This is a genomic window from Methanomethylovorans sp. PtaU1.Bin093 (assembly GCF_002067275.1).
Taxonomy (GTDB): Archaea; Halobacteriota; Methanosarcinia; order Methanosarcinales; family Methanosarcinaceae; genus Methanomethylovorans.
Genome location: NZ_MVQX01000013.1, coordinates 1 through 115,343, shown reverse-complemented (window position 1 = coordinate 115,343; position 115,343 = coordinate 1). Strand labels below are relative to the sequence as shown.

115 protein-coding genes and 1 pseudogene (1 of these 116 running past the window's edge) are annotated in these 115,343 nt (G+C 44.5%); 50 read left to right on the top strand and 66 right to left on the bottom strand.

Annotated features, from left to right (window positions below):
• Window positions 1-1,048 carry the 5' end (the start) of a DNA polymerase II large subunit gene (locus A4E24_RS01090; RefSeq protein WP_292350947.1) on the bottom strand. Its footprint begins 2,378 nt before the window's first position, so 1,048 of the gene's 3,426 nt are visible here — the first part of the coding sequence; its start codon is at window positions 1,046-1,048; its stop codon lies beyond the left edge, outside the window.
• A 228-nt stretch (window positions 1,049-1,276) separates the two neighbouring features.
• Between A4E24_RS01090 and A4E24_RS01085 the strand changes: the two genes are divergently transcribed.
• Entirely contained in the window at window positions 1,277-1,738 is a 462-nt protein-coding gene (locus A4E24_RS01085; RefSeq protein ID WP_292350946.1) for a hypothetical protein, read from the top strand.
• A 26-nt stretch (window positions 1,739-1,764) separates the two neighbouring features.
• On the opposite strand, the gene A4E24_RS01080 is transcribed toward A4E24_RS01085, so the two are convergent.
• From A4E24_RS01080 to A4E24_RS01030, 11 genes are all read right to left on the bottom strand, one after another.
• On the bottom strand, window positions 1,765-1,998 hold the full coding sequence (locus tag A4E24_RS01080; protein ID WP_292350945.1) for a hypothetical protein: 234 nt from the start codon (window positions 1,996-1,998) through the stop codon (window positions 1,765-1,767).
• An 8-nt stretch (window positions 1,999-2,006) separates the two neighbouring features.
• Window positions 2,007-3,056: an L-threonylcarbamoyladenylate synthase gene (locus A4E24_RS01075; protein ID WP_292350943.1), complete on the bottom strand. Its 1,050-nt coding sequence runs from the start codon at window positions 3,054-3,056 to the stop codon at window positions 2,007-2,009.
• Window positions 3,057-3,070: 14 nt separating this feature from the next.
• On the bottom strand, window positions 3,071-4,351 hold the full coding sequence (locus A4E24_RS01070; protein ID WP_292350984.1) for a ribulose-bisphosphate carboxylase large subunit: 1,281 nt from the start codon (window positions 4,349-4,351) through the stop codon (window positions 3,071-3,073).
• 499 nt (window positions 4,352-4,850) lie between these two features.
• Window positions 4,851-5,192, bottom strand: a complete 342-nt coding sequence (mnhG, locus tag A4E24_RS01065; protein WP_394334449.1) for a monovalent cation/H(+) antiporter subunit G — start codon at window positions 5,190-5,192, stop codon at window positions 4,851-4,853.
• Window positions 5,193-5,212: 20 nt separating this feature from the next.
• Entirely contained in the window at window positions 5,213-5,476 is a 264-nt protein-coding gene (locus tag A4E24_RS01060) for a cation:proton antiporter (protein ID WP_292350940.1), read from the bottom strand.
• Complete coding sequence (locus A4E24_RS01055; RefSeq protein ID WP_292350938.1) at window positions 5,473-5,967, bottom strand: Na+/H+ antiporter subunit E; 495 nt, start codon at window positions 5,965-5,967, stop codon at window positions 5,473-5,475. The genes A4E24_RS01060 and A4E24_RS01055 overlap by 4 nt, the downstream gene beginning before the upstream one ends.
• A complete protein-coding gene (locus tag A4E24_RS01050; RefSeq protein ID WP_292350936.1) occupies window positions 5,964-7,502 on the bottom strand; it encodes a proton-conducting transporter membrane subunit in 1,539 nt (512 codons plus the stop codon). Before A4E24_RS01050 ends, A4E24_RS01055 begins: the two co-directional genes overlap by 4 nt.
• A complete protein-coding gene (locus tag A4E24_RS01045; protein ID WP_292350935.1) occupies window positions 7,499-7,915 on the bottom strand; it encodes an NADH-quinone oxidoreductase subunit K in 417 nt (138 codons plus the stop codon). The genes A4E24_RS01050 and A4E24_RS01045 overlap by 4 nt, the downstream gene beginning before the upstream one ends.
• Entirely contained in the window at window positions 7,912-8,328 is a 417-nt protein-coding gene (locus A4E24_RS01040) for a monovalent cation/H+ antiporter subunit B (RefSeq protein WP_292350934.1), read from the bottom strand. Before A4E24_RS01040 ends, A4E24_RS01045 begins: the two co-directional genes overlap by 4 nt.
• On the bottom strand, window positions 8,325-10,691 hold the full coding sequence (gene mbhE, locus A4E24_RS01035) for a hydrogen gas-evolving membrane-bound hydrogenase subunit E (protein WP_292350933.1): 2,367 nt from the start codon (window positions 10,689-10,691) through the stop codon (window positions 8,325-8,327). The genes A4E24_RS01040 and mbhE overlap by 4 nt, the downstream gene beginning before the upstream one ends.
• Window positions 10,692-10,851: 160 nt before the next feature.
• Window positions 10,852-11,397 carry an Hsp20/alpha crystallin family protein gene (locus A4E24_RS01030; RefSeq protein ID WP_292350931.1) on the bottom strand — a complete coding sequence of 182 codons (546 nt, stop codon included), beginning with the start codon at window positions 11,395-11,397 and terminating at the stop codon, window positions 10,852-10,854.
• Between the two features lie 204 nt (window positions 11,398-11,601).
• On the opposite strand from A4E24_RS01030, the gene A4E24_RS01025 reads away from it, so the two are divergent.
• Window positions 11,602-11,937: a hypothetical protein gene (locus A4E24_RS01025; protein WP_292350929.1), complete on the top strand. Its 336-nt coding sequence runs from the start codon at window positions 11,602-11,604 to the stop codon at window positions 11,935-11,937.
• A gap of 242 nt (window positions 11,938-12,179) precedes the next feature.
• Here the strand turns inward: A4E24_RS01025 and A4E24_RS01020 are convergent, their stop codons facing one another.
• Window positions 12,180-12,674, bottom strand: coding sequence for a flavodoxin family protein (locus A4E24_RS01020; RefSeq protein ID WP_292350928.1), 495 nt, complete (start codon window positions 12,672-12,674; stop codon window positions 12,180-12,182).
• Between the two features lie 167 nt (window positions 12,675-12,841).
• A complete protein-coding gene (locus A4E24_RS01015; RefSeq protein WP_292350927.1) occupies window positions 12,842-13,228 on the bottom strand; it encodes a helix-turn-helix domain-containing protein in 387 nt (128 codons plus the stop codon).
• Window positions 13,229-13,351: 123 nt separating this feature from the next.
• On the opposite strand from A4E24_RS01015, the gene A4E24_RS01010 reads away from it, so the two are divergent.
• Together A4E24_RS01010 and A4E24_RS01005 are read left to right on the top strand one after the other, a co-directional pair.
• The gene (locus A4E24_RS01010; protein WP_292350926.1) at window positions 13,352-13,909 is read left to right on the top strand and encodes a flavodoxin family protein; all 558 of its coding nucleotides are present in this window, start codon (window positions 13,352-13,354) and stop codon (window positions 13,907-13,909) included.
• Between the two features lie 139 nt (window positions 13,910-14,048).
• The gene (locus A4E24_RS01005) at window positions 14,049-14,258 is read left to right on the top strand and encodes a hypothetical protein (protein ID WP_292350925.1); all 210 of its coding nucleotides are present in this window, start codon (window positions 14,049-14,051) and stop codon (window positions 14,256-14,258) included.
• A gap of 312 nt (window positions 14,259-14,570) precedes the next feature.
• On the opposite strand, the gene ade is transcribed toward A4E24_RS01005, so the two are convergent.
• Complete coding sequence (ade, locus tag A4E24_RS01000) at window positions 14,571-16,205, bottom strand: adenine deaminase (RefSeq protein WP_292350924.1); 1,635 nt, start codon at window positions 16,203-16,205, stop codon at window positions 14,571-14,573.
• Window positions 16,206-16,765: 560 nt separating this feature from the next.
• Between ade and A4E24_RS00995 the strand changes: the two genes are divergently transcribed.
• Window positions 16,766-17,053, top strand: a complete 288-nt coding sequence (locus tag A4E24_RS00995) for a hypothetical protein (protein ID WP_292350923.1) — start codon at window positions 16,766-16,768, stop codon at window positions 17,051-17,053.
• A 166-nt stretch (window positions 17,054-17,219) separates the two neighbouring features.
• Here the strand turns inward: A4E24_RS00995 and A4E24_RS00990 are convergent.
• From A4E24_RS00990 to A4E24_RS00980, 3 genes and pseudogenes are all read right to left on the bottom strand, one after another.
• A pseudogene (locus A4E24_RS00990) lies at window positions 17,220-17,689 on the bottom strand (IS1 family transposase).
• A gap of 265 nt (window positions 17,690-17,954) precedes the next feature.
• Complete coding sequence (locus tag A4E24_RS00985; RefSeq protein WP_292350922.1) at window positions 17,955-18,740, bottom strand: archaellin/type IV pilin N-terminal domain-containing protein; 786 nt, start codon at window positions 18,738-18,740, stop codon at window positions 17,955-17,957.
• A 33-nt stretch (window positions 18,741-18,773) separates the two neighbouring features.
• On the bottom strand, window positions 18,774-19,580 hold the full coding sequence (locus A4E24_RS00980; protein ID WP_292350919.1) for an archaellin/type IV pilin N-terminal domain-containing protein: 807 nt from the start codon (window positions 19,578-19,580) through the stop codon (window positions 18,774-18,776).
• A 287-nt stretch (window positions 19,581-19,867) separates the two neighbouring features.
• On the opposite strand from A4E24_RS00980, the gene A4E24_RS00975 reads away from it, so the two are divergent.
• From A4E24_RS00975 to trpA, 4 genes are all read left to right on the top strand, one after another.
• On the top strand, window positions 19,868-20,737 hold the full coding sequence (locus tag A4E24_RS00975) for an indole-3-glycerol-phosphate synthase (RefSeq protein ID WP_292350917.1): 870 nt from the start codon (window positions 19,868-19,870) through the stop codon (window positions 20,735-20,737).
• Window positions 20,662-20,847 carry a PspC domain-containing protein gene (locus A4E24_RS00970; protein WP_292350915.1) on the top strand — a complete coding sequence of 62 codons (186 nt, stop codon included), beginning with the start codon at window positions 20,662-20,664 and terminating at the stop codon, window positions 20,845-20,847. Before A4E24_RS00975 ends, A4E24_RS00970 begins: the two co-directional genes overlap by 76 nt.
• A gap of 69 nt (window positions 20,848-20,916) precedes the next feature.
• A complete protein-coding gene (trpB, locus tag A4E24_RS00965) occupies window positions 20,917-22,116 on the top strand; it encodes a tryptophan synthase subunit beta (protein ID WP_292350913.1) in 1,200 nt (399 codons plus the stop codon).
• Complete coding sequence (gene trpA, locus A4E24_RS00960; protein WP_292350912.1) at window positions 22,113-22,892, top strand: tryptophan synthase subunit alpha; 780 nt, start codon at window positions 22,113-22,115, stop codon at window positions 22,890-22,892. The genes trpB and trpA overlap by 4 nt, the downstream gene beginning before the upstream one ends.
• A 42-nt stretch (window positions 22,893-22,934) precedes the next feature.
• Here trpA and ftsY read toward each other — a convergent pair whose 3' ends face one another.
• The 11 genes from ftsY to A4E24_RS00905 all read right to left on the bottom strand — a co-directional run bounded on the left by ftsY (window position 22,935) and on the right by A4E24_RS00905 (window position 29,318).
• Window positions 22,935-24,077, bottom strand: coding sequence for a signal recognition particle-docking protein FtsY (gene ftsY, locus A4E24_RS00955; protein ID WP_292350910.1), 1,143 nt, complete (start codon window positions 24,075-24,077; stop codon window positions 22,935-22,937).
• A 33-nt stretch (window positions 24,078-24,110) separates the two neighbouring features.
• The gene (pfdA, locus tag A4E24_RS00950) at window positions 24,111-24,545 is read right to left on the bottom strand and encodes a prefoldin subunit alpha (RefSeq protein ID WP_292350908.1); all 435 of its coding nucleotides are present in this window, start codon (window positions 24,543-24,545) and stop codon (window positions 24,111-24,113) included.
• 3 nt (window positions 24,546-24,548) lie between these two features.
• Window positions 24,549-24,725, bottom strand: coding sequence for a 50S ribosomal protein L18Ae (gene rpl18a / locus A4E24_RS00945; RefSeq protein ID WP_292350906.1), 177 nt, complete (start codon window positions 24,723-24,725; stop codon window positions 24,549-24,551).
• A 31-nt stretch (window positions 24,726-24,756) separates the two neighbouring features.
• Complete coding sequence (locus A4E24_RS00940) at window positions 24,757-25,419, bottom strand: translation initiation factor IF-6 (RefSeq protein WP_292350982.1); 663 nt, start codon at window positions 25,417-25,419, stop codon at window positions 24,757-24,759.
• 45 nt (window positions 25,420-25,464) lie between these two features.
• The gene (locus A4E24_RS00935; RefSeq protein ID WP_292350904.1) at window positions 25,465-25,731 is read right to left on the bottom strand and encodes a 50S ribosomal protein L31e; all 267 of its coding nucleotides are present in this window, start codon (window positions 25,729-25,731) and stop codon (window positions 25,465-25,467) included.
• Between the two features lie 13 nt (window positions 25,732-25,744).
• On the bottom strand, window positions 25,745-25,900 hold the full coding sequence (locus tag A4E24_RS00930; RefSeq protein ID WP_292350902.1) for a 50S ribosomal protein L39e: 156 nt from the start codon (window positions 25,898-25,900) through the stop codon (window positions 25,745-25,747).
• 136 nt (window positions 25,901-26,036) lie between these two features.
• A complete protein-coding gene (locus tag A4E24_RS00925; RefSeq protein ID WP_292350901.1) occupies window positions 26,037-26,633 on the bottom strand; it encodes an alpha hydrolase in 597 nt (198 codons plus the stop codon).
• Window positions 26,634-26,642: 9 nt separating this feature from the next.
• Entirely contained in the window at window positions 26,643-26,993 is a 351-nt protein-coding gene (locus A4E24_RS00920) for a DNA-binding protein (protein ID WP_292350899.1), read from the bottom strand.
• A 68-nt stretch (window positions 26,994-27,061) separates the two neighbouring features.
• Window positions 27,062-27,511 carry a 30S ribosomal protein S19e gene (locus A4E24_RS00915; protein ID WP_292350898.1) on the bottom strand — a complete coding sequence of 150 codons (450 nt, stop codon included), beginning with the start codon at window positions 27,509-27,511 and terminating at the stop codon, window positions 27,062-27,064.
• Between the two features lie 133 nt (window positions 27,512-27,644).
• Complete coding sequence (locus A4E24_RS00910) at window positions 27,645-28,916, bottom strand: adenylosuccinate synthase (RefSeq protein WP_292350897.1); 1,272 nt, start codon at window positions 28,914-28,916, stop codon at window positions 27,645-27,647.
• A 45-nt stretch (window positions 28,917-28,961) separates the two neighbouring features.
• Complete coding sequence (locus A4E24_RS00905) at window positions 28,962-29,318, bottom strand: hypothetical protein (protein WP_292350895.1); 357 nt, start codon at window positions 29,316-29,318, stop codon at window positions 28,962-28,964.
• A 139-nt stretch (window positions 29,319-29,457) separates the two neighbouring features.
• On the opposite strand from A4E24_RS00905, the gene A4E24_RS00900 reads away from it, so the two are divergent.
• Window positions 29,458-29,730: a hypothetical protein gene (locus tag A4E24_RS00900; protein ID WP_292350893.1), complete on the top strand. Its 273-nt coding sequence runs from the start codon at window positions 29,458-29,460 to the stop codon at window positions 29,728-29,730.
• Between the two features lie 159 nt (window positions 29,731-29,889).
• On the opposite strand, the gene A4E24_RS00895 is transcribed toward A4E24_RS00900, so the two are convergent.
• Window positions 29,890-30,723: a CPBP family intramembrane glutamic endopeptidase gene (locus A4E24_RS00895; protein WP_292350892.1), complete on the bottom strand. Its 834-nt coding sequence runs from the start codon at window positions 30,721-30,723 to the stop codon at window positions 29,890-29,892.
• Window positions 30,723-31,634: a DUF1616 domain-containing protein gene (locus tag A4E24_RS00890; protein WP_292350890.1), complete on the bottom strand. Its 912-nt coding sequence runs from the start codon at window positions 31,632-31,634 to the stop codon at window positions 30,723-30,725. The genes A4E24_RS00895 and A4E24_RS00890 overlap by 1 nt, the downstream gene beginning before the upstream one ends.
• A gap of 344 nt (window positions 31,635-31,978) precedes the next feature.
• On the opposite strand from A4E24_RS00890, the gene A4E24_RS00885 reads away from it, so the two are divergent.
• Window positions 31,979-32,320: a hypothetical protein gene (locus A4E24_RS00885; protein ID WP_292350888.1), complete on the top strand. Its 342-nt coding sequence runs from the start codon at window positions 31,979-31,981 to the stop codon at window positions 32,318-32,320.
• Between the two features lie 573 nt (window positions 32,321-32,893).
• Here A4E24_RS00885 and arsB read toward each other — a convergent pair.
• Window positions 32,894-34,078 (bottom strand): ACR3 family arsenite efflux transporter, encoded by a 1,185-nt coding sequence (arsB, locus tag A4E24_RS00880; RefSeq protein WP_292350886.1) that lies wholly within the window; start codon window positions 34,076-34,078, stop codon window positions 32,894-32,896.
• Window positions 34,079-34,250: 172 nt separating this feature from the next.
• On the opposite strand from arsB, the gene A4E24_RS00875 reads away from it, so the two are divergent.
• Complete coding sequence (locus tag A4E24_RS00875; RefSeq protein WP_292350884.1) at window positions 34,251-34,586, top strand: helix-turn-helix transcriptional regulator; 336 nt, start codon at window positions 34,251-34,253, stop codon at window positions 34,584-34,586.
• 37 nt (window positions 34,587-34,623) lie between these two features.
• Here the strand turns inward: A4E24_RS00875 and A4E24_RS00870 are convergent, their stop codons facing one another.
• Window positions 34,624-35,865 carry a UDP-N-acetylglucosamine--N-acetylmuramyl-(pentapeptide) pyrophosphoryl-undecaprenol N-acetylglucosamine transferase gene (locus A4E24_RS00870; protein WP_292350882.1) on the bottom strand — a complete coding sequence of 414 codons (1,242 nt, stop codon included), beginning with the start codon at window positions 35,863-35,865 and terminating at the stop codon, window positions 34,624-34,626.
• 270 nt (window positions 35,866-36,135) lie between these two features.
• The gene (gene lysA / locus A4E24_RS00865) at window positions 36,136-37,398 is read right to left on the bottom strand and encodes a diaminopimelate decarboxylase (RefSeq protein ID WP_292350880.1); all 1,263 of its coding nucleotides are present in this window, start codon (window positions 37,396-37,398) and stop codon (window positions 36,136-36,138) included.
• A 151-nt stretch (window positions 37,399-37,549) separates the two neighbouring features.
• Between lysA and bcp the strand changes: the two genes are divergently transcribed.
• Window positions 37,550-38,029, top strand: a complete 480-nt coding sequence (gene bcp, locus A4E24_RS00860) for a thioredoxin-dependent thiol peroxidase (RefSeq protein ID WP_342765361.1) — start codon at window positions 37,550-37,552, stop codon at window positions 38,027-38,029.
• A 202-nt stretch (window positions 38,030-38,231) separates the two neighbouring features.
• Here bcp and A4E24_RS00855 read toward each other — a convergent pair whose 3' ends face one another.
• The 13 genes from A4E24_RS00855 to A4E24_RS10750 all read right to left on the bottom strand — a co-directional run bounded on the left by A4E24_RS00855 (window position 38,232) and on the right by A4E24_RS10750 (window position 49,331).
• On the bottom strand, window positions 38,232-38,849 hold the full coding sequence (locus A4E24_RS00855) for a V-type ATP synthase subunit D (RefSeq protein ID WP_292350877.1): 618 nt from the start codon (window positions 38,847-38,849) through the stop codon (window positions 38,232-38,234).
• Between the two features lie 20 nt (window positions 38,850-38,869).
• Window positions 38,870-40,252, bottom strand: coding sequence for an ATP synthase subunit B (locus tag A4E24_RS00850; RefSeq protein ID WP_292350875.1), 1,383 nt, complete (start codon window positions 40,250-40,252; stop codon window positions 38,870-38,872).
• A 1-nt stretch (window position 40,253) separates the two neighbouring features.
• Window positions 40,254-41,990, bottom strand: coding sequence for an ATP synthase subunit A (locus tag A4E24_RS00845; protein WP_292350874.1), 1,737 nt, complete (start codon window positions 41,988-41,990; stop codon window positions 40,254-40,256).
• Window positions 41,981-42,283, bottom strand: a complete 303-nt coding sequence (locus A4E24_RS00840; protein ID WP_292350872.1) for a V-type ATP synthase subunit F — start codon at window positions 42,281-42,283, stop codon at window positions 41,981-41,983. Before A4E24_RS00840 ends, A4E24_RS00845 begins: the two co-directional genes overlap by 10 nt.
• Entirely contained in the window at window positions 42,283-43,362 is a 1,080-nt protein-coding gene (locus A4E24_RS00835) for a V-type ATP synthase subunit C (protein ID WP_292350871.1), read from the bottom strand. Before A4E24_RS00835 ends, A4E24_RS00840 begins: the two co-directional genes overlap by 1 nt.
• 7 nt (window positions 43,363-43,369) lie before the next feature.
• Window positions 43,370-43,921, bottom strand: a complete 552-nt coding sequence (locus A4E24_RS00830) for a V-type ATP synthase subunit E (RefSeq protein ID WP_292350870.1) — start codon at window positions 43,919-43,921, stop codon at window positions 43,370-43,372.
• A gap of 48 nt (window positions 43,922-43,969) precedes the next feature.
• Window positions 43,970-44,206, bottom strand: a complete 237-nt coding sequence (locus tag A4E24_RS00825; RefSeq protein ID WP_292350868.1) for a V-type ATP synthase subunit K — start codon at window positions 44,204-44,206, stop codon at window positions 43,970-43,972.
• 4 nt (window positions 44,207-44,210) lie between these two features.
• Window positions 44,211-46,157 (bottom strand): V-type ATP synthase subunit I, encoded by a 1,947-nt coding sequence (locus tag A4E24_RS00820; RefSeq protein WP_292350866.1) that lies wholly within the window; start codon window positions 46,155-46,157, stop codon window positions 44,211-44,213.
• Window positions 46,150-46,476 carry an ATP synthase archaeal subunit H gene (gene ahaH / locus A4E24_RS00815; RefSeq protein WP_292350864.1) on the bottom strand — a complete coding sequence of 109 codons (327 nt, stop codon included), beginning with the start codon at window positions 46,474-46,476 and terminating at the stop codon, window positions 46,150-46,152. The genes A4E24_RS00820 and ahaH overlap by 8 nt, the downstream gene beginning before the upstream one ends.
• Window positions 46,477-46,685: 209 nt before the next feature.
• Window positions 46,686-47,870 (bottom strand): radical SAM protein, encoded by a 1,185-nt coding sequence (locus A4E24_RS00810; RefSeq protein WP_292350862.1) that lies wholly within the window; start codon window positions 47,868-47,870, stop codon window positions 46,686-46,688.
• A 33-nt stretch (window positions 47,871-47,903) separates the two neighbouring features.
• Window positions 47,904-48,767, bottom strand: a complete 864-nt coding sequence (locus tag A4E24_RS00805; protein ID WP_292350980.1) for a polyprenyl synthetase family protein — start codon at window positions 48,765-48,767, stop codon at window positions 47,904-47,906.
• Between the two features lie 47 nt (window positions 48,768-48,814).
• Entirely contained in the window at window positions 48,815-49,195 is a 381-nt protein-coding gene (locus tag A4E24_RS00800; RefSeq protein WP_292350860.1) for a cytochrome c maturation protein CcmE, read from the bottom strand.
• Window positions 49,196-49,202: 7 nt separating this feature from the next.
• Window positions 49,203-49,331: a CcmD family protein gene (locus A4E24_RS10750; RefSeq protein WP_367121127.1), complete on the bottom strand. Its 129-nt coding sequence runs from the start codon at window positions 49,329-49,331 to the stop codon at window positions 49,203-49,205.
• Window positions 49,332-49,549: 218 nt separating this feature from the next.
• On the opposite strand from A4E24_RS10750, the gene ahbD reads away from it, so the two are divergent.
• The 11 genes from ahbD to A4E24_RS00745 all read left to right on the top strand — a co-directional run bounded on the left by ahbD (window position 49,550) and on the right by A4E24_RS00745 (window position 59,550).
• Window positions 49,550-50,638 (top strand): heme b synthase, encoded by a 1,089-nt coding sequence (ahbD, locus tag A4E24_RS00795; protein WP_292350858.1) that lies wholly within the window; start codon window positions 49,550-49,552, stop codon window positions 50,636-50,638.
• Entirely contained in the window at window positions 50,622-51,077 is a 456-nt protein-coding gene (locus A4E24_RS00790; RefSeq protein WP_292350856.1) for an AsnC family transcriptional regulator, read from the top strand. Before ahbD ends, A4E24_RS00790 begins: the two co-directional genes overlap by 17 nt.
• A gap of 4 nt (window positions 51,078-51,081) precedes the next feature.
• Window positions 51,082-51,546: a siroheme decarboxylase subunit beta gene (gene ahbB / locus A4E24_RS00785; protein WP_292350854.1), complete on the top strand. Its 465-nt coding sequence runs from the start codon at window positions 51,082-51,084 to the stop codon at window positions 51,544-51,546.
• A 37-nt stretch (window positions 51,547-51,583) separates the two neighbouring features.
• Entirely contained in the window at window positions 51,584-52,255 is a 672-nt protein-coding gene (locus tag A4E24_RS00780; protein ID WP_292350853.1) for a bifunctional precorrin-2 dehydrogenase/sirohydrochlorin ferrochelatase, read from the top strand.
• A gap of 66 nt (window positions 52,256-52,321) precedes the next feature.
• Complete coding sequence (hemA, locus tag A4E24_RS00775; protein ID WP_292350851.1) at window positions 52,322-53,593, top strand: glutamyl-tRNA reductase; 1,272 nt, start codon at window positions 52,322-52,324, stop codon at window positions 53,591-53,593.
• 13 nt (window positions 53,594-53,606) lie between these two features.
• Entirely contained in the window at window positions 53,607-54,581 is a 975-nt protein-coding gene (gene hemB / locus A4E24_RS00770) for a porphobilinogen synthase (protein ID WP_292350850.1), read from the top strand.
• 10 nt (window positions 54,582-54,591) lie between these two features.
• Entirely contained in the window at window positions 54,592-55,863 is a 1,272-nt protein-coding gene (hemL, locus tag A4E24_RS00765) for a glutamate-1-semialdehyde 2,1-aminomutase (RefSeq protein ID WP_394334448.1), read from the top strand.
• Between the two features lie 12 nt (window positions 55,864-55,875).
• Window positions 55,876-56,796, top strand: a complete 921-nt coding sequence (hemC, locus tag A4E24_RS00760) for a hydroxymethylbilane synthase (RefSeq protein WP_292350848.1) — start codon at window positions 55,876-55,878, stop codon at window positions 56,794-56,796.
• 27 nt (window positions 56,797-56,823) lie between these two features.
• The gene (locus A4E24_RS00755; protein WP_292350847.1) at window positions 56,824-57,726 is read left to right on the top strand and encodes a dihydroorotate dehydrogenase; all 903 of its coding nucleotides are present in this window, start codon (window positions 56,824-56,826) and stop codon (window positions 57,724-57,726) included.
• Window positions 57,726-58,505 carry a dihydroorotate dehydrogenase electron transfer subunit gene (locus A4E24_RS00750; RefSeq protein ID WP_292350846.1) on the top strand — a complete coding sequence of 260 codons (780 nt, stop codon included), beginning with the start codon at window positions 57,726-57,728 and terminating at the stop codon, window positions 58,503-58,505. Before A4E24_RS00755 ends, A4E24_RS00750 begins: the two co-directional genes overlap by 1 nt.
• A gap of 124 nt (window positions 58,506-58,629) precedes the next feature.
• Window positions 58,630-59,550 carry a tetratricopeptide repeat protein gene (locus A4E24_RS00745; RefSeq protein WP_292350845.1) on the top strand — a complete coding sequence of 307 codons (921 nt, stop codon included), beginning with the start codon at window positions 58,630-58,632 and terminating at the stop codon, window positions 59,548-59,550.
• 41 nt (window positions 59,551-59,591) lie between these two features.
• Here the strand turns inward: A4E24_RS00745 and A4E24_RS00740 are convergent, their stop codons facing one another.
• Together A4E24_RS00740 and A4E24_RS00735 are read right to left on the bottom strand one after the other, a co-directional pair.
• A complete protein-coding gene (locus A4E24_RS00740; protein ID WP_292350844.1) occupies window positions 59,592-60,785 on the bottom strand; it encodes a hypothetical protein in 1,194 nt (397 codons plus the stop codon).
• A gap of 227 nt (window positions 60,786-61,012) precedes the next feature.
• Window positions 61,013-62,086 carry a hypothetical protein gene (locus tag A4E24_RS00735; protein WP_292350843.1) on the bottom strand — a complete coding sequence of 358 codons (1,074 nt, stop codon included), beginning with the start codon at window positions 62,084-62,086 and terminating at the stop codon, window positions 61,013-61,015.
• Between the two features lie 151 nt (window positions 62,087-62,237).
• Between A4E24_RS00735 and A4E24_RS00730 the strand changes: the two genes are divergently transcribed.
• The 5 genes from A4E24_RS00730 to A4E24_RS00710 all read left to right on the top strand — a co-directional run bounded on the left by A4E24_RS00730 (window position 62,238) and on the right by A4E24_RS00710 (window position 65,900).
• Complete coding sequence (locus A4E24_RS00730) at window positions 62,238-62,972, top strand: fumarylacetoacetate hydrolase family protein (protein ID WP_292350842.1); 735 nt, start codon at window positions 62,238-62,240, stop codon at window positions 62,970-62,972.
• Entirely contained in the window at window positions 62,972-63,271 is a 300-nt protein-coding gene (locus A4E24_RS00725; protein WP_292350840.1) for a hypothetical protein, read from the top strand. Before A4E24_RS00730 ends, A4E24_RS00725 begins: the two co-directional genes overlap by 1 nt.
• Before the next feature lie 153 nt (window positions 63,272-63,424).
• Entirely contained in the window at window positions 63,425-65,134 is a 1,710-nt protein-coding gene (locus A4E24_RS00720) for a glutamate--tRNA ligase (RefSeq protein WP_292350838.1), read from the top strand.
• A gap of 231 nt (window positions 65,135-65,365) precedes the next feature.
• Window positions 65,366-65,551: a hypothetical protein gene (locus A4E24_RS00715; RefSeq protein WP_292350836.1), complete on the top strand. Its 186-nt coding sequence runs from the start codon at window positions 65,366-65,368 to the stop codon at window positions 65,549-65,551.
• Window positions 65,552-65,753: 202 nt separating this feature from the next.
• Entirely contained in the window at window positions 65,754-65,900 is a 147-nt protein-coding gene (locus A4E24_RS00710; RefSeq protein WP_292350834.1) for a hypothetical protein, read from the top strand.
• Window positions 65,901-66,061: 161 nt separating this feature from the next.
• Here A4E24_RS00710 and A4E24_RS00705 read toward each other — a convergent pair whose 3' ends face one another.
• A complete protein-coding gene (locus tag A4E24_RS00705; protein WP_292350832.1) occupies window positions 66,062-66,877 on the bottom strand; it encodes a DUF169 domain-containing protein in 816 nt (271 codons plus the stop codon).
• A 34-nt stretch (window positions 66,878-66,911) separates the two neighbouring features.
• The gene (locus tag A4E24_RS00700) at window positions 66,912-67,577 is read right to left on the bottom strand and encodes a flavodoxin family protein (protein WP_292350830.1); all 666 of its coding nucleotides are present in this window, start codon (window positions 67,575-67,577) and stop codon (window positions 66,912-66,914) included.
• Window positions 67,578-67,908: 331 nt separating this feature from the next.
• Here A4E24_RS00700 and A4E24_RS00695 point away from each other — a divergent pair, with 331 nt between their 5' ends.
• From A4E24_RS00695 to A4E24_RS00685, 3 genes are all read left to right on the top strand, one after another.
• On the top strand, window positions 67,909-71,292 hold the full coding sequence (locus A4E24_RS00695; RefSeq protein WP_292350828.1) for a PGF-pre-PGF domain-containing protein: 3,384 nt from the start codon (window positions 67,909-67,911) through the stop codon (window positions 71,290-71,292).
• Window positions 71,293-71,674: 382 nt separating this feature from the next.
• Window positions 71,675-73,936 (top strand): DNA topoisomerase I, encoded by a 2,262-nt coding sequence (locus A4E24_RS00690; RefSeq protein WP_292350826.1) that lies wholly within the window; start codon window positions 71,675-71,677, stop codon window positions 73,934-73,936.
• Window positions 73,937-73,948: 12 nt separating this feature from the next.
• Entirely contained in the window at window positions 73,949-75,190 is a 1,242-nt protein-coding gene (locus A4E24_RS00685) for an MBL fold metallo-hydrolase (protein WP_292350824.1), read from the top strand.
• Between the two features lies 1 nt (window position 75,191).
• Here A4E24_RS00685 and A4E24_RS00680 read toward each other — a convergent pair whose 3' ends face one another.
• On the bottom strand, window positions 75,192-75,797 hold the full coding sequence (locus A4E24_RS00680) for a tetratricopeptide repeat protein (protein WP_292350822.1): 606 nt from the start codon (window positions 75,795-75,797) through the stop codon (window positions 75,192-75,194).
• A gap of 252 nt (window positions 75,798-76,049) precedes the next feature.
• Between A4E24_RS00680 and A4E24_RS00675 the strand changes: the two genes are divergently transcribed.
• Window positions 76,050-76,886 (top strand): DUF1638 domain-containing protein, encoded by an 837-nt coding sequence (locus tag A4E24_RS00675; RefSeq protein ID WP_292350820.1) that lies wholly within the window; start codon window positions 76,050-76,052, stop codon window positions 76,884-76,886.
• Window positions 76,887-76,909: 23 nt separating this feature from the next.
• Here A4E24_RS00675 and A4E24_RS00670 read toward each other — a convergent pair whose 3' ends face one another.
• Together A4E24_RS00670 and A4E24_RS00665 are read right to left on the bottom strand one after the other, a co-directional pair.
• Window positions 76,910-77,425: a hypothetical protein gene (locus A4E24_RS00670; RefSeq protein ID WP_292350818.1), complete on the bottom strand. Its 516-nt coding sequence runs from the start codon at window positions 77,423-77,425 to the stop codon at window positions 76,910-76,912.
• 4 nt (window positions 77,426-77,429) lie between these two features.
• A complete protein-coding gene (locus A4E24_RS00665; RefSeq protein WP_292350816.1) occupies window positions 77,430-78,041 on the bottom strand; it encodes a molybdenum cofactor guanylyltransferase in 612 nt (203 codons plus the stop codon).
• A 126-nt stretch (window positions 78,042-78,167) separates the two neighbouring features.
• On the opposite strand from A4E24_RS00665, the gene A4E24_RS00660 reads away from it, so the two are divergent.
• Window positions 78,168-78,719 carry a ferredoxin domain-containing protein gene (locus A4E24_RS00660; protein ID WP_292350814.1) on the top strand — a complete coding sequence of 184 codons (552 nt, stop codon included), beginning with the start codon at window positions 78,168-78,170 and terminating at the stop codon, window positions 78,717-78,719.
• A gap of 3 nt (window positions 78,720-78,722) precedes the next feature.
• Here the strand turns inward: A4E24_RS00660 and A4E24_RS00655 are convergent, their stop codons facing one another.
• From A4E24_RS00655 to A4E24_RS00645, 3 genes are all read right to left on the bottom strand, one after another.
• The gene (locus A4E24_RS00655) at window positions 78,723-80,693 is read right to left on the bottom strand and encodes a DUF460 domain-containing protein (RefSeq protein WP_292350812.1); all 1,971 of its coding nucleotides are present in this window, start codon (window positions 80,691-80,693) and stop codon (window positions 78,723-78,725) included.
• 39 nt (window positions 80,694-80,732) lie between these two features.
• The gene (locus tag A4E24_RS00650; RefSeq protein WP_292350810.1) at window positions 80,733-81,620 is read right to left on the bottom strand and encodes an RIO1 family regulatory kinase/ATPase; all 888 of its coding nucleotides are present in this window, start codon (window positions 81,618-81,620) and stop codon (window positions 80,733-80,735) included.
• A 357-nt stretch (window positions 81,621-81,977) separates the two neighbouring features.
• Window positions 81,978-82,670 carry a 4'-phosphopantetheinyl transferase superfamily protein gene (locus tag A4E24_RS00645; protein ID WP_292350808.1) on the bottom strand — a complete coding sequence of 231 codons (693 nt, stop codon included), beginning with the start codon at window positions 82,668-82,670 and terminating at the stop codon, window positions 81,978-81,980.
• Between the two features lie 369 nt (window positions 82,671-83,039).
• Here A4E24_RS00645 and A4E24_RS00640 point away from each other — a divergent pair, with 369 nt between their 5' ends.
• From A4E24_RS00640 to A4E24_RS00615, 6 genes are all read left to right on the top strand, one after another.
• Window positions 83,040-85,778: a PGF-pre-PGF domain-containing protein gene (locus A4E24_RS00640; RefSeq protein ID WP_292350806.1), complete on the top strand. Its 2,739-nt coding sequence runs from the start codon at window positions 83,040-83,042 to the stop codon at window positions 85,776-85,778.
• Between the two features lie 181 nt (window positions 85,779-85,959).
• Complete coding sequence (locus A4E24_RS00635; RefSeq protein WP_292350804.1) at window positions 85,960-86,670, top strand: RNA methyltransferase; 711 nt, start codon at window positions 85,960-85,962, stop codon at window positions 86,668-86,670.
• Window positions 86,671-86,752: 82 nt separating this feature from the next.
• Entirely contained in the window at window positions 86,753-88,843 is a 2,091-nt protein-coding gene (locus A4E24_RS00630) for a minichromosome maintenance protein MCM (RefSeq protein ID WP_292350803.1), read from the top strand.
• Between the two features lie 10 nt (window positions 88,844-88,853).
• Window positions 88,854-89,144 carry a DUF424 domain-containing protein gene (locus A4E24_RS00625; protein ID WP_292350801.1) on the top strand — a complete coding sequence of 97 codons (291 nt, stop codon included), beginning with the start codon at window positions 88,854-88,856 and terminating at the stop codon, window positions 89,142-89,144.
• A 69-nt stretch (window positions 89,145-89,213) separates the two neighbouring features.
• A complete protein-coding gene (locus A4E24_RS00620; RefSeq protein ID WP_292350799.1) occupies window positions 89,214-89,846 on the top strand; it encodes a hypothetical protein in 633 nt (210 codons plus the stop codon).
• Complete coding sequence (locus A4E24_RS00615) at window positions 89,843-90,763, top strand: coiled-coil protein (protein ID WP_292350796.1); 921 nt, start codon at window positions 89,843-89,845, stop codon at window positions 90,761-90,763. Before A4E24_RS00620 ends, A4E24_RS00615 begins: the two co-directional genes overlap by 4 nt.
• A 16-nt stretch (window positions 90,764-90,779) precedes the next feature.
• Here A4E24_RS00615 and A4E24_RS00610 read toward each other — a convergent pair whose 3' ends face one another.
• From A4E24_RS00610 to oadA, 4 genes are read right to left on the bottom strand one after another with little or no spacing between them, the layout of a single operon-like run.
• Window positions 90,780-91,343, bottom strand: a complete 564-nt coding sequence (locus A4E24_RS00610) for an S-layer protein domain-containing protein (RefSeq protein ID WP_292350794.1) — start codon at window positions 91,341-91,343, stop codon at window positions 90,780-90,782.
• An 11-nt stretch (window positions 91,344-91,354) separates the two neighbouring features.
• Entirely contained in the window at window positions 91,355-92,332 is a 978-nt protein-coding gene (locus A4E24_RS00605) for a biotin--[acetyl-CoA-carboxylase] ligase (protein ID WP_292350792.1), read from the bottom strand.
• A 35-nt stretch (window positions 92,333-92,367) separates the two neighbouring features.
• A complete protein-coding gene (locus A4E24_RS00600; protein ID WP_292350790.1) occupies window positions 92,368-93,858 on the bottom strand; it encodes an acetyl-CoA carboxylase biotin carboxylase subunit in 1,491 nt (496 codons plus the stop codon).
• A 10-nt stretch (window positions 93,859-93,868) separates the two neighbouring features.
• Window positions 93,869-95,596 (bottom strand): sodium-extruding oxaloacetate decarboxylase subunit alpha, encoded by a 1,728-nt coding sequence (gene oadA, locus A4E24_RS00595; protein WP_292350788.1) that lies wholly within the window; start codon window positions 95,594-95,596, stop codon window positions 93,869-93,871.
• Between the two features lie 566 nt (window positions 95,597-96,162).
• On the opposite strand from oadA, the gene A4E24_RS00590 reads away from it, so the two are divergent.
• Both A4E24_RS00590 and A4E24_RS00585 read left to right on the top strand, forming a co-directional pair.
• Window positions 96,163-96,651, top strand: coding sequence for a chemotaxis protein CheW (locus tag A4E24_RS00590; protein WP_292350786.1), 489 nt, complete (start codon window positions 96,163-96,165; stop codon window positions 96,649-96,651).
• Window positions 96,652-96,779: 128 nt separating this feature from the next.
• Window positions 96,780-98,027 (top strand): CYTH domain-containing protein, encoded by a 1,248-nt coding sequence (locus tag A4E24_RS00585; protein ID WP_292350785.1) that lies wholly within the window; start codon window positions 96,780-96,782, stop codon window positions 98,025-98,027.
• An 8-nt stretch (window positions 98,028-98,035) separates the two neighbouring features.
• Here the strand turns inward: A4E24_RS00585 and pap are convergent, their stop codons facing one another.
• Both pap and A4E24_RS00575 read right to left on the bottom strand, forming a co-directional pair.
• A complete protein-coding gene (gene pap, locus A4E24_RS00580; RefSeq protein WP_292350783.1) occupies window positions 98,036-99,523 on the bottom strand; it encodes a polyphosphate:AMP phosphotransferase in 1,488 nt (495 codons plus the stop codon).
• A gap of 23 nt (window positions 99,524-99,546) precedes the next feature.
• The gene (locus A4E24_RS00575; RefSeq protein ID WP_292350781.1) at window positions 99,547-100,854 is read right to left on the bottom strand and encodes an MgtC/SapB family protein; all 1,308 of its coding nucleotides are present in this window, start codon (window positions 100,852-100,854) and stop codon (window positions 99,547-99,549) included.
• Window positions 100,855-101,031: 177 nt separating this feature from the next.
• Between A4E24_RS00575 and A4E24_RS10745 the strand changes: the two genes are divergently transcribed.
• The 4 genes from A4E24_RS10745 to A4E24_RS00560 all read left to right on the top strand — a co-directional run bounded on the left by A4E24_RS10745 (window position 101,032) and on the right by A4E24_RS00560 (window position 106,114).
• Window positions 101,032-101,148, top strand: a complete 117-nt coding sequence (locus A4E24_RS10745; RefSeq protein WP_367121125.1) for a 4Fe-4S binding protein — start codon at window positions 101,032-101,034, stop codon at window positions 101,146-101,148.
• A 24-nt stretch (window positions 101,149-101,172) separates the two neighbouring features.
• A complete protein-coding gene (locus A4E24_RS00570) occupies window positions 101,173-102,939 on the top strand; it encodes a CHAD domain-containing protein (protein WP_292350780.1) in 1,767 nt (588 codons plus the stop codon).
• 203 nt (window positions 102,940-103,142) lie between these two features.
• Entirely contained in the window at window positions 103,143-105,224 is a 2,082-nt protein-coding gene (gene ppk1, locus A4E24_RS00565) for a polyphosphate kinase 1 (protein ID WP_292350778.1), read from the top strand.
• Window positions 105,221-106,114, top strand: a complete 894-nt coding sequence (locus A4E24_RS00560; RefSeq protein WP_292350777.1) for an exopolyphosphatase — start codon at window positions 105,221-105,223, stop codon at window positions 106,112-106,114. Before ppk1 ends, A4E24_RS00560 begins: the two co-directional genes overlap by 4 nt.
• Window positions 106,115-106,195: 81 nt before the next feature.
• Here A4E24_RS00560 and pyrF read toward each other — a convergent pair whose 3' ends face one another.
• Window positions 106,196-106,855, bottom strand: coding sequence for an orotidine-5'-phosphate decarboxylase (pyrF, locus tag A4E24_RS00555; protein ID WP_292350775.1), 660 nt, complete (start codon window positions 106,853-106,855; stop codon window positions 106,196-106,198).
• A gap of 20 nt (window positions 106,856-106,875) precedes the next feature.
• Window positions 106,876-107,832, bottom strand: a complete 957-nt coding sequence (locus tag A4E24_RS00550) for a deoxyhypusine synthase (protein ID WP_292350773.1) — start codon at window positions 107,830-107,832, stop codon at window positions 106,876-106,878.
• Between the two features lie 126 nt (window positions 107,833-107,958).
• Between A4E24_RS00550 and A4E24_RS00545 the strand changes: the two genes are divergently transcribed.
• The 4 genes from A4E24_RS00545 to A4E24_RS00530 all read left to right on the top strand — a co-directional run bounded on the left by A4E24_RS00545 (window position 107,959) and on the right by A4E24_RS00530 (window position 114,887).
• Entirely contained in the window at window positions 107,959-108,792 is an 834-nt protein-coding gene (locus A4E24_RS00545) for a metallophosphoesterase (protein WP_292350771.1), read from the top strand.
• Window positions 108,789-111,620 (top strand): DEAD/DEAH box helicase, encoded by a 2,832-nt coding sequence (locus A4E24_RS00540; protein WP_292350769.1) that lies wholly within the window; start codon window positions 108,789-108,791, stop codon window positions 111,618-111,620. Before A4E24_RS00545 ends, A4E24_RS00540 begins: the two co-directional genes overlap by 4 nt.
• Window positions 111,621-111,796: 176 nt before the next feature.
• Entirely contained in the window at window positions 111,797-112,816 is a 1,020-nt protein-coding gene (gene mtaA, locus A4E24_RS00535) for a methylcobamide:CoM methyltransferase MtaA (RefSeq protein ID WP_292350767.1), read from the top strand.
• 139 nt (window positions 112,817-112,955) lie between these two features.
• Window positions 112,956-114,887: a hydantoinase/oxoprolinase family protein gene (locus tag A4E24_RS00530; protein WP_292350765.1), complete on the top strand. Its 1,932-nt coding sequence runs from the start codon at window positions 112,956-112,958 to the stop codon at window positions 114,885-114,887.
• Window positions 114,888-114,982: 95 nt separating this feature from the next.
• On the opposite strand, the gene A4E24_RS00525 is transcribed toward A4E24_RS00530, so the two are convergent.
• On the bottom strand, window positions 114,983-115,343 hold a 361-nt coding region (locus A4E24_RS00525), incomplete at its 5' end, for a methyltransferase MtaB domain-containing protein (protein ID WP_292350763.1).

Here is a 115,343-nt window from a genome sequence, read left to right as displayed (position 1 = left end):
AATCATCCAGGATCACCATGCTGGCCGGATTGATGCCAGCTGCGGCAAAAGAAGTATTACGGGACCTGCCATACCTTAGCCTGAACCCTCCGGGCCTTGAAGGATGGGAGAAGACCGGTCTTCCGGCTATAAGATCTCTCAGGTATTTATCCTTGGGCTTTACACCCGCAGTTTGCTCCTCTTCACTTCCACTGCTCTTTGTACCTGCTATGAGGGTTTCCAGCCAGTCCCATCCGTCCATCTGTAGCTTTTTTACATGTTTCAGAACCTTTGGGGCTTTCAGAGCAAGACCTTCGGCCAGTACAAGTGCCATACCACCTCTTATACGGTTCGTCTCTATTCTCTCTAGGTTCCTGTGACCTTCCACTTCCTCCTCTTCAGTGGGTTCACCGTCTATGCAGATGGGGCAGTTCTCTACTATCAGCTTGATCTCGGATTCGGAAGGCGTGTACTGCAGATTTGCCACCCTTCTGTAAAGCAGTATCTCCTCCACATACCTTTCCACTTCTTCCTTACGCGGTTTATATCGATCGATGCCTATTCCTCTGCGCACGTAATCTCCCACGAGCACAGAAAGGGCCTGGGCAGTGCCACCTGCACTACGTATGGGACCGGCATACAGGATGCGGATATACTCCGTACCATCATCATTCTTTCCAAGGTCGACCCTGTCAATACCTTCAATGGGTGCTGCCACCACACCTTCTGTAAGCATTGCCATAGATACACGGATAGCAGCTTCTATGGCTTTTTTCCGGTCATCGAAATTTCCGACAGTACCCACAGCCACATCCCTGCCAAGGGCAAGGGCAGCTTCCTCACGGGACATGGTTGTTTCAAGTTCCCTGATATGTTGAGCTACGCCCTGTACACCGATGAGGTTCTCTACCCGGTCAGCCAGATCTTTGGCAAGCGGTATCTCTACAAAGGGTTTTGGATCACGACCCCTTTTTCTGGCTTCGTTGGCTATGTCCATCTCTTGTTTCAGCCTTGCATCAAGCCAGCGGAAGTACTCCCACATAGAGTCACTTGCAATTATCTCTCCCATTCCGGAAAACCTCAAATTGTGCATGTAAAGCAAAATGATAAGGATAGTTTACAGCAATACTCTTAATCACACTACGATATAAAAAGCAATCTGTAGCCAAGTATATTCTGCATATTCCTGAAAGGGTCCGAGATTGTTCTTTATAAGACGAACAAGGTTATATAGCAGAAAAATTAAAACAAGGTATACGGAAAAACTCCTATCCTAAGAACAAAAAAGAGGTTTGGTATGAAAAAGACCTTATGCATGTTAATTATCCTGTTCTTCATCACAATGAATACTGCCAGTGCAGAACTTTTCAATGACCTGGATAGAGCTGTTACGGAGTACAATGCGTACTACGAAGAACTTCCAAGTTCCATACAAATACTCCTGGGTAACGAAGAGATCCTGGCAGGCATTATGATGAACGATGGAGGTGAGCTGAATGTATGGCTGGTCACAGAGAACGGCAGAGTGGCCGAATTTGAAAAGGTAGAGGATGTAGAGGATTACGATCCTACTGTAATAATAGCCACTGATGAAGCTACGGTCCGAAGCCTTATAAATACAACAGATCCGCTTTCTGTGTATGAAGGAGCCCGTTCGAACGGAACCCTTACCATTGATCCGGTAGGCATTGTCAGCAGTGCCAAATTCGTAGTTGCGGATTTGGCATCCAAGCTTTTTAAGACAGTAGGCTTTATCTGAAGATCTTATTTTTTCCCCATACTGTTTCATTTCAAATTCTTCAGTGAACGGCGGGCCATGAAGTTAGACGACATCGTATAGAGGAAAATGATGATCCCTGTCCAAAGTAAGGGTGTCCCTATTGTGTCTTTTCCCAGATATGATAATGCCAGGCCAAGGGACAGGATAATGACATTTATCCTGGCAAGCTGCTTATTTGTTTTCAGTATCGCAATGTATCGCTGTTTTGCCTTTAATTGGTCCTTTTTATATCCCTTCATAAATACACCTATACTTTGATTATCATTTCCGAGGCTTTCCTTAGCCTGTTCATCACAGCCGCACCTACACCTTCGTGAGTGAAAGAGCCGTCTGCAAGTATGATGTTAACTCCCCTCTCATCCAAAGAACGCAAACCTAGGAACAGGTTTCTGGCTACTTCTTCAGGTTCATCTTTTCTTCCAAGATAGACCATATCGTTCGTCAGGGAAAAAAGATCACTGCTCGTGACAAGCAAGCCCACTCTTGCTCCCCTGCACGTAAAATCTGCATACATTTCACGGATCTTATCCAAAACAAGATCATGCGATCCTTCCAGAAGCAGCACGGTAGCACTGGGAGAATAATGAGTATATTTCATACCAGGTGACCTTACAACACCCTCTGTTTCTGTCACATGGTCGCTGTAGCCGATCTCTACTTCTCCTATAACCTCTTCGATTTGTGTTGCGGATATATAGCCAGGTCTTAAAACAGCAGGTTTTTCTCCGCTCATATCGATAACTGTGGATTCCACTCCTATACATGTATTTCCTGCATCTATTACTGCATCGATCTTTCCTTCCAGGTCATGGAGCACATGGAACGCAGTGGTCGGACTTGGCCTGCCTGAAATGTTAGCACTGGGTGCAGCAAGGGGTTTACCGGATGAGCGTATCAGTTCCTGTGCTATTATGTCGGCAGGCATCCTTACAGCAACCGTGTTCAGCCCGCCTGTAGTGATATCTGGAACAATACGGGTCCTTTTGAGGATAAGTGTCAGTGGCCCTGGCCAGAAGATCTCGATAAGAGATAAAGCCTTGGGAGGGATCTCTGACACCAATTGCTCCAATTGCTCTATGGATGCCACATGCACGATAAGCGGATTGTCTGCAGGGCGGCCTTTTGCGTGGAATATCCTGTTAACAGCTATTGGATCAAGCGCATTGGCCGCCAGTCCATATACTGTTTCCGTAGGGATGGCAACAGTGCCACCCCTCTGAATAATTTCTGCACACTCCCTGATAATTTTTGATAAGTTATTTGGAGTCACTTTGAATACTTTTGTTTGTTTGCTCATTGCTCATCATATTATTAAATGCCATTTTTCAAGGCAGTTTGCAGTTCTGCATGGTTCTTTCCGTATTCTTCCAGAGATATACCGGAAAGTGTCGCATCAATAGCCTGTCGGCAGGCTTTTGCGCCGGCAGAGGTGCCCATTGGATGTGAATGCATACCAATGCTACAGTCCATAATAACATCTTTGCCGAAGATATTCATAAGTTCTGGTATCGATGAAACTCCTGACCCAGCTGAAACAACAGGGAACATGGCCTTTATCCCATCCCAGTTCTGAGGAAGGATATGCATTTTTTCATTTCCTTTTGATCTGTCCATTATGCAGCAATCATACAGTGCCATTAATTCTTTTGTATTTTCATGAAATCTGTTATCAATAGTACCGATGTGCAACTGATCAAGTCCTACAAGACGCGCAAGCTTTGTCATAAGATACAGGCTGATACCGTGTTCTTCCAGACGGGTAAAGGCAGTATGGCCCATAATATGAGCATGTATCACAAGTCCAAGTTCTTCAGTGACATCGCGCAGTGTTTGCAGAGAGCTCCATCCAGTGGGGACCGTGTCGATCATTACATAATGGCCACCTATATTGCTTATAAAATTTGCTCTCCGTATTATCTCTTCACATGTGGGAGCAGTGATATTGCACATATACATCCTTCGCTCACCTGTTTCCTCTTCTGCATCGTCCCGGGCCTTGAATGTGAGTTCAGCACGTTTTTCGAACCTGTTAAACTTCTGATCTGTCAGGTTCTCATCGTCCTTCACCAGGTCACATCCTCCGACAAAAGAATTATATGCTACCTTTGCATGTGTTGCCGGATCAAGTCCCACCTTTGGCTTTACCGTAGCGCTCACTAAAGGACGGTCATAGACACCGGTGAGTTCCCTTATTCCTCCCATACCATACTTAGGTCCCCATAGTTCACTCAGCGGATCTGTCGGAAAAGTTATGTCATGAAGCTTGAGCCTGCTCATCATTTTATGATCCAGCATTCTGCCTGCAACAGTAATGATGATCTGGGCTACAGAGCAAAATTCGAAAAGGTCCTGTGGATAGGAAATTCTTACAGTATGCTTTTTTTTATCAATGTAGAACACGTGAGGTTTTAACTTCTCTGCCATTTTTGGGCTTAAGAGAGAAATGTCGTTCCATATACCAAAGGAGCATTCTCCAGCCAGATGGCTGCACGCTTCCTCAAAACTGATTCCGGACGCTGTTTCCAGCTGATACTCACATACAAGATCAGTTTCTTCCGGAATATATCCAATATCAATGTACTCTTTCAACATGCCTGTCTTCCCTTCATATAATGAACGATAAAAATAATGGATAATACAAGTACCACTGAGGTATGGCATCGTGCCCATCGCATGATATAGGAAAGGTTATCAAATAAGCATTGTGTTAGATCATTAGCATGTAACTTAAGAATTATTGTGGAAACTGATTTTTCGTTTTAGAGCGCAAAGTGTACGGTAAAATGAATAGTTTTCTGCAAAGAGAAAGTATATATATCATTAATTCATATCAAAGGGCAAGTGAGCGGGTACAACATTTTTAACCCCACTCCCACACTAACCCCCACTCCCCAACCCGCTCACATGATCCTAATGCAGGGGGTTCTAAACCGGTGTGGCCAGTTAAATGAACTTTATTTTATATTCTGTTGTGATCCGGCTCAAGATCAATTATCATGATGAATGATGTAAATATCCCATCAAATGTGCATATTCTTTGGAGGGGTGATCAAAAGGATAACTTAAGCAATGACTAAAGGCAAAGAGGTGCTTATTTTTTACACCTCTCGCATGCTTTTCCGTACTCATCTATTACTGATTCTTTGCACAGACCTACTCCATGCCTGTGAGCTGCCCTTGTGATCATGTGAGCTGCTATAGGGGCAGTAAGAAGTAAGAACAGACCCACGGCTATAGCTTTGACGCCTATAGGTGTGAAACCAGCTCTCATGAGAATGCTCAACATTACACCGAAGGCTCCAACTGTACCTATCTTGGCAGTTGTATGCAGACGGTTGTACACATCCGGCAAGCGTATAAGACCCAGCATGCCAAGGAACACGAAGGTCAAGCCTATTAACAGCACTATATCGCTCAGGAGGTTCATGATCATGCTGAATATACTTACTTCGCTCACAACACCACCCCTTCATCAAGGTATTTTGAAATGGTCACAGTACCCACGAAAGAGATCACTGCCAGCACCAGCGCCACATCCATGAAGAAGGCAGAACCTTTATCGTATGAATATGCTCCGAGCATCACTATGATCACAGTTGTCATGGCATCCAGGGCCACTACCCTGTCGGGGATAGTGGGGCCCATGATAACACGATATATACATGGTATAAATGCCAGGACCATGAATATCAGCGAAAAATCCAGTAAACTAATCATTCGAAAGCCTCCAGTACATATTTTTCAAGATCATCACGTATAGATGCGCATACTGCTGCAGGATCGGATGCATCGATACAATGCACATAGAGCACTGAATGGTCATCTGATATATCCACCGTGATGGTACCCGGGGTAAGAGTAATGGTATTTGCGATCCCCGTAATACCCAGATCGGTCTTGCATCTGATGGGTACGGCAATGATCCCGGGATTAATATTTATCTTCGGTCTTGTCACTATCTTGGCCACTACAATGTTGGCCTTGATGATCTCCTTTATAAGCACCATGAAATACCTTATAATTGAAATTATACGGTTTGACGGAGAGAACAACCTGAAGTTCGTTTCTGGTCTGTAAAGGAACCTGAATGGTCTTATGGTCAACAGGCCAAGAAGTAGGCCGAATATAAAACTATTCAGGCTGAAAGTACCATGCACAAAGCACCATATGACTCCAAATATAGCTGCCAGGGGAATATATCGTTTCATCTTACCACCCTCGTCAGGACGGCGTCTATGTAAGCCTGCGGATCAAGTATCTGCGCTGCTGTTGCCTGGGCCAGGGACAGTAATGGTTCAGAATACACACCCAAAGCCAGCACCATAAGGGCCAGGAAAGCAATTGGTAAGTATATCATGGGTGAAGAACCATGTTCTGAGTATTCTCCATGTGCTTTTACATCTCTTTTTTCACCCCAGAACATGAGCAGCCATGCCCTGAACATGTAGAAAAGGGAAAATATAGCAAACAAAAGGGCAATAGATATTTCTGTGTAATATTTTCCTATAATACCGGCATCAAAGAGAACGAACTTTGAAATGAAACCACCCATCGGAGGCAGTCCTGCTATGGACATGGCGCCTATAAGGAAAGCAACGGCCATGAAAGGAGAACTGTTCACCATCCCTCCCATCTTGTTCATATCACGTGTTCCTGCATGATGTATGATGCCACCTGAAGTAAGGAACAATAGTGACTTTGCAATTGCATGATTGACCAAATACACGAGGGATGCTGCAACAGCTCCCAGACTTCCAAAACCAATACCCAGGAATACATAGCCTATCTGGCTCACACTGGAATAAGCAAGCAACCTTTTTACATCTGTCTGGGCAACTGCCGATGCAGCCCCTATACCTATTGTGAACAATGCAAGCACTATGATAATGGGCTGGAACATGCCCAGTACGTCCGTGAATATGAAGAAAAATACCCTGAGCATACCATAAACACCCACCTTTATAAGTACACCACTCAGCATGGCACTTATGGGAGAAGGAGCAGTCGGATGCACATCCGGAAGCCAGTAATGTAATGGGAATATGGCCGCTTTGTTACCAAAGATCACGATGAACATAAGGCCAATAGCAAACACATGCCAGGGAAGCGTGCCTGCAGCCTGCATGGCACTGAGCTTCACAGAGATATCCGCCATGTTCAGGGTCCCTGTAGTAGCATACAGTGCAGAAACAGCTATCAGCATAAGAATAGAGCCCAGCATGTTCAAAACAAGGTATTTGAACGTCGCCTCCAGCTTGTCCGAACTTTTTGTAACTCCATCCTTTTCGAGTGCCACTACCAGACCACATGATGAAAGTAAGAGCACTTCAAAGAACACGAAGAGATTGAATATATCTCCCGTGAGGAAGGAGCCATGCAGGCCCGCCACCAGCAGGTTGAACAGGGGATGATATGTGGATAGTGAACGCTTCTCAATGTAATCCAGGGAATATATGAGCGAAAGGAAAGACACACCTGAGCTCAGCATCACAATACCTGCACTGAGCAGATCTGCTACTAGCATGATACCATATTTTCCCCATTCTCCTACCTCATAGACCTGTATCCCTGAATTCCACACCTGCATCAGTAACATGGAACTAATCAATACGAGTGAAAAGGAGGCAAGCACACTCAATCCTGCCTGCAACTTTGGTTTTGAGCGCAACATCATAGTCAAAGCTGCAACAAGTATGGGTATTGCTATCAGCAGGATCGGAAAGTGATGGACCAATGAGCTCATCCCCACAACCTCTTAAGTTTTTGTATATCAGTAGTACCATACTCTTCATGAATGCGATAAGCAAGTATAATGATCACTGCTGTAGTTGCAAGGCTGATGACGATGGCTGTCAATACCAGGGCCTGCACCAGCGGATCAACGAATTGTGTGGGTTCTGTTCCGTTCAATAAAGGAGCAAGCACACTATTCTGCAGAGAGTCACTGAAAATTGTGTTTGTGGGAACCACTTCATCATGGGTAAGTATTGGTACATCTTTACCACTGAATACGCCCACAGATACTATCAGCAGGTTTACAGCATGAGATAGTACGCTCAAACCTATGATCACCCTAACAATGTCCCTGCGCAGGATCAGGAAAGTTCCTATCCCGAACAGCACAGCTATAGTAAAGGATAGCACTGTGTTATTCATTTGTCCTCACCAACCATCTGGAATATACTAAGTAAAGAACCTATGACCACAAAATACACCCCTGTGTCAAATAAAGCAGCAGAAACAAGCTCGATCTCTCCTATCAGGGGAATATGTAAGAACTCTACTGCACTCCTGAAGAAGTTATGGCCGAAAGGCAGAGCTGCAAAAGCCGTGAATGCCGCCAGGACCAATCCGAAACCGAACCATTTGCCCCAATCAGGACTGAATGAACTTTTAATTGTTTCAAGCCCGTACACTACATAAGAAAGGGCTATGATGGAGGCGAACATGACGCCTCCGATAAACCCTCCGCCCGGGTTGTTATGTCCTGCAAGCAAAAGTGATATGGAAAACAGTACCACCAGTGGCAAGCATATCCTTGTGATCATTTTTGTAATAACTGTAGTCATTCGCTCTCACCTCTGCTGTGTATAAGATTGTATACCCCAAGCGCTGCAAGACACATCACAGATATTTCGCCCAACGTATCATATCCTCTGAAATCCACGATGATCACGTTGACAATATTATGCCCGCCTGCAAGAGGCCAAGCCTTTTCTATGAAATAGTATGAAAGTGATTCAAAGGGAGGTATGATCCCCTGAGTTGCATTTACTAATAATATGAATACCACAGAAGCTACTGATACTGCTATCAGAGCATCCCTCGTGAACAGGGAAGGAGTGATATGTTCTTTAAAGGTCTGAGGGATCTTCACAATGGCAAGCAGGAAGATGATGGTGGAAAGGGTTTCCACAAGTACCTGAGTAAGTGCAAGGTCCGGGGCTGACAGGTATATGAAAAGTAAGCTTACCAGGTACCCAAGAGCTGAAAGGGAGATCACTGCCGGCAGATATTTTGGCAACACTGCCGCTCCTACAGCAGCCACTATCATGAAGAAGAAAACCAGGAACTCATATGGCTCCACATTAAAGTTCAGAGTTTGTATGAAACCTGTTGAAAGCTTCAGGAAAGGTATAGCGAATAGTATGATCATCAAAACAAGGAGTGCAAGCACATAGCCCTTTACCGGGCCAGGCTGCATGAAAGATGAGAATCTTTTCAAAGTGCCTTTTGCGTTGTTCACCAGGCCATCGTATATGTAATTAATACTGATGAAAGGATACTTCCGGTTAAAGCTGTTCTGCCATTCAGCTATGGAGTCATAACGCGTATATACTGCAATACCCAGCAGAAATGTGATTAAAGTCATTACCAGAGAACCTGTCAATCCATGCCAGAGCTTTACATGAAGGTGCTGGGCTTCCATCATTATTGAGGAAGCTGTAGGTTCGACGAGATTTTGCACAGCTATAGAGGGCACAAGCCCGAACAGTATGATCAATCCAGCAAGGAAAGCTGCAGGGATGATCATAACAAAAGAAGGATCGTGGATATGGGAAGGCAACCCTTTCTCGGGGCGCTTGCCCAGGAAAATGGCAGCTATGAACTTAATGGAATAGGCAAATGTGAACACACCGCCTGCCACCGCCAATGCCGGAATGATGAACGTAAAAGGACTTCCCAGTGCGTGTCCCATCTCAATGGAAGACTCGTAGAACATTTCCTTGCTCAAAAAACCATTGAGTGGAGGCACTCCGGCCATGGAAAGAGCCCCAATTGTTGCAATAATGAATGTGATGGGCATTTCATGTCGTAAACCACCTAGCCGTGTAATATCACGGGTAGCGGCTTCATGTGCCACGATACCGGCCACAAGGAAAAGACATGCTTTGAATGTTGCATGATTAAGCAGGTGGAAGGTTGCAGCAGCAACTCCAATTCCCGGTTCCTGATATGTAGTATAGCCGTACATCGTCATTATGTATGCCAGCTGGCTGATCGTCGAGTACGCAAGCAGGGCTTTTATATCGATCTGCCTGAAAGCCAGGAAACCTGCAACCAGCATTGTGATGATTCCGGTTCCGCTGACCAGTATGAACCAGGCTTCTGTGCCTGAGAATATAGGATGGACCCTGGCAACGAGGTATATTCCAGCTTTCACCATGGTAGCTGAGTGCAGGAATGCACTGACCGGAGTGGGTGCTTCCATTGCATTGGGAAGCCATATATAGAAAGGACCCTGGGCGGATTTTGATGCCGCTCCGATGAATATCAATATAAGAGCTGCCAGGAACAATTTATGGCCTTGCACAGTTTGTATGAGCGTTTCATTCTGCAGGATGGCGGGTATATCGAAAGTGCCCGTAATAGAACGCAACACGATGAAACCTGCAAGCATGAAAAGCCCGCCTGCTGCTGTCACCAGCAGAGATTTAGTGGCACCATAAACTGATTCTGGCTTGTTCCTCCAGTAACCGATAAGCATGAAAGAAGTGATACTGGTGAGTTCCCAGAAGATAAAGAGCATTATGGTATTGGCAGCGAATACCATTCCCAGCATGGAGCCCATGAACAGGAGAAGCCATTGATAATACCGGGGCAGATCTTCCTTAAGGCCCATGTACCCATTAGAGTAAGACATAATGATTATGCCTATACCTGTGATAATGATCCCGAATAGGATGCTCAGTCCATCCACATATATGCTGTATTCAATACCCATTGATGGAATCCACTCCACAGATGCCTGGAAGTGTTCACCATGTATTACAAGAGGAACGAGACTGATAACCAGCAAAAAGCTAATTAAAGCAATGAACGAAGCAAACCAGCCAATTCTGTGTTTTATCAACTTCTCTACTGCTGGCACGGCAAGAGCCAGCAAGAAGGGTAGGAATACCGCCAAGGTTACTGAGATGAATGGGTCCATGCCTACCCCCATTATTCTACCCATATATAATTGTTTTTAATGAAGGATTTGGACCTTATATACCAAAGAATTTCTACTGGTTGCATGCTGGAAAAAATATGTCTGTTAAGTATCAATATACCTGTAAAGGTAGAATAGAACATGATACGAACTAAACGATCTATTCGATATGCACGAGCACTGTCTTATCAGAGTTGAACATCTTTAGTACAACTTCCAGTACTCCATTGCGGTAAGTTGCTGTTGTGCTTTCAGGATCAACTTTTGACGAAAGTGATATTTGTTCTGAGTACTTACATCCGCCGTGAGATGCCTTAAGATCAAGGGAACTGTCTGTGGCTTTGAGAATGATCTCACCCGTGGATATTCCCGGAATTTCGGCAGTAACGTATATTTTATCATCGCTTTCTACTACATCTATCAAAGGTTTGCGTTTCTGGACAAAGGAATTCTTTTCTTCAAATACCTCTGTTCCAGATTCTACCGATAAGCTGCCGAACTCTCTTATCAAGGTATCACCCTCGGAACGACCTATGACAGAAAAACCGTAGACCAGAGGTCCCGGCAGCTTTTTAAAGCCTGGCCCCAGATTTTCTATCATTTTTTCTACCAGATCCTCTATATGAACAAAATAACCTGGGCCAAAGACCTCTTCGAAGGAACCTTTACTTTTTACTTTATCTTTTTTTTTCCTCTTATCCGCCATAACATAACACCAGGTTTGAAAAGTCCTATAACACTTTACTATATAAGCATAACCTATGGAGTTGTAGAAATTTCAATATCTATTGACATTATCAATCAATTATGAGGTCGTAAAAGTATTATTGTCAAGAACATAATATATAGAGATAAATAAGATCGATATCATACTAAACCAGCAGGTTAAAGATGGAAAGGAAGACATAAAATGCCCAGAGACCTATCACAAAAAGATATTGACCTATTAAAGCAGGTAGCTCCTGAGTGTAAAGGCCTGGATTGTGCAGGTTCAGGTGCTCCATACAGATCTATCCTTCCGCCTCTTGCCAATCATTTTGCCACCGATGAAAATGATTTCAGGAAAAGGCTGGAAAAGCTTGGTACGGAAGACTTGCATTATTTGCTGTCACTTACAGAGAATGGAAGTGAGAGCCTTAATTGTGTGCCTCCCCGATACCTGCAGGTATTCATTGATCTGGTTAATGAACGTTTGAAGTTATCATTAACAAAAGAATCATTTTATAATTTCATGGAGGAGTGTTGACACATTTACCTTGAGAACATGTTGCATTAGATTGATAGCGGGATTCATGCAATTCTCAGCATGCTCAGGAAAAAGAGGATCATCTTCATTGATAGAGCCTCTTGAGATATTTTTTGATCATTGGCAATATAAGCAACCATTTTCGAACATGCTCCAATATGTACCTCATATTGTTCGCATGGTATTTTAGAAAAAGAAATAGCAGGAGTCCTGAAAAAGAACTCCTTGCCATCTTTGTGATATCAGGCTTTTGCCTGTACTTCCTTGGCAAATGCCTTGGCTTTCTTTACCCTGGACTCATCAGGCTGTCCTTTTGTGGATGGTCCCATCTCACCAAATGCTTTCATCTGCGGATCATCGGCCTTTAACAGCATGTCAATTATAGGCTGGGCAAGCTCGCCCTGACAATCAAATGCACCGAGGATCTTTGCTCCAGCTGCGGCCTGCTCGTAGGAACCGGTCCATGAATGGATGGCTTCAAATCCTTCAGGAACAGCGTGTGTCATGAATATTGCAATTTTTTTACCTTTAGTACTGGCTGATAAAAAATTCTTTACCACTGGCGGAATATCGAACTGCAATATAGGGAAGCCGATGAAAGCAAGATCATATCCTTCAAGGTCCTTGACCTCAGATATGGGCTTGATCGCCTTTTCCCCTTCAAGTTCGCCATAAATGGCTTCCGCTATCTTCTTTGTGTTTCCGGTCTGGCTCATATACGTAACAAGTGTTTTCATATTGCATCTCCCCATATTTTGATAATTAGTAAGTATCTGCTGGACATATATATAAGTTTCGTAAAGTATGCATTATTTGTATGAAAATATTAGCAAAAAGAAATACAATGTTTTGAAGCTAGCTTTGACATCTACTTTCCGTGTAAAAGGATCACATTTCATAAGAACTAAAACTTCAATAATTCAATTTGTTCCACTTGCATTGTTACAATACACTTCTTTCCCAGATATTCGGCTCCCCAGTCCAGCAATGTTTGTAAGACCGGCAGAACAGTTCTCCCAATATCTGTTATTGAATATTCGACCTTCGGCGGGATCTCCGGGTACATCTTTCTTGCCACCAGCCCATCATCTTCAAGTTCTCTCAGCTGTTTTGTGAGCATCTTTGGAGATACTTCAGGAATAAGCTGCTGGATCTTATTATAACGTAAGGTATCGTTGGCCAGCAGGCACAGTATCATGGGTTTCCATTTGCCTCCGATCACGTTCAAAGTTGCCTCGATGGGACAATTACAATGGTTTAGAGTGCAATGATCATTTTCTATTTTTTGCATTATATCACATGGGTAAGTTACTACCCTAAATGATTGTATGGTATATAAATATAGTTAATCTAAATAGAATAGAAGAATACCCTTGATGGGTAGCACATTTCAATATGATCAAGAGGCGAACATATGAAGGTAATAGGTATTATCGGAAGCCCGCGCATGAACGGAAACACAGCAACGCTTGTCAGACAGACCCTTGAATCAGCAGCAGAGGCAGGAGCCGAAACAGAGATATTCCATCTCAATGAACTGGAGTTCAAAGGCTGTCAGGGATGCGGCTATTGTAAGATACACGATAAATGCAAGTTACAGGATGATCTGACCAGGGTCCTGAACTCGATCATAAAAGCAGATGCCGTTGTACTGGGCTCCCCCATATACTTCAGCCAGTTCACAGGCCAGATGCGCCTGTTCCTGGACAGGTGCTATTCCCTCATCAATCCGGATTTCTCTCCCCGTGTGTCACCCGGGAAAAAAGCTGTACTCGTTGGTTCACATGGTGCACCTGACGCGGGTATATATGCAGCGGTATTCAATGAGTTTGCAGGGAACATCAAGAATTTCATGGGTATAGAGACCATCGATACTATCATAGCTGCAGGGTATAGCGAGCCAGGTTCAGTGAAAAGTAACGCAGAACTGATGGGCAGAGCAAAAGCAGCAGGATCAAAACTGATAAATTAAAATGTTTTGTAAGTGTTAAAGCAGCGGAGGATCCTGATAAACCCCTGACATCCACAGGTTCGTATAAAAAGTATATTTTATACGTAGGGAAAAGCAGTTTATCGCAATCCTCCCGAAGCATTTCCCAGGAAGTCGTAATATGGCAGTCAATGACAAACCACCGGTATTCTGTGAAAAGTATTGTATCGTCTGTAAAGGAGCAAGAGCAGGCAATAGTATCTGTAAGGCTATACAGGACATTGAACTGAAGATTTGCGGCAAAAATGGCTGTATCTGGGGTAAGGCAAGGACTAAGTTCTATGGGGTCACACCTGACCAGAAAATACCGGAAAAATACGGAAAGCAATGAGCCGCCAGACCTCTACATAGCTTGCAGGGACCAGAGAGGTTATTTTGTATATCAAATTTTATTTTTTATGAGTAATAAGCCATCAATGCTAATTTCAAGTTCTGAAGAATTATGTGTGTACACAGGAACATAAGTTCTATATCTGAAATAGCATAAATGCATATTTATGGATCCGGATATTGGAATCATCTTGTACCTGATACTGCTTTTAGCAGTGGGATTTATGTTAGCAGGTTTTCTAATAATCCTTATCTAATGAACTACTCTTTCCTGCAAGTATTCGGCTGTGGAGTAGTCACAGATTTCTTGCATTTAAGTATCTTTTTCCAGAACTGTCAATTTGAACTCCGATACGTCAAATAAACCTTTGTTACTTATCTTTAATTTTGGTATTACCAATAATGCCATGAACGACATTGTCATAAAAGCTGAGCTTAAGTTACAGCCTATTTGGCGGATCTTTTCGTTCAGCTTTTCATAGGTTTCAATAACAATACCCGCTTGTTCATCAGAGATCAGTCCGGCTATCGACAGAGGAAGATGATATGTATTCACTCCTTCTGACAGAGCCAGACCACCCCTTGATCCGATAAGTCTGTTGATGACCCTGGCCAGATCCACATCATCCGCCCCTATAGCTATAATGTTATGGGAATCATGGGCAACCGTGGAAGCTATTGCTCCTTTTTTAATATCGAAACCCTTAATGAAACCTATGGAAGGCACCGGATCTTCCGTATAACGGTTAATTACTGCTATCTTATTGATCCCGTTCGCCGGATCCGCAAATACTTTTCCATTTTTCTTCGGGAGCCGGTGTTCCAGAATATCTGTGAAAAGGGAACCATCAAAGGCCTGTATGATCTTAAAGAGATCAGCTTTGGAGTATACTTCCAGTTGTTCAGGTTTGATTTTTTTCTTTAATTTGAAATTATTGATCGGTTTTGACATAGATCCCTGAAAAAGTACATTACCATTTTCAAACACAGGTTTTCCGCCTATATAGGTTGCAACGACATCCATTTTATCCAGGGAATTGACAATTATGAGATCTGCCGGATCTCCAGGCTGTAGCATTCCGGTATTGATCTTATAGTGTTTTGATGCGTTGCAGGAAGAGACCCGTAATACATCGAAGAGATCGTGACCTGCAGCTATGGCTCTTGACACAAGCCTGTTTATATGCCCCTTCTCAAGATGATCAGGATGACAGTCATCTGTGCAGAACATACAAGAGCCAGGGTACCTCGCGATAAGAGGATGAAGAGTATCGAAGTTTTGTGCAGCAGAGCCTTCCCTGATCAGGATATGCATACCATTCTCTATTTTTTCCACGGCTTCTTCCAGCCGGGTACATTCGTGGTCCGTACTTATCCCTGCACGGATGTATTTTTTAAGGTCTTCCCCTCCAAGCTCAGGTGCATGACCGTCAACCGGTTTACCTGCATCAAAGGCAGCTTTGATCTTAGCATATACTTCAGTGTCATCGTTCAGTACACCAGGATAGTTCATCATTTCTCCCAGTGCAACTATTTTTGGCTCTTGCATCAGTATTCCTATTTCCTTTGCTGACAACCTATGGCCAGTGTTTTCAAATTCTGTTGCAGGTACACAACTTGGAGCAGTAAAATGTATTTTTACAGGTACGTTTTCAGATTCTCTTATCATGTAAAAGATACCTTCAAGACCACACACATTAGCTATTTCGTGTGGGTCGGATACCGTAGCAACAGTACCATGTCTGACAGCCATTGCGGCAAATTCAGAAGGTTTTAGCATTGAACTTTCGATGTGGACATGAGCATCTATGAATCCGGGCAGTAAATATCTATCAAACTCCTCTTCCGTCCTTTGGACATTTTGGATCTTCCCGTCCTCAACAATGACGATTGCATTGTAAATATCCCGTTGGATAACATCTACCAGTTTTCCTTTGATCCTTTGCATAGAATCTGTTTTGGTTTGGGAGTTTTTATTTATTTTGTAAGCCCGGAAAACGGGCAATTTTGCTGTATATATTCTACACTCAGTTTGTTCTTATTATTCTATAAAAATAAAATTCCGCTTATTTTCATATCAGCACATCTAATGTATATTAAAAAATATACATATAATACATTTAAATAAATCCTAGGGTAATAAAAGTGTCAATGATCGCTAAATCAAAGTTATATAAAGATATCCATTCAAAGTGTTCGTTTAAAAACTGCTGCTTTTCTTGATTTTTGCCTTAAATGACGAGTAATGAAAGCCTGATGTACAATGATTTTGTTTCGCCAATCTTTGGTAAACCAGTACCAAACTGAGTTTTGAATCCAATTCATTGCATATTTTATCCCTTTTGCTATAATATTTGCGACATGTATCATCAGAGACATCATTCCAATACCTTTTGCTTACTTTTTTGCAAAAGAACCTTAGTACTCAATATGCCATGTTATTTCTATTCTTATCCGTTTACTTTTTATGCTGAAGCTGAATATCAGGTCTCTGCAATAGGTGAGCAGATGGCAAGAAAACTTACACTTGAAGACCTTAAGCCCAAAAAAGAGATCGAAGAAGAACAGCTTGAAGACCTTTATGATCTGATAATCCCGCCGGGAACTCCCTCTTATATCATATACGATATGGTAGAAGAATTCGACCTTGAACCTGTAGAAAGAAAGATATCAGTGAACATAATAGAATGTGACCAGAGAGAACTGCTGGTACTGCGCGGTAAACTCGAAGTGGTGCAAGCTGCCGAAAAGTTCCTGTATGATGAACTGGCTGCATGGGTCAACGATGCGGATTGATGCAAGTTATGCTTTTTTGAAAAAGAGGCTCTGTAGAAATGCTCATTTGAGCAACCTTGACATATCTGTCAAGGTTATGTATTAATAATTTGATTTTGACTTCTTTTAGTTGATCCCAGTATTGGCTTGCCTTTATTTCTTCATCATACTTTCTTTTAAGGCATTGTTAACTAAACATAGCTAATTCCTTATGTATGTATTTCATTAATAGAAGAACAGAGTACTTCAACATTTCAAGACTCTTGGTATAACACTTTGTCTTTCGTCTCAACCTTGCCAGAAAGTGCCTCTATATGCTGCTATATCCTTCAACAGTATATGTTTCAGCTTTGGATCGCGTATGGATCGTATCCGGAAGGAACTCTGCATATGCCTTCCAGTGATCGGTCATCACTCTTTAAATCTCTTTCCCCTCTAAATGTCCCCAGAGTTTTTGTCCGGTTTCTGTTCCTCTATTACCAAAAGAGCAGTTGATGAATTTGTTCCTAACCCCATCAACAGCAATCCAGATCCAGCAATATTTTTTTTGTTCCCGATGTAAGTGTGCACCTCATCCAGTTCAACGACAGAAATCTCATTTTCGCTTTTTAGTTCCCCTAATTCGTGGCATTTGTATCGTTGACATCCATTGACTATACCATTCTTTCTGTGACTGGAACTCTTACATGTGGATTCTGTGACTCACCTCGCTTTACAATAAAGGTGAGGCTTGTATTTTTTTTCTTTGCTTTAATTAAAGGGGTTATGAATGATCAAGAGAAGCAAGTAAATGCTATAAGTGAAATGCTGTTGATCCAAAACTATCTTAAAGCGAAAAGAGATCTATTTAGAAAGAAAATAAATACGATACCAATATTGAAGAAAATGCCCGAATAAAAAATTAAAGGTGAGAATACTCACCTTATGGATACAGAACAACCGTTTCCTTGGTACCATAGGAAGAAGGTGTTACGAAATCAGCATTTGTCACCACACCTGATTCGGGCGTGAGCACAATACTGATAGTTGTTCTGGGCCCTACTTCCAGCCCTGAATCTTTCTGGGCCTTATTGACATTAGTAGTACCAATGTGGTCAAAAGTCATGTCTCCTGAACATACGGTTGAAATATAAAAAATAGCCAGGTCACCTGTGTTCATTACCGGCTTTCCCTGAGTGAAAGACCCATCTTCGTCACGGACCTTGTCCACAGTGAAGTAATATTTTGCATTTGCGCCTGGCGTGGCCTGCGTGCCTGTAAGCAGATCATGCAGATTGTCAGCTGCGGTTGCAGAAGCATTGAAATCCTTCATGGCATACCCATATGTCTTATCATTGTTGGCATAGATCAGGTTATTCGTGCCAGTACCATCAGTGATAGAAATGACCAACTGGTTGACATCCACTGAAGAACTGCCAACATTAAGGCCTACCTTCAACTTGAGCAGAGAAATATTTCCTGCCAGATCGACAGCAGAATTCTTGGCCCTGATACCGTCTATGCCTTTCACGATCAGGTTGGACGAAACTTCCTGAGTGGCCTCCTTGCCCGTGGATTGGGCTTTCTGCTGCAGTGTACCAGATGTCTGGATGAGCACAGCAGCAGCAACCGCCGCCACGAGTACCATGGCAATGAAAATGATAAGGGTACCAATGCCCACCTGAGCACTACTGTTTCTGTATAAATTATATTTTCTGTTAGATTTCATAAGATCGCCTCCTTTAACAAATTACTGAAGATTTTATGGATAAAGCTGTACAGCCTCTTTCACACCATATGATGAAGGCGTCACGAAATCAGCGTTCGTTACTACACCTGATTCCGGAGTGAGAATGATGTTAACAACGCTTCTTGGCACCAGATTAAGGCCCGAATTCTTAAGACCTGCTGAAGTATCGATGGTACTTACAAGGCTATAGCCAGTTGCGCTGGAGGAAGTTGTGGCTATGTATACATTGATAAGATCACCAGTGTTCATCACAGGGTTAGACTGGGAGAATGACGCATCTTCATCACGTATACGCTCTACTGTAAAATAGTGATCACAGTTGTTAAACGTGGTGATTGCAGTAGTTTGCTGTGTAAGAAGAGTTTGAAGATTAGTTGTAGCATTGGAAGAGTTAAAATTGTCCATTTCTCCATCTGATGCGCCAATGTTTGCATAGGATTTATGATTGCCTGCATATACGAGGTTATTGGCAGTGGTACCATCAGTAATAGAGACAACCACCTGGTTCACATCCACTGAGTGACTACCTACGTTCAGACCAACCTTCAATTTCAGCAGATCAATGGTAGAGGACATATCAGTAGCACTGTTCTTTGCACGCACACCTTCAATGTTCTTCACTATAAGGTTGGAAGATACTTCCTGAGTTGCCTGTTTACCTGTTGACTGCGCCTTCTGCTGCAATGTACCCGATGTCTGGATAAGTACAGCCGCAGCCACGGCTGCAACCAGTACCATTGCAATGAAGATAATAAGAGTGCCTATACCCACCTGGGCACCTGTGTTCCTGAATAATGTTTTTCTTCTGTTTGCTTTCATGTGTATTCTCCTTTCAACATCCATAATATAAGGATGATATTATATTATTATTTAATATATAAAAAAGATATGGTTGCAAATCTCAAACATTAAACATCCTGAACTTGTGTTTTGTTAATAATTGAAGCGTAATTCGATCCATGAATGAACAAAAGTATACAAAAAGAATTCATCGTGAAAAGAAGTGGTGTCACGACATGGATATTATTACCATCCTCTGGCAAAATCTTTAAGTATAAAGTATTGTATGTACATAGTTATACACCAATGTAGATAAAGAGGATATAATGCACGATGTTGTTAATCAGATCCTTAATGAAACGGCTAAAAGGGTAGCTGCTATAGAAATTCCTTATCAGGATGAACATGAAATAGAAAAGGACAAGAAAAGAGATATAGTGGCTGCTATACGGAAAAAACAAATAGAAGGTTATATACCCGTTATCTCAGAAGTGAAGCCTGCATCACCCTCACAAAAATATATGGATATACCGCCGGAAAAAGCAGCCACCATCGCAACTCAAATGGAAAAAGCGGGAGCTGTTGCTATTTCAGTACTGACTGAACCAAAATTCTTTCACGGGTCGCTTGCTAACTTAGAAAATGTCAGAAGGGAAGTGGATGTTCCGGTGCTCAGGAAGGACTTCATCATTCATGAAAAACAGCTTGGAGAAACATCCTGCGACATTATATTGTTAATAACAGGAGTGCTTGGAGCCAGATTAGGAGAATTTGTAGACCTTGCTATTGCAAAGGGCATGGAGCCACTGGCAGAAACACAAAACGAAGAAGAACTACACATAGCCCTTGCAACAAATGCAAAACTAATAGGCATCAATAACAGGAATTTCCATACCATGGAAGTGAGCCTCAACAATACCATAGTGCTGGCTCCGCTTGTAAGGAAATACGATGCAGAACATGGCACCGATCACGTTATCATCAGCGAAAGTGGGATACATTCATGTGCAGATGCAAGAACAGTGATAGAAGCTGGTGCCGATGCTCTTCTCATAGGGACCGCTATAATTAAAAGCGATGATATATACCATAAGACAAAGGAGCTAGTGGAGGCACAAAAATGTACAAAAAACTTTGCAGGTCCAAAAGTGAAAGAATCATTGCGGGCGTATGTGGAGGGATCGGAGCATATCTGAATATCGACCCGACCCTGGTAAGGCTCCTGTGGATATTTCTGATATTCCTGGGTGGAGGAGGTATCCCGGCGTATTTTATCGCCTGGCTGATAATTCCTGAAGAATATTAAACTGATCAAGACAATTAAAAACGGCCTATTGCTAAATTAGTATCAATACAGATAACCGGAGTGTAAACTATGCAAAAGCCTACTTATGGGAGGTTCGGTGGCCAGTTCGTGCCCGAAGTGCTGATGCCGGCATTGAATGAACTGGAAGAGGAATACGAGCGATACAAGGAGGATCCCGAGTTTCTCCGGGAGCTGAACTACTATCTTACGGAGTTCGCAGGGCGCAGCACACCTCTGTACCATGCAAGGAACCTTAGCAAGAAATATGGTACAAAGATATACCTCAAACGTGAGGATCTGGTGCACGGCGGTGCTCACAAACTTAACAACACCATTGGGCAGGCACTGCTTGCCAAATACATGGGCAAGAAAAGGATCATCGCTGAAACTGGAGCCGGACAGCATGGCACTGCAACTGCTATGGCAGGGGCTAATCTTGGATTTGAGACTGTTGTATATATGGGTGCAAAGGATGTGGAAAGGCAGAGAATGAATGTGTATCGCATGGAACTTATGGGTACAAAGGTGCATCCTGTGAGGTCCGGATCCATGACCCTGAAAGATGCGATAAATGAGGCTCTGAGAGATTGGGTGACGAATGTGGAAAATACACACTATCTTATCGGCTCCGTCGTGGGGCCCCACCCTTATCCGATGATCGTGAGGGACTTCCAGAGCGTGATCGGCACGGAAGTCAAACAGCAGATCATGGAAAAGGAAGGAAGGCTTCCTGACTCCATTGTTGCCTGTGCAGGCGGGGGAAGCAACGCCATGGGTATATTCCATCCCTTCATAGAAGATACTGATGTGAAGCTCTTACCGGTGGAGGCGGGAGGTTGCGGCATGCAGGTGCAGGGGAAGACCGCAATGCATTCTGCTTCCCTTGGAGCGGGCGAGGAGGGGATCCTGCAGGGTGCAAGAACGCTTATCCTGCAGGATAAGTACGGACAGATCCTTGAATCTACATCTGTATCCGCAGGACTGGATTACTCCGGGGTGGGACCTGAGCTTGCTCATCTGGCAGAGACAGGCAGAATTCAGCCCGGCAGTGTCAATGATAAAGAAGCTCTGGATGCGTTCCATGAGCTTTGCAGGCTTGAGGGTATAATCCCGGCGCTGGAATCATCTCATGCACTGGCTTACATAAAGAAAATGGCAGATACCGGTGAACTTGGGGATCTGGTGGTGGTGAGCCTGTCCGGAAGAGGGGACAAAGACCTTGAGACCGTATTGAAGGTAAAAACAACTGCCAGCGAGGAGAAATTATGAGAATAGCAGATAAGTTCCGTGAACTGAAAGCAAAGAATGAGAAAGCCCTCATTGTTTATGTCTGTGCAGGAGATCCCAGTTCAGAAGACACTGGAAAATATGTGCACGCACTTGTAAAGGGTGGAGCTGACATAGTGGAACTGGGCTTGCCTTTCTCAGACCCTGTGGCAGACGGACCTACGATCCAGGCTGCATCTGACAGGTCTCTGGAAGCCGGTATGAACCCGGACGTCTATTTTGAACTTGCTGCATCCATTAAAGAGCAAGTGCCACTGGTATGCATGACATACTATAACCTCATCTTCAGAAGAGGTGTGGAAACATTCGTGAAGGACTGTGCTGCATCAGGCATCACCGGCATAATAGTGCCTGATCTGCCCATAGAGGAAGCCGAAGATATCCTCAAAGCCTGTAAAGCACATGGTGTTGACATGATATTCATGGTAACTCCTGTAACGGACAGGGACAGGATGCAGAAGATATTCAGTAAAGGTTCAGGATTCTTATATATAGTATCCCGCCTGGGAGTCACAGGAGCCCGTGCTGATGTGGCAAGGTCCACAAAGGAGATCCTGGAGAAAGTTAACACAACCCTTCCCAGGGCAGTTGGGTTTGGTATCTCCAATGGAAAGCAGGCTGCAGAGGTGATAGCAGCAGGTGCTGATGCCGTAATAGTGGGATCGGCCTTTGTGAACATCATAGCTTCCCAGGACAATGTGGAAGAAAGATTGGAACAATTATCCAGGGAACTGAAGACCGGATGCAGTGGCCAATAGGCTGCTGCACCATTTTAAAAAATCATATAAAATAAGATCATATCACTCAAAGATCTGATCCACGAACCACTTAGGATCGAACTTCTTCAGATCATCGTAACCCTGACCCATGCCTAAGAACAGGATAGGTTTGCCCGTGATATATGCAATGGATATAGCAGCGCCTCCTTTGGCGTCTGCATCCGTCTTGGTTAAAATGGAACCGTTTATGGGCACGGCTTCGTTGAACTGGGCTGCCCTCTCTACGGCATCGTTGCCTGCTACGGCCTCGTCCACGAAAATAATAAGATCTGGAGCACTTACCCTGCAGACCTTCTTGAGCTGTTCCATGAGATTGAGGTTGGTGTGCATACGGCCTGCAGTATCTGAAAGCACTATATCGGCCTTATGGGCTTTAGCATATTGCATCGCATCGTAAACAACTGCTGCGGGGTCGCCGCCTTCCTGATGCCGGATCACTTTTACGCCTACCCTGTCACCATGTATCTGCAGCTGGTCGATGGCACCTGCCCTGAAGGTGTCACCTGCTGCAAGGACTACGGAATATCCCATGTCCTTGAAACGTTTTGCGGCCTTAGCGATGCTGGTGGTCTTTCCGGTGCCGTTGATGCCAACAAAGACAATGTGCACTGGCTTCCTGGCATTTCTGACATAATCATCAAGGTCAAAGATATTTGCACTCATCACATCATATAAAGCATTGCGTAAAGCCTGCTCAACAATATCAGTGGTATCCTTACCGATCTTCCTGCGGGAGCCTACAAGCTCGGATCTCACAGCCTCCGTAATAGCTTCCGCAACAGTAAGAGCAATATCGCTTTCTAGCAAGGCGATCTGGAGATCCCACAGAGGTTCTTCCAGGTCCTTCTCGTCCAGAATGAACTCGCGCTCAAAGACCAGAGCCTTTGCCTTGCTTATAAGGCCGGTCTTCTTTTGCTCCTGGGATCTGGAAGCTTTTGTATCTAAATTCTGATCTGATACAAAAGCCTTCTGCGGTTCTACCTCATCGATAGTAATTTCGCTTGCAGTATCAACTAGAGGCTGCTGCTCTGTTTCTGAGGGAGAAACAAAAGGTATTTCCGCTACTTCTTCCTGAACAGGCTCCACAGGAACGGCCTTTTCATCGATCTGCTTGCCGAGACTTTTTGTAAAGCCGCTGAGCTTTTCTTTTAGTTTATTGAACATACGATCAACTCTGCGGAAATGACAGAAAAAAAATCACTGGGTGCCTGACTGTACACCCTGCTGCAGTGCGGCTACCTGAGCTTCGATGGACTGCATACCCTGAGCCAATTGTCCGAGAGTGGTATTCATCTTTTCCAGTATCTTATCAAGCTCGCTCTTACGTCTCTGAAGAATTTCCTTTGCTTCAGGAACGGATTTCTCGATACTGATACCAGCCCCAACATTGACCACTACTTTATCGATCATATCGAGGTTAGCATAGACGAATGAACCGGACCCAATAGGAACCATGGTCTGAGCACCTGCCCTCTCTTTTTCCAGCTCCTCAATGGTAGCGATGGCCCGCTGGCAGTCCTGTGCAGACAGACTTACCATGCTAATCTGCTGCTGTAAAGCTTCTGCTCTGCGCTGATACTCACGGTGCTGCATCAAGAGGCTGCGGGGGTCCGTGTCATTCATCTCTGCCATGGATCATGCCTCAGCAATACTTTCTATCTTTACAAACATCCTTTTAATGCCATGCTTGCTGCCAAAGAGAGAATATACCTTATCCTCTGCATTTTTCTCATTCTGGCTAACAACTTGCTTGGTGAATTTTTCCCATTCACATCCGGCTTTGAACTTCCCTTTAACAACAAAGTCCTTCATATCGATCACCCATATATAGATTGAAATATTCTTACTCTTTCGCAATAAAACCCAGAGCACCCTCGATCCTGCCCAGCTCATAGCCGGTGGTCTTTGAACCTGCCACATACCCTTTGGAATTTGCCAGCAGGCCTGAGCCTACCATCGGAGTGCCGTAATTGGTAGTTCCCACATCCACAGGCAGTTCAAATATATCTTCAAGGAATGCCAGCTCCTGCGCAGTGGCCCTGGGATGCACAAGCAGTCCCTTGTTTGTTGCCGTCCCGGCCATACCTACTGTTTTCAGACCTGCGATAGTACCCCTGTGCACATCCACTTTCAAGGTTTGCGCAATGATATCTATAGATTTGTCAGACAGATCCGGGTGGACAAGAGCAGCTGAATCGTTGGATAGAACAATATTTCCAACTGCATTCAACTTATCAGGAAGACCCGATATAGTAAGACCTATACCTTCCAAGCCCTCAACAAAACCACCTCTGGGAACAATAAATCCATTTGAATTGCCCCTTATCATAGAGCCGACCACACTGCTCTGGCTCATTATGACCTCAAGTACCTGAACATGTAAATTGTCAGCTATAAAGTCCTTGGCATTTGCTTTTGTGCCACACGGCACCAGAGCAACATCTTCCGTACAAGTTGCGAAAACCCCGATCACAGGGGTATCCATTATATCCAGAGTAGGGATCATCATTCCAATGTACTTCGCTTTCTGAAATAAGATAGGGTAGCAGTTTCAGGCAAGTTCTGCCTCTACCACTCCATCTTCAAACTTCGCAGCACGTACCCTTATAAAGGATGGGGGCTTCTGCATACCTCTTTCCCACACTTTCTCATTAATGGTCGCGTGCAACTTTACCTGATCGGATCCTACCTTCATGTGTTTTGTAAGGTAATTCCTTATGAGCGTCATAGCCTTATCCGCCCTTCTGTACCTGGGTAGTTCTTTTATTGAACGCAGGGGGATCGTATAGACCTGCTCTTTAACTGCATCTTCTGCCATCATCATCACCTACTTACTTCGCATCCAGATCGCTTCTTCTCCAGCTTCTCCTCTTTGGATGACCTACAACCTTTCTGGAGGTCTTGATAATCACCCAAGTTGGAACCCTGTGGTTCTGCCTGTGTGCTTTTGCAAGCCTAATTTTTTGTCCTTTAGTATTCTGGCTCACTTGTCTCACCTATCTATGGAATCATAAATCGAATAAGATGTATATCAAAGTTTGGCTTTATTGTAGATTTTGCTGTGTTTATAGATATCCGTTTAAGATATGTATTGGATATGTATTGTTCACTCGCGATAATATATTAGCTCTTACGGCCAATGACATGAGACTGAACATGAGAGGGAAAAAGCTTCCCGATCATATTTTCACCATGCCTTTGACGTATGATCTCACGCAATTCCGTTTCATAATCTGCTTTTAGGACCTCTGAACTTTGGCCTTCCTCTATTATCAGATGTTTATTTACCAGAAGATCAACAGCAGATCTGCCGTATCCCTTTAGCGGACATATATACATTATACCTGACCTGTCCTCTATGCTGCGGGACTGACCAATGGTCAATACGGGAACACGGTCATCCCTGCGCACTCCATCAATAACTGCTGAAACATCCTTCTCGTAAGCAAGCCGTTCCACAGCCATGTAATGGATATGGTTTATGGCGCTTCTGGGGAAACCATCCCTTAGAAGGAAACCATAGGCCTCTTCCAGCACCTGCCTGTCAAGTTCAAGGGTCCGGTGGGGAAAACCGAGCCTTTCAGCCGCTTTTCTGGCAACCTCGCCCACAGGGAGCACACCGAAGGTACAGGTCACCAATTCTATTTCAAAGAACGGCTCAAGCAGTATAGCCGACAGAGAACTGTCCTTTCCACCGCTGAAAAGAACTGATGCTTTCATGACCTATTATTATACCCTCGTGATAGTGGTCTTACGCTTCTTGGGCTGCATTTGGGCCAACAGAGCTTTCAATTTCTCATCTGTTATCTGAGACTGCAGACGCCCATTCTGTGCAAGCATTATTAACTGGGACTCCAGCTGTTCCACTAGTTCGGGCCTGGACATTTTCAGTGTAGTCAGACGTTCTCTTGCCTCTGGAGTGAGGATCTGCCGAAGGATAGATTGCTTCTTAGCCTCCAGTTCGGCTTGCATCTGTTCCTGCTGATAAGCAGCCTGGATGTCAGGATGCATTTGGGCAGCCTGCTGGTGCTGTAACTGTTCAAGTCTCTTTCTGCGGATATCCTCAAGTTCACCTGCCATGCAATCACCCGTGAATATACTATCAGTTTACAGGAATGTACTAATTCGATCTGCCACCGACTGTTATCTTAGTATTTGGCAAGTCCTGGGATCTTCTCTAATAGTGCCTGCTTGACCTCATATGCAGTATTGTCCAGCATGGATTGACCAGCTGGGGACACTATACGACCACTTTTCAGTGAGCGAACAAAGCCTGCTGCTTCGAGCTGTTGTGCAGCTTCTCTGGCAATGGAGCCGCTTCCCTTAGCCTTTCTGTGGGGTTGGGAACCCATGTCTTTTTTACCTCCGTAGACAGACCGCAGCCTCTCTACGCCGATAGGACCATCGGTATAAATAGTCCTTAACACAGCAGCACAGCGAATGTACCACCAGTCACTATTCGTTGGAGCAAGCTCCTTGTGAGCACCGGTCTTAACATAGGCCGCCCATTCAGGAGGTTTTACATGCTCGTTCTCCTTCAACTTTTCTGCTACCTTAGAGATCAGGTCACTTGCAGGAACATCATATAACGTAGTCATTCTATTCTCCCTGGATTAGATAATAAATTTTCAGATAATTGGACTCAGCATCTGGAAACTTAGATACGGTGGAGTATTGGTTTTAAACTCTCAGTTAGTATATACGCTTTTCGGCAGAAAGGAAAGGAAACAGTTATTTTTTGAAGGTCTGTTCCCTTCCCGGACCCACTGAGATATATTCTATGGGAATTCCTATCTTTTCCTCAAGATATGCCACATACCTGCGGGCAGCACCCGGCAGGTCGGAGAACTGGCGCACATGAGTAAGATCACCGGACCACCCTGGCAATTCCTCATAAATAGGAACACACCGGGCAAGTTCACCAGTGAGCTCAGGAGGATAGTCCATGAACTTACCATTAAGTTCATATCCGACACAGATCTTCAGCGGATCAATATCAGAAAGCACATCAAGCTTTGTAAGAGCAAGTTCCGTATAACCATTGAGAAAAACAGCCTTCTTTACCAGAGGCAGGTCAAACCAGCCGCAACGTCTTGCCCGGCCAGTGGTGGTACCGAACTCCCTTCCAACTTGCTGGAGCTGTTTTCCCACATCATCCTTCAGTTCAGTTGGCAGCGGACCTTCACCTACACGAGTGATGTATGCCTTGACTATGCCCAGCACATTATCCACCTTTGTGGGCCCAACTCCCAGATTAGCACATGCAGAGCCGGCAATAGTACTGGAAGAAGTGACAAATTTCTGAGTCCCATGAGTCACATCGAGATGTGTTCCCTGTGCACCTTCAGCCAGCACATTTTTGCCTTCTTCCAATGCTTTGTTGATCTCCAGAGATACATCCGTTACGTAAGGTGCAAACTTTTGACCCAGTGAAACATAGAGATCTATTGATCTACTATCCATGACAACGGAGGGATCTCCTCCAAGCTCCCGAATAGAACTTTCCTTCTGGGAAGCCAGTTCCCCGATCCTTGCAAGGAACTTTGCCTTGTCTGCAAGGTCAGCTAATCTTATCTCATCTCTTGCAACCTTGTCTATATATGCAAAGCCTATACCTTTTTTAGTGGTTCCTATCTTCTCAGAGCGACTCGACTCTTTCAGACCGTCGAGTTCAATGTGATATGGCATGATAATACTGGTCTTAGCATCTATACCAAGCTTTTCAGGACCAATATGGATCCCCCCCTTGGCGAGCATTTCCAACTCCTGTGCCAGAGACAGAGGATTCAGGACCGTACCAGGACCTATGAGCACTCTGGAATCAAGCAAAAAACCTGAGGGTATCAGATGCAGTTTGTAGATAACGTCTCCCACTTTAACAGTGTGGCCTGCATTATCCCCTCCCTGGAATCTGACCACAAGGTCGTACTTATCAGAAATCAGATCAACGATCTTCCCTTTGCCTTCATCACCAAACTGAGCACCTGTAATGATTGTGAACATAGGATGCAGATGAACGTCGATACATAATAATTTTGTGATGCAGATTTATATTTCCTCGTCGAATACTAGCATCCGCGTACCTTCGTCAAAAGGATCATTATCACTCTTACTGCAGCGCAAAGTACGTGCATTGCCCATATCAAGCAAAGTATCAATAAGTTTTTCAGCCAGATTAAGTGTTACATTGAACTCTGACTCCAGCATGTAAATTGCATCCTGTCTTTTGATCGAGAAATTACAGGAATTGGATCTGCGAGGAGATGTACATGAACTATAGAACTCACACCTTTGGACCCTGGAACTGTTCTTAAAGTGTACAGCAAGGCCATGCCATGAATAAACGTTGTGCATGCCTTTGATACCATACAGATTCGATTTGCTCTTATCCTGTACATCGGGCATAATAAAGAATATATAAATTAACTATAAATAATTGTGTATAGATATTGAATCTGGTACAAAAAGAATTACAAAAATTACTATAATGCCATCGGATACTAGAAAAGGTATATATACTGATAAGGAATATGGACAGGACAATATGTTGATATCTATAGCATCTGCAGCGTTAGTTAGCGCAGTGGCGTCCGTCACCACAAATGGTGCAGCCGCTTCGATGACTACAGCAATGGGATTACCCGAATATGGAGCTCTTGCAGTCCTTGCATTGGTTGTGCTACTCTGTGCAAAGCTAATGCTATCCGCATCCACAAGATGGAACAATATTATCAAGTGCTCACTGGATATGAGCATCATACCACTGCTGATCTCTTTTGCCGCTATAGTGATTTACAAGATCATAACAATAATCTGAAGAACATTGTCAATGAAATAGTGCTGCTGATACAGAATATTAAACGGGATAGTAGATCTCTTTGCAGCACCCTGCTTTTACTAAGTATTATAATTGTATTTGATACCCAGCTGCTCACTAAATTATATTATAATATGGTGAACAGCAGAGATCCATTTATCAGAGTATTCCAATCCCCGGCCCTAACAGGGGTATGAGGCTGAAAAGGAAGACGTTGACAAGACCATGGGTAAGAGCAACAAAAGGCAGGCTTCGGGTTTTAATGAACATATAACCCAGTATAAGACCTACCAGTGATGCAAAAAGGACACCAGAAACTGTACCATAAGCAGAACCCATAAGACCGAAAAGCAAGCTGGTAGCAATAAGCCCCACCGTGGTACCAAATAAGCCTTCAAGTCTGGTTTGAATAAGCGATCTGAACACGAGCTCCTCCACCAAACCTACACAAAAGACCATGATCAGGAAAATGTCCACCATATTATAGAACGACATGTTTGGCACAAGAGGAACAACAGGAACAATAAAGAACTCCGCTTCTGCTATCAGCAAACCGATCACAAATGAAAGAGGCAGGTAAAGAACAAATTTCTTGAAAGACAGACCAAGCTGTACCGGGGAAAAGCTCTGATGTCTTATTATAAGGAATATGGGTATAAACAAAGGTATATAGATATAGAAATATCGATATAAGACCATATCAGAGAATACTGGCATGGAGAAATTTATCAGCCTTAATAAAGGCAAGAGCATAAGAGCCTGCAGAGCCCACGCCACATATTTATCCTTTTGACTTACGGTGCTTATAGATACAGCGATAAGAACAAAAGTATGAAGTATGATCGCTTCCCGTCGCATTCCTGAGAACATGAGGAGTTCTGCAAACGCTATGAGTAAGATAGTAGCCAGAACAGGGCGTACCGACCTGGTGGCCAGATTGGAGGATCCAAGATCCTGCCGTTCTCCATTAAAGTTATCGTCATTAGGCTGCATTATACCCCTCGCGTTACATTGACCCATAGATGAAGGTCCCTATAAGGAACAGTTAGGTCATCGTTCTTGAAGAGCAGGAACTCTAATTTCATGTTATCTCCAACAGAATTTGGGGTGAAAGCCACTGGCCTCTCCCAAGTAGCATTGTGTTCCAGAGTAAAACTCTGCACATTGGATGGAATTGAAAGCGAATCATTGTTTAGCCTGATATCCATTGTATATTTAACACGCTCATATTCGTGATTGACCACACCTATGATCACCTCGCCATTATCGCCCATAGTATACTGAGTTGTATAATTGTCCGCCTTGCCATCCATACCAAGTATATAGAATTCGGTGAACTTTTCACCCTGTTTAGGAGTAATTACAACATATGTAAGTGCCACCACTGATGCCAGTACCGAGATCACAAGAATGATAGTAAGAATACGGTCCAACCGGGATTCTGGTTGCTCGCTCAGAGGGGCTTTTAAAGATCCATACACCTCACCTGAAGACACTGAAAATGCCTTGTCCGAAGGAAGATGAGCTCTCCTGTAAACAGCAACTGCACACATAAAGAGAGTAAAGACCGATAAAGAGATCAATATTGGAATAAGCCTTATACCCCAGGGTGTGTAGTTTAGCCCAAGACCTATCAGCGGTACTACGGCAATACTCAGACCGAAACCCAGCGCGAGACGTTCAATGCCATCGAGATCATCCTTTGCCGGAAAAAGAGCGGCTATTAAAGCATATCCTGGCAGGAATAGCACCATAGGCAGACCCAGCACCGTACGGATAGGAGTGGATGCCAGCTCCGGTATTAATATGAATAGGTCCGTAAGCAATACAAGAGCGACAACAATAGGAATGTCAATAGAATTTTTCCTTTTATTTGGCATGGCTATCCCTGTGATGTAATTCATAGTAATTGAATGTTTCTAACAGAGTTTTAATAAAGATATCTAAATGGTTGCATAGAGAGGACTATTTACTCATTAGACTTATTATATTATTTGAATTTGCTCTTCCTTGAACAATGGACAAAATTGAAACGTAATATAACTAAGGATCGTTTTGCTTCTAAACATTCCATTATATTTATATGAGAATTAAACCTATTCTTATCTAAATGGAAATACAAACTTGAGTTACTAAAATGGTTACAGATTTGTCCTATATGGATACGTTTCCATTTATGACGGTGTAGTTCTGGCATGGCCTGAACAGTGAACCTGAGTTTTTCTGAAATATAGAAGGGGTTTCATACATGGATAAAATAACAAAAGTTGGTATCCTTGGTGCAGCTGCCCTCATAGGTGCAGGATTGGCAGCATTGTCTGAAGAGAGAATAAGAGAGTTCGTTAAGGAAAAGGTTGATACCGGTGCCCTGAGCAAAGAGGAGGGAAAGATGCTGGTGGAAGACCTGGTCAAAGAAACAAAAAAACAGAGGCTTGACCTGGAAAAGAACATTGTCGAAAAGATCCGGGCTACTGTCCTGAAAGCCGACAAAGAGCTCGCGAACCTGGAGGACAGGATTGCCGAAACAAAGATCCAGGAACTTGAAGCGGAACTTGAAAGGATGAAAAGCCTTCGCAAAACTGAAAAATAAGGATTGATGCCTTGCAAAAAGGCAATTATTACCTTCCCTTTTTTAAAGTATCGGGAAGATCTCATTTTTCATTAGTATTCTTATCACTATAATTGCATGTGCTTCAAGATAATGTTCCATTCCTTGCTTTTTAGACAGTAAATAGGGTCCTTTTGAAATAACATTCAAATGGAGGATTTACTGAGGCTATTTTTAGCTGTAAGCAGTCAATAAAACCTCCCCCATAAAAAGTACATCTTAATAATTGATTAATTACGCAAATCAGGATCTATTTAACTCTAATACGCGAATAAAGTATTAAGAATCCTTTAATGGCTACCTATTGATATACAGGCTAATGTTACTGTTTTTTTAAATATCTAAGTCTAAATAAATAGAGGATGAATGTACTACTAAAAGAGAAATAAGACAATAATTGAGAGTAAAATGAAAAATAAACTTGTTTTGTGATGTACATTTGAAGGGGGAATATGGATTGGTACTAAGATAGAGAAAATAAGTTCTATTTATCCTAGAAATGAGTTCTATTTTCAAAGGGCCCTAACAGTAAAGTAAGTTTAAAAAAGGTCGGTATCAGGTAGCAAACCAACCTTTTGTCCTCAGGCATATCTTTACCAGCATCAACATCACAGGCACTTCTATAAGCACACCCACTACAGTTGCAAGCGCAGCACCTGATGAAAGACCGAATAGGATCGTTGCGGTTGCAATTGCGACCTCAAAATGATTTGATGCTCCGATCATAGCCGAAGGAGCAGCATCTTCGTAGCTCAGATGCAGACCCTTGGAGAGCACATATCCCAGCAGAAAGATGAATGTCGTCTGGATGAACAGCGGAATAGCTATCCAGAGGATGGTAAGCGGTTGTACGAGAATGGTCTCTCCCTTGAAGCTGAACAACAGGATGAGTGTGATCAACAGAGCTATGATGGTCACAGGGGTAAGAAGGTGAACAAAACTTGTGTTGAACCATGCTTCGCCTTTGCTCCGTATGATGATTTTTCTGGAGATATAGCCAGCTGCAAGTGGCAGAGCTACATATACACCTATGGAAAGAACCAATGCCTGCCACGGCACCGGAAGTTTTCCCACTCCAAGCAGGAAGCCTCCCAAGGGACCGTATAGGAACAGCATTGTAAGAGAATTGATCGCTACCATCACAAGAGTGTGAGCATCATTGCCCCTCGCAAGAAAACCCCATACTAGCACCATGGCAGTACACGGAGCGATACCCAGAAGGATACAACCTGCCAGATAACTGCGCCACAGAGGTATTTCAAGCATTTTCACACCATCCGCCATCACTACAGTACCTTCACCATAGGTTGCGCCTACTGGCAGATCAAGACCAAAAGGCATTTTAACAAGGTCTGTTGCCTCCGGCCCGATAAAACCCAAAAAAAGCGTGCCCAGGAAAAAGACTGAGATGATATACATCGTAAAAGGCTTTATTGCCCAGTTGATGAACAGAGTAAGACCCACGGGTTTGAAGTGCTTCCCGGCTTTAAGCACCTCTCCAAAATCGATCTTCACCATGATGGGATACATCATGAAGAACAAACAGATGGCTATAGGTATCGAAACTACAGGCGCTTCACCGACATAGATGGACAGGCTGTCCAGATATAAAGCTACACCAGGAGCAAATCTCCCAAGTAGTATACCTGCAATGATACAAAGAACTACCCATATAGTAAGATACTTTTCAAAAAAACCGAGACCTTTGGGCTCTTTGGTAATGCATGCTTCTGTTACCATATCTAAGCCTCCTTTTTCTGATGAACATTTGGTTATATTTTGCTCAGGATTTCAAGTGAAACTAAAAATCTCCAACATTTATTATGTAATCTGCAGATATAACAATACAACTTCGATATCAAAACATGTTGATATGAACGCTTATATAGAATTCGGTTTTCTCTACAATATTATGAAATGTTGCCCTGTTGACAAAAACCTCAAGAAAGAATGGGAGCATGAATTGGAAAGTGAAGCAAGCATAGATGAAAATGAGATCAATGAACTATGTAATGTATTCAAAGTACTAAGCAGTCCCATCAGATTGAAGATCGCTTATCACCTTATGAAACAAGATTACTGTGTTGCAGCATTAGTTTATGTGTTAGGGGAAAAGCAGAACCTTGTTTCTCACCACCTGGGTATAATGAAAGAGAATGGGGTTGTTGATTCCTATAAAAGTTCCAGGTACACATATTACAGATTAAAACCTGAAGTATGCCTCATGCTGAGCAGCCTGAGAGATTAACAAGAAAAATGAAAAATTGCTAAGACCAGTAAATGGATCAGTCAGACTTTTCATCGCTCTGCGAAAAGCCAGTTCGAAGCTTACGGTCCCAGTTCTTTGTTCTTCTGAGAGGTGCAGGGATCCATGACCTTCTTTTCGGACCATGATCAAGGGATACAGCACAAGACTCCAGCAATTTACAGATAGCCTTTGCGCCATTCAGCTGTTCTGACAACTGTCGCATAAATCGTGCCTTCTCTACAAATTTCCCATTGTACACTATATCTTTGATATACATGAGTATTTCATCAGGAGAAGCAGAATAATCAAGACAGTACCCCAGTTCGTTTTCCGCTATTACTGAGGCATTGTTCTGCTGCTCTGTATGGTCCTTGTCAGGAAAGGAGAGCACAGGAATACCAAAGCTCAGGGTTTCCATCAAAGTGCTGTGACCTCCCGGAGCAATAATGACCTGAGAACTTTTAATATATGGGAACTGATCACTGATGAACTTCAGTATACGTACATTAGGGGGTAATTGCGTAAATTTAGCAGGGTCCACGCTCGGACCTGCAAGCAAAGTATAGTGGATCCTGGGATCCATCTCAGCTGCATTGATGACTTTTTGAAAAAGGGGTTCCCTGTAACCAAAACCACCTATTGTTGAAAGCACATGCGGATGTTGCACCTGTGCAGGCTCAACATCCTCAGAGGACTTGCCCACAGCAGGACCGCTATAAAAAACTTTTTTCATCAACTTATTATCAAAACTTATATTTTTTCTGCATATAGTATAGGGCATGGGATAATCCGGAATGATCATACCATCAACGATCCTGAAAACCCCCTGATAGAATTGCTTTACCAGTTCGCCAAGAAGTCTGCCGGAAACACCTTTGTTAATAAAGAATTCTTCCATATTGGACTGGTTCAGCAGGATATAAGATGGTACATGTATAGATTTTGAAGCCAGTATCCCGGTAAAATAGCTATCAGATAGCACAACATCAGGCTTGAGGCTTCTGATGAGATCTTTAAGGAGCAGAATACCCCTAAATCTACCTTTTTTCACTGTTTCAAAGATAGAAGCTTTTAGATCAAGTTTTCCAGCCTCACCCACGAGAGTGATCTCTGAAGGAATGGTACTGACCATATATCCTTTTCTTTCGATCAGCTCCTGGGAATATCCATACGCACCAAAATGAACTACATGCCCTGCAGCTACAAGCTCTTTGGCAATGGCGATGCAACGGCTTGTATGCCCAAGACCTTCCCCGCAAACAAGTATCAATATTCTCATAAAAAGAACCCTTTGAAATATACTTATGTAAATGAGCAGTTCCAGGATCTTTTTTAGTGGCCCTGTATATAAGACTCACCTCAGTGAAAGGAAAAGAAGATATTTATTTATTCTGGCAGATGTCACCGATCAAAAACATAAGCATGCTGCATGAGGGTTAGTAAAGATGCTCATTATACTTTCAACCTCAGAGATGTGTGATCTTTGGCAGAAGATACAGAATGGAAGATATAAAAGTGCTGGAAATTCATATCCAGCATAAACTGCAGTTTAACTAAAACTATTTATACTATCCATATCCAGCGTCGCAAAATAGTCATCCACAGTTTCAGCCCTGCGGATCTGCACGAAGCTGCCATCTTGTCTTAACAGGATCTCTGCGGACCGGAGTTTACCATTGTAGTTGAAACCCATAGCATAACCATGAGCTCCGGTGTCATGGATGACCAGGATATCACCGCGCTTCACTTGCGGAAGCATCCTGTCGATGGCAAACTTGTCATTGTTCTCACACAGAGAACCCGTGACATCGTACTTGAACCGTGGCTCCTCGTTCTCCTTACCAAGAACGGTGATATGATGATATGCACCATATATCCCCGGCCTCATGAGATTTGCCATGGAAGCATCAGTACCTACATAGTCTTTATAGATGTGCTTCAGATGCCTGACTGTTGTGATAAGGTAGCCATAAGGTCCGGTAATTACACGCCCGCATTCAAGATATATCTTAAGAGGAGCCAAACCGCTCGCCTCAATGATCTTTGCATACTCCTCCCTGACACCTCTTGCAATGACATCATAAGGCACAGGCTCCTGCTCGGGACGGTATGGTATGCCAATACCTCCTCCCAGGTTCACGAACTCGAACCTTATGCAAAGCTCCCTGGAAATATCAGCTATGAGTTCAAAGAGTATCTTTGCGGTTTCTACAAAGTACTGTGGGTTCAACTCGTTGGATGCCACCATGGTATGCAGACCAAACCTCTTCACACCTTTATCCCTCATGTACCTGTAGCCCTCAAAGAGCTGCTCACGGGTAAAGCCATACTTGGCTTCCTCCGGTGTGCCGATTATTGCATTGCCTTCCTTAAGAGGGCCCGGATTATACCTGCAGCATACGAGCTCCGGCAGACCTGCCTCATCTTCCAGGAATTTGATGTGGCTGATATCATCGAGGTTTATTATGGCACCCAGTTCCTTTGCCTTTCTGAACTCCTCTGCCGGAGTATCATTGGAACTGAACATGATGTGTTCTCCCATGATCCCGGTCTTCTCTGCAAGCAATAACTCCGGCAAAGAACTGCAATCGGCCCCAAAACCCTCTTTCTTGAGGATCTTCATGATATAGGGGTTTGGAAGAGCTTTCACAGCAAAGAATTCCTGGAATCCCTCCAATATGCCGAAGGCTTCCTTGAGCCTGCGGGCGTTCTCCCGAATCCCTTGCTCATCATACAGGTGGAAAGGCGTGGGGTATTGTGCAACTATCTCCGAGATCGTTTCTTTTGTGAAAGGCAGTACTTTTGATACCATTTTCTACCCTCTAAGCCAAAAAGGCTGTATATGTATCGTCATATAGTGATAAACGGAATAAACTATACCTGCTTGGATAAATACTCATTGGAAAATCCATGATCAGTTCCTAATTATAAATAAAATAAGACCATATACAATGGAAGATACAATGTCTGAGAACTCGCTGTCAGAAGGCCAACAAGCTCCTTTGTTCTGTCTGCCCGACCAAGATGGAAAAGAGATATGTCTGAAAGACCTTAAGGGAAAATGGATCGTACTGTATTTTTATCCCCGCGACAATACAGCAGGATGTACTAAGGAGGCTCAAGACTTCACTTCCCTTAAAGCCGCATTTGAAGATGAAGGGGCAATGATCCTAGGCGTGAGCCGGGACAGTATGGCATCGCATCAGAAGTTCATTGAGAAAAAAGAACTTACAATCACATTGCTCTCTGACATGGAAATCACTGTGCATAAGCTGTATGATGTATGGCGCCTGAAAAAGTTCATGGGTAAGGAATCCATGGGTACTGTAAGAACAACATTCCTCATTGACACGGAAGGTAATATTACGAACATCTGGGATAATGTAAAGACAAAAGACCATGCTCAGAACGTATTAGAAAAATTAAGATCTATGAAAAAGTAGGAAAATTATCATCGAAGATCTAGTCTGCCCGTGAGATGTAAAAATATGAGGATATAACCCATAACCAATATAAACAGTGAGATGAACCAGGCCCACCTTAAAATCCGTGCCCGGTTATGGGGTTTCCCAAGTTCTGTAAAAAAACGATCGACCAAGTTGGGCCGATCATCTTCAGATTTTCCAGATCCCATATATGAGAATCTTATCCTTTGATCTTCTTGAGCCTGAAAGTGTTCTCTCTTTCCATCTCTTCAAGACGTAGTCTTATGAAGTCCATAGATTCCTGCAGTTCAGGAATTACCTTGAACTCAAGAGCATTTACACGGCGCTTGGTCTTTTCTATATCATCGAGCAGTTTCTTCATAGTGGTTTCGATCTCTGCTGCAACGATGATGTTCTCCACCAGTTTCTCATAGGCATCTGCGGCTTCATCGGTATAGGAACTGGTTCCCAATATACCATAGCCGCGTTCCTCTATGGATTTACGCACACTGGAAGACTCGATCTTAGGGACCACGACACCCATTATGTTCCGGCTTTCAAGTTCGATCTGGGGAATGTTCTGCAGGGCGAAAGCTGTGGATTTGACGGTAATTATACCGTCAACAGCATTTGCGAGACCTATCTTCTTATTGGCCACCTCATAGGCTTTGTCCAGCTCAGACCTGACATCCTTTGCTTTGCTCAAGATATCGAAGAACTCAAGGATCAAACCGTCCCTCTTCATTTTGAGCAGCTTGTGACCACTCTGAGATAGCTTGATCTTCTTTTTGAGCTCTATAAGCTCGGACCGCGTTGGTTTAATATCCTTTGCGCCCATGTTCTTTCACCAAGTTCCCTTTAGTTGCTCTTCTTGTGAGCGGGATGGTACTTGTCTATGAACTTGTTGTCTACTCTTGTGAGCAGCGCTTCAGGAAGCTCTGAAAGAATAGACCATGCAACGTTCAGAGTATCTTCGATTGATCTGTCCTCGTTCCTTCCCTGACGCACGAATCTGTCCTCGAAAAGATCTGCGAATTCAAGGATCCTCTGGTCCCTCTCAGACAATGCTTCCTTACCTACGATAGCCACCAGACCTCTCAGATCACGACCTTCTGCGTATGCTGCATACATCTGGTCTGAAACTGCCTTGTGATCATCCCTGGTCTTACCTGCACCGATACCGGAGTTCATAAGACGGGACAGAGAGGGCAGCACATTGATAGGGGGGTAGATACCTTTTCTGTGCAATTCTCTTGAAACCACTATCTGACCTTCGGTGATGTAACCGGAAAGGTCAGGAATGGGGTGAGTAATATCGTCACCGGGCATTGTAAGAATTGAGAACTGTGTGACAGACCCTTTCGTGCCTTTTATGACACCTGCACGCTCATAGAGGGATGCCAGATCGGTGTACATGTAACCAGGATAACCTCTACGTCCAGGCACTTCTTCACGGGCTGCACCCATCTGACGCAATGCCTCACAATAGTTGGTGATGTCCGTGAGGATAACAAGCACGTGCATATCATGTTGATATGCAAGATACTCAGCTGCTGTAAGAGCCATCCTTGGAGTAATGATACGCTCGACCGCAGGGTCATCTGCAAGGTTCAGGAACACCACTGCTCTTTCCAGTGCACCGGTCTTTTCGAAATCCTCCATGAAGTACTGCGCTTCCTCGTTGGTAATGCCCATTGCAGCAAACACTACTGCAAAAGCTTCTTCTGAGCCTGGCACCTTTGCCTGTCTTGCGATCTGCAGAGCGATCTCGTTGTGCGGAAGACCGGAACCTGAGAAGATAGGCAGTTTCTGGCCTCTTACGAGCGTGTTAGTTCCATCGATCGTGGAGATACCCGTCTGGATGAACTCCTCGGGGGGCATCCTTGAATACGGGTTCATTGAAGCACCGTTCACATCTATCCTGTCTTCCGGAACTATGCGAGGCCCGCCATCAAGAGGCTCACCGGAGCCTGAAAGGATACGACCCAGCATGTCCTTTGAAACAGGCAGCTTAATGGTCTCGCCGGTAAATACAACCCCTGATTCCTCATTAAGTCCGCCGGTACCTTCGAAGACCTGTACAGCTACTATGTCAGCTGATGTATCGAGTACCTGACCTCTTTTGGTGCTGCCATCCGGCAGGTTGATATTCACAAGTTCACCGTAACCCACTGGTTCGGTTTTCTCGATGAATATGAGAGGACCTGATATCTCTACTATAGTCTTATATTCCTTGGTCATTTTAATTGCCTCCGAGATCTGCGAACTCAGAATCCATCTTTTTCAGGACCGCATCAAGTGCTTTGTCGAAGTCTTCTTCGAATTTGACCTTTGCTAGTTCGTCCTTGGACTGAAGGGACAGAATATCCTTCATTGGAACACCTGCCGTAAGAGCAGTTGTTGCCATGTCACTGTACTTTGAAATTGCCTTCAGCAACTTGTACTGCTTATCGAATGAACAGTAAGTGTCCACAGGATGGTATGCATTCTGCTGCAGGAAGTATTCACGGATCATGCGGCATATTTCCAGGACCAGCTGCTGGTCCTCAGGAAGAGCATCCGAACCCACGAGCTGCACAATTTCCTGCAGCTCGGATTCGCGCTGCAACAGGTCCATTGCATTATCTCTGAGAGCGGTCCAGTCTGGAGCTACATTTTCAGCGAACCATCCTGATAGTGAGTTGCTGTAAAGACTGTAACTTGTCAGCCAGTTAATGGATGGGAAGTGCCTTCTTTGTGCAAGCTTAGCATCAAGAGCCCAGAAAACCTTCACGATACGTAAAGTGTTCTGTGTGACCGGTTCGGAGAAGTCGCCACCAGGTGGGGAAACTGCACCGATAACTGTAATGGAACCATTTACTCCTGCAAGGGATTTCACATAACCTGCCCTTTCATAGAATTCAGATAGCCTTGCTGACAGATACGCAGGATAACCTTCCTCACCAGGCATTTCTTCAAGCCTTGAGGAAATTTCTCTCATAGCCTCTGCCCATCTGGAAGAGGAGTCTGCCATAAGGGACACATCATATCCCATGTCACGGTAGTATTCAGCAATGGTGATACCAGTATACACAGATGCCTCACGGGCAGCCACCGGCATGTTCGAAGTATTTGCGATGAGCACAGTACGCTCCATCAGCGGACGGCCGGTCTTAGGGTCCTGCAGTTCAGGGAACTCATTAAGTACATCAGCCATCTCGTTCCCACGCTCTCCGCAACCTATGTAGACCACAATGTCCGTATCACTCCACTTAGCAAGCTGTTGCTGAGTAACTGTCTTTCCTGAACCGAATGGTCCTGGGATCGCAGCAGTACCGCCTTTTGCAACCGGGAAAAGTCCGTCGAGAATTCTCTGACCTGTGATAAGGGGAGTCTTAGGTAAGAGCTTCTTGCTTACTGGCCTTGGTGCTCTGACAGGCCACTTCTGCATCATCTGCAGTTCAGTGCCGTCTGCAAGAACACAAATAGTCTCATCAACAGTGAACTTACCGCTTTTTATTTCAGACACTGTACCTGATACTTTGGGAGGGACCATGATCTTGTGCTCGATGTTCTCGGTTTCCTGTACAAGACCGATAACTTCTCCACCTTTTACCTTATCCCCTATACTGACAACTGGTTTGAAATCCCATTTCTTGTCCCTGTCAAGTCCGTTGGCAGTTACACCCCTCTGAATGAAATCTCCCATTTTCTCCTGGAGAACCTTTAAAGGTCTCTGAATACCATCATAAATACTTTCAAGCAGACCAGGACCGAGTTCCACTGAAAGGGACATACCAGTATTCTCCACAGGCTCACCCGGCTTGATGCCAGATGTATCCTCGTATACCTGAACTGTGGCCTTGTCACCTTCGATCCTGATGACCTCGCCCATCAATCCTTCGTGACCAACCTTGACCACATCATACATCTTTGGCTTGATACCGATAATAGTAACGACTGGTCCAGCCACACGATAAATTTCACCTTTTATTTCCACAGATCTACACCTACCGATTGTTTTATCTTTTCCCTTAAATTCGAACTTTGACCACTACCTCCCAGAGTAACAACAGTCGGTTCAACAGATTCATTGATCGTGTTCCTCAACATCTCCGGTAGTTTGGACAGGTCATCTCCATGTAACACAAGTATTCCGATATCCCTATCCTCTAGCACCTTTTTTACAGTAGGTTCAAGTTCTACATGGTTATTAACTTCAAAGATCTTCTTAATTCCAGCCAGTCTGAATCCAGTGACAAACTCGCTGCTACCTACCACTGCAAGCTCCATCAGATCACCAACTGACTCTTTATTTCTTCATCACTTAGACCAACTGCCTTCCCACGAATGATTATACGCAGGTTGTTAACCTCATTCTCCTTACTCAGGATGTAATCCATGATAGGTACGATTGAAAGAGGATATACATGAGAAAAGCTTGCTGCTGTTTTCAGCCTAAGTTTCTTTAGCTTTGTTTCTACATCTGTAAGAGAATCCATGTTGGGCCCACAACAGTCAGATAATTCTTCCCAGTACGAGGTATTCTCCAGTTCCGTAAGGAAATCTTCAAAGGCAAGAGGCATCATTTTCTCGACTTCCTTATATTTCAGTCTGAGTCCGCCATCTAGGATCAGATCTGCCGTTTCCGGATCATTGACCTTGTATTTTTTAAGCCTGAACAATGTGATCAGGTTCTTCATGTCGATGTCAGTTCTGATGAATTTACTGAAAAGTTTTCTGTCTTTGGATTTTGGGTCCCCGATGGCTGTGAATAGGTCTTGATAATACTTCTTATCAAGGCGGTTCTCTATCACCGACAGGTTCGTACCATCATAATCCTTCAGAATAGATGCATATTCACTTGTCGACAGAGATGCGATGACATCCTCATAAGTGGGCTTTGCAGCCAATTCCGAAGTAAAAGTATAAGTAAGGCGACCTGCTGCAACAACTGCTTCAAGAATCTCATCGGTTGATGCACCACAATATTTTCCACGAAGGATTGTCTTGATGTTCCATATATCATATTTCTTTAAATATTCGGAGATAAGGAAATTAAGTTCACCTTCAGAAATACTGATAAGTTTGGTGAAGGTCACAGCAAGATTCCTGTTCAATGCATGTTCGATGAGGTCAACACCCTCATAAAACCTTGCAAGATAATCAACATCCTCTTTATATTCCAGCTCTCCGACAAATCTGGTGATCTCATCGATCTGCATATTTATGAGCCTAGGGTATGTTTCCTTGGGAAGTAACTTGCTTTTCATTGCACGGACACGTGCCGTGGTATATGCATAGTTGGAATTCCCTTGAGGCCGTGATTTCTGGGTACTCATTCCCCGCTTCAATCTCTGCAACAACCGCATTTAAGGATCACCCGAATAAGATGTCAGATGTCTGTTTCAAAAACTGCTCATTCACGCTTTTCAGGATCACATCATAAGTATAATCAAGACGGATAGTTCCATCTTCGTTCTCGATGACCACGCCGCCTGCACAGTTAATGTTACCAGCATATTCCAGTGAAGACAATTCCCGTACAAGTTTTTCCGATTTTGCATTGGAATAAATTCTCTTACCATTGGCTTCATTGTTTTTAAGGATAACTGTTAACAGTTCTTTGTCCTTGGCCTCAGGTAATGAAGATATTGCTTCAAAGGCACGGTCATACACTTCTTCGAGTATTCCCTTGCGTGCATTGAGCAAAGTGCGTTTCACTTCAAGATTGGCACTGGATATCTCTTGCTGCTTCATCATTTTGATATCATCTTCGGCTTTAGCAAGACTTTCGCCCATAATGCGCTTAGCTTCGTCTTTAGCGTCTACGACAATCTGTAAAACTTCTGAATCTGTTTCAGCTTTTATTCTGGACACTTCAGCATTAGCAGCATCCATGATATCTTTAACAACAGTTTCAAGTCCCATGCTCAACACCTTTTAAAAATTTAAGAGCAAATATGCTCTTAAATCGGCTTAGCTGATCAGCAGTGCAACTACCAGACCAAAGATAACGATGGTTTCTGGGATAACGGTCAATATAAGACCTTTACCAAAGAGAGCCTCGTTCTCTGCCATCGCACCCACTGCTGCACTACCAATATCCTTTTCTGCAAGACCTGATCCTATTCCGGTTAGTCCTACTGCAAGTCCTGCACCAATTGCCTTCAACCCTGCTGGGTCCATTACTGCTGCTGCTGTTTCTACTGCCATTTAATTATTCCTCCGTGTATTTTCTTATATATCCAAATGGATCATATTTACGTCCGCCACCCTCGTAGAACTTTCCGAAGAACTCTACGTACTGCAACCTCAAAGCGTGCAGTCCGGGGGCAATAATACTCAGGACAGTGTTTAAAGCATGCCCGAATATGAATACAAGTATTGCAAATACTGTCATAGGGCCGAATTTCTCAGGCCAGATCATCTCGAATGCGATCATATTGACAGTAGATGCAATATAGATAGAAGATAATCCTACAGCTATCAAACGAGTGTAGGATAAAGAGTTGCTTAGTAAAGAAGGTAATTCTACAGGCCCTTTGATGCCTTCGCCCTTAAGCAGCATCACAAAACCTGCTAGAAATACGATCACACCTGCGTATAGCATTATTGTAGGTAAAACTGCTATATAACCGAGAACTGTCAGAAGTATTCCAACTTCAATTATCATCCAGCTTCCTTTCTCAAAGAGCGCTGCAGAAAAACCATGTTTCTTGTTCTCGTTTATGAATCCTAGGATGTAACCAAAGTTAATATGGATCACGCCGATCAATACAGTCAGCACGATTAATGTCATAACGAGGTGCGTCCTGTGTATTGGATATGTGACCATCTCTCCGCCTATGGGGGAGGCAAAAAGATCGATGGTATTAAAACCTGGAATTAAACCAGCAACTACCTCTCCATGAGATGCGATACCTGCCAGCGGGAACCCGAAGAACTCTCCATAAAGGACACCAAAGATCAAAGTAGATATCTGACAATAGATAAGTATATCCATAAGAGGCTTTACTGCATCAGATCTTACTTTTTTCTTGATAAAGAAAGCAAGTGCCATAAGAATTAAAGCATAGCCAATATCACCAAGGATCATTCCATAGAACAGCGGAAAAGTGATGAATATAAGGCTTGTAGGGTCTATCTCCTTGTATCTGGGACGTGCATACAGATTCATGATCTCCTGCAAAGGCCTGACGATCTTGGGGTTGTCATACTCTACGGGAACTATTGGTTCCTGCTTATGCTCTATTTCCTGCTGTGTTACGAACACACGATCCTGGGTTGCTTTGGAAATAGCTCTTTCAAGCTTATTGTAACTATCTGAAGGAACCCATCCCTCAATGATGAAAGCGCTTTCAGAGGTTGCAATATGCAGGGGAGCTTCGGATTTATCGGTTTCTATGGAAAGCAGCTCATTGCTTGCCAGGATGAAATCCTTATATTTATCCTTAAGTGCTGTGATATCTGTATCTACAGCTTCTATCTGCTTGAGAAGGTCTGTCCTTTCTGCATCGATCATTGAAATGATTCCTGCAGGCATACCGTTCTGATCAGGGACTTTAAGTTCCCGGTACTCAAGATCAGAAAGAGCTTTAGAAACATCTTCTGCATACCTTTTGGGCACGAAAAGCACGATAGTTCCTGATTTAGGATCCGAGAACAACTCGTACGACCCCGTTATGCCGGATATCTCATTCTCAATATTCCCCTTTGCAACACCGGGAAATACGGCCAGACTTTCATACCCATGGTACAGGTCAAGATCAAGAGGAATATCTACAAAGGGCAACAAGTCTTTTTTTATGGATTCGATCTCCTTAACACGGGTCTCCAGTGCATTCTTCCTATCGATACTTGTGGACACTTCCTTGTCCAGTAGTTCAAGAGTCGAATCCAGATTATCAGAAAGAGCCACAACTTTTTGTTTTCCGATAGATTCGTTCTTAACTTCCAAAAAACTGGCTATTGACCTGATCTTGATCAACGTCTTTGAAACATAATCTACATCACCAAATGGCTTGCCGATCTTAAGGCCAGAATCGTCCTCAATATAATCCTCTATCTGAAATAGGTTTACCTTGTGAAGAGCATCGATAGTTTCTTCAAGGAGAGCTTTGTGGCCTACTATTAAAGCACGACTCATTTGTCTTGGCTTAAGCATGGACCGCCCTCTCAAATTCTTTAATGAGATTCTCTACTGCCCTATCGACTTTCGCCTTTGCATCCTTAGCAATAATGTTTGCTTCCTCTTTACCTTGTTCGACAATTTTTTGCTTTTCGGAAGCAAGCTCATGTTCTGCAGATCTGAGAGTGCTCTGAGCCGACTTATGAGCATCCACCTCAGCCTGTTTTATTATCTCTCTGGCCTCAACACGGGCTTTGGAAATGCGATCATTCTTCTCCTTAATGGCGTCTTCCACCATATCCCGCGCATTGGTTTCTGCTTGTTTGATTTCTGATAAGATTTTATCTTTGGCCATGCATAATCCTCATGCAAAGGTGATTACTAATTCGTTTAATGTGATAAGATACCCACTGTAATTATAACTTTGAATATAAAGTATTCGGTTTCATGAGCCCTCCCCGACGTGAATATTATATAATTAGAATTATGAATGATTTGCGGTATTCAAGTGAAAAGGGTATCAGAGGATGATATCCCAATATAAAGGATAACATCCTTTTTCTTTTAAGGCCTATCAAGCCTTAATGGCAAAGTGGCATCTTTGGGGATAACATGAATGTATTTTTGCCTGAATCTCTGGTCCCGCATCCTGCAAAAATCTGCATTCTTCCTGTACGCTTCATGTTGCCCCATCCGCTTCCAGATTGCATCCAGCCCTTCCTCCGTTATGTTCCCAAAAGAGAAAGGCGTATAAGCACAGGGAAGAACATCTCCTCCCGCTGTGACATGCATCCATCTTCTGCCAGCGAAACAACCGAACTGATCAGGTCCCATGAAATATGGAAGAGCTGTCACCCTTGGACCGCTTGGCTTTGTGTTCTTTTCCTTCTGGAACCTTCCCAGCATCTTCACGTCTGAGTCTGAAATTACCTCATCCTCGTGTTCCAGCCAGCGCCCAACTGCAACGATCTCATAGATGGACAATTCATGCATGCCCAGGTTTTCAGCAAGCCCGTAGAAATCCTCAAGTTCATCAATATTATGAGGTGAAACAACTACGAACATATCAGCTAACATGCCAGCTCCCAAAGTGCTCTTGATACCCTGTAGACTGTCCTTAAAAGCCCCCTCACGCCCTCGAACCCGGTCATGTTCCTCTTCCCGGGGACTATCAATACTTATATGGGTGGCATAAAGACCTGCAGCCTTCAGATCCTTCGCCCTTTCTTCTGTAAGCCTGAAACCGGAAGTAAAGCAGGTAACAATAGCTTTGTTCTTGTCCACGGCCTTTACCATTTCAGGGAGATCATTACGCATCATGGTCTCGCCACCATCAATGGAAATATGGTATGAACCAAGTTCAATCGCCTGCGATACTGTACTGTTGATCTGCTCAATGGTAAGCTCGGTCTTTGTAACAATATCAGCAGCTCCACAGTGTATGCAATTATTAGGGCACCTGGAAGTCACGCCAATGGAAAACTGGTCAGGAACCCTTTTTTTGAGTATCGAGCTTATTTCTGCACTGATTAACCTGTTGAACACATCACCCGGTATAGGAGGTACCCACGTTGAAAAAACAATGTTCTGCTCATCGGCACATATAGGCTTCTCTTCCTGAAAGATACCATTGATCCTGCTGATAATTGGTTTAGCAATAGGATTTAATGGCCCTTCACTTTCAAGCACTACTTTTCCATTCTCGATACCAGCATCTATTCTGATAACCGATCTATCGTATACTCGCATCCGTTCACCTGAAATTGAAATTAATAGAAGGATTCATATCGTGCCCGGGAGCAGGTCAACCGTTATATAATCAGTGATCTGCAGCAATTTTTCCCTTGCAGCGCATGGCCTGAACGTGCTCAGCAGGTCTTTGGCAAAGCCCACATATCTGTGAACCTCTGCAATGGTCCTTTTTACTGCCTCTTCACGTCCCAGAGCACGATTGAATATTTGAGGCAATGTAACTGATTCTTGTGTGGACTTCTTGTCTTCAAGTTCTTCAAGGAACTCCAGAAGATCATCAACTACCTGGTATGCTATGCCCACATTCTCCCCGAATGCATGGAATCTCAAAGCCTCATCCTTACTGCATCCTGCGATATATGCTCCTATCGCTGCACTGGATGCAAAAAGGGAAGCTGTTTTTTTATTAATGCAATCGAAATAGTTCTTCTGCCTGAATTCCTCGTTCACACTTTTTATATCTATCGTTTCCCCTTCAGCCATGTACATTCCTGCACTTCCGAACTCATAGACTGCATCATGCCCATATGACGAGATGAGCGTTATCGCCTTAGAGATGAGAAAATCACCACAAAGAAGTGCCGCTGCAACTCCATATTTCTCATGGGCCGAAGGCATTCCCCTTCTTAGGATGCCACCATCAAGAAGATCATCGTGGATAAGAGAAGCTGAGTGTATCAGCTCAATAGCCAGTGCAGCATCGATGCTCTTATTCATATCTCCGCCACATACTTCTGTGGAAAGCATCAGGATGAGAGGTCTTATTTTTTTCCCACCAGAACTGCACACATGATTTAACATCTTCTTCATCTGAGAAGACCCATCCATCTTGTGGATAAGACCTGCAAGTGCTAGATTGATCTGCCTGTACTCCTCAAAATCCTCGACTCTCATCATAATTTGACCATATCCGCTATCTTGCTTTACCCATTCAAATAACATTACTCAGTATATTTAGATGGGCATCCCATCACTATCTGGTGCGCTTCTATCTTCTGAGCAGAAACCATGGTCCCGCTCAGACTTATGCCCTGCCCTTCAGCAAAGTTTGCAGGCAGATCACCGGTATACTCTACCTGGATCTCAGAAACATGATCCTCCACATCTACCAGCAAAAAAGTAATAATGCCTGGTGCTACCTGTAAAGTCCCGTTCTTTATGTTGCCCATGGTATTGACCTCATCCCCTATATGTGATTGGGGATCATTTGTCAATTCGGATACCATTGAGTAACCCTGGGAAAGATCAATCCCCCACAGACCAATTACCGCAACCAATGTCACGAACAGGATAGCTGCAATGGTTTTTTGCTGTTTTTCCATACCTAACTCAATTCCTGCCCACTTTCTTAAGTATGTTTATCTCACGTTGCAAATGGGAATAAGTCCTAATCATGCGAAGGATATATAAAAGTATAACTATCCAGGTTATAAAGAAGGCAACAACGAAAGCTTCCACATTACCACCTTTATTGCATACTGATCATCTGTGAACAAATGCCCATATTTCATAGTTACACGTCCGCATCTTTAAACAACACAACTAATTATTAATATGGGTTAGTGAGTATAGACACATCCTATTTAAGCCGATTGACACAATATATCAAATATTTACTGTAAATACTAAATTTATGATAGTAAATACCAAAAATAACTGTAACCTTTGAGATCAATATGGAACAAAATATTGAGCCTTCTTTCAAACCTCCCAGATTAATTGCGTGGGAACTGACCGCTGGCTGCAACCTTTCTTGTAAACACTGCAGAGGAGCCTCTACTTCACAGATACCTGAAGGAGAGCTTGACGCTAAGGAAGCGAAACATTTCATCGATGAGATAGCGGAAATGGGCAATCCCATTTTGATCCTTAGCGGTGGTGAACCTCTTGTAAGAGGAGATGTATACGAACTAGCACGTTATGGTACCGAAAAAGGGCTAAGGGTTGTGCTTGCCACAAATGGTACACTTGTCACCGAAGAGGTCACGAAGCAGCTTCTTGAAGCAGGTATCAAAAGGGTGAGCGTAAGTCTCGATGGGGCTACTGCAAGTTCACATGACGATTTTCGCTGTGTTCCGGGTGCTTTTGAAGGTTCCATGAGAGGTATAGAAGCACTTAAAAAAGCAGGCATAGAGTTCCAAATAAATACTACTGTTACAAAAAGGAATGTTGATGAGATACCCCATATTCTCAGAATGGCAGAAGATATCGGCGCAGAGGCTTTACATATATTTTTGCTTGTACCCACAGGCAGGGGTAAAGAAATGGAAAATGAAGAGATACCGCCTGTTGAGTATGAGCGTGTCCTTAACTGGTTCTATGAACAGCAAAAAACAACACCTATCCAGTTGAAGGCAACATGTGCACCCCATTATTTCCGTATAATGCGCCAGCGTGCCAAGAAAGAGGGTATTGAGGTCTCGGTCAAAACTCACGGATACGAGGCAATGACAAAAGGTTGTCTTGGAGGCACAGGTTTTTGCTTTGTTTCCAGTACAGGTGATGTGTATCCCTGCGGATACCTGCCAGTGCGTGCAGGTAACATAAGGCAGCTGCCCTTCAGGGAAATCTGGACTGATGCACAGGTATTCAAAGACCTGAGAGATACTTCAAAATTGAAAGGCAAATGTGGCAGGTGCGAATTCAAGAATGTATGCTCCGGATGCAGGGCACGAGCTTATGCAGCGACTGGAGACTACCTCGCCGAAGAACCATACTGTATTTACATACCTAAAAACGAGGGCTCACATGATCCTGCTAGATGAAACAGATAAGAAACTCCTCAATCTTGTACAACTGGATTTCCCACTTGATGCACATCCTTTCAGGATACTGGCAGATAAGACAGGGATCTCTGAGGACGAAGTGATCAAACGCATGCAACGCCTTCTGGACGAAGGAGCTGTAAGGCGTATAGGACCTATTATAAACAGTAAAGAGACCGGTCGTGTAGGTACGCTTGTTGCTTTGAAAGCCCCGGAAGAGAAGATAGAACAGATCGCAGAACTAATAAACTCCTATCCTGAAGTATCACACAACTATCTGCGTCCCGGAGATTATAATGTATGGTTCACCCTCTCCGCATCCAGCAACGAACGCCTGCAGGAAATACTTGAGGAACTGAGGCAGGAGATCCAATGTCCAATGATGGACCTGCCAACCACCCAGCTGTTCAAGATAGGGGTCAAGTTCAAGATAAAGTGATACTATGGAAATGACAGATATTCAAAAACAGATACTTATCCTGACACAGGAAGGCATACCCATCACTTCATCACCTTACCAAGATATTTCACAACAGCTTGGCATAACCGAGGAAGAAGTCGTTAAGCAGATCACTTTGATGAAAGAGCTGGGCATAATAAGAAGATTCGGCGCCTCCATAGGACATCGGGACATCGGTATTACTGCTAATGCAATGTGCGTCTGGAACGTTCCCGATGAAGATGTGGAAGATGTGGGTGGAATAATGGCAACCATAGATGATGTGACACATTGTTATGCCCGCCCCCGTCATCCTGGCTGGCCGTACAATATTTTCACAATGGTCCATTCGTATTCCCGTGATGACTGCCTGGCCATTGCCGAAGAAATATCAAAACTTACAGGAATAGATGACTATAAGGTCATGTTCAGTGAGAAGGAATTTAAGAAGATTGGCATAAGACTTTAGTAACATCATAGATCCCAGTATCAAATAGGAGAATAACATGCCAGAGAACAAACGATTTCTTCCGCTGATGGTCGACCTGCACGACAGAACAGTGGTGATCTTTGGCGGAGGCTCCGTAGGGGAGAGAAAGGCAGAATTGTTCAGCGAATATGCAAATACGATCGTGGTCAGCAGAAATTTCTCTCACAGACTAAGTGAGCTCCATGATCAAGATCTTGTAACACTGATACGAACGGATGCAGGCACGCTTTCAGATAACAATATCAAAGAGCTTGTAGATGATGCTTTTCTTGTGATCCCTGCAACCAGTAACAGACAAATAAACGATAGGATCACATCCATTGCAAGGTCCCTGAACATATTGACAAATCAGGTAGACACCATAGGGGAAATAACGATACCAGCTGTGATCCACAGAGGAGATCTTGTAATAGGTATTTCCACCTCTGGTGCAAGTCCGGCCTTTTCAAGATATGTCCGTCAGAAAATCGAAAAGGTCATTACCCCCGAATACGAGCAGATGATAATACTGCAGAACGATATCAGAAACTATCTAAAGGAACATGTGAAAGAACAAAAGCATCGCAGATCGATCCTCTGGAAAGTACTGGAAGATCCGATTGTCTGGGAATACATCGCTGGATCATACGAAAAAGCGTATAAGAGAGCATATGATATAGTACAGGAACAAATCAATAAGAAAGATTGATATCATGGAACCACACTCCCATATCTCAGAAATGGAGCCGCCCATTAGTAACGATGGAGGTACACATTGACCGAGATCAACAGCATGGTGATAACCCATTCCAAAGCCAGTATAGAAGAAATGGAAAGGTCCTGGAACGGTGACCTTGAAGAAGTGCTCAGGAACCTTTATTCCAATGAGTTCGTCCACGAATGTGTGGTAATGAAGACCTGCAACCGCATAGAGATATATGTGGTTTCCCCGAAAGGTAGCAGTGTGCTGTTCAATTTTGCAAAAAGTATGGCCTTTCCCTTACAGGTGGTCGAATTCCTGGACCACAACGAGTCACTTTTACACCTGCTTCGGCTGGCTTGCGGACTGGAATCCATGATAGTCGGCGAAGACCAGATCCTTGGCCAGATAAGAGATATGTACCTGCTAGCAAAAAAAACAGGTACTACCGGGAGAATGCTTGATACGGCCTTCAGCAAAGCCATACAGGTAGGTAAGCGCGTCCGCACGGAAACAGAAGTGAACAGAGGTGCGGTATCAATTGGCTCAGCTGCAGTCGATCTGGCTGAAATGGTACTTGGTGGCCTGGAAGGAAAAATGATCCTCGTGATAGGCACCGGGGAGATGGGAACTCTTGTGACCAGGGCGCTTGCCCATAGAGATATGGACCTGATATATATAGCGAATCGCACTTTTGAAAAAGCCCGAGATCTGGCCAATAGCATGGGAGGCCATGCAGTGCGTTTTGAGAACCTGGCCGAAAATGTACGGAAGGCAGATGTAGTGATCAGTGCCACGTCAGCACCTCACTATGTACTTAAAAGATCTTTGATAGAAGAGATCATGAAAGGCCGGGAAAGGGACCTACTTCTCATCGATATCGCCAACCCGAGAGATATTGAATCTAGTGTTGCAGAGATAGGGCATGTCAAACTCTATAATATCGATAATCTAAGGATCATAAACGAAAGGAACCTTGCACAACGCAAGGAAGAAGCTAAGAAGGCAGAAAAAATAGTTGATGAGGAGATGTGCTTGCTTCTGAAACAATACAAGCAGCAGAAAGCCGACCATATAGTTTCTGCCATTTATGCCAGTGTGTATAATGTAAGAAAGCAGGAAAAAGAACGTGCAGTAACTAAACTGCGCGCCTACCACACCATTGGTGAGATAGAGAACAAAGTGCTGGATGACCTTACACATTCAATTGTCAATAAGATATTGGCAGAGCCTACAAAGGTTCTGCGCAATGCTGCAGAAATGAACGATGATGAGCTGCTGGATGTGGTCTCAAGGCTGTTCAATATTGATAAGATCCCGGAAAAGAATAGTAATAAATGCAAATAACAGAAGTGATCAAATGTTCCCACAGGTTAGGATGAGAAGGCTAAGAAGCGGCAAGATAAGAGATATGGTCCGTGAGACCTCACTTTCGGTCGATGACCTTATCTACCCCATGTTCGTGGACGAAAATATCGATTCACCACTGGCAATGTCCTCAATGCCGGGAATCTCCCGGCTTCCCGTAGATATGGCAGCAGATGATGCTAAAGAAGCAGCAGACCTGGGGATTCCCGCCGTTATACTCTTTGGGATACCTTCCACAAAAGATGAGAGAGGAAGCAGCGCATGGGGACAGGATGATGTAGTACAGCGGGCGGTGCGTGAGATAAAGAGCGAGCTTGGAAAGGACATGTATGTTATAACAGATGTATGCCTGTGCGAATATACAAGTCATGGCCATTGTGGTGTAGTTGATATGGAACATGAACAGATATTGAACGATCCCACACTTCCCCTGCTTGGAAAAACTGCAGTAAGCCATGCGCTGGCCGGGGCAGATATGGTAGCTCCTTCCGGAATGATGGATGGGATGATAACTGCCATTAGAGATGCACTTGACAAAAGTAACTGCAGTGATGTGCCTATAATGTCATATGCAGCGAAGTATTCTTCTGCTTTTTACGGACCTTTCAGGGAAGCAGCTGATTCCGGATATTCGTTTGGGGACCGTTCCAGTTACCAGATGGACCCTGCAAATTCTGATGAAGCAATAAGGGAAGCAGAACTGGATATATTGGAAGGGGCCGATGTTATTATGGTAAAACCTGCCCTTCCTTACCTCGACGTACTCTATCGCATCAAGACAGAGTTCAAGATGCCCACTGCTGCATACAATGTCAGCGGGGAGTTCGCAATGCTGAAAGCTGCTGCACGTTTGGGCTGGCTGGATGAGAATAAGGTCATGTATGAATCCCTGCTTTCCATCAAAAGAGCAGGAGCAGACATGATACTGACCTATTTTGCTAAGGACCTTGCAAGGATGTTAAAATAATAGAATGGTGATGTTAATGGAATTGGCAAGATCAGAGAAATTATATGAAAAAGCACGGAAATTAATACCAGGTGGAGTTAGCAGTCCTGTCAGGGCCATAAAACCCTTTCCATTTTATACATCATCTGCCTCTGGATCGAAGATAACCGATGCTGATGGCAATGAGTACATAGATTTCTGCCTTGCATACGGCCCAAAGATACTGGGACATGCCAACCCAAAAATAAAGCAGGCGATCATCGAACAGCTTGATAAGGGCTGGTTGTACGGCACTCCCACGGAACTGGAGATCAAGCTTGCGGAAAGGATAGCAGGGATATATCCAAGTATAGATATGGTAAGGTTCGTTTCCACAGGTACTGAGGCTACTATGAGCGCCCTGCGTGTTGCACGTGGTTTTACCGGCAGGAACAAGTTCATCAAGATAGAAGGCGGTTTTCATGGCGCACATGATGCAGTGCTCGTTAAAGCCGGTTCAGGTGCCACCACTCTGGGAAAACCTGACTCTCTGGGAGTACCTGAGGACTTCACAAGGAATACATTACAGGTGCCTTTCAACGATATAGAGGCACTGGCAGAGGTAATGGAAAAGTACGGACAGGATATTGCAGCTTTCATACTGGAGCCTGTGATGGGTAATGTTGGTCCGATACTTCCGGATGACGGTTACCTCCGGGAAGTGCGCAAGATCACAGAAGAGAACGATGTAGTGCTCATTTTTGATGAAGTGATCACAGGATTCCGCATGGCTATGGGTGGAGCCCAGGAATACTACGAGGTCACTCCGGATATGACCACCTTAGGTAAGATCATAGGCGGTGGCATGCCCATAGGAGTGTTCGGAGGAAAACGGGAGATCATGGAAATGGTAGCCCCCTCTGGTGGCGTATACCAGGCTGGCACATATAGCGGCAGCCCCACATCCGTAGCTGCGGGAATCACTGTTCTTGATATACTGGAAAAAGAGAACGTGCACAAGAAACTAAATGCCACCGGGGACCAACTGCGTGCTGGCATCACCGATATCGTGGAAGACCTGGGTCTTAACTACAATGTGTGTGGTGTATCCTCGATGTTCAAGGTTTTCTTTGGAAACAGACCCCGCAACTATCAGGAAGTCCTTAGATGCGACAAGGAAGGTTATCTTAAATTCTTCTTCAGGATGCTGGAAAGCGGGATATTCCTGCCTCCATCGCAGTTCGAAACGAATTTCCTCTGTACTGCACATTCTGAAGAAGACCTGGAAAGGCTGCTGGCTGCATACCAAGCAAATCTTAAATAAGGTTGCACTAACATGATAATAGGAACACGAGGCAGTGCCCTTGCTCTTGCACAGGCGGACATCGTTGCCAGGATGCTGGCAGACAGAGGTATTGAAACAAGCCGTAAGATCATAAAGACCACTGGTGACAGGTTCACTGACCGGCCCCTGCATGAAGTGGCAGGTGTCGGTGCCTTTGTGCGTGAGCTGGATGACAGAATGGTGGAAGGGTTCATAGAGATCGCGGTGCATTCCATGAAAGACCTGCCAACTGTCAGGCCAAAGGAACTTACAACATCTGCTGTCCTTGAGAGGGATTCGCCCCATGATGTGCTGCTGACAAGGGACGGAGCAAAGCTGGATGATCTGCCAATAGGTGCAGTGATCGGTACCACTTCCATGCGCCGGAGAGCTCAGCTTTTAAGATACAGACCCGATCTGCACATAAAAGACCTCAGGGGTAATATCAACACCCGCATGAAAAAACTTGAGGATGGCCATTACGATGGGATCATGCTCGCAGAAGCGGGTTTACAGCGTATGAAATGGGAACTGGATGTGGAACGTCTGGACACTGAAAGGTTTTGCCCTTCTGCCAACCAGGGAACGATAGCTGTTGTGACACCCGTCGGCTCGGAAGCGGCAACAGTTACCTCTCAGCTTAATCACACTCAGACCCGTATTGCCACTGAAATAGAACGCATGGTGATAAAAGATGTGGAGGGGGGATGCACAGCCCCTATAGGCTCCTTTTCACAGTTCATTAACAATGATGAGGTGAAAGTACTTGCAGAGGTCCTTTCCCTTGATGGGACCCGCCAGGTCCGTATCGAGGAGGTAATCCCTCTTGAAGATCACCGCAGCCATGCCTCCAGACTTGGCAAGGAGCTGGTAGCTATGGGCGGCAAAGACCTCGTGAAAGAAGCGGTTTCCAAACTCAGGATCAACAAGTGAGCATGTAGAATTTTTAAGAGGTTTTCCATGATGAACATCACAGGTCTGCACTTAAAGAATCCGACAATACTTGCTGCAGGCATCATGGGCACTACAGGTGCTTCGCTTATCCGGATGGCTCGCGAAGGGGCAGGTGCAGTGGTAACAAAGTCTATCGGACCACAACCAAAGGACGGACATAGCAATCCAAGTATGGTGAAGCTTGAATGTGGATACCTGAACGCCATGGGTTTGCCAAATCCTTCCTATGAAGCTTTTTTGCCGGAACTGGAAAAAGCAAAGGATAAAGCCGGAGTGCCCGTAATAGCAAGTATTTTTGGTGGCGATCCTGAAGAGTTCCGCATGGTTGCAGAAGGACTGATATCAGGAAAACCTGATGCTTTTGAACTTAATGTAAGTTGTCCTCATGCTATGGGATATGGGGCTTCGGTAGGCACCGATCCGTCAATGGTAAAAGCAGTAACTTCGGCTGTATGTGAAATTGCCGATGCACCGGTGTGGGTGAAACTTACACCAAACGTCACAGACATCGTTACAATAGGTAAGGCGGCTCAGGCAGGAGGAGCAGATGCAGTGGTGGCAATCAACACCGTACGCGGTATGGCAATAGATATACATTCAGGTTATCCTGTACTTGGCAACCGCTTCGGCGGCCTTTCCGGAGAAGCAGTGCGCCCTGTTGCTGTAAAATGTGTTTATGACCTCAATGCGAACCTGGACATACCGATAATAGGAGTAGGAGGCATATCAACCTGGCAACATGCGGTGGAAATGATCATGGCAGGTGCCAGTGCCGTGCAAATAGGCTCCGGGGTCTTTGAGGGACTGAATGTATTCTCCGACATAACTGCAGGTATCAACTGGTTCCTGAAAGAGCACGGCTATACGAAGATCGAAGATATCACCGGAATTGCGCACGAGAGGTTCTGATGCTTCCAATGAATGCTAATATTGTAAGAATAGTGGATGAAACCCCCTCCACACGTACCTTCTTTTTTGATCATTCTTTTGAAGATGCTATGATCGGCCAGTTCGTCATGGTATGGATAAGAGGCGTGGATGAGATCCCCATGACACTTTCCTACAAAAATGCCGTTACCGTACAGAAAGTAGGAGATGCCACATCACGCCTGTTCGAAATACAGGAAGGTGGATCTGTGGGATTGAGAGGACCTTTCGGAAGAGGGTTCACACTTCCAGAAGAGGGAGAAAGTGCATTACTCATTGCAGGAGGAGTTGGAGCAGCACCTCTTGCTCCGCTTGCTGAAAAGGCATTATCCGTATGTTCTCAGGTAACCACCATCCTGGGAGCCAGGAACGTCAATGAGCTGTTGTTCATGGACAGGTTCCTGCAATGCGGACAGGTCTACATCACTACAGATGATGGCTCTGCACATCGCTGCGGCTTTGTGACAGATGTGCTTGACGAACTTGACGTTTCAGGATATGACAGGATATATACTTGTGGTCCGGAAATGATGATGAAAAGGGTCTTTGGGATCCTTGAGCGGGAAAGGGCATTGGAACGCACGGAGTTCAGCCTTCACAGATATTTCAAATGCGGGATAGGGATCTGTGGCGCATGCTGCATGGACGACGCTGGTGTTAGAGTGTGCAAGGACGGACCTGTATTCAATGGAAAAGAGCTTGTAGGTAGTGAATTTGGGGAATATTCAAGGGGTCCTTCAGGACAAAAGAAGTCGTTCTGATAAAGATACATTGCTGAATAATTATCATTGATGCCGACATTTAGTGTATTATATATACCAACGGATCTGATTAGTTGTAAGGATGGAAGATGTTTGGTTTGTTAATAAAAAATGAGGTGTGCTTATGGGCTTGATGGACGATGTGAGATCCAAGAAAAAACAAAAGGAAGCAGAGAACTGGTTTAATATGGGGGTCAAAAGCCAGGACCCGGAAAAGAAACTGGACTATTTCACCCGTTCTCTGGAACTGGAACCCAATAATGTCAGTGGATGGGTAAAAAAAGGAAAGATCCTTGAGAATATGGGCAAGTTCGACGAGGCAAAGAAATGCTATGATAAAGCCACTTTCCTTAACCCTTCCCTGGACATTCCTCTAAAAAAGACGGACTCTCCCGAGGAAGAAAACAGGGTTTTTGCACCTGATACCGTGAAAGAAGGAACACAATATATCCAGGAAAATATACAATATACGGAAGATGAAACTGAACATTCTCCTGCTACCTCTGCAGAGGAAACGGAATCAAAAACATTTGAAGAAGCTGAAGAGGTAGTATCCTTCACTCCCCCGCTGGGAGAAGAATCTTTATTCAGCAACATGAGGAAGAATGAAACTACAGTGCCTGAAAAGGAAAATGAGATCATTGAAGTGAACCCTGAACCTGTTAGATCTTCAGAAGTGATAAGTTCCGAAAATATTGCCGTAGAAGTTGTTCCTGATAATGACGAGGTGGGGAAAAACACACCTGAAAGATTGCAGAACAATGCCGTGCCTGCACAGTTTGCAGAGCCAGAAAGTGATAGAACAATAGGACAGCAGGATGTAGGCCCGACTTTCGACAAAGATCAGGCAGAAAGCCAGATTTCAGCCGATAGTAACGAAAAGATCATGAAGAGGACAGAGAAGGCAGGTATATCTTCATATATTGAGATGGAAGGCAAAAATGCCAATCTGCGGATACCCCTGTCAGAAACAATCAAATTCTGGCTTGTAGGCGCACTCGTTCTGTTTGTTCTTTACATGATCATCCGCCTGATTGGCAGCTAAATGGTTAAGAAGTTGCATCTTCCCTTAAGGGGAAGATGCACTCATGTTACTACAATAGTACCAGAGGTCCCAGTACCCTCCAGCACGAAAGTATACGTACCTGGCTTATCGAATGTGTAACTGAAGGTCTTACCATAATAAATGGTCTGAGGCTCCCACAGATTCTCCTTGCTTACTACCACTATCGGCTTTTTTGGACGCTGGAGATTTCTCCATGTCACAGGTTCTCCCGCTTCAATTTCCATTGACGTGGGTTCCAGGGTTATGATCATAAGAAATTCCTTCGTCTGCGTGGCAGTCTGCAACATTTCTCCTGCCTTTTCCGTTGATTTCTCCCTTGTTTCATTTTGAACCATCACCGGACCTGGTGCAGGAACAGAAGGTGTGACCGCCTCGTCCACCGATTCCGGCACGCTTGCCATGGAAAGCTCTGTAACAATTACAGTACCTGTTATATTGGTACCTTCAAGCATGAAAGTGTAATTTCCAGCTGTTTCGAAAGTATAGCTAAAGGTCTTGCCATAATAGATGGTCTGAGGTTCCCACAGGTTCTCCTTGCTTACTACCACTATCGGCTTTTTTGGACGCTGGAGATTGTGCCAAGTAACATTCTCACCAACCTGCACCTCCATGGATGTTGGTTGCATGGTTGTGATCATAAGGAATTCATTTGTCTCCCTCGTAAGTTGTGCAACGGTTCCTGTCATAGTCTGCATAATGCTCTGGGTTGTATTTTTCGTTTCATTCCAGACCATCATAGGCATTGAACCGAGAGCTGTACCTGCTTCTGATCCTTCAGCAGGACTTTCCAGTCTCTTCTCCGAAACAATCACTGATCCTTTCATCTGTGTACCTTCTATGACAAAGGTATATGTTCCTGTGTCCTGGAAAGTGTAAGCAAAAGACTTACCATAGTAAATGGTCTGAGGTCCCCACAGCCCATCATCGCTCACCAGAACTATTGGCTTCTTTGGCCTTTGGAGATTGGTCCATGTGACCGAATCTCCCACTTCTACCTCAACGATTTCAGGACTCAGAGTATGTATCACCACGAATTTGTCCTGCAAGGAAGATACCTCTTGCACCGAGGCGTTGTGATCAACATCTACTATACTCACTGATCCCCCATACTGGGAATAAAAAGTGGACTCAGCACTTCCAGCAGTAACAGTGATTCCCACGAATAAAACAAGGATCAAAACAGATAATTCCATTGATCTTTTGTATAATTGCATCTATTATTCCCCCAATTAAGCCGGCCACTGGCCGAGTTCAGGTGTATCCAACCTTATCTTTCCCCCATTTTGCAGATCGGACCTGAACGTTTTAAAAGCGGCAGAGAGATATTTTCTACCGCTACATTACAATTAATAAGTATCCTTATATATAGTATACGTTCAAGCAGATGATTTTTAAATTTTTAAAAAAATAACAAGAAAGTAATTAAAAAGAAATAAAGATATCAGGTCGACGACACTGCTGCTTGCTCTATGTTAATGTCAATCCCCTGGCCAAAAGGAATACCTGCTTCTGGATACCATTTTTCCATGAAGGACAACATGTGGTACTTTAGAAATGCCCCAAAAGGCATGCTTACTAAAGCCATGGCAATTATGAAAAGTATCACTTCAACCAGAACTAAAGGTACAAGAACTATCCACTCTGAGCCCGATAGAACCAAAGACAGCAAGAAATAGACAATTAGGTCCAATATAAGGAAAGGTATCAGTGTCACCAGAAGTGCAAGCATTACGGCAATCAGAGCCACTATACCTACTATGATCCCCAGAACTGCCCTTCCAACCCAATAAACAATTATCTGCTGCCAGTCAAGCTTGAACTTCCTGAGAACCTCCAAAATAGCTGACACCACACCTATATTACGGTACATTGCTACAGGGATGGACATGCCTATGAATGAACCCAGAACAGAGGCAATGAGCACAAAGACAATGAGCAGAAACACGATCATCATGATTCCGCCGATCAGTGACAGCCAGAGATGATCACCCGATGGCATACCATTTATAAAGATAAATGGGAGTACGATCACTGCAAGCACTAACAGAGACAGTAGGAGTGTTGCGATCCTGATAAGGAATAGATGAAATCCCTTACCTAAGAAACGGCGGGTATATTCCCAGAACTTTACATTATTACTGACAAGAGACTCTACCAGCACGAATTCCATAACACTTGAGATATACATAAAGACAATCACCAAGAGAAATATCAGCGCTATGATTGCCAGAACGGCTGAACTGGACACTGCAGAAGCTGCATCTTCTATGAGATCAAATGGGTCAAATTCCGAATCATAACCCGGATCATGGTCTGGACCATATGCGGGATACGTATCGGTATCCGAAAAAGAGTTGAAAGAGTTAAAAGAATTGCCTCCATGACCCGAACCTCCGCCTATGAGCATGAGGATCATCGCAAGTTTTACCCATTTCCAGAGATCAAACGGCTCAAAAAGACACCTTTTTGTACGCTCGTAAGCAACCCCAACTGCATCTATTACATACCAATCCATATGAGGAATTAGATAGGGTCAGCTTAAATAATTTACCTGAGGTGTCTGCTCAAATTTGACACGCGGTTTTGCCTGTTTGATAAATAAGTTAACGGCTTTTTCTGTTTCTGACACTTACTCTTATCTACAATGAGAGCGAATCCTTAGCTATATGCTGGGTCGTTTCAGGTACAGGGATGAAACCTTTTATGGAAATGTGGATGGGAACAAAGTAATCGGAAAAGGTAATGTTGAAGGCAAGGTCTTTGAACTTTCCGAACTGAACATCCTTCCCCCCGCTGTGCCCACAAAGATAATATGTGTTGGCTTGAACTATCATGACCATGCCATTGAGATAAATATGCCTGTACCTAAGGAACCTATACTATTCCTCAAGCCACCCTCAGCGGTCATCGGACACATGGATAAGATCGTCTATCCGCGTGCGAGCGAACAGGTGGATTTTGAAGCGGAGCTGGCAGTGGTCATAGGCAAACGCTGCAAGAACATCAAAAGAGGGAATGCAGCGGATGTGATCGCAGGGTTTACTTGTTTCAACGATGTCACTGCAAGGGATCTGCAACGCAGGGATGGTCAGTGGACACGTGCTAAAGGCTTTGACACCTTTGCGCCGGTAGGGCCTTTTATAGCACCGGCGGCGAATATAGATCCTGATAACTTATGCATACGCAGTCGGGTGAACGGTATGACTAAACAGGATTCCTCCACTTCAAATCTCATTTTTGAAATACCTTATCTCCTTGAGTTCATATCCAACATCATGACACTCGAGGTTGGGGATATCATCGCCACAGGTACTCCTCCTGGCGTAAGTTCTTTCCACCCCGGAGACGTGGTAGAGATAGAGATCGAGGGCATAGGCATTCTGAAGAACGAGGTGGTATAATGCTCTTTGACCAGATCGAAAGGGAACTGGACCTATCTGAAAGGCACCTGGTGGTCCTTAAGACCGTCATAGAAAAAGGGCCCATAGGTATACTCAAACTTGCTGAAGAGACAGGAATGCCGACACATAAAGTGCGCTATTCACTGAGAGTACTGGAACAGGAACAGCTTATCAAGCCTTCTATACAGGGTGCTATAGCAGGTCCTGCTGTGGAGAGATTCCTGAAGGACTTTGAAAAGGACATGGTCAGACTTCAGGAAATGGCAACCACTATTCTTAGAATAGGAAGGTCTATCTGAGATCTGAGCTGGAAAGAGGTATATTTTTTATATAATTGTACTTAATGTACTGGCTCACAGAACATTTACTTTGACTAGTTCCCACTGAACCAAGCCAAAATAATAAGCTTCAGATGACACATAAAGGGAATTCCGTACCCTGGGAGGATCCGGATGACATTAACTGATGAGGATAAACAGATCATTGAAAAATATGCACTGCAAAATGCCGTGAAGTATGGTAAAGCGCCGCAGCTTGCGGCTGTGATGGGCAAGGTTATGGGAGAATGCACTCATCTGAGAGCCAGTGCAAAGGAAGTATCACCTCTTATACAGGAGATCCTTGAAAGGGTCTCAAAAGAAACTCCTGAGCAGTGGCAGGCAAGGCTTGAGGCGCTTGCACCTGAACTTATAGAGGATATGTGTGCTAAAAAGGAGCCTGTAAAGGGCTTGAAACCTCTTGAAGGTGCTGAGTGTGGAAAAGTGGTCATGCGTTTTGCACCCAACCCAAATGGCCCTCCTACCCTGGGAAGCACCCGTGGCATAGTTGTGAACTCCGAATATGTGAAAATGTACGAAGGCAAACTCATCATCAGGTTCGATGACACAGACCCCCAGACCAAGCGGCCTATGCTTGAGGCGTACGACTGGTACCTGGACGATTGCAAGTGGCTGGGTGCTGTGCCTGACCAGGTGGTCATTGCCTCTGACAGGATACCGCTCTATTATAAGTATGCTCGCCAGCTTATCGAGCAGGGCAATGCATACGTGTGCTTCTGTACCAGCGAGGAATTCAAGAACCTTAAGGATGCCAGTGAGCCCTGTCCTCACAGAAACACAAGCCCGCAGGAGAACCTCATCCACTGGGACAAGATGCTTGCAGGGGAATATGAAGCTAAAGATGCTGTGCTGCGCCTGAAGACCGACATCAGGCACAAAGACCCCGCGATAAGGGATTATGGGATATTCCGCATTGTTAAGCAATCCCATCCACGACCGGAAGTCGATGACAAGTATGTGGTCTGGCCCCTTCTGGACTTTGAGGGAGCTATTGAGGACCACGAGCTTGGAACAACGCACATCATCCGGGGCAAGGACCTCATGGACAGCGAGAAGCGCCAGACATATATTTACAAGTATCTGGGATGGGAGTACCCTAAAACCCTGCACTGGGGAAGGGTGAAGATGCACGAGTTCGGCAAGTTCAGTACCAGCACTCTACGCCGTGCCATTGAGGAAGGGGAATACACCGGCTGGGACGACCCGCGCCTGCCAACCCTCAGGGCTATGCGCAGAAGGGGAATACTGCCCCAGGCCATCCGCAAGTTCATGATCGAGATGGGAGTGGGTGAGACTGACGTGAGTATAAGCATGGACACGCTGTACGCTGAGAACAGGAAAATGGTGGACCCTATCGCCAGCAGGTACTTCTTCGTATGGGACCCCGTGGAACTGTCGATAGCTGGTGCAGAGACACGCACAGCCAGGCCGCCGAAGCATCCCACTGAGAACAAGGGCCACCGCAGCATCGATGTTGCAGACAGGGTGCTCGTCTGTAAGGATGACGTGGAGCAGCTTGAGGCAGGATCACGCATCCGCCTCAAGGATCTGTACAACGTGGAGATCACTTCCGTAGCTCCGTTGCAGGCCAAATACATAGGTGATGAGGTCGCCAATCTGAAAAAGGACCGCATGAAGATCATCCACTGGGCACCCGTTGACGGTATCCCTGTCAAAGTGCTCTCTCCTGACGGCGAGTTCAAAGGCATTGGCGAGAAAATGATCTCAGCCGAACTGGACAAGATGGTGCAGTTCGAGAGGTTCGGTTTCTGCAGGATCGACTCTGTGGGCTCAGAGATAGTGGCATACTTCACACACAAATGATGGGAGGGTAGAACCTCCCCATACTTTTTTTCAGATGATCGTTCAGTTGCCTTGATCTCCTTGAACTATGTACTGTTTCAAAACCCGTATATATCATGCTATTGCTTACACTTCGCAATATATTATACAGATGCCGATAGAATGAGCTCCATAACTGCCTATTCTATCCACGAGAACAAAAGTGAAATCCTTATATCCTCACAAACCTTTTCGCATAATAGAGGGTTCTGAATGAACATAATAGTAACTTGCTATAACTGCAGGAAAGAGTTCTTTGCAGCCATTACAAATAATCAATTCGTCAGACGATGCGCCAATTGCTTCAAGCCGAACCGGGTAAGGACAATAATAGATGGCAAGGCTCGCGGCGAGGATGAGGTCGCCTCAAAGCTTGAAATTGAGCCTTACGGATCATAATTGTGACCTGACAGCACGATAGTTCCTGTATCAGAACCATCTCTTATTTTTATACTTTTTTGAACTCTCCGATAGCCTCAGGAAAGTAGTGTATACATTTTAAAAGGCAATCTGTTTTTTAGTTAGTGAATAGATATTTGTCGTATATACACGACAAAAAATGTAAATTTTATCGACTATACTCGACGGGTATGCAAATGAGTTGATACAGATTTGCTCAGACCTTTCCGACCCGCAGACAAAAGAGCGCGAGATCAATGGCCTGCTGGCTGGCATGAACCATTTCAAAATGAAGGAAGGAACCATTGTTACAACGGATACTTTTGGTGAGGAGAAGATCATGGGCTGAGGGTGAGGTATGTGCCGCTGTGGTTGTGGTTGCTGGGAGGAAATGAAAAGTGACATAAAATTAATTTTTTTGTTATTTTAGAATACAACTCTGCGTCAAGGTATCCTCTGTTTACAGACGGAACTACATCCCTAATTCCCATTTGAGTGCGATACCTCAAGCTAAATAGATTCATTTACACAACCATTATCCTTACTCCCCACCTCGAGCCGCTTCTGCGGATATGCCACTTTCCCCCGTTTTCCGATAAAAGACTCATCCATATCGTCAGCCATCTGACAGGCCAGAGCTGCGGGGATGCCCATGATGAGCAGGTCCGCAGGAAGCCAGATGTTTCCTGTGGGGTCGGTGGGACCTACATAAGCGGAATCCTTCGGCGCGTGCCCGGCCATGCCTGCAGGGAAAGTGACCATCATGGTACAGGTGGCTCCTGCTGGGATAAGCGTCCTGAAGAAAGGATCGGAGTTACTGAACTGTGCAAGGCCGCACAGGTTCCTGATCTGCTCGGCACCTGCAAAGAGGATCAATGATCTGATACTTTCCGGAGCGATGTCGTCTGTACACGGGGATATGACAATATATCTGCCCGGAGGAGTTATTATTCCGGCGCGCTCCCTCTGCTCGTCGAACAGTTCCGGCGTGGACTTCAGATGCTCAGCAACACCACCACGAAAATCCGGTGTGCCCACAGTAACAAAATACTTCAGCTTCGGATGCGGTTCTGCAAACCCCATCCACAAGAGCCCACCGGCGCAGCACTGCTCATGACCTGCCTCTATGTAGACCGGCGGTGTATCATCAATTATGGCAGCAGTGTAGGCAGCTTTAGCTATGCAGCGGTCTATATTATATGAGGGCACAGCCCCGCCAGGTATCTCGTCCGTTCCGTATACACACAACGGGCGCAGCTTCAGCCTCCCAGTCTCCGCAAGCTTCTTTCCCAGTTCTCCGACAGCCAGCATGCCCTTATTGTTCATGTGATCACCCCACTCATATTATACTCACATGTGCTTACAGCCAGCCCTTTGTGATCCAGTGGTCCACGTTATGCGGCCACTCCTCTTTGTTTGCAATGATGACATGTCTGAAACCCTCTCTCCATGCATGATGGAGAGCTTCCTGCTCAGGATATTGGCGTTTCTCGCGTATGGCTTCCACGAGGTCCCTGCCCATCTCATAAGACTTTCCTATGGCAGCTTCCATACCCAATGGACCCTGAGCCATTGTGCAGCCCACACCGCCGGTGAACTTGCCGCCGCACATTTTCATAAACCCGTTCATAACATCAAGCACAAAATTCACATCACGGCTGCCAGCAGTGGTTAAAGAAAAGCCGTACTTTCCATCAAAGAGCTGTTCATGGGTAACACGAGGACTCCTGTCGAACAATGTCTTAAGCTGCGCAGTCACATTGGTCATGTAATTAGGACTGCTCCAGATGATACCATCCGCAGACAGCAGTTTTTCCAGTACTTCGTTGTAGGTATCTTTGATGGGGCATACTCCGGTCGTATGACATACGTTGCATGCTGTGCAATATTTGATCTTCAGTTTAGCAACATCGACGATCTCAGCCTCTGCTCCTGCTGCTGAAACTCCGTCCAGGGCCGCATTCACAAGCTTCAATGTATTGCTGTTCTTACCTCTGGGGCTAGATATTATCGCAATTATCTTCATGGTATTAATTCCTTGATTTGAAACCAGTACTTAAAATCTGTAACTTCTGCTTGATAAATCCATACCATAGGATGGGAATGACAGGATTTTTGTCACAAAAAATCTACAAAATCCTTCAGATTTGTTTAGCTACTTAAGCATATAGATACCCTTCCGGCATCGTCACAACAGGCTCTGCATATCCTACATATATAATATATATTTAACTAAAAATATATAAATAAAGCTTTTTTTTAGAACGGATTTATATATAATAACAATATAATATACTTAAACAAATAAAAATATGCGTATTCACAGGTCTCTCTGATTTATGGAACGGGTGATGTAAATGCGGATCAAGTTGAAAGCAGCAATTCACGTGGGTATGATATTGATCATTTTAATGATCACAACAGGAACTTTTCCTGCCCTGGGAACTAATGTGGAACTGATAAGCCACCTAGGCGGAAACAATTATGATGTTGCAGTAGCTGGCAATTATGCATATCTCGGACAGGGGCAGGATCTTGTAGTCCTGAATATCACTGATGAGACAAAACCATTGGAAGAGGGAAGAATAACTACCCCCTCGATAGTATATGGCATCACAGTATCCGACGACCATGCTTATGTTGCCCATGGGGACGGCGGTCTTACTGTCCTGAACATCACCAATGCCTCTTCACCACGGATAATTGGAAATAATGCTACTTATGGCATTGCATATAGTGTTGAAATATCAGGGGAACACGCTTTTGTGATCACAAGTAATGGACTTTCTATAATGGACATAAGTGACCCATCGTCCCCTGAACTCATAAGCAGCTATGGCACTGATGAGATGAGCGGCATCGCCGTATCAGAAGAACACGCATATGTGATCAGCAAGGGAGAGCTGGATGGTGAGGATTACTATAGCCTGCTCATCCTGAATGTAGCCGATCCGAAAGCACCGAGGCTTACAGGCAGTTATGACATCGGAGAAGGAGGAAGTGTGGCTGTGGAAGGGGACTATGCTTATGTGTCCTCAGGAAGTGGCATTTTGATCATAGATATAACCGATCCGGAAGAAACAGTATTTTCTGGCAGTTATGAGACAGGAGATCTTGTATCTGACATTGTGGTCTCAGGAAACAATGCTTACTTAACTGGCTACAGCCTGTCGGTCCTAGATATCACAGACCCTGAAGCAGCAGCACTTGTAGGCAGTTATGATATAGGTGATGCAAAGGATATCGCTGTAGCGGACGGGCATGCCTACGTGATCAGCGCCGTGGATGGCAGCAGTACCGGCCTCCTCATAATAGATATCACTGATCCTGCAGCACCTGTAGCCACAGGCACTTACCGCACCACCTGTAATGCATACGATATCGAAACCTCTGGTAATTATGCCTATGTTGCCGATTATAACAATGGCCTTGTCATCGTTAACATCACCGATCCCTCAGCAGTAAGACTTGAAGGGAGCATTGACACTGCAGGTCATGCATATGATATAGATGTGGCCGGAAATTATGCCTACATTGCAAACAGCGGTCTTACGATCCTGAACATCACTGATCCGAAATTACCACAGATCGAAAGCAGTTATTATAATGATTCCTATGACGCTGCAGGTGTTGCAGTAAAAGACAATTATGCCTACATGGCAAGTGTTTTCGGAGGCCTGCTGATAATAAATACCACCGACCCGGCAGCTCCGGTCTATGCAGGCAGCTATGCTATCGATGATGCACAGAGTGTTGACATATCTGGCAACTACGCCTATATAGCCAACGGTTTCAGTGGCCTTTTTGTTGTCGATATCAGCGATCCCGCTGCTCCGGCCTATGTGAGCCATTATGATACCGCAGGATATGCAAATGACGTTGCTGTGGCAGGTGACCATGCATGCATAGCTGATGGCAGCAATGGCCTCGTGATCCTTAACATCACAACTCCCGCATCACCAAGACCTGCCAGTAGTTACGACACTGTTGGTTATGCAAATGACATAGTTATAGCAGAAGATCTTACGTACATAGCAGCCAGCGACAGCGGACTTGTGGTCGTGGATATAAGTGACCCGGCAGCACCAACGCTTGCAGGCAATTATACTACAGAGAATGCTTTTGGTGTTGCCTTATCAGAAGAGAACGCACTTGTGGCAGATTACAATAATGGCCTGTTCGTTCTTCAGATGCGCGACACCACACCACCGGCATCTGTGACCAAGCTCAAAGAAAGTAATGTCGGCCCAAGCTGGATAAGATGGACATGGACAAAACCCAATGATACAGATTTCAATCATTCAATGATATATATTGATAACAAGTTTGTCACAAACACATCAGATACATATTATAACTCAACAAACCTGGCTGAAGGAACAACACACAATATAGGCATTAGAACCGTGGATGCTTCCGGCAATATCAATCCTGTAATGGTGAACGATACAGCAAAAACTACGGACAGGACAGCACCTGCATCTGTAACAGGTCTTAAGGAGAATGCAGTAGGTTCCGAGTGGATCAGCTGGAGCTGGACAAATCCAGCAGATGCAGACTTCAATCATGTGAAAGTATATCTTAATGGCACGTTTATCACAGATACGGCCAGTAAGTCCGTCAGTTCTTACAATGCAACAGGACTTTCTGATGGAACGACCTATACGATAAGTATACTGACGGTCGATGATTCCGGGAACATGAATTCTATCCGGGTGAACGACTCAGCGACCACATTAAAGCTCCCACAGCTCTCTGGCCTCTCAGGAACGAACATTACCACTGGCTCCATAACACTGGTATGGCAAGCTTCCGTCGATACCACGAATGTGGAAATAAGTCAGAATGACAGCGTTCTTACGACTGTGAGCGGATCAAACTCTTATGTGGTCACTGATCTGAACAGTGATACGACTTATAATTATACCCTGGTCCCGTTCAATAAAGATGGGCTTAAAGGTAAAGCAGTAAGTATCAGCCTTACCACATCCTCTTCCGAGAGTAGCGGAGGAGGAAGCAGTACCACAAAGAGTAGCAGTAGTGGTGGGGGCGGCGGTGCCGGAAGCACAGAGGACTTTGAAAATGTAGCATTGAAGGATGTTGCAAATGCATATTTGATAATGGGTGCCAACGCTACCTACGAGTTCACAAGGGAAGGCAATCCCATCCAGTCCATTAGTTTCTATTCCCTTAAGAACTCAGGTGAGGTCACTTCTACCATAGAGGTCCTCAACAACAGGTCAAAGCTGGTGAACAGTGATCCGGAAGGACCCATATATAAATATATGAACATCTGGGTAGGCAAATCCGGCTTTGCCACTGAAGCCAATATCAAGGACCCGAGAATAAAGTTCAAAGTAGATGCGTCCTGGATACAGGATATGGGAATAAGCCCTGAGGAGATCAAGTTGCAGAGATATGATGGATACGCATGGGAAATGCTACCTACCACCCTGATAAGCAGCTCTGCCGACCATATGCTGTTTGAATCTGAAACACCTGGATTTTCACCATTTGCTATTACAGCTGGAGAGATACCAGGGCCATCAACTGCTGATGAGGATAGTAGATTAGAGGCAACAGGTCCCGAAAAATTTTTGAATAACCCGCTTGGAACAGGAAATGCCGATCTGGAGAGAACAAGACCGGAAAAGAACAGAACGTGGACATTGATATTAGTTTTCCTTGTAGCAGGTATCTTTGCAACCGGATACGAATATCTGAAGAAGCAGAGGAATTGATAAGTTCAACCCCTGTACGGAAGTACAGGGGATCTTTCAGCAGGATCTGGCTATTCCAGCCTTATCCTTTTTTTCTGCTAATTTGCCCGGAATATGGAACAGCCATCCAAAAAATGACTGGTGTCAACAAAAACTACTTATAGACTTTTTTGTTAGTTACAGGCTTTTGCACTTAGCTTTTCTGCAGTTATTTTTCATCTCCACAGTATAGGAGATCGTTGATAGTAAAGAGATAGAAAAGATATTTTCTTCTTAATGCCTGCGATAGATATATTTATAGGGATGCTTTTAAGATAACCAATTATTAGTTTAAAATGAATTATATATAAATAAGTTCCAGATCCATGTGGGATGGGTGGGACAAAATTCCAATGGAGATAGAATGCACCTTATAATAGCAGAAAAGCATATCGCAGCAAAAAGAATAGCAAACATCCTTTCTGCAGGGAAGCTCAGCCAGGTGCGTGTGAACGGGGTGGATACATATCAGCTCCAGGCTGAGGACGGAAAAAAAGTTTTTATAGGGTTAAGCGGACACATTGTAAAACTGGATTTTCCAAGGTCCTATAACAACTGGCAGAAGGTGGAAGCAAAGGAACTTGTAGATGCAGATGTTATTACCGTTTCCACAGAAGCGCGGATAGTAGCTGCACTTAAGAAATTAGGAAAAGAAGCAACAAGGGTCACAATTGCAACTGACTATGACCGTGAAGGAGAGCTCATTGGTGTGGAAGCCCTGGATATCATCCGGGAGATAAATCCGGATGTACATTTTGACAGGGTACATTACAGTGCCATCACCCCTAAAGAGATAATAGATGCATTCGAGAATGTATCAAATATCGATTTCAATCTTGCGGATGCAGGCCATTCACGGCAGGTCATCGATCTTGTGTGGGGTGCTTCCTTGACACGTTTCATATCCCTTGCTGCAGGAAGGCTGGGTAAGTTATTCCTCTCGGTGGGCAGGGTCCAGTCTCCCACATTAGCGCTCATAGTGGATAAGGAAAGAGAAAGAGAAGCCTTTGAGATCAAGCCATACTGGGAATTGTATGCACAGCTTAAGGACAAAAAAGGCATAGATTTCACAGTCCAGCATGTAAACAGACGCTTCTGGGAAAAACAAGAAGTGGATACTTTAGTCTCCAGATTGGGAAAAATAGCTGTCATCAGCGAAGTTGTAACATCAACTAAACAGGATAAGCCACCTATTCCGTTCAACACCACGGAGTTCATCACAGCAGCAAGTTCCCTGGGCTTTACACCTGCCAGCGCCATGCGTGTCGCAGAGGCATTGTACATACAGGGTTTCATATCATATCCCAGAACTGATAATACTGTGTACCCTGCCACCCTTGACCTCAGGGACATGATCGAAGTATTTGCCAGAGGTACATTCCAGGAATATGCAGAAAAATTGCTTGCAAAAGAAACACTTGAACCCACAAGGGGTAAAAAAGAAACAACTGACCATCCGCCTATATACCCTGCATCACTTGCAAAGAAATCAGAACTGAACGAGCAGGAGTGGAAAATATATGAGCTGGTGGTAAGGCGCTTCTTTGCAACTTTTGCAGAACCTGCTGTATGGGAGACCATCAAAGCTAAGTTTGACATCAGTTCTGAAGAGTTCAGCGCCACAGGGGCCAGGCTCGTAGAAGCCGGCTGGAGATGGTACTATCCTTATAATGCACCAGAGGACAGGCTCCTTCCGGCATTGAAAGAAGGAGATGAACTTACAGTCCGGGAAATAGAAGTACAGGATAAGGAAACACAGCCGCCGGGAAGGTATGGCCAGGGACGGCTTATCCGCACTATGGAGGAGCTGGGCCTGGGCACAAAAGCAACCAGACACGAGATCATCAGTAAATTGTATTCAAGGGCATATGTGCATGGTAATCCCTTGCAGCCGACAAAAACAGCATATGCGGTCGTTGAGGCCCTTGAGAGATATGCTCCCACCATATCAAAGCCTGAAATGACCGGCAGGCTTGAAGCAGATATGGACAGGATAGCAGAAGGCCAGATCCCTGAGGAGGAGGTGCTTCAGGAGTCCAGGGAAATGCTGAGTTCTGTGTTCAAGGACCTTGAGAAGAACAAAGACAACATTACGGAATCCCTCAGGGCTGGGCTAAGGGAAGATAAAGTGATAGGCACCTGCTCAAAATGCGGATCTGTCCTTATGGTAATGAGATCAAAGAAAGGGTCCAGGTTCATAGGTTGTCAGGGTTATCCGGAATGCAGTTTCTCCCTGCCTCTGCCAAGGAGCGGACATGTAGTGGTCACTGACAAGCTATGCGAGGAGCATGGCCTATACCACATTCGTGTGATCGCAGAAGGAAAAAGACCCTGGAACCTGGGATGTCCTCACTGCAACTTCAATGAATGGCAGCGGTCCCAGCAGGAAAAAGAAGAAGGCACACAAGAACAAAATACAGTCGGAAACGCACCTTCGGATGAACAGGGGAAAAGAACAAAAAAGATAACTGATATAAAAGGAATAGGTAAAGTCACTGCCGAAAAACTTGATAATGTGGGTATTTCAAAGGTGGAGGACCTGGTAAGCAGGGATGCAGAAGAACTGGCAAAGCTTACTAATATATCCATCAATAAAATAAGAGAGTGGCAGGAAAATGTTGTTTGAAAGGTGTGGATCATGAAACTTAGGTTCTTGGGAGCTTGCAGGGAAGTCGGGCGATCAGCTTTGCTTCTGGACGATAATGTCATGCTTGATTATGGGATAAAAATGGCTGAACCGCCTGAGTATCCTGTCAATGGGGTAAGACCACATGTCGTCCTGCTGTCTCACTGTCATATAGACCATAGTGGCCTTGTACCTAATCTTATGGACCTTGAACCGGACGTATTTATGACCCCTCCGACAGCCGACCTTGCAAATCTGCTGCTAAAGGACAGCCTGAAGATCGCAGATTCCACAGGTGTGAACGCACCTTATGACTCCGGGGACCTTCACACGTTTATGTACAAAACAAAGACTGTAGACTACCGTGTTAAATTCCAGACACATGGTTACAATGTCGAGTTCTACGATGCCGGTCATATTCCGGGAGCAGCGTGTATCCATGTAACCTCCAAAAGCGGGGAAAGCCTGTTGTATACGGGAGACATCAACACTTCCGACACCCGCCTCGTATCAGGGGCGGTAGAGCTCCCGCAAGCTGATTACCTGGCGATAGAAAGCACTTACTTCTCAAAAGAGCATACACCCAGAAAAGAAACTGAAGAAGCTTTTATCAGATCCCTTAAAAGCACCCTGGATATAGGAGGTAGCGTAATAATCCCTGCTTTTGCCATAGGCAGGACACAGGAGATGCTGATGTTGCTGGATGCTCACGGTATCAGACCATATGTAGATGGCATGGGTAAGGAAGCATACGAAATTATGATGAAACACCCATCGTACCTGCGTAATCCCACTCACCTGAAGAGGGCATTTGACAATGCCATACCTGTAAAGAGTTCCAAAAGAGACGATGTACCAATGGAATCGTCTGTGATAGTAACTACTTCAGGCATGCTCAACGGAGGACCTGCCATGTACTATCTGGATAAGCTCCACGATGACCCTAAATCCAAAATGATGCTCACTGGTTACCAGGTAGAGGGAACCAATGGCAGGATGGCTATGGATACTGGCATCATCGAGAACAATGGGACATTGCAAAATCTAAGGCTCAAACTTGAGCACTATGATTTTTCAGCCCATGCCGGAGACAGGGAACTCAAGGCCATTGTGAAGGATTTCTGTGACAGGGGTGGAAAAGCTGTATTTACCATGCATGGAGATAACACGGAAGGCTTTGCTGCCTGGATAGAAGAGGAAATGGGTGTCAGGGCTTATGCACCGGCCGTGGGAGAAGAATTCGACCTCCAGTGAACTATCCTTTCTTTTTTCGTGTGCATCTCTTAAGGCCTTCGATGGCACCGCCGTGTTCGGGATCGATCTCAAGGACACGTAAAAAACATTTAATAGCTTCATCCATCTGCCCAAGGCTGGAATAGGCCATACCTTTCTTGTACCAGATGACAGCAAATTTATTATCGATCTCCAGTTCTCTGTGCAGCTTGCTATAACAATCTATAGCTTCTTTGTGTTTGCCAACATGAGCCAAAGCTATACCTTTGTTGAACAAGGCGTTCTCATTTGACACATCTGTTTCCAGCACTTTGTCATAGCAGAATACAGCTTCATCATACCTTCCAAGGTTAAAAAGAGCTATGCCTTTATTGCACCATACATCCACATCAAGCTTATTATACTGCAGAGCTTTGTCAAAACACTCAAGGGCTTTATCATGCATGCCCAGATAGGAATAAGCTATCCCTTTATTACACCATATAAGAAAGAAGAGATCCTGGTTCTGCAGAGATGGATCCTCAGAGTGTGATTCCAATATCCTGTCATAACAGGCTATCTTTTCTTCAGGGTCTTCACTGAAGAAGCCCTCCTTGAACCAGTAATCATCTACGCTCTGTTCATCCATGGTCCTATCCTCTGAACATATGATGATCTCACCCAGACCTCAATAATATAGTATCTTTCTGACAGTACCGATTACATAAGCTCGGCATTTTTATAAATATAAGATACGGCCGGCTTAAAAACCACCCCTTATATGATTAAAATTATTGTATATATACATGCTCATAGAATGAACAGATGCCATGTTTTAAAGCAGATAAAGATCATTCAGTTAGTAGTTTGAAATATCCAACTTTCATCCGGAGAACATTACATGCCAGTGATGTCGATAATAGCTTGCAGGATACTCGAAGAGGAACTTTTTCACGTCATATCATTGGAAAATGCCTTTGATTATCTATTGGTTACAGATACAAAGGAAGCGCAGGGCCTCTCCCGGCGTCTTAAAGCGGTCAATGTACATTTTGCATCTGTGCCTGAGGATAAGATGCCGGAAATGTTGCAGCAGACCAGAAGTTCCTGTAAGAGCAACATTATCAGGCGATTATTAACAAATAAACCTCCAGAGGATTTTATATTAGTGGTGCACGTCCTTGAACTGGGACTACACAGGGACCTTACATTATTGCGCAGAGGAGTATACGCAGCAGTGGAACAAATGTCTGCTTATTCGGATGGCATTCTGCTGTTCTACGGTCTGTGCGGCAATTCCCTGCAAAATATAGAGAAGGACCTTTCACATATCAGATGCCCCATATATCTGTTAAGGGATGGAGAGAGCAACAGAGTTGATGACTGTATAAGCATAGCTCTTGGCGGTAACAGGCAATACGAAGAAGCCTTTGAACTGTGCAGAGGAAATGGCACACTATTTTTTACTCCCATGTGGGCATCCAACTGGAAAGATCTGGATGCACCGGGGAATAAACAGGAAGATATGGAAACAATATGTGATTCTTTTAAAAGGCATCACATCAGCCGCATCGTTAAGATAGAAAAAGGTACACTATACGATCCGGCTTTTGAGGAAAATATAAAGAGATTAGCCGATATGTTTGGCCTGGAGATCATCTCGATGACCGGGAACGCAGAGATCGTGGAAAGATGCTATTTGGATGCAAAAAGCGCCATAAAAAGCGTGTGCAAGTGATACACTTTTAAAGGTTCCATTGATCACTTTCTTGGTATATCATCAATGTGGATCATTTCATTTGCGTCACTGCCTGTAAGGCACATTCCTTTTTTGTCCATTGCCCATATCCTGCAAGCAGGCCGTATGTACTGTACAATATTTTCAGAAGGTAAATGATCGATATCAAGGCCGCAGGTTTCCAGCAGGGGATGATCTTCTGGGTTCAGTTCCATTATACTGACCGCTTTTCGGAGCAAGCTCAGCAGGTCTTCAATGTTCTCATGGTCCCATGCCTTGATCCTGTTGCATATGATAGGCAGAATACATTCTTGCACACCTTTGTTGGCAAGTATCTTGGAAGCAAGACAGATAGAAGCATTATCAGCTTTCGATTCATCATCCGGTCCCCTGAAACAGAAACTGCCCTCCTCGACCATCCGATCCAGATCAAGAGGACAGCTGGAGCCTTCAATAGCTATCATAACAATATCTATGGTAAGATCATAATCATTTGCTATCCTTTTAATAGCCTTATCGAGGACCATACATTTATCCATTATACTAAACCCCCTTTTTAATCATCTGTTCCAGATCTATCGGCGTATTGATGTTGGCAAAGGACACAAGTTCCCTGTCCACAAGCCTGATCATATCCACGCTTATGGATCTGATATCATGTAATTGCGATACTGCGGCCATCACACGATGATCATCCATAAGTATAGATCTTTCTACAACAGGTATCAGTTGTTCTCTATTATAAACTGCATGTAAAGGCTCTTTTCGGCCATCTCTCCATGTCGGGACAGCTGCACCATGGCCTTCCGCCTCCTTGAACAAAAGACCGATGACATCTGGTTGAAGAAAAGGCATATCACAGGCCACCACAAATACATAGTTACCGGATGCTGCCCTCATGCCTTCCAGTATTCCTGCAAGAGGACCTCGCCCCTGATATTTGTCACACGAAAAAACCACATCTTTGACAAATCTTGAGAAGATTTCCTGCTGTTTCCGGTCCCTTACTGAAACGATCACTTCGTCTACCACCAGCTGCAAGACATCTACAGCTTTTTCCAGCAAGGTTTTATCCTTAAAGGTAAGCAAAGCTTTCTCCTGTTCTCCAAGCCTTGTCCCCTTTCCACCAGCCAGTATCAGTGCCGACCTTTGCATTGAACCTCACCGATCAGATCAATAACTAACATCCAAACGTATTATTATAATATTATGCAATATTAGACCTTTCCGTCGATTTTAAGCTTCGCAATACTTAAAATAGATCCCTGCCTAGTTAAAGGCATGATAGAGGACCCTGAACTAGAGTGTATAGGTACCCTTGCCAGGGAGATACTAGTGGCAGCGCGCACTGCACCAAAAGCCAAAGGCAAGGATGATATTGTGACCGGTATCCTTGAGCAAGATGAAAAGGAAACGCTAGCCAGATTCATGGAAGGTATGGCAGATGAAAGAGGAGATCACTTCGCATTCTTCAAAAGGGATGCACAGAATATAAGAAACGCTGATGCCGTGGTGCTCATCGGTCTGCGCAGTGCAGGTGTTGCAGGACTTAACTGTGGGGCTTGTGGCTATAAAGAATGTGATCAGATGATTGAAGCACAAAAGGTAAAGACAGATTTCAAGGGCCCACAATGTAGTATTAAATATATTGACCTGGGGATCGCTCTGGGATGTGCTGCAGCCAGGGCCAAAGATCTTTGTCTTGACAACAGGATATTCTACAGCGCCGGTACTGCAGCCATCAGAGCAGAGATGATAAAGGCCGACATCGCCATGGCAATTCCTTTAAGCGTCAAGGGCAAGAACATTTTCTTTGACCGGAAATGGCCTTAAGTTTCAGGCAAGACCACGCCGCCGCTCACTGCGATATTCTTCGAGCAGGGATGTCAGATGCTGATGCTCCTGATCGCGCCTCTTTTTCTTTGCATCTTCCTGCCATGAGGACAATGCCTGTTCCAGAACCTTGGGGTCCACAGTAGCAAAATCATCGAACCTTTGAACATCTATATCCTTAAGCAAAGGCACGTTCCCCTGAAAAAAAGCTTCACTGGCAGCATGTGAAATATCATCCTTTACTATCACAGCACGTATGCCTGTTTCCACCAACATGGCTGCTGTACCGGCAGCACCTCCGCTGGAGTCTTCAAGTAATACAACATCCCCTTTTTTGATACCATACATGTCCATTGTCTGCTGGATAGCCTCTTTTGTGAACGCTGATACCACTTTGACAGGCAGGCCCTCGCCTTTGATCTCTTTCTTGCGGATCTGCTTAAGTTTCCCGATATGCTGCCGGGAGTCCTGCAGAGCCTGCTTTGACCTGCTGAGCTCTATTTTGAGCCTCGATATCTCAGTATCACGTATCTGAATCTCTTTTTGTTTACGCAGCTCCCGGGATTCGGCTTGTTTCAGTTTATTTATACGACCTTCCATCTCTGCTATGCGTCTTCCCTTCTCTGAATTAGTTTCTTTCAACTCCTGCACGTATTCCTTGAGCTCATGTATGATATCATTTTTCTGTCTTAGCAGCTCCTGAAGCCTTTTTACCTGCTCATCTACATCGATGCTCACTCCTGTTACAGGGGCAGCTTCAGATCTGACAGGAACGCGAACAGCGGTTACTTTCTCTATAGCCTCCTCTATAGGATCACCATTAATGACATGGTACTTTATCAGGTCCAGGTCTGCAAACCGCGGGGCCTTTTTCTCCACTCTGCTGAAAATATTCTTGTAATTGCGATAGGTATTAATAGCAGCAGCAAGGGAATCCCTTTCATGGTCATTGGAATAACCGAAGGGTCTTGCCATGGCGATCTTTTCTTCAGCACGCAGCTCAGTGCCAGGAGTGCCCAATACAGCCTTGAAACTGCGGCGGACCTTCTCCACGGCCGCAGGTGTCGGATAGACATCGGTTGCAACAATAGCAGGCTTTCCGTGATCTGATATCAGCTTGACCACCTGATCATGGGACATACCCCTGAAACTGCTGGAAAAAAGCAGATCACCGTCTAGTGACAGAATGGCTATTCCCACCGTGGTGCCGGGATCAATGCCAACGATAGTGTATTTACGTTTGGATGGAGTGAGAGGGATATACTTGATCTTATCTCTTTCAACACTGCGGATGCTTACCTGCACATCTGCATTAATGGAAGGATGCACTGGTATCTTCTCACGATTGCTATTGACTATGAACTCGGTGCGCACATAGCCACCGAAACCCTCTATGGACTTAGAAGTAAAAGTAACGCCTGTATCTTTGGAGAACTTGCGCAGGATCTGCTCTATCAGCCGGCTTTTTTCTTTTACAGCACCATGGACCTTCCGTCTGTACCTGTTCTGGCTCCACCCGCCCCTTCCCAGAGATCTTGCCCTGCTGACCTTGATCCTTGTAACATCTTCGAACAGAGAAACCTCACATCCGACACTCATAGCTGCGAGGCGGGCACATGCTTCAGCTTCATCTCCGGGGCTGAACTGGTTCATGGAAATACCATGTTCCTGAGCAAGCTTCAGGAGAGGCTGCTGATGCAGGCCGCCTGTTACCTGTATCAGCCTGGTGGGGTCAGGCAGTTTATCAAGAAAACGGATAAGCTCATCCTTGTCAGGAGCAAGCTCGAATATGTTATCCACGGCGATAAAATCAGGCTTATCCTCCTTCACCATCTTTAGGATACGGCTCCTGCTGACCATGCTGTGGCGTTGCACCTGGCCTTCTTTGAGGATGGCCACAGCATACTTGGGTATCGCCTGTGCCCTGGAGGAGCCTTTTGCGATATCAATGCCATAAATGATGCCGCTGTGCATATATTATGTTATTATTGGGTTGCTGGGATATATTATTGTTCACTGGCCCTTCACATAAGCCATTGAACGTTTAAGATCTGCCTCCAGCTCATACTTGCGTTTGAAATATGCGAGTATATTTGATATATCCCGCTCCAGCAGTTCGTCTGCATGGGGATGTGACAGCTCTACATACTGAGGCCAGTCTATGATCTGCACACCTTCCTCGTGCACAAAAGTGTTGTACTCGCTCATGTCAGCATGGATGAAACCTTTCGCATAGGCCAGTTTCAATTGTCTGAGGATCTCATCAAGGAACCATTGTGGGTCCTCCAGCCTTGTTTTATACAGCAGGGAACCTTTTGCAATATCCATGACAATTGCGTGCCGATTATGGTCAATAAGTTTCGGGACAGATACTTCAGGATATAGCTTGCCTATAATATCTGCCTCGCGTTTAGCTGCAAGACGGGCGGCGTATATCCATGACACGTGCTCGCGGTCACCTATATGACCACGATTGCGTTTTACCTGCGTGAAACTGGTACGTCCTTCCCTGTGGAACTTTATCACCACACCTTCCGGATCACCTATTCCAAGTTCCGGCTCCCTGATAGCTTCCAGCACCACAGATTCCTTACCGACACCTATCTCGTTGCCAACAGCACTGATAGTCTTCCTCTGCACGAACGTGTGCAAAGCAAGGGCATCATATCCTTCAAAATAGATCTGATAGCCTTCATATGGAATACTTGTGAAGGATAACAGTTTCAATTTAGCAAGTTTCTTAAGCCTGAAAGAAATGTGATCATATGTCATGCGGGTGTACTTCATAACATCTTCAACAGGCACCCATTCGGAATTCTTCATTCCGATCTCTATGCCGGTAAGGATACGTATGTCCTTATTGTCCAGTTGTTTAAAAACTTTGATAACTTCATCTATCATTCTGTATTTTATATGGCAGGAAGGTTTAGATGATTTGTGGTTGGCAGGCTATTGAATGAATTATGATTTGCGTTAAATATGGCTGCAAGGCGTTCCGGCAGCATATAGGCCCATGTGGATTATTTGAGCGGATAAAACTCCACCACGCTTTTTAATGGTTGCAAAATACATCGGGAACAAATAAGGACAACAGCAACCAAAGAAGCATCTGGCGATCATATCTGCCCGGTGCTTATTTTATACCCATTTAACTTTAGAAATATCTTTTCGCACACCAAAAACGGGGATACCACATTCTATTTTGCATCAATTGAAATGTATCCAACCACATATATATGTATGTATATAATGATGTATCTAATAATGGAATTCTTTGTCAAGAGCGATCCTTTGAAGGCGCATTATTTTGACCTTATAAGGATAGCATTTAGTAACAAACGCAAGCAAATATTTGCTGTCTAGGACATAACTTGAGTGATAAACGCCAGATAGATCCAGTTTACTGGCTAAACTGGAGAACATTGTTTCATTTGAAAATTTGCAGTAAGCTTCTTTTAAGGTCCATCTGGCAAGAAAATCAGAACCATCAATAGATGGAGTGCTATCCGATAATGTTCTATCTATTGACCTTGAAATGCTTGCAACCGAGCGTGACCTTATGACCTCTATGTCGATACCCATCTCTATTTTGGATATCGCAAGGGCAACAATATTCTCAGTGTAAGCGATACAGACATGCAGGTCATTATGATCGCGTACATGAACCCTGCCATGTTCATCCTTGCACATGACCATATCATGCCAGGGTCTATCTTTAAGAAAACCTGACAGATATTTTAAGAGAAGCCTGGAGATAATATATCTTTTTCTGAAATATTCCGTTTTCAGAGATTTCAGGTGTATTTTTTCCACCTCACGAAGATATTCTTCATCCGGTGCTGAATAGTCTTTCAGATCTGCAATAAAGATAAGAACATCATTCTTATTCCACAGATCAGTCACCTGCTTTAACGGAACAATGGAAAGTGTACAGTATTCAGTAGGAGCCATAGAACCCGGAATAAGTATTTAATCTGATATGTGACCAAGTATCAAACAACTATTCTGATAGAAATTACCAATAAAGCCAAAACTCATAGCTATTTTGCTTCTCTCCATAACTTCATTCATAGTACCATTTGACTTTATATATAGTATTTAGTATCTTCTTCCCTGGCACGAGTATAAGTAGAAATGTGAGGCATCATGCAATCTATAGACATTTTGTTACCAGTGGTCAGACAGCCCCCCAAAGATATTTATATAAAAATGATAGAATATGTGGCGATTTTTTTAGACAGCTTTAAATATTAGTAAGAAAATCTTTTTTGAGTTGCACAACAAAAAAAGGCTCCAATAGTTGTGTCTCGGGTGGCAATAATGGAAATCAAGTCAGAGAAATCAGTTTACTTTGGAATGGCATTGCTTTTAATGATAATGATTACAGGGATAAGTTCTGCAGATCCTGTTAATGTAGAATTGGTAAGTCATTTTAGTGGAACTTATTCAGATGTGGCGGTAAATGGGAATTATATGTATCTGTTGCAGGACCAGGATCTTGTTGTAGTGGATATAGAAGACCCATCAGATCCTGTTGAGGTTGGAAGGATAAGTACTCCATCTACAGCATACGATATTGCAGTAACTGGTAATTATGCATATGTGGCTGAAGGTGAGAGCGGCCTTATGATCATAGACATCGGCAATCCTGCTGCACCGGCTATAAAAGGTAGTTACGCTGCATCTGAACAGGCGAGATATGTTTATGTATCGGGCAAATATGCATATGTAGCCGATGATGGCCTTGTGGTTCTCGATGTTAGCGATCCTGCTGCACCGGCACTTGCATGCAGGTATGAGATACAGGGTGATATAAATGATGTCACAGTTTCAGGAAAATATGCATACTTACTTATTTTAGATTATACAGATAGATCTCAGGATGCATTAATTGATCTTGTGGTCCTGGACGTCAGTGACCCTGCCGCAATAAAATATATGGGCGATCATGGATACAGAAACAATGATGAGTACCTGTCAGAAGTTGCTGTTTCCGGCAATTATGCGTATGTAACTGTCGGCAGTCAGCTCATTGACTATGGCGGCCTGACCATTTTTGATATCAGGGATCCCGCATCACCAAAAGTTGTGGCCGGATATGATGTGCCAAATCCGGATGATATTTTTGTCCTTGACGATCATGCCTACGTTACCGGTGGCCACGGCCTTTCTATCATCGACATAAGCAATCCTTTAGCACCAACCATTGCAGGAAGTTATGACGATGGTTCCTGGGGTCCTGACGTTGCCGCATCGGGCAGCTATATCTACTTAGCCGGAGATGCTGATGACCTTGCTATTCTTCACATGAGCGCAGATAAGGGTACTGGATCTCCGTCACCTTCTATCACCAGCGTTGATATTGAACCTGTTGCAGGCGTAAACGAAGGTGATACCGCCACAATAACGGTATCTGTAATAAACGATGGTGGACCATCCAATGAGGGCTATATTTCGGTGTCTTTCCCCAACAATGAGGAAGTTACAGAAGTATCCGGCACTGGTAATGAATATAACAAACTATTCCCGATAGGCAGTACCATCTACGGTAGAACAGGTTCAATGAGCGCAACTAATCCAGTTGCAGGACTTTCTGAATCCAGTTGGGCAACAGGTCAAACAGAAAGTCTGACCATAAAGGTCAAACCGAGCTCAGGATCTTCAAAAATAGAGTTTTACATTAGAGCTTCCCTGAAAGATGCAAGTGGTAACAATGTGCGTACTCCCTCTTCATCTGCGAATGCGGACCAACAGGGATGGTATGTTGATGTATATTCCATTGATGTGCATTCGATCACAGATGTAACAGCACCTGCGTCTGTACAGAACCTTCAGCAAAGTGAAGTCGACTCAACCCGGATCAAATGGATATGGACAAACCCTCCAGATGCGGATTTCAGCCACGTGATGGTGCACATTGACAATGCATTTGTCACAAACACTTCTGACAACTATTATGAGCTAACCGGACTGATAGAAGGGACCAAGCATACTATAGGTCTTAAGACCGTTGACACCAAAGGTAACGTCAATCCTGAGGTAGTTAGCAATGAAGCAACCACATCAGCTATAATTCCTGACATCACCAGTGTTTCAGGAACAGACACCACTACAAATTCAATTACACTGGGATGGGAGGCTTCTGCCGATACCACGAGGGTTCAAATATTCAGAAATAATGTACCTATCACAGATGTGAACGGATCAACATCCTATGTTGACAGCAATCTGGAAAGTGACACTACGTATAGCTATACTCTGATCCCATACAACAATGCAGGACTGGAGGGAAATGCAGTAACTATTGACCTCAGAACATCCTCTTCCGATAGTAACGAAGGAGGGAGCAGTGGAAGTAGTTCAAGCAGTAAGAGCAGTAGCAACGGTGGAGGAGGCGGTGGTGCCGGCTCTGCCGAGGATTATTTGAACATTGCTGTGAAAGACATTGATCGTCAATACCTGGCAATGGATTCCAATGTATTATATGAGTTCAGTCGTGAAGGCAATGATATCCGGTCCATCAGCCTCTACTCCCTCAGGAACTCTGGGGAAATAACATCCACTATAGAGGTGCTCAACGGCAGGTCAAAACTGGTGACAGGTGATCCTGAAGGTTTCATCTATAAATATATCAATGTCTGGGTAGGCAAAGCGGGCTTTGCCACAACATCTAACATTCGGGATGCCAAGATCAAGTTCAAAGTTGACAGCTCCTGGCTCCAAACAATGGACCTGAGCCCGGAAGATGTAAGACTGCAGGTATATAATGAAGACACATGGCAAATGTTGCAGACTAGCCCTCAAAGTACCACTTCAGCGGATGTGACCTTCGAGGCTCAGACAACAGCTTTCGGACCTTTTGCGATCACTGCTGAAAAGACATATCCATCTCCTGCAACTGATATCACAGATACAGGGACATATACCCCTGCTACTGACTCAGAAGATGTTGGTATGGAAGAAACTCCGGCAGAAAGGACCAATATATGGACATTCTTTAAGGCTTTCATCCTGATAGGGATGGTTGCTGTTGGATACATGTACCTGAAAAAAGATTGAATTTCCTTTGTAAATCCCCTGTACATAAAAGTACAGGGGGATCTACAACAAAGTTTGATAATTGCTACTTTTCCTTTTTTGACCATAGCAGGCGAAATAGGTTTTTTCTCAACGTGGACTGTAATTAGCCTTATATAATCTGCAGACACCTATAAGCTTCCAAAAACATCAAGGATATATCATGTCTCTTAATTTCAGATTAGTGCTCGTTGAGCCTTTGTATCAGGGGAATGTGGGCTCTGTCGCAAGGGCAATGAAGAATTTCGGTTTTTCAGAACTCGTACTTGTTAACCCTTGTTCCCTTGGAGGTGAGGCACGTGCAATGTCCTCCCATGCGCGTGATGTGCTCGAAGGTGCAACCATCACAAGCAGCATAGAAGATGCTGTTGCAGGTGCCAACCTTCTCATAGGCACCACAGGCATAACCGGCAGTAAATTCGATGAGCATATACGTATCCCTGCACATGTTCCAAGAGAAATGAAAGAACTCCTGGAAGGATACACCGGGACCATTGCATTGCTTTTTGGCAGGGAGGACAAAGGTTTCACAAAAGATGAATTATGTATGATGGACATGATCCTCACCATTCCTACATCCGAAATATATCCGGTGATGAACCTGTCACATGCTGTTGCAGTGATACTGTACGAACTGAGCGATGTGCAGGCAGGAGGAACACCACTGGCCGATCCTTTTGATACAAAGCTTTTAATGGAACATTTTTCCCAGGTTCTGGAAAACATTGATTATCCCGCTCATAAAAAGGAAAAGACTGAACTTATGCTTAAGAGGATATTCGGAAGAGCCCGCCTGATCCCCAGAGAAGTACAAACCTTACGAGGTGTCCTGCGCAGGATACAAAGACATCTGGTATCAGACAAGGAAAATTGATCAGATGTGTACACGAAATATTGATATAAATTAAAAACTATGGTTGCGGGACGAAATCTGCGCAGCCAACTTAGAGAAAGATATGACAGAGATAAAATGGGAAGAGAACTTCAAGGCATTCCTAAAGCAGTATTACTGGGATGATATTCTTCAGCTTGCTAATGAATACCCTGAACAGCGAAGTCTGACAGTTGATTTTTCAAACCTTGAGATCTTCGATAGGGAACTGGCTGCAGAGCTGTTAGAGCAGCCTTCCGAAGTGTTGCCATCTGCAGACAAGGCCTTGCAGGAAATAGATCTGCCTATTGATAAGACACTTGATAAGGCAAAGGTCAGATTCGAAAAGATCCCTAATAAGATCCCTATCAGAGACCTGAGAAGCAAGCATCTGATGAAATTCATTGCCATTGAAGGCATGATCCGTAAAGCTACCGAGGTCCGGCCAAAAATAATAAATGCTGCTTTTATGTGCATGCGATGTGAAAATGTCACTTTTGTGCCGCAAACAGAGATGAAATTCGTTGAACCTCTGGAATGCGAGAACGATACTTGCGGTAAGAGGGGGCCTTTCAAGATACTTATGGAGCAATCCCTTTTCGTGGATGCCCAGAAACTGCAGATCCAGGAATCACCCGAAAACCTGAGGGGAGGAACACAACCACAAAGTCTTGACGTGGATGTGGAAGAAGACCTTGCAGGTATCGTAAAACCCGGGGACAGGATAGTCATCAATGGTGTGCTCCGTTCCCATCAGCGTACCACCCGTGAAGGGAAATCTCCTTTTTATGACCTCGTACTGGATGCGAATTCCATTGAGAATGTGGATAAAGAGTTCGATGAGCTCCAGATAACCCCTGAAGAGGAAGACATAATAAAGGAAATGAGCCAGGACCCTCATATATATGATAAGATGATCAGATCTATTGCACCCTCCATCTATGGTCTTGAAGAAGTGAAAGAAGCGTTGGCCCTGCAGCTATTTTCCGGTGTCCCGAAACATCTTCCTGACGGATCAAGGGTAAGGGGAGATATCCACATGTTGTTCGTGGGTGATCCGGGCGTGGCAAAAAGCCAGCTGCTTCGCTATATGGTAAAACTTGCACCAAGAGGCGTATTCGCTTCCGGAAAAAGTGCCTCAAGCAGCGGCCTTACTGCAGCTGCAGTGAAGGACGAAATGGGAGACGGCCGCTGGACACTGGAAGCCGGAGCACTTGTTATGGCCGACATGGGTATTGCTGCTGTGGACGAAATGGACAAGATGCGCTCTGAGGACAAGAGCGCACTTCACGAAGCTATGGAGCAGCAGACGATATCCATTGCAAAGGCCGGGATCCTTGCCACCCTGAAATCCCGATGTGCACTTCTTGGTGCTGCTAACCCTAAGTATGGACGTTTTGACAGGTATGAGGGCATAGCCCAGCAGATCAATATGCCTCCGGCGCTTATGTCCAGATTCGATATGATCTTCGTGCTTCTGGACACACCGAACGAAGAGAAAGATACACGCATTGCCAGACATATCCTGAAGTCCCACTACGCAGGTGAACTTTCCGAACAGCGCAAAAAGATGGCTACAAGTAAGGTTACCCAGGAGCAGGTCGATGAACAGATGGAGATAGTCATTCCGGATATTGATCCAGACCTTATGAGAAAGTATGTGGCATATTCACGCAGGAACATTTTCCCTGTAATGGAAGAGGAAGCACGGGACCATCTGGTGAAGTTCTACATGGACCTGCGTAAAATGGGAGAAGGCAAGGATGCCCCGATACCTGTGACTGCCCGGCAGCTGGAAGCCCTTGTAAGACTTGCAGAGGCTAGTGCAAGAGTACGTCTTAGTAATGTTGTTAATATGGAGGATGCAAAGCGTACTACAAAAATAGTGTATTCATGCATGAAACAGGTAGGGGTAGATCCGTCCACTGGAGCTTTCGATGTCGATATAATTGCATCAGGTACCAGCAAGAGCCAGAGGGATAAAATCAAAGTGCTCAAGGATATCATCAGGCAGGTGGGTAGCAGGCATCCTGCTGGTAAAGCTCCCCTCGAAGAGATCTATGCAGAAGCAGCTATAGAAAATATTGACAGGGCTCATGCAGAAGAAATGATAGCCAAAATGCGCAGGTCCGGCGATCTGATGAAACCTGATCATGACAGTGTGAAGCTTGTGTGAGGAATGATTGATGTATCTGAAGGTCCATAGTTCCGGTGGCAATGTTGTTGTTGCCATATGTGACAAGGATATCCTTGGAAAAACATTAAAAGAAGGGAATCTGGCAGTAACGATTAACGAAGGGTTCTTTTGTGGGGAGATCGTTGATGCAGAGAGTGTTGAAAAAGCTCTAAAGAACGCAACCACGGCTAATCTGTTTGGAGAAAAATGTATCCAGTGTGCTATTAGCTGCGGTGTGGTGAACCCGGAAAATGTGATCTATATAAATGGTGTGCCTCATGCTCAATTGTTCCGGATATAATAGCAGCAGTGATTAGATATAATATAGTTAATAAATATTGTGAGATACAGTCTAGTTGGAGATAAATGAATGACCGCCGAAGTAGATGGTGTAGGGGTTACTTTACTTGGCCGCGAAGGTCTTATCGATGCAGTGATCCTTAAGCACAATAAGATGTTAGAGAAGTATAATTTTGAATTTGAAGAACTTGATACAAGATTTTCTTCTTATTCCCGGGAAATAGATAACAGCAAGAAGAGACATGAAGAGATGCTCGAACGCATAGATGTGCTCAAAGAAAAGCGCCAGCAACTCTACCACCAGGCAGAGAACATAATGGAAAAGTTAATTGAATCGGGCATGGAACAAAAAGATGTCAATACAATACATGATAGTATAGCAAAGGCAAGATCACTATCCTCTGTAATTGAAGAAAAGGCAGTTGTCGGGTCAATACTATCAGTTTTAGCTGTCGGACAAACTTCCGAAAGTAAAGCATCGATACATTCCAAGATAGAAGAAGCTGTTGCATCCCATGAGGAACTCATATCTATATCCGGCCTGGAAAATTCATTGAGAGAAGACCAAAAACTACATGAGGATGAGCTTAGCAAAGCAAAACCAAGACACTCATGGCTGGAAAAAAGGATACAGAGCCATAAAGAAGCTTTGAGCTACTGGGAAAGCCTTAAAAACACTGGCGAAGAGGTGACAGCAGTATGACCGATACATCATCCATTTCAGAGAAGGACCTGAAGTTAAAGGTCAATGAACTGCGTACCCAGATAACACATGATGAGAGGGAACTGAGATCCCTTTTCAATGAACTGCGCCTTCACCGCACCAATATGACAGAACTCAAGGAAAAGAGGGATGCCTTGAATGCCCAGGTCAAGGAGATGGTCACAAAGGCCAGGGACCTAAAAGAAAAAAGGGATGGGATAAACACAAAGATATCTGAACTGAAAAATGTTAAAAATGCAAGGATATCCGCAAGCCAGCAGGTCTCAGATGAGATCACAAAACTGAAAGCTGAAAGGGATGCCCTGAACCAGGTTTCAAGAGGCACTGTGGATATGATCTCTAAAGCATACGCTGCAGAACTTGATACTTTCCTTAATGCAGACGTTCCTCTGCAACATGAGATAGATGTCTTTGGCAGGCTGCTGCAGCTAGAAGAACGCTTGAGAGCTGCTATGAAAGCAGACGAGGTACACAGGAAGATCCAGGAAACATATGATGCTGCCGTTTCTCAACATGCGGGATCAGGAGAGAATATTGGGTCTACTATAAAAGAGCTTGCAGAAATATCACAGCAGTACCATGTGGAAATGGTCGACCTATACAAAAAAGTGGATGAGATGCGGAAAGATGCGGATCTCTGCCATGCTCAGATAAAGGAAAAATTTGGAGTCACAGAGCCACTAAGAGCCAAGATAGACCCCCTCAAGCTAAGGATCTCACAGCTCAGAGATGAACTCAATGGCTACCTTGAGAAATTGAACGATATCCAGCTTATAAAGGATGAGAAGAAACAACAGGAACAAAGGATAGTCGCCAAGGAGAAACTGGAAAAGACCGGAAAAATGAGCCTGCAGGATCTAAAACTGCTTATGGAGAACGGGGATCTGGAACTGTGACCGGTCCCGTTGCCTCTTAATTACATTTTTTTCTGAGGATCAGCATTAGGGTGGCAGTGGCCACTATCAGCGGGAGGGCTATACCAAAACTGAAACCCTCTATACCATTCGATCCTGCAGAAGCATTGTCCTGTGACCCATCTTTTTGTCCTTCATTATCTTTATCTTCTGGTATGAATGGTTCAGGGAGGGTCCTGTCAATATACTGGAACACCGGCGAGAAGGCGACCAGTTCTTCCCCATCGCCTGAATAGATAGTATCCACAGTTATGTCGAGTATTGTTCCATCGTTCTTCTGATAGATAAAATGATCGCCCTCTCCAAGAATACCACTTTGCAACAGCTTATTTCCCAATGACAGTTCGAGCCATACACTATCAGTTTCCTGATTTACGCTCTTTACAGTAAAATTATATCCCTGATAAAAATGCCAGGTATTGCCTGTAAGAAGATATATACTCGTATCGTTCAAAAGCACATCTTCTACTATCAGAGCCGCGGAAGCAGGTAATACCGCATCTGCAGGCATGCATAGAAGTAGCACCAACAACAGTACGGATAGATATTTTCCTATCCACATGGATAAGTCTCTCATCTAGTACGTGTATACACACATCTACCAGCAATAAGGTTTACCCTTTTCCCATCTTTTGTCCTGACAGAGATAGCTCCTGTATCAGTTATACCTACAGCTTTGCCTTCCACCATCCTCGAAGGGGTCATTATGGTGACTTCCTTGCCAATAGTATCAGATAGATTTATCCACTCACTAAGGATCGCAGAGAACTCCTGTGTTTTGAACTTTATATACTGCTGTTCGAGCTCATACAACAATCGTTGTACAAATTCGACCCTGTTGACCTCTGTACCAAGTTCTTTCTGAAGGCTTGTAGCATTTTCACGGATACCCGGAGGGAACTCGTCCACATTAACATTGGCATTTATGCCGATCCCTATGATAACATAATCGATCTGTTCCATTTCAGCATCCACTTCTGTGAGTATGCCACATACTTTTTTATCGTTGATAAGTACATCATTGGGCCATTTTATACGGGCATCCAATCCGAGGGAACGAATGGTATTTGCTGCGGCAAGTCCTGTCATGAGAGTGAGCCTGGCTGCATGATCAAGAGGAATATTTGGTTTAAGTATCACAGAAAGGTTGATACCTCCTTTGGGTGACTGCCAGTTTCTCCCCAGCCGCCCTCTACCCTTTTTCTGGGATTCGGCGATAACCACTGTACCTTCTTCTGCTTCCCTGGCCATCTCTCTGGCAAAACTGTTAGTTGATTCCAGCTCTGCAAAGTAAAATATATTGGTCCCTATCAAAGTGGTACTTAACCCGGTTTTGATCTCTTCAGGGTAAAGCATATCAGGAACTACCTTTAACACATAACCCGTTTTAGGAGATGATTCTATTTCATATCCCCCTTCCTTCAAGGAACTTATATACTTCCAGACCATTGCTCTGGATATACCTAACCTTTCTCCAAGTTCCTCCCCGGAAACTGGTTTTCCATCAGCTTCTTTCAATATCCGCATGATCTCAGCTAAATTATTGCTCACTTTATCCCACCAATAAATATCTCTCTATAGGAGATTCACTCTGTATTATTAGACTGGTTCTTTGCTGCATGGATGTAAGACTCTACAGCTGCAGTCACGGCAGCTACCTTTGTTGGCTTATTGTCAAGTGCAGACGCAAGTGTAGCTCCCTTTTCCGAATCTTCCCTTACCACTCTTTCCACATCTCTGATAATATCATTGTCCTCTATGAAATGGGTAGTAAGATTGCCTTTGCGGAACTGCTCATGCCTTATCACTGCCTTATGGAACGGTATATTAGTTGTGACTCCCACAACTACATATTCATAAAGCGCCCTGTCCATCCTGTGTATAGCTTCAATACGTGTAGGTGCCCATACACTGAGCTTTGAGATCATTGAATCGTAATATGGGGAAATAGTGTATCCCATATGCACACCGCTGTCCACACGCACACCTGGTCCACCTGAAGAACGGTACCTGCGTATCTTTCCTGGAGATGGTGCAAAATCATTCAGCGGATCTTCGGCGTTTATCCTGCATTCTATGGCCCAGCCTCTGAGTGGAATATCTTCCTGGGAATATGCCAATTCCTCACCGGCAGCAATGTATAGTTGTTTTTTAGCAAGGTCAAGGCCGGTAATAAGCTCTGTGATAGTATGTTCTACCTGCAGACGCGTGTTCATCTCAAGGAAATAGAACTGCCCCTTTGAATACAGAAACTCCATCGTGCCTGCGTTTTCATATCCTATAGACTTTGCTCCTTTTACAGCAGCGCTTCCCATCAGCTCACGCATCTCCTCGGTAATGATAGGTGAAGGAGCTTCTTCTATCAGTTTTTGATGCCTGCGCTGTATAGAGCATTCTCTTTCATTGCAATGTACAGTATTCCCGTATCTGTCAGCAAGCAGCTGGAACTCTATGTGCCTGGGTTCATCCAGGTATTTTTCGATGAAAACGGTTGGATCACCAAAAGCAGATTTTGCAACAGATTGGATGGAAACGATAGCATTGGCAAATTCTTCTCTGGAATGCACGATCTTCATACCTATGCCGCCGCCACCAGCAGATGCCTTTATAATTACCGGATAGCCGATATCTTCTGCGACCTCGGCCGCTTCATCCACATCCGAGATGGCATTTTCAGTACCCGGGACCACAGGGACCCCTGCCTTGCTCATGGTCTTACGGGCCTCGATCTTGCTACCCATTTTCTTGATGACATTTCCGGGAGGACCTATGAAGACCACTCCGGCCTTTTCACATTCGGATGCAAATACATGGTTCTCCGAGAGAAAACCATATCCCGGATGGATGGCTTCAGAACCTGTCTTCTCAGCCACATCAAGTATTCTTTCCATATTGAGATAACTCTGACTGGAAGGAGCAGGACCTATAAGATATGCTTCATCAGCGTACTTTGCAAAGAGGGCATTCTTATCAGCTTCGGAATATACAGCAACTGTCCTGACACCCAGTTCCCTGCAGGCACGCATGGCTCTGATGGCTATTTCACCTCTGTTCGCAATGAGTACTTTGTTGAACATGAGATCTACCTCATTCGATCGCCATCAATACATCCCCGGAGGAAACTGAATCGCCTTCCCCGAAGAAGATCTCCTTTACGGTCCCACTGTGTGGAGCATGGATCGCATTTTCCATTTTCATGGCCTCTATGACACATATAGTGTCACCTTCCTCCACAGAGTCCCCCACACTTACCTTGAGAGAGAGTACCATACCCTGCATATGACTTGTCACGGCTCCTCTTACAGATTCTGCTGAAGGTTTCTCGGATCCTTCCGTCACTTTGAAGGAACCATCCACCGGATGGACCTTTACATTGAACACATCCCCATCCACCTCTACCTTGAACTCGGTGGGTATTCCCTGTGAACTTGAAACTGCGCATGGATGCATTTCTGTCACGATGGGAGTGAGTTCCTCTTCCTTTGATTCGCCCCTCAGGAAAGCCGGTGCTATTGCAGGATATAGGATATAAGTAAGGATATCTTCTTCCTTCTTGACAAGTCCCAGCTTTTCAGCCTGGGCTTTCATCTTCTCATATTCAGGCTCAAGCAGGTCAGCCGGACGGCAGGTGATAGGTTCTTCGTCCTGTATGAGCTTGACCAATATATCCTCATCTATCTTATGAGGCGGCCTGCCATACAGTCCGCGGGCATAGTCCTTAACTTCCTTTGGGATCACCTTATAACGTTCACCCATGAGCACGTTAAGCACTGCCTGAGTACCCACTATCTGACTGGTGGGGGTCACAAGTGGGGGATAGCCCAGTTCTGCACGGACCCTTGGCATTTCCTTGAGCACATCCTTGTACTTGTCCAGAGCATTCTGCTCCTTCAGCTGGGATACAAGGTTGGAGAGCATGCCACCCGGTATCTGATATACCAGCACATTGGTATCTATCTGCTCTGATATCGGATTAAGAACGCACCTCAGCTCATCTTTTATCTTCTTGAAATACTCTGAGACCTCTGCAATGAGCTCTACGTCCAGACCAGTGGCACGCTCGGTCTCTTCCAAGGCAGCCACTATGGATTCTGTGGGAGGCTGTGAAGTTCCCCACGCCAGGGGCGATACTGCAGTGTCCAGTATATCGACACCTGCCCTGCATGCTGCCATATAGCTCATGGGTGCCATACCGGACGTACAATGAGAATGCAGGTCCACTGGCAGGTTGACCTCTTTCTTGATCGCCTTTACAAGTTCATAGGCCTGATGAGGCGAGATCAGTCCTGCCATATCCTTGATGCACAAAGAATCGCAGTCTTGCTCGGCCAGGTCCCTTGCAAGTTCCACGTATTTTTCTACAGTGTGGACCGGACTAATAGTATAACATATAGTACCCTGAACGTGTGCCCCCTGCTTTTTAGCTACGGAGATGGCCTTTTCCATATTGCGGATATCGTTGACAGCGTCGAATACCCTGAATATGTCTATACCATTTTCATAGGCCTTTTGAACGAACTTCTCAACGACATCATCCGAGTAATGCCTATAGCCCACGAGGTTCTGCCCACGAAGTAACATCTGAGCATAGGTATTATGCATTTGTTTTTTGAGTGACCTCAGCCTTTCCCACGGATCCTCGTTAAGATATCTGATACAGGTATCGAATGTGGCACCTCCCCACATCTCAAGGGAATAATACCCTACCTGGTCCAGTTTGTCCATTATGGGGAGCATGTTGCGGGTGCGCATGCGGGTAGCTATGAGCGACTGGTGTGCATCTCGCAGGACGGTCTCTGTAATTTTTACTTTCATGTGACACCTCTGGGACATAAATGAACTAAATCTAATAAATGTAAATGAGCCATATTGATGTGCAGCTCAAGCTAAAATTGTACTTAATACTTCATGATATAATATTTAGTTTCTGGTTATCTGGCTTCAATAGTGCTTTTTACAGTATGAACAGAGTAATGATTGTGTTTGCATCTATCATTTTTTACTGTTGCTTTAATAAGTACTATTCTTACGCGTTGACAAAACAAATGATAGTACATTGAAATAGTATGATCATATCTATCATTAGAAATGTATGCACTTCAGTTATTTTTAATGGAGTTCAAGACAAATACAAATTGAATTGTCAGATATATGTACGCTATTTTTATATATTTAAAGAACGATCTGTTTTTATTAAATTTTTAAATATAATAAATCAGTAGCGATGAATAAAGTTAATGGAACATGATGTGCAATGTTGGATGACATCTCTAAAATATGGCAGTCCGCAACCGATAAAGACTGGAGGTGCTGGATGAAATATCAAGGTAGCTCCCTATCTATGCATATCTAAAAACAGAGGGATCATAATGAATGCTCTTATGCAAAAAAACCAAAACACTCAGCATGCTGACAGTGACCTGCTGCAGCTCGTGATCTTCCAGTTAGGAGATGAGGAATTCGGCGTAGATATCATGGCAGTGCAGGAGATAATAAAAATGCCTGCGATAACAGCCATTCCCCAGGTTCCTGAATACGTTACAGGAGTTATCAATCTGCGCGGAAGGATCATTGTTGTGATCGACCTGGGAAAGAAGTTCAATATCCTGTCTTCAGAAAAGAACGAGGAATATAAGGTTATTGTCGTGGAACTGGGAGATCAGGTCATAGGCATGATGGTGGATTCGGTCAGTGAGGTGCTGCGTATCCCTGGTACCAGTGTGGACCCTGCACCCGATATAATAGCATCAGCAGTATCCTCCAACTACATACAGGGAGTTGGAAAGCTTGATGACAGGTTGCTTATCCTGCTGGACCTGAGGAACGTGCTCTCAGAACATGAAACTAAAGAACTGTACCAATATGTATAACAGGATCAGTGCAGGGCCTAAGGCCCTGCCTTCTTTTTTTTGGCATCAATGATCAGGCTTTTTTGATCCGGTTTCTTTTTCTTTAGTAAACGCTAAGTACCAAAAAACAAATCATTTTATGGTACTGAATGGGAACAAAAGCTAAATATTCGGTTCAGAAAAAGGATACTTTTGAAGCCCTTATGTCTGAGCGTAACATAGGCCCTTTTTTACTTGATGCTGCGACCCCGAAAAGGCTGAAGGACACATATATGGACACCGTGGACATGGTGATAATGTCCAATGGATATTACCTCCGGCGCAGGCAAAAGGAAAAGGGTATAGTATACACAATAAGATCCCTTGGTGGGATACGGAAGAATGGTGTAAGGCATAGTGAAGAAATGGAGTGCTTACTGGAACAGGACATTCCATTTGAAAAGTGGAACGATCCGGATATGAAAGAACTTCTTACCGGTATTGTGGGAAAGAGCGAACTCGTGCCCTTATTCAATGTATCCTGTACTAGGAACGTAAGAAAAGTCGTTGATAAGGAGAGTTATGTGGCAGAGCTTAGCCTGGATGATGTGTTGATAACGGTCTGGGAAAAAAAGCTGGAATATCTGGAAATAGAAGTGGAGATACTTTCCGATGGAAATAATAAGGACCTTGAGAAGCTGACGAGTGCGCTTACAAAGGAATGCGACCTTTTACCTGACCCATCCTCCAAGTTCGAGCGTGCCCTGCAATTGATGGAAGAAGCAGAAGAAGGACCTATCCCTGAAGAAGATATGGACTTTTATCCAAAACCTCTATCTGTGCAGACACTTCTTGAAACTCATCATGTTGAAAGGGCGCATGCCAGAAAGGTGACCGAGAATGCTCTCAGGCTTTTCGATGAGTTGAAAGAGATACATGGTCTGGGAGAAGAGTACCGCAGGGTAATATGGATAGCTGCCCTGGTACACGATGTGGGAGTGTATACCGACATGGCAGACCACCATAAGGCTGGCAGGGATATCCTGATGCGTTCTCCTCCCCGGGAATTACCCCATAGGTTCTGGCCGGTTGCAGTGTGGACAACTTTCCTGCACAAGAAGAAGATGAACAGGGAAAAACTGGAGAAACTGCAGCTTAAGCCATTCGGAAAAATGTCAGCGCAGATGCAGGAGGATACGCTCAAGCTGGCCGCACTCATACGCATTGCCGACGGATTGGATTACAGCCGCATGGATTCACGGCTAAATGGGGTCATTATAGAGGAAAAGAAAACACTGATCACAGTGCATGGCCCCGGTTCATACACCGATGCTGCAAGAGCTGATGAGAAAAGTGATCTCTGGAGGATACTGTATGACCATGAAATAACTTTCAGGGCTGCTGAACAGAATCCCTGACCAGCGAACTACAGCTCTTTCTCAATGGTTTCCACAAGTGTCTTTAAGCTCTTTAATCTTGCATATCTTTTATCATTTGCTTCGACAATTGTCCAGGGAGCATGAGCAGTATGTGTCTTTAAAAGCATCTCATCTACCGCTTCACTATATTCACCCCATTTTTCCCTGTTCCTCCAGTCGTCCGGAGTTATCTTCCATTGCTTATAAGAAGTGTTTTCTCTTTCCTTGAACCTTCTCAATTGCTCGCTCTCGTCAATGTGCAACCAGAACTTCACTATGATCGTCCCGAAATCTGCCAGTGTTTCCTCGAACTCATTTATTTCGTTGTATGCCCGCTTCCATTGTTCTTCCGTAGAAAAGCCCTCCACTCTCTCCACCAGCACCCTTCCATACCAGCTTCGGTCAAAGATGGCTATATGTCCGGCTTCGGGAATTTCTCTATAGAAACGCCATAAATAATGGTGGTTCTTTTCAAGATCATTGGGCACTCCCACAGGTTCCACACTATAAAGCCTGGGGTCAAGCTTCCGGGCTATACGCCGTATGTTACCACCTTTGCCTGCTGCATCCCAGCCTTCAAAGACGACTACCATAGGTATCTTTTTCTTGAACAGTTCATACTGCAGCTCACCCAGCCTTTCCTGATAGAAGTCCTTTTTTTTCTCATATTCATCCTCTTCGACCTTCAGGGAAAGATCTGCCTGTGAAAGTCTGGAAACTGAAAGGTCTGCACTGCTTATCGCATTCTTGCCCACTGTATCCTTGAAAAACTTAAAGGGTTCATTTATGGTTTTGTCGATATGCTCTTCCATCATGCGTATGGCAGTAGAAAGCACTTTTACTGTAGCGTGATTAAATTCTTCGGCCTCTATGACGGTCCAGGGAGCATATTCCCTGTGTGTGCTTTCAAGGATCTGGTCTATGAAAGGAAGATAGTTGTCATATTCATTGAGATAATCAATTTCCTCATCAACAATACAGAGGGGTATGGCCTTCTTCTCATATTCGCGGAACCTTTTATGCTGCTCTTCCTTGGTGATATGCATAAAGAACTTAATAATAAGGTAACCGTCCTCTGCAAGTTGCCGTTCAAAAACATTGATCCTATTCACGCAATGTTCGAATCGTTCATTTTTCCCTTTCCGATCAAAATATTCTATGACAGCCCGGCTGTACCAGCTCCTGTCAAAAATGGCAATGCTGCCATATGCAGGTATATGGTGCCAGAACCTCCACAACAGGGGTTTTTTGAGATCTTCATAGGTGGGTTTTGCCGTAACGTGGTATTTGAACCCCATTGGATTTAGCCCCAGAATACAACGGTTAATAATCTCTGCCATACCGGAAGCATGCCATCCTTCGAACACTATGACGATGGGTATCTTCATCTTCCAGGCTTTACGCTGCAGTTCTCCGATGCGAATATACAGGTCCTCTATCCGGGACTTGTACTCCTCCTTGCTTACACGCAGGGACAGATCAACACTTTCAAGCATTTAACTTCCTTTTTGGACTAATGTTATTTAAAGAATAATCCATGCTGGAATAAACTCCAGCCTATCAGGGCTAAGATTCCAGTGATCACTACCAATATGAATGGGGTCAGAGACTTACTGAACAGTTCCTTAGAACCTGTTATCTTTATGAAAACGGGTTTTGTCAACGTGCTTATGATGCCTGCCATCACTGCTGTTTCAGCAGCTGTTTTATAGGAGATGCTGCCGCTAAGTGCAAGAGCTGTCACAGACGCAGTAACTGCTGCACTGCTTACTATACCGCCCAAGGCGGTTGCATAAGTGCCTACCGGTCCTGCGAAAGTGTTGGCAGTGTTCGCAAGTAAGAGGAAAATAACAAAGATCAAACCAAATTTAAAAGCGGGACCAAGAGCAAAAGGTGATCCTATATCAAGTGTCTCCTGGGTGACTTCCATCTTCTGCTTTTCAAATAGTACAAGCATCACGGTGGCAAGTCCCATAATAAGAAAAGGGGGTAACATAAGCAATGCAGTCCTGCCGCTCGTGTCAACAATGATGGCTATGACGATGTCCCTGATAAGCATGGATATGACCGCCAGCATGCAACCTATGTATATGTTCTCTGTGAGGTTCATCCTCCTGCGTGAGATGTTTGCCAGCGCTACAATAGTAGCTTCACTGCTTACCAGTCCTCCCAGAAGCCCGGAATAAGCTATACCTCCTTTGGAACCCATTTTTTTGAGAGAAAGATAGTTTACAAAACTAATGGAAGATACGAGGACAACAATAAGTATAGCTGATTTGAGATTGAGCACATCATATACAGGTTCAGCAGGCACTATGGGGTACAACACGAAAACCACTGCTAGGAATTTCAGTGCTCCTGAAATATCTTTTTCAGATAGGTGCTCTGCTAATGCATGCAATGGCTTTTTTTCAATTAGCACAAAAGTCAGGACAACGGCAGAAACTATTGGCACCAGGAACATACCACTGCCTACCAGGACGCCCAGCAGATATGTAAAAAAGAGAGCAATAGCACTCGTCAGGCCAGAACGCCCATAGACTATGTTCACTGCATATACCATAAGAATACAGGAAAAGACCATAAAGATAGTAGTTATAAGAAGTATGTCAAAGGAAACGTAAGGTTGCATGAATGTAGCTAGCATCCCTATAAGACAGGTGATGGTAAAGGTCCTTACCCCTGCGTAGATCTTTTTGCTGGTTCTCCAGTGCTCGCGTTCGATTCCTATGAGTATCCCTATCATGAGAGAAACTACCAGTTTCTGTAAAAAATTTACAAGGAAAGAATCCAGTCCTAAATTGTTTATGATGTCCAGTATTTGCATAATTCCTTCTCATAAATATTTAAATTAATGATATATCTGACACCCTATATATAATATATATTCAAAAGATTTTTATTTGCTAAACATGAACTGCATTAATGGGGAAATACAAAAAAATCGAGAGGGATGTGATTGTTAAGGTATGCTTCATATGCCACATTAAGTAAGAGGTGCCTTATGCCCTGGATATTGAAGAAGGAATGCATTGCGTGTAAGAAGTGTGTAAAGAGATGTCCGGTGGATGTTATCTCCATGTCCCCAAGACTTTATTTTTATTCGTGCACAAAACTTTAATTATCAGGGAACATAGGAATACTTATGGACAAAGAGGGGAAGAGATCCAATTCTAAGGGAACCATGCTTTTCCTGATCATTACAGGCTTGGTATGCATCGCATCAGCGATCTTATATGCAGTTTTTGAAAGCATTAACAGGTTTTCCGGACCCGGCCAGATCGTCCTGTCCCTGGGGCTTGCGGGAACAGGTATTCTGCTTATTCTGATGGGTCAGAACCTGCTCTTTCTCCTGAAGCCAGATACAGGCTTTCTTTTAACATTCGGTTCGATCTTATCCGCTGCAGGTATCCTTGGTTTTATTCTTCTTTATCCTGATGCCTGGTTCTATCCTAAAGTGGCATATGTAATACTTGCTTATGGTGCAGGAATTCTATTGCTTTTATGTAGCATCACGTTGCAACAATTCCGGAATGTTCCGAACCCCATCCATTGCATGTCCGAACCCACAGGCATCAATAGTACAGATACTATGTCTTCCGGAGAAAAACAATTAACTGCAGCCCTTAGCAGTATGATGGTATCTCAGATGATACATCCGTCAAACGAATTTTCCGGATGGAGTTCCACATGTGATGAAAATGAGATGTTTGTTTGTGATGCCGACATAATTACGGATGGAACCGAAAAAGGTAAAACCTGTGAAATCGGGACAGCAACCGAGAGCGTTCCTGAAACAACGTTCCCGGAAACAATGATAGATCTTAACCCTGAACCACCTGAAACAATAGAAGAAACCGCAACAACAACCGATATAATTGAAAGGGGAGTGGTCGCCGGAATTGATGTCAAGAACTTCCTGTCTATGAAAAGAACTGACATAAAAAAAGACGACCACATGAGAGAAGCTGCCCACAAGATCCTGAGATTCCATTTCGGGAGAATGCTCAAACATGAACGCGGCACAATGCTGGGCAAGGATATAGAAGAGTTGCATGACATGCGGGTCGCAGCCATGCGCATGCGTTCTGTGTTGCAAGTATTCAATGGTCATCTGGATATGGATACAATGAAGCCTGTTTTCAGGAACATAAAAGCTACGCGCAGGTCCCTTGGAGCTGTCCGCGATCTGGATGTGTTCATGGAAAAGATACAAGAGTATATCGGATCACTTCCCGGACAGAGAACTTCAGAACTGGACGAACTTACTGGAAATCTTCAGATAGAAAGGGACAAGGCAAGAGGACTTATGCTGTTGCATCTTGACAGCACCAAATATGACAAGTTCAAGCTCAAGTTCACAAAAGTGCTGGAAAAAGGAGGAAAGTGGGAAGAATCTCTGGTAGACCGGGACGGCAGACCCCTGCCCCACAGAGTAAGGGATGTGCTCCCTTCTCTTTTGTATAACGAGCTCGCTAAAGTGCGGGCCTACGATGATCTGGTACGCGAGGATGAACCTTCCTTTGAGATGTTGCATGCTTTGCGCATAGATGTGAAGATCTTAAGATATACTCTGGAATTCTTCGACGAAGTACTGGGAGAAGAAACGAACAGCCTTGTAAAGGACCTCAAGACACTGCAGGACAATCTTGGTGATATTCATGATGCAGTTGTTGCAATAGAACTACTGGAGAACTACCTGAAGTACGGGAAATGGGGTTTTGGAGAAGGAAGGACAGCCGGAGAAGAAAAAATGATGTTATCAGACCCAGGGGTTGAAAATTATCTTATATACCGCAAGAACGAAGTCGTTGAATTACTTGAAGCTTTTCCAGAAGTATGGGCAAAAGTAATGGACCCGGGTTTCGGGGTCAGGTTCTCAAATGTGATAGCCAGACTATACCAGAATTGAAACGGCATTCAATCCAGAAGGGTATAGAGAATATATACATGTATGTAGAGCTATTGCTAATAAGTATAAAATGTTATTATAAGGGAACCAATATTTTGTGAAAACATCCTTTAGGATTGCAACCCAGAAAATTGTGCTCGCGTGGTGGAGCATATGGTAATTGGAAAATTTAAATGGGATTTAAATTATATATTGTGATCTAGATGGTGAATAAAATAGTCAAATATGTTAACCGTGAGATGAGCTGGCTTTCTTTCAATGAAAGGGTATTGCAGGAGGCAGCAGACCCTTCATTGCCATTACTGGAACGCCTGAAGTTCCTGGGCATTTTCTCGTCGAACCAGGATGAATTCTTCAGTGTGAGGGTGGGAACTGTTCACAGAATGATCGATGCGGGAGTGAAATCCAGTGAAACGATAGGAGATTCACCAAAAAAAACAATGGAACTTATCCATAAAAGAGTATTGCAGCTTAGAGACAAGTTCGATGAGGTATTCTCAGAGATAGAAAAAGAGCTTCAAAAAGCAAATATATTCATTATCAATGAAACTGAACTTACTCAGCAGCAGCAGGAGTTCGTAAGGGAATACTTCATTTCCAAAGTGCGTCCAAGGCTTGTACCTGTAATGTTCCGGGAACTTCAAAAATTCCCTTATCTAAAGAATCAGGCAATATACCTGGCAGTTGCAATGTACAAGTACCGGGACCCCCAGGAATTCAACTACGCCCTGATAGAAGTACCTGCAGATGTGTTACCCCGTTTTCTTCCGTTACCATCGGACTCCGGCACTCAATATATAATAATGCTGGACGATGTGATACGTTTCGGCCTCTCGAACATTTTCTCTATATTTGACTATGATTCCATAAGTGCATACACCATCAAACTTACAAGGGATGCTGAACTCGATATTGAAGACGATGTGATGAAAAGTTTTTTTGAAAAGATCTCAGAGGGTCTCAAGCAAAGAGAAAGAGGGGAACCTGTGAGATTTGTATATGACAGGGAAATGCCGGAAGACCTGCTGAACATCATACTTGATGGCCTGAAAATGAAAAACCTTGAAAATATAGTTCCCGGAGGAAGATACCACAATGCACGGGATTTCATGAACTTCCCGGACGTGGGTGATAGCTCCCTGTTATATGAAAAAAACAAGCCTATAAGACATCCCGATCTCCCAGTTAACCGCAGCATTCTGGAAGTAATACGCAGCAAAGATGTAATGCTCTGTTACCCCTACCATTCTTTCGATCATATGATCGATCTGTTAAGAGAAGCGGCCATTGATCCGAACGTCACTACCATTAAGATGACACTCTACAGGGTAGCTAAGAACTCAAATGTGGTGAATGCCCTCATCAATGCTGTGAAGAACGGTAAATCCGTAACAGTGGTCATCGAGCTGCAGGCGCGTTTCGATGAGATGGCAAATATCTTCTGGACGCAGAAACTGGAAGAGGCGGGAGCTACCATTATTGACGGAGTTCCTGGGCTAAAGGTGCATGCTAAGCTGTGTAAAATAACAAGAATGGAGAACGATATCCCTGTGACATACGCCTGCATAGGCACTGGTAATTTTAATGAGTCTACTGCTCACGTTTATAGTGATCATGCATTGCTCACATCCAACCAGGCCATAACCAGAGAAGTTAAAGACCTCTTCGATTTCTTTGAACATACATATAAACACATAAGTTATGACCATCTCATCGTTGCCCCTCACTTCATGCGCAACAAGATCTACAGACTGATCAATACTGAAATAAGGAATTCAAAGGCCGGAAAGCAGGCTTATATGTACCTGAAGATGAACAATCTTGTGGACCGCAGGATGATAGAAAAACTCTATGAAGCGAGCCAGGCAGGCGTTAAGGTCCGGATGGTGACCAGGGGTATATGTTCTCTGGTTCCTGGAGTCAAGGGGCTTAGCGAAAACATAGAGGTCACAAGTATAGTGGATAAGTATCTGGAACATTCAAGAGTGTTCATATTCTGTAATGATGGCGATGAGAAATATTTCATTTCCTCTGCAGACTGGATGGTGCGTAACCTGGACAGGCGAGTGGAAGTAGCAGTGCCTGTTTACGACAGATCTATACAGGAAGAACTTAAACAATTCATGGAGATCCAGTTTGCGGATAATACCAAAGCTCGTATTATTAATAAAGAGCAGGACAACAAATATGTAAAGAGAAAACGGTCAAGCAAAATAAGGCGTGCGCAGGATGATCTGTACAAACTGTTCTCAAACAAAGCATCCGGAAAAGGTGGTATGGAGTGAAATTCGCTGCCATAGACGTAGGTTCCAATGCCGTGAGGCTTTTGCTCGCAAAGGTAGAAGAAGAAAGTGTTCGTCCCGTATATGAGAAAGTTGCCCTTTTCAGAATGCCTATCCGTCTGGGAGAGGACGCTTTTCCCCATAAGAGGATATCCGAAGAAAAGGTCCAGAAGCTTGTTAAGACCATGATCGGTTTCAGGTATCTTATGGATGCCTTTGAGCCTGCGGACTATATGGCATGTGCTACTTCAGCTATGCGTGAGGCCAGCAACAACATGGAAATAGTTGACCTTATCAATAGGGAAAGCGGCATTGATCTATCGATAATTAGTGGAAAAAGAGAAGCTGAGATCATTTATTATAACCATGTGGAAAGACTGGCTGAGAATGAAAACAATTTATGCCATATGTACGTGGATGTTGGAGGCGGAAGCACTGAAATACTCATCTTTGATGACAATAAAATAATGGAATCCCGGTCTTTTGATATTGGAAGCATACGCATACATGAAGGACTTGTGACCCGAAGGGATTGGGAAGACATGAAACTATGGGTGAAGCATGTTTCTTCCCGCTATCATCCAATATCAGCAGTGGGAAGCGGAGGAAATATTAATTTTCTTTTCAGTGTATCCAAAACAAATGAAGGGGCGCCTCTTGAATACGGTAAACTGAAAAAACTGCATACTTATATCCGTTCATTCCCTATTGAACAGCGCATATCGGAACTGGGTATAAGGCCTGACAGGGCAGATGTGATAGTCCCTGCAGCGAAAATATACCTGTCTGTGATGAAATGGAGCGGCATTACTGAGATGTTCGTGCCTCAAATGGGACTGGCAGATGGTATCGTCCACGTGCTGTACAGCAAACACAAGCAGACTTTTGTATGATCACTAAAAAAAGTGTGCCTCAGGACTCATAGGGTTCATCACTGTTCAGAAAACAAGCTCATCACAGGCACACGTTACACATTATTGATCGATCGCATCCTTGATCTCTTTTGCGATTTCCATAGCTGCTTTTTTAGGATCATCGGCCAGATAGATGCTCCTGCCGACAATTACCCAGTCAGCTCCGGCTTTGACGGCATCGGCAGCACTGCCACCCTGGGCACCCACCCCCGGAGATATAATGGCTATTTCATTTCCGATAATACTGCGGATCTTCTGTACACGTTCCGGACGCGTAGCCGGTGCAACAACTCCCGCGACCTTTGCATTTGATGCCATCTGCGCCATGTCCTCTGCGACCCTTTGCATGAAATCAAGGGCTCCGGGATGGCTCATCTCAGTAACAACATATATATCGGCTCCATGCACTTCGGCAACTTCGACACACATCCTAAGGCTGTCATAACCAGTGAAACCATGCACTATCAATGCATCTGCTCCTGCCCTGAACACCTGTTCACAGATCAGACGATCGGTATTAGGTATGTCTGCCACCTTGAAGTCTGCTATCACAGGCACCATTTCTGCAATTTCACCTATGATGTCTTTTCTTGTTGCCAGGACAAGAGGATATCCTATCTTGATGGCATCCACATGACCTTTTACACTCTGGGCTATTCTAAGCGCCTGCTGTCTGTCCGTAACATCCAGGGCAAGTATCAATCGTGTATCCTTGATCAACTACATCACTTCCCGATATGTTATTTATTATCCTTAGCCAGCCTGCTCCTTACAGCTGCCACAAGCAGAGGCAGAGTAATGGTCGCATCCGAGTGGACCGTGACGGAACGTGCACTTTCACTTACCTTGCCCCAGGAGCGCGCTTCATCAAGTGTGGCACCGCTCAAACCCCCGGTCTGGGGAGTGTCCATAGTAAGCTGTATAGCATATTCGAATTCCTGATGGGTCACGAGCATGGACTGGAAAATGTAGTTCTTGGGAACTCCACCGCCGATCAGCAATGCACCCGGGTCCTTTGCTTCATAGCAGATATCGATGATCTCCCTCATATCAGCGAATGCATCTACATTAAGAGTATGCATCTGTTTGTACAGCCAAGCTTGCAGCCCGATCATGGAATCCTGTATGGCAGGACAGTACACAGGCACGTTCATGTCTGCGGCAGTGCGTAATATGGAATTCTTATCATCGATGTTATTGCCGATATGGGTCATGAATTCCCTGATGGATATGGTCCTGTCCCCTATATCAGAGAATATGGACTGCATCTTCTCTTCAAGATCCGTGAAATGATGTTCGGGCAGGAACACATCGTAAATGCGGTTGATCTCCTGATGCTTGAGTTCCAGATCATCGGTTTGCTCTGTACCTTTGTAATGGTGCAGACCCATGGATTCCACTACCTCGTGCACCATATTCGCTCCTGTGGTGACAAGTACATCAATGTACCCGTCCCTGATGAGGTCGGCTACGATGGCTCGCATGCCTGCTGGCACCATAGCTCCGGCAAGTCCGAAGAAACTGGTGCTCTTGTTGCTTAACATCTCATGATAGATATCTACTGCATCGGCTATCCGGCCTGCTCCGAAAGCACAGCCATCCAGCGCATGTATCAGTTCGTCCACGCTCATGCCGGCGGTGATCCTGGCCTGGTTAATAGGACACTGAAGACTTTCTTCCATTGAATGATGAACCATTTAAAAGCCCTTCTTTTTGTACGTTTACAGCATTCATGTGTTTTAAGGTTTCTTCATATCTACTTTACCTGCACAATTTAAAATGCATTACTGCCATATTCAAAGTAAAATCCATCCTATGTACTAATGACGATAAAGATCGAACCCGTATTCAATGAGCCTGCACTTGTTGTGGAAAATGAAGTGAGGTCGCTGGCAATAGCAGACATACATCTGGGAATTGAGTGGGACCTCTATACCAGTGGTTTTTCCATACCCAGCCGCATGCAAGCAGGCCTTGACCGCATTATGGGATATATAGGATCTGTAAAGCCAGACAGGCTTATACTTCTGGGGGATGTGAAACACAATGTTCCTCAGATCTCCTGGCAGGAAAGGGATGAGCTTCCCTATTTCCTGGGCGCTTTGGCAGAACACACGCATGTGGATATCCTTCCTGGGAACCATGATGCAGGTATAGAGTTCCTCCTTCCTGAAAGAAAGGATGTGCAGTTACATCCTTCCAGAGGCGCTGTGATAGACGGTGTAAGCTACTTCCACGGCCATACCTGGCCAGCTCCCGAACTACTTGAAACCGAGTATATCATCACAGCCCATAATCATCCCACGATCCGTTTCACAGACCCTCTTGGCCATACGGTCGTGGAACCTGCGTGGGTGCGCACCCGGCTGAAAAAAGAGATATTACAGGCGCATTATAGCAGCCTGGACCTGAACGAGGTGTGGAAAGACCCAAGAGTATTCATTGTACCATCCTTCAACGAACTGTGCGGAGGCGTTGCATTTAACGAATCGCTGGAAGATGACCTGCTGGGTCCGATATTTTCATCCGGTGGAGTGGAACTGGATAATGCAGAGATCTACCTGCTGGATGGTACAAAGCTGGGGCTTCTGAAACATGTGCGCAAATTGAATGGTCCGAAAAAAGAGCGTAGGGGAAAGGGTAAGGGACGCAGATGAGCTTTGGTAACCTGTTCGATGCTTTTGATCCGAAAATTCAGGAGACTTTGATGAAACTTGGATTCAAGGCACCTACGGAACCCCAGGAAAAAGCCTTCCCACATATACTAAAAGGAGAGCATACGTTCCTAATAGCTCCCACAGGCTCAGGAAAAACAGAATCTGCAGTACTTCCGATCTTTAATCACATCCTTGCACGATCCCTGGAAGAGAGGAAAGGCATATCAGCCCTGTACATCACACCCCTGCGGGCGTTGAACAGGGACATGCTCTCACGCATACAATGGTGGGGCAAGGAGTTAGGCATTGATGTACAGGTACGCCATGGGGACACTTCACGTAACGAACGTCAGAAACAGTCACGCAGACCACCGGACCTCCTGATCACAACGCCTGAAACCTTACAGGCAATGTTCACAGGCAGGTTGCTGCGGGAAAGTCTGGGATATGTGAAGCATGTAGTTGTGGATGAGATCCATGAGCTGGCAGCTTCAAAAAGAGGAGCACAGCTTGCCATAGGTCTTGAAAGGCTGGTGGAGCTTGCAGGTGAGTTCCAGAGAGTGGGGCTTTCTGCCACGGTAGGTAACCCGGAAGAAGTTGCACGTTTTCTGGCTGGATCAGAAAGAAATGTAGTTGTTTTACAGGTCATCATGTCCAAACTCCTGGAATTCGATGTGGCACGTCCGCAGATAGCAGCAGAGGACATGGAGATATCTCAGATGGTGGGATGTGATATCGAGTTTGCTGCACATCTGAGATGCATCCGGGACATAGTACGAAGGCATGAGTCCACTTTGGTCTTCGTCAATACGAGACAAAGTGCAGAGGCTTTGGCATCGGGTTTCAGGATAATGGGCGAGTCCATTGGAGTGCATCATGGATCCCTGTCTGTGGAAGCGCGTATCGAAGCTGAGGAATCTTTCAAATCAGGAGACATGAGAGGACTTATATGTACTTCATCCATGGAACTTGGCATTGATATCGGCAAGGTGGACCATGTTGTGCAGTATGGATCACCACGACAGGTTTCCCGGCTTTTACAAAGGGTCGGACGTGCAGGTCACAGGATACATGAGATCTCCAGAGGGACTATTCTTGCAGTTGGACAGGATGATATTGCAGAGAGCATGATGATCGTAATGTACGCTTTTGAAGGAAAAGCTGAAAGGATATCAGTACAGAACGGGGCTCTGGATGTGCTGGCCAATCAGATATCAGGGATGGTACTTGATTTCGGAGAACTTGATATTTCACGCCTGCATGCGATCTTCAGAAGAGCGTATCCTTTCCGTGAACTGACCCTGCAGGAACTGGAAAGGGTTGTGGAGCAGGTCACAGAATACAGGCTGGTGTGGAGGGAAGAAGGATCAAGCATACTGGGCAGAAGGCGCAAGAGCTGGCAGTATTATTATGATAACCTTTCCATGATACCCGATGAGAAAAAGTATGAGGTATTCGATATGGTTTCCGGCAGGCCTGTAGGAATGCTGGATGAGGCTTTTGTTGTAACATCTGCAACCCCCGGCGCTGTGTTCATCACGAAAGGTGACATGTGGAGGGTCATAGACATGGACACCGAAAGAGACAGGATAAAAGTAGAACCTGTCAAGGCAAAGGGTGAGATCCCCAGCTGGGTTGGGGAGGAAATACCTGTGCCTTTTGATGTGGCCCAGGCAGTAGGAAGACTTCGTGCTTTCATAAGGAATTCACTTCTTAAAGAGATGTATGAAGAAATAATAGCAGAAGAGCTTATGCTTAAGTACCATGTTGATATGCCAGGTGCTTTAGAGTTGATCTCGCTTGTGGCTGAGCATGTGGCAGCTGGACTCAAAGTTCCGGATGACAAAACCTTGCTTATCGAAAGCGATGATGATGCAGTGATCATTAATGCTTGTTTTGGACATAATACCAATGAAACCTTGGCCAAAGTACTGACGGCATTGCTTGCAGCACGCTTTGGAAGCAGTGTGGCACAGGAAGTAGACCCTTACCGCATACGACTTCAGGGACCACGCAGGCTGAAACCTGTCGATATAAGGTCACTGATACATGATATTAGCCCGGATCACATTGAACCTGTCATAGAGATGACCCTTAAGAACACATCTCTTATGAAATGGAAGATGGTGCATGTTGCCAGGAAGTTCGGAGCGCTTAGCAAAGATCTGGATTACGACAGGATCAGCATGAAAAAACTTCTTGAAATATACAAAGGCACTTCCATGTATGACGAGGTGGTCCGGGAGATCCTGCATGATATGCTGGATGTGGATTCGGCCCGCGAGGTCTTATCACAGATATCTTCAGGCGAGATCCAGATCGAGATCAGTGCCTCAACACCGATCGGTTCATCGGGATTCTCGATGAAACGTGATCTTGTAGCCCCGGAAAAAGCTGATAGGTCGATAGTGCTTGCTCTCAAGGAACGTATCATGCACGATAATATCATATTGTTCTGCATACACTGTAAAAAATGGGCATCTCACAGGAAAGTGATGAATGTGCCGGATGATATCATATGCCCTGTATGTGGATCAAAAATGGTGGCTGCCCTCAAGCCATGGGAAGAGGAAGAGATAAGACTTGTGAAGAAACATGGTGGATCTGCTTCCGGTGAAGAAATAAAACGCATCAAGAGAGTATACAGGAACGCTAATTTTGTAAGATCGCATGGAAAAAAGGCTGTCATTGCCCTTGCTTCCAGAGGAGTGGGGCCTGAGACGGCTTCCCGCATCATACAGAAAAACCGGCCTGAGGAAGAAGACTTCTACAGGGATATTCTGGCAGCAGAGCGAAACTATGCCAAAACAAAAAAATTCTGGGATTGATAATTGCAGGTAAAAACTCTTATTCCAAAGGAATGAGAGCAGGTTTTACAAACATATTCTGCAATTTTGAACAGAAATGTATTTAACCTAGTATAAAGCGCCGTTCCCAATAGTTTTATATTTGATGTATTGCAAATTCAGGTGACTAACTCTTTAATTGGAGAGAAGGATTAATTATGAGCGACTTAAACATGAAGGAAAGGTTTTTAAAAGCATTGAAATGTGAGGAAGTCGACAAGGTCCCAGTTCTGTCTGTTACACAGACCGCTATTGTCGAGCTCATGGACAAGACAGGCGCTGCATGGCCAGCAGCCCACAGCGATGCAAAGCTCATGGCAGAACTCGCATACGCTTCATATGAGGTGTGTGGCCTTGAGGGCGTAAGAGCACCATACTGTCTTACAGTTCTTGCTCAGGCAATGGGCTGTGAGGTCAACATGGGTACAAAGAACAGACAGCCATCTGTTACAGCCCACCCATACCCGGACAGTGTTGCAAACCTCAAGATGCCTGAGAACCTCCTTGCACAGGGCAGGATCCCTGCTGTACTGGAAGCAATGAAGATCCTTAAAGAGAAGACAGGCGGGAAGGTCCCTGTTATAGCAGGTATGGAAGGACCTATCACCCTTGCATCTGACCTCTGCGGTGTCAAAAGGTTCATGAAATGGTCCATAAAGGACAAAGCTTCTTACAACGCTATAATGGACTTTGCAACCGATGCATGTATTGCATACGCAAATGCTCTGGCAGATGCCGGTGCAGATGTGATCAGTGTACCAGACCCGGTATGCTCTCCTGACCTCATGTCACCGGATTCATTTAGGACAGACCTCAAGCCAATGCTCCGGAAGTTCGCAGCAGCAGTAAAGGTCCCAATGATCCTCCACATCTGCGGTGATGTCACAGCGATCATCCCTGACATGGCAGACTGTGGTTTCGCATCTATCAGTATCGAAGAGAAGGTAAAGGACATGGCGGGTGCAAAGGCAAAGGTTGCAGGCAAAGTATCTATTTGTGGTAACGTTTCAAGCCCCTTTGTTCTGCTTGCAGGCACACCTGAGAAAGTAACAGAAGCAGCCACAACTGCTCTAAAGGCAGGCGTGGATGTACTTGCACCTGGATGCGGTATTGCACCGGACACCCCAGTTGCCAACCTTAAGGCAATGGTCGCTGCAAGAGACGCATTCTACAAGTAAACCCATTCCCTATATGTGGTCTTCATGACCACGTACCTTTCTTTTTTAAATGGATCTGCATTTTACTTATTATTCTAATATTCACTCAAAAACCATACTCCCTTTCAAAAGATCAATTATCAGAGATAAGTGACCTATTATGAAGTTCAGCCTTGGGATTGATGCGGGAGGAACGTATACAGATGCAGTCCTTGTAAGAGATACTGATGGTTCTATTGTGGCCACAAGTAAGGCTCTTACTACCTACCCTGATCTCATAATAGGAATCCGCGATGCTATCGACGGCCTTCGAACAGATGATCTGGATAAAGTAAGCCTTGTATCCGTTTCGACCACACTTGCAACTAATACGGTGCTTGAAGGAACAGGAAGTCCGGTTGCTCTGATCTTGGTAGGTGATCATCCAACCAAAGGAACATATCCTGCAAAATATTATATAGTAGTATCGGGCGGCCATACGTTCGATGGAGAAGAAACTACACCCCTTGACATAGATACCGTAAAAGATTTTGCTTTGAGGGTAAAAGGATCAGTATCTGCCTTTGCAGTATCTTCTTTTTTTAGCATCCGAAATCCTGAGCACGAACTTGCCATAAGGGACATTGTAAATGAGACCACAGGATTACCGGCCGCATGTGGTCACGAACTTTCCCAGGACCTTGGAGCCTATGAAAGAGCTGTCACTGCAGCGCTTAACGCCCAGCTTTTGCCTATTTGCCGCAGTTTTATAAGCTCGATGATTGAGGAGATAAAAAGAAGGGAAATAAAAGCAAGGCTGATAATGCTGAAATGCGATGGAACGGTGATCGGTATAAATGAAGCACTGAAAAAACCTATTGAATCGATCTTTTCAGGCCCTGCGGCAAGTCTTGTTGGTGCTTCTTATCTATGCAACCTGGATACATGTACAGTGGTCGATGTAGGGGGAACCAGTACGGATGTATCAAGCGTTATAAAGGGTGTACCGGAGCTTACTGACACAGGTGCGGTCGTGGGAGGCTGGAAGACAAGAGTAAGAGCTACAAGGATGGAAACCTCGGCACTTGGCGGTGATAGTCAGGTATGGGTAAAAAGCAAGCATATCTTCATTGGCCCAAGAAGGGTCATACCCCTATGCCTTGCTGCAGAAAGATATCCCGTGTTCATTGAAAAACTGAAGAGATGCATGATACCGTCCCGCAGTTCATTGGACATGAACATTCAGCCAGCAAGGCTGTACGTGAGGACAGGTTTTGATCCGATAGAGCTAGATGAATTTGAAACCGAAGTACTGGCTGCTATAAGAAATGAGCCATTGATCCTTGAAGAGATCGCATCTTCCTCTCGTAAATATCCTTCCTCGGTCATACTTGATAGCCTTATAAGTAAAAGACTGATACAGCCAATTGGCTTTACCCCCACCGATGCATTGCATATACTTGGTGAATATACCCGCTGGAACGTGGAAGCCTCGTTGATAGGAGCAAGTCAATTGTCCCGCCTTGCTAAAATGGATGCTGTGGAATTTGCAGTTGCTGTAAAAGAGAAAATGGCACATAGCATTGTATTTGATCTCATGTCGTTCCTGCTGAAGGATGTCGATAGAAAAGGCATAGAGCAGATAGTCAATGGTGACTTCCCCGCTCGTTTCAAGCTTGATATTCCGGTAGTTATGTTGGGAGGACCAGTCGTTTCATTTGAAGACGACCTTTCAAGGATAGTGGATGCCGATATCCACATACCGGAACATGCAGCGGTAGGTAATGCAGTTGGTGCTCTGTTTGGAAAGGGTATTAAAAGAGTTGAAATGTTTATCAGACCCTTTTCAGTGTCGGAACCTGATCGAAACTACTTGGTTTTTTCTCCTTTGGGAAGACACAAGCTGGAAACCTATAATGATGCTCTTGACTACGCAAAGGCACTTGGGAATAAAATTGTAAATGAGTATATGGATGATTGTGGAGTCAGCCGACACAATATGGAAATAGAGTTCTCTCAGCAAACTTATTCTCCTGAGGACTGGAAACATGCTCCACTTGAAACGAGAATTGTAATTATGGCTGTAGGTTATCCTAAAAAACAGAGTAATTAGCAAGTTAATCTAAAATAAACTCGTATTAAACGAAAAACAGCATTAGCTATAGGAATGTGTTGTAGAAAAAAAAGAAAAAAGAAAGGAACTCAAGTTTAGAACTTGTAGTTCGCTTCTGGCTTGAATACTTTTACTTCTGACTTGTACAGGGCGAGCATGTCGCTCATGAACTTGTCCTTTTCGTCGGTAAGTGCATTGATCGCTTTCTCTGCGTCAGCAAGTGCATTTATCTCGAAGCGGGACATCTGGAGCTTGCCCTCGGCCTTTGCAGCATTCAGGATCTTTACGGTCTCAACTGCAGCAGCCTTTGAACGCAGGTACAGGTCGTTTCCGTTCTTGGCAATTGCCTGACCAACCTTCCATGCGTTGTCGTATGCAAGCACATATCCCTGTGGGTCTCTGTATCTGTCGGACATCATCATCATGTCACGGAGCAACTTGCCGTTTCCGGTGTTG

What these genes read in the sequence shown, in the direction of transcription:
- A4E24_RS01085 (WP_292350946.1), top strand. Translation starts at nt 1,277, where the DNA reads ATGAAAAAGACCTTATGCATGTTAATTATCCTGTTCTTCATCACAATG.
- A4E24_RS01080 (WP_292350945.1), bottom strand. Translation starts at nt 1,998, where the DNA reads ATGAAGGGATATAAAAAGGACCAATTAAAGGCAAAACAGCGATACATT.
- A4E24_RS01075 (WP_292350943.1), bottom strand. Translation starts at nt 3,056, where the DNA reads ATGAGCAAACAAACAAAAGTATTCAAAGTGACTCCAAATAACTTATCA.
- A4E24_RS01070 (WP_292350984.1), bottom strand. Translation starts at nt 4,351, where the DNA reads ATGTTGAAAGAGTACATTGATATTGGATATATTCCGGAAGAAACTGAT.
- mnhG (WP_394334449.1), bottom strand. Translation starts at nt 5,192, where the DNA reads ATGATCATGAACCTCCTGAGCGATATAGTGCTGTTAATAGGCTTGACC.
- A4E24_RS01060 (WP_292350940.1), bottom strand. Translation starts at nt 5,476, where the DNA reads ATGATTAGTTTACTGGATTTTTCGCTGATATTCATGGTCCTGGCATTT.
- A4E24_RS01055 (WP_292350938.1), bottom strand. Translation starts at nt 5,967, where the DNA reads ATGAAACGATATATTCCCCTGGCAGCTATATTTGGAGTCATATGGTGC.
- A4E24_RS01050 (WP_292350936.1), bottom strand. Translation starts at nt 7,502, where the DNA reads ATGAGCTCATTGGTCCATCACTTTCCGATCCTGCTGATAGCAATACCC.
- A4E24_RS01045 (WP_292350935.1), bottom strand. Translation starts at nt 7,915, where the DNA reads ATGAATAACACAGTGCTATCCTTTACTATAGCTGTGCTGTTCGGGATA.
- A4E24_RS01040 (WP_292350934.1), bottom strand. Translation starts at nt 8,328, where the DNA reads ATGACTACAGTTATTACAAAAATGATCACAAGGATATGCTTGCCACTG.
- mbhE (WP_292350933.1), bottom strand. Translation starts at nt 10,691, where the DNA reads ATGGACCCATTCATCTCAGTAACCTTGGCGGTATTCCTACCCTTCTTG.
- A4E24_RS01030 (WP_292350931.1), bottom strand. Translation starts at nt 11,397, where the DNA reads ATGGCGGATAAGAGGAAAAAAAAAGATAAAGTAAAAAGTAAAGGTTCC.
- A4E24_RS01025 (WP_292350929.1), top strand. Translation starts at nt 11,602, where the DNA reads ATGCCCAGAGACCTATCACAAAAAGATATTGACCTATTAAAGCAGGTA.
- A4E24_RS01020 (WP_292350928.1), bottom strand. Translation starts at nt 12,674, where the DNA reads ATGAAAACACTTGTTACGTATATGAGCCAGACCGGAAACACAAAGAAG.
- A4E24_RS01015 (WP_292350927.1), bottom strand. Translation starts at nt 13,228, where the DNA reads ATGCAAAAAATAGAAAATGATCATTGCACTCTAAACCATTGTAATTGT.
- A4E24_RS01010 (WP_292350926.1), top strand. Translation starts at nt 13,352, where the DNA reads ATGAAGGTAATAGGTATTATCGGAAGCCCGCGCATGAACGGAAACACA.
- A4E24_RS01005 (WP_292350925.1), top strand. Translation starts at nt 14,049, where the DNA reads ATGGCAGTCAATGACAAACCACCGGTATTCTGTGAAAAGTATTGTATC.
- ade (WP_292350924.1), bottom strand. Translation starts at nt 16,205, where the DNA reads ATGCAAAGGATCAAAGGAAAACTGGTAGATGTTATCCAACGGGATATT.
- A4E24_RS00995 (WP_292350923.1), top strand. Translation starts at nt 16,766, where the DNA reads ATGGCAAGAAAACTTACACTTGAAGACCTTAAGCCCAAAAAAGAGATC.
- A4E24_RS00985 (WP_292350922.1), bottom strand. Translation starts at nt 18,740, where the DNA reads ATGAAATCTAACAGAAAATATAATTTATACAGAAACAGTAGTGCTCAG.
- A4E24_RS00980 (WP_292350919.1), bottom strand. Translation starts at nt 19,580, where the DNA reads ATGAAAGCAAACAGAAGAAAAACATTATTCAGGAACACAGGTGCCCAG.
- A4E24_RS00975 (WP_292350917.1), top strand. Translation starts at nt 19,868, where the DNA reads ATGCACGATGTTGTTAATCAGATCCTTAATGAAACGGCTAAAAGGGTA.
- A4E24_RS00970 (WP_292350915.1), top strand. Translation starts at nt 20,662, where the DNA reads ATGTACAAAAAACTTTGCAGGTCCAAAAGTGAAAGAATCATTGCGGGC.
- trpB (WP_292350913.1), top strand. Translation starts at nt 20,917, where the DNA reads ATGCAAAAGCCTACTTATGGGAGGTTCGGTGGCCAGTTCGTGCCCGAA.
- trpA (WP_292350912.1), top strand. Translation starts at nt 22,113, where the DNA reads ATGAGAATAGCAGATAAGTTCCGTGAACTGAAAGCAAAGAATGAGAAA.
- ftsY (WP_292350910.1), bottom strand. Translation starts at nt 24,077, where the DNA reads ATGTTCAATAAACTAAAAGAAAAGCTCAGCGGCTTTACAAAAAGTCTC.
- pfdA (WP_292350908.1), bottom strand. Translation starts at nt 24,545, where the DNA reads ATGGCAGAGATGAATGACACGGACCCCCGCAGCCTCTTGATGCAGCAC.
- rpl18a (WP_292350906.1), bottom strand. Translation starts at nt 24,725, where the DNA reads ATGAAGGACTTTGTTGTTAAAGGGAAGTTCAAAGCCGGATGTGAATGG.
- A4E24_RS00940 (WP_292350982.1), bottom strand. Translation starts at nt 25,419, where the DNA reads ATGATCCCTACTCTGGATATAATGGATACCCCTGTGATCGGGGTTTTC.
- A4E24_RS00935 (WP_292350904.1), bottom strand. Translation starts at nt 25,731, where the DNA reads ATGGCAGAAGATGCAGTTAAAGAGCAGGTCTATACGATCCCCCTGCGT.
- A4E24_RS00925 (WP_292350901.1), bottom strand. Translation starts at nt 26,633, where the DNA reads ATGAAAGCATCAGTTCTTTTCAGCGGTGGAAAGGACAGTTCTCTGTCG.
- A4E24_RS00920 (WP_292350899.1), bottom strand. Translation starts at nt 26,993, where the DNA reads ATGGCAGGTGAACTTGAGGATATCCGCAGAAAGAGACTTGAACAGTTA.
- A4E24_RS00915 (WP_292350898.1), bottom strand. Translation starts at nt 27,511, where the DNA reads ATGACTACGTTATATGATGTTCCTGCAAGTGACCTGATCTCTAAGGTA.
- A4E24_RS00910 (WP_292350897.1), bottom strand. Translation starts at nt 28,916, where the DNA reads ATGTTCACAATCATTACAGGTGCTCAGTTTGGTGATGAAGGCAAAGGG.
- A4E24_RS00905 (WP_292350895.1), bottom strand. Translation starts at nt 29,318, where the DNA reads ATGCCCGATGTACAGGATAAGAGCAAATCGAATCTGTATGGTATCAAA.
- A4E24_RS00900 (WP_292350893.1), top strand. Translation starts at nt 29,458, where the DNA reads ATGTTGATATCTATAGCATCTGCAGCGTTAGTTAGCGCAGTGGCGTCC.
- A4E24_RS00895 (WP_292350892.1), bottom strand. Translation starts at nt 30,723, where the DNA reads ATGCAGCCTAATGACGATAACTTTAATGGAGAACGGCAGGATCTTGGA.
- A4E24_RS00890 (WP_292350890.1), bottom strand. Translation starts at nt 31,634, where the DNA reads ATGAATTACATCACAGGGATAGCCATGCCAAATAAAAGGAAAAATTCT.
- A4E24_RS00885 (WP_292350888.1), top strand. Translation starts at nt 31,979, where the DNA reads ATGGATAAAATAACAAAAGTTGGTATCCTTGGTGCAGCTGCCCTCATA.
- arsB (WP_292350886.1), bottom strand. Translation starts at nt 34,078, where the DNA reads ATGGTAACAGAAGCATGCATTACCAAAGAGCCCAAAGGTCTCGGTTTT.
- A4E24_RS00875 (WP_292350884.1), top strand. Translation starts at nt 34,251, where the DNA reads ATGAAATGTTGCCCTGTTGACAAAAACCTCAAGAAAGAATGGGAGCAT.
- A4E24_RS00870 (WP_292350882.1), bottom strand. Translation starts at nt 35,865, where the DNA reads ATGAGAATATTGATACTTGTTTGCGGGGAAGGTCTTGGGCATACAAGC.
- lysA (WP_292350880.1), bottom strand. Translation starts at nt 37,398, where the DNA reads ATGGTATCAAAAGTACTGCCTTTCACAAAAGAAACGATCTCGGAGATA.
- bcp (WP_342765361.1), top strand. Translation starts at nt 37,550, where the DNA reads ATGTCTGAGAACTCGCTGTCAGAAGGCCAACAAGCTCCTTTGTTCTGT.
- A4E24_RS00855 (WP_292350877.1), bottom strand. Translation starts at nt 38,849, where the DNA reads ATGGGCGCAAAGGATATTAAACCAACGCGGTCCGAGCTTATAGAGCTC.
- A4E24_RS00850 (WP_292350875.1), bottom strand. Translation starts at nt 40,252, where the DNA reads ATGACCAAGGAATATAAGACTATAGTAGAGATATCAGGTCCTCTCATA.
- A4E24_RS00840 (WP_292350872.1), bottom strand. Translation starts at nt 42,283, where the DNA reads ATGGAGCTTGCAGTGGTAGGTAGCAGCGAGTTTGTCACTGGATTCAGA.
- A4E24_RS00835 (WP_292350871.1), bottom strand. Translation starts at nt 43,362, where the DNA reads ATGCGGTTGTTGCAGAGATTGAAGCGGGGAATGAGTACCCAGAAATCA.
- A4E24_RS00830 (WP_292350870.1), bottom strand. Translation starts at nt 43,921, where the DNA reads ATGGGACTTGAAACTGTTGTTAAAGATATCATGGATGCTGCTAATGCT.
- A4E24_RS00825 (WP_292350868.1), bottom strand. Translation starts at nt 44,206, where the DNA reads ATGGCAGTAGAAACAGCAGCAGCAGTAATGGACCCAGCAGGGTTGAAG.
- A4E24_RS00820 (WP_292350866.1), bottom strand. Translation starts at nt 46,157, where the DNA reads ATGCTTAAGCCAAGACAAATGAGTCGTGCTTTAATAGTAGGCCACAAA.
- ahaH (WP_292350864.1), bottom strand. Translation starts at nt 46,476, where the DNA reads ATGGCCAAAGATAAAATCTTATCAGAAATCAAACAAGCAGAAACCAAT.
- A4E24_RS00810 (WP_292350862.1), bottom strand. Translation starts at nt 47,870, where the DNA reads ATGCGAGTATACGATAGATCGGTTATCAGAATAGATGCTGGTATCGAG.
- A4E24_RS00805 (WP_292350980.1), bottom strand. Translation starts at nt 48,767, where the DNA reads ATGAGAGTCGAGGATTTTGAGGAGTACAGGCAGATCAATCTAGCACTT.
- A4E24_RS00800 (WP_292350860.1), bottom strand. Translation starts at nt 49,195, where the DNA reads ATGGAAAAACAGCAAAAAACCATTGCAGCTATCCTGTTCGTGACATTG.
- ahbD (WP_292350858.1), top strand. Translation starts at nt 49,550, where the DNA reads ATGGAACAAAATATTGAGCCTTCTTTCAAACCTCCCAGATTAATTGCG.
- A4E24_RS00790 (WP_292350856.1), top strand. Translation starts at nt 50,622, where the DNA reads ATGATCCTGCTAGATGAAACAGATAAGAAACTCCTCAATCTTGTACAA.
- ahbB (WP_292350854.1), top strand. Translation starts at nt 51,082, where the DNA reads ATGGAAATGACAGATATTCAAAAACAGATACTTATCCTGACACAGGAA.
- A4E24_RS00780 (WP_292350853.1), top strand. Translation starts at nt 51,584, where the DNA reads ATGCCAGAGAACAAACGATTTCTTCCGCTGATGGTCGACCTGCACGAC.
- hemB (WP_292350850.1), top strand. Translation starts at nt 53,607, where the DNA reads ATGTTCCCACAGGTTAGGATGAGAAGGCTAAGAAGCGGCAAGATAAGA.
- hemL (WP_394334448.1), top strand. Translation starts at nt 54,592, where the DNA reads ATGTTAATGGAATTGGCAAGATCAGAGAAATTATATGAAAAAGCACGG.
- hemC (WP_292350848.1), top strand. Translation starts at nt 55,876, where the DNA reads ATGATAATAGGAACACGAGGCAGTGCCCTTGCTCTTGCACAGGCGGAC.
- A4E24_RS00755 (WP_292350847.1), top strand. Translation starts at nt 56,824, where the DNA reads ATGATGAACATCACAGGTCTGCACTTAAAGAATCCGACAATACTTGCT.
- A4E24_RS00750 (WP_292350846.1), top strand. Translation starts at nt 57,726, where the DNA reads ATGCTTCCAATGAATGCTAATATTGTAAGAATAGTGGATGAAACCCCC.
- A4E24_RS00745 (WP_292350845.1), top strand. Translation starts at nt 58,630, where the DNA reads ATGGGCTTGATGGACGATGTGAGATCCAAGAAAAAACAAAAGGAAGCA.
- A4E24_RS00740 (WP_292350844.1), bottom strand. Translation starts at nt 60,785, where the DNA reads ATGCAATTATACAAAAGATCAATGGAATTATCTGTTTTGATCCTTGTT.
- A4E24_RS00735 (WP_292350843.1), bottom strand. Translation starts at nt 62,086, where the DNA reads ATGGATTGGTATGTAATAGATGCAGTTGGGGTTGCTTACGAGCGTACA.
- A4E24_RS00730 (WP_292350842.1), top strand. Translation starts at nt 62,238, where the DNA reads ATGCTGGGTCGTTTCAGGTACAGGGATGAAACCTTTTATGGAAATGTG.
- A4E24_RS00725 (WP_292350840.1), top strand. Translation starts at nt 62,972, where the DNA reads ATGCTCTTTGACCAGATCGAAAGGGAACTGGACCTATCTGAAAGGCAC.
- A4E24_RS00720 (WP_292350838.1), top strand. Translation starts at nt 63,425, where the DNA reads ATGACATTAACTGATGAGGATAAACAGATCATTGAAAAATATGCACTG.
- A4E24_RS00715 (WP_292350836.1), top strand. Translation starts at nt 65,366, where the DNA reads ATGAACATAATAGTAACTTGCTATAACTGCAGGAAAGAGTTCTTTGCA.
- A4E24_RS00705 (WP_292350832.1), bottom strand. Translation starts at nt 66,877, where the DNA reads ATGAACAATAAGGGCATGCTGGCTGTCGGAGAACTGGGAAAGAAGCTT.
- A4E24_RS00700 (WP_292350830.1), bottom strand. Translation starts at nt 67,577, where the DNA reads ATGAAGATAATTGCGATAATATCTAGCCCCAGAGGTAAGAACAGCAAT.
- A4E24_RS00695 (WP_292350828.1), top strand. Translation starts at nt 67,909, where the DNA reads ATGCGGATCAAGTTGAAAGCAGCAATTCACGTGGGTATGATATTGATC.
- A4E24_RS00690 (WP_292350826.1), top strand. Translation starts at nt 71,675, where the DNA reads ATGCACCTTATAATAGCAGAAAAGCATATCGCAGCAAAAAGAATAGCA.
- A4E24_RS00685 (WP_292350824.1), top strand. Translation starts at nt 73,949, where the DNA reads ATGAAACTTAGGTTCTTGGGAGCTTGCAGGGAAGTCGGGCGATCAGCT.
- A4E24_RS00680 (WP_292350822.1), bottom strand. Translation starts at nt 75,797, where the DNA reads ATGGATGAACAGAGCGTAGATGATTACTGGTTCAAGGAGGGCTTCTTC.
- A4E24_RS00675 (WP_292350820.1), top strand. Translation starts at nt 76,050, where the DNA reads ATGCCAGTGATGTCGATAATAGCTTGCAGGATACTCGAAGAGGAACTT.
- A4E24_RS00670 (WP_292350818.1), bottom strand. Translation starts at nt 77,425, where the DNA reads ATGGATAAATGTATGGTCCTCGATAAGGCTATTAAAAGGATAGCAAAT.
- A4E24_RS00665 (WP_292350816.1), bottom strand. Translation starts at nt 78,041, where the DNA reads ATGCAAAGGTCGGCACTGATACTGGCTGGTGGAAAGGGGACAAGGCTT.
- A4E24_RS00660 (WP_292350814.1), top strand. Translation starts at nt 78,168, where the DNA reads ATGATAGAGGACCCTGAACTAGAGTGTATAGGTACCCTTGCCAGGGAG.
- A4E24_RS00655 (WP_292350812.1), bottom strand. Translation starts at nt 80,693, where the DNA reads ATGCACAGCGGCATCATTTATGGCATTGATATCGCAAAAGGCTCCTCC.
- A4E24_RS00650 (WP_292350810.1), bottom strand. Translation starts at nt 81,620, where the DNA reads ATGATAGATGAAGTTATCAAAGTTTTTAAACAACTGGACAATAAGGAC.
- A4E24_RS00645 (WP_292350808.1), bottom strand. Translation starts at nt 82,670, where the DNA reads ATGGCTCCTACTGAATACTGTACACTTTCCATTGTTCCGTTAAAGCAG.
- A4E24_RS00640 (WP_292350806.1), top strand. Translation starts at nt 83,040, where the DNA reads ATGGAAATCAAGTCAGAGAAATCAGTTTACTTTGGAATGGCATTGCTT.
- A4E24_RS00635 (WP_292350804.1), top strand. Translation starts at nt 85,960, where the DNA reads ATGTCTCTTAATTTCAGATTAGTGCTCGTTGAGCCTTTGTATCAGGGG.
- A4E24_RS00630 (WP_292350803.1), top strand. Translation starts at nt 86,753, where the DNA reads ATGACAGAGATAAAATGGGAAGAGAACTTCAAGGCATTCCTAAAGCAG.
- A4E24_RS00625 (WP_292350801.1), top strand. Translation starts at nt 88,854, where the DNA reads ATGTATCTGAAGGTCCATAGTTCCGGTGGCAATGTTGTTGTTGCCATA.
- A4E24_RS00620 (WP_292350799.1), top strand. Translation starts at nt 89,214, where the DNA reads ATGACCGCCGAAGTAGATGGTGTAGGGGTTACTTTACTTGGCCGCGAA.
- A4E24_RS00615 (WP_292350796.1), top strand. Translation starts at nt 89,843, where the DNA reads ATGACCGATACATCATCCATTTCAGAGAAGGACCTGAAGTTAAAGGTC.
- A4E24_RS00610 (WP_292350794.1), bottom strand. Translation starts at nt 91,343, where the DNA reads ATGTGGATAGGAAAATATCTATCCGTACTGTTGTTGGTGCTACTTCTA.
- A4E24_RS00600 (WP_292350790.1), bottom strand. Translation starts at nt 93,858, where the DNA reads ATGTTCAACAAAGTACTCATTGCGAACAGAGGTGAAATAGCCATCAGA.
- oadA (WP_292350788.1), bottom strand. Translation starts at nt 95,596, where the DNA reads ATGAAAGTAAAAATTACAGAGACCGTCCTGCGAGATGCACACCAGTCG.
- A4E24_RS00590 (WP_292350786.1), top strand. Translation starts at nt 96,163, where the DNA reads ATGCAAAAAAACCAAAACACTCAGCATGCTGACAGTGACCTGCTGCAG.
- A4E24_RS00585 (WP_292350785.1), top strand. Translation starts at nt 96,780, where the DNA reads ATGGGAACAAAAGCTAAATATTCGGTTCAGAAAAAGGATACTTTTGAA.
- pap (WP_292350783.1), bottom strand. Translation starts at nt 99,523, where the DNA reads ATGCTTGAAAGTGTTGATCTGTCCCTGCGTGTAAGCAAGGAGGAGTAC.
- A4E24_RS00575 (WP_292350781.1), bottom strand. Translation starts at nt 100,854, where the DNA reads ATGCAAATACTGGACATCATAAACAATTTAGGACTGGATTCTTTCCTT.
- A4E24_RS10745 (WP_367121125.1), top strand. Translation starts at nt 101,032, where the DNA reads ATGCCCTGGATATTGAAGAAGGAATGCATTGCGTGTAAGAAGTGTGTA.
- A4E24_RS00570 (WP_292350780.1), top strand. Translation starts at nt 101,173, where the DNA reads ATGGACAAAGAGGGGAAGAGATCCAATTCTAAGGGAACCATGCTTTTC.
- ppk1 (WP_292350778.1), top strand. Translation starts at nt 103,143, where the DNA reads ATGGTGAATAAAATAGTCAAATATGTTAACCGTGAGATGAGCTGGCTT.
- A4E24_RS00550 (WP_292350773.1), bottom strand. Translation starts at nt 107,832, where the DNA reads ATGGTTCATCATTCAATGGAAGAAAGTCTTCAGTGTCCTATTAACCAG.
- A4E24_RS00545 (WP_292350771.1), top strand. Translation starts at nt 107,959, where the DNA reads ATGACGATAAAGATCGAACCCGTATTCAATGAGCCTGCACTTGTTGTG.
- A4E24_RS00540 (WP_292350769.1), top strand. Translation starts at nt 108,789, where the DNA reads ATGAGCTTTGGTAACCTGTTCGATGCTTTTGATCCGAAAATTCAGGAG.
- mtaA (WP_292350767.1), top strand. Translation starts at nt 111,797, where the DNA reads ATGAGCGACTTAAACATGAAGGAAAGGTTTTTAAAAGCATTGAAATGT.
- A4E24_RS00530 (WP_292350765.1), top strand. Translation starts at nt 112,956, where the DNA reads ATGAAGTTCAGCCTTGGGATTGATGCGGGAGGAACGTATACAGATGCA.